The organism is Rhodobacter sp. SY28-1 (assembly GCF_005222785.1).
Classification (GTDB): domain Bacteria; phylum Pseudomonadota; class Alphaproteobacteria; order Rhodobacterales; family Rhodobacteraceae; genus Tabrizicola.
Genome location: NZ_STGH01000003.1, coordinates 557964 through 667839, shown reverse-complemented (window position 1 = coordinate 667839; position 109876 = coordinate 557964). Strand labels below are relative to the sequence as shown.

General features: G+C 65.6%; 118 protein-coding genes and 2 tRNA genes (2 of these 120 only partly in view). 64 read left to right on the top strand and 56 right to left on the bottom strand.

The window, feature by feature from the left end:
- Window positions 1–1178, top strand: the 3' portion of a protein-coding gene (gene preA / locus E8M84_RS17440; RefSeq protein WP_137112473.1) for an NAD-dependent dihydropyrimidine dehydrogenase subunit PreA. It extends 118 nt beyond the left edge of the window; 1178 of the gene's 1296 nt are visible here — the last part of the coding sequence; its start codon lies off the left edge, out of view; it ends in the stop codon at window positions 1176–1178.
- Between the two features lie 78 nt (window positions 1179–1256).
- On the opposite strand, the gene E8M84_RS17435 is transcribed toward preA, so the two are convergent.
- From E8M84_RS17435 to E8M84_RS17425, 3 genes are all read right to left on the bottom strand, one after another.
- Window positions 1257–1415, bottom strand: a complete 159-nt coding sequence (locus tag E8M84_RS17435) for a hypothetical protein (protein WP_346763697.1) — start codon at window positions 1413–1415, stop codon at window positions 1257–1259.
- Between the two features lie 135 nt (window positions 1416–1550).
- Entirely contained in the window at window positions 1551–1850 is a 300-nt protein-coding gene (locus E8M84_RS17430; protein ID WP_137112471.1) for a hypothetical protein, read from the bottom strand.
- 175 nt (window positions 1851–2025) lie between these two features.
- A complete protein-coding gene (locus tag E8M84_RS17425) occupies window positions 2026–2640 on the bottom strand; it encodes a TetR family transcriptional regulator C-terminal domain-containing protein (protein WP_137112470.1) in 615 nt (204 codons plus the stop codon).
- Window positions 2641–2900: 260 nt separating this feature from the next.
- Between E8M84_RS17425 and E8M84_RS17420 the strand changes: the two genes are divergently transcribed.
- Entirely contained in the window at window positions 2901–3224 is a 324-nt protein-coding gene (locus tag E8M84_RS17420) for a cupin domain-containing protein (protein ID WP_240790435.1), read from the top strand.
- A gap of 3 nt (window positions 3225–3227) precedes the next feature.
- Here E8M84_RS17420 and E8M84_RS17415 read toward each other — a convergent pair whose 3' ends face one another.
- Together E8M84_RS17415 and E8M84_RS17410 are read right to left on the bottom strand one after the other, a co-directional pair.
- Window positions 3228–3680, bottom strand: coding sequence for a heme-degrading domain-containing protein (locus tag E8M84_RS17415; protein ID WP_137112469.1), 453 nt, complete (start codon window positions 3678–3680; stop codon window positions 3228–3230).
- Between the two features lie 10 nt (window positions 3681–3690).
- Window positions 3691–4338: a TetR/AcrR family transcriptional regulator gene (locus E8M84_RS17410; RefSeq protein WP_137112468.1), complete on the bottom strand. Its 648-nt coding sequence runs from the start codon at window positions 4336–4338 to the stop codon at window positions 3691–3693.
- 123 nt (window positions 4339–4461) lie between these two features.
- Between E8M84_RS17410 and E8M84_RS17405 the strand changes: the two genes are divergently transcribed.
- Both E8M84_RS17405 and hydA read left to right on the top strand, forming a co-directional pair.
- On the top strand, window positions 4462–5712 hold the full coding sequence (locus tag E8M84_RS17405; protein WP_137112467.1) for a Zn-dependent hydrolase: 1251 nt from the start codon (window positions 4462–4464) through the stop codon (window positions 5710–5712).
- Window positions 5713–5887: 175 nt separating this feature from the next.
- Window positions 5888–7339: a dihydropyrimidinase gene (hydA, locus tag E8M84_RS17400; RefSeq protein WP_137112466.1), complete on the top strand. Its 1452-nt coding sequence runs from the start codon at window positions 5888–5890 to the stop codon at window positions 7337–7339.
- A 456-nt stretch (window positions 7340–7795) separates the two neighbouring features.
- Here hydA and E8M84_RS17395 read toward each other — a convergent pair whose 3' ends face one another.
- Both E8M84_RS17395 and E8M84_RS21560 read right to left on the bottom strand, forming a co-directional pair.
- On the bottom strand, window positions 7796–8194 hold the full coding sequence (locus E8M84_RS17395) for a cupin domain-containing protein (RefSeq protein WP_137112465.1): 399 nt from the start codon (window positions 8192–8194) through the stop codon (window positions 7796–7798).
- 36 nt (window positions 8195–8230) lie between these two features.
- On the bottom strand, window positions 8231–8371 hold the full coding sequence (locus E8M84_RS21560; protein ID WP_170971977.1) for a hypothetical protein: 141 nt from the start codon (window positions 8369–8371) through the stop codon (window positions 8231–8233).
- Between the two features lie 92 nt (window positions 8372–8463).
- Between E8M84_RS21560 and E8M84_RS17390 the strand changes: the two genes are divergently transcribed.
- From E8M84_RS17390 to E8M84_RS17340, 11 genes are all read left to right on the top strand, one after another.
- Window positions 8464–9255, top strand: coding sequence for an ABC transporter ATP-binding protein (locus tag E8M84_RS17390; RefSeq protein ID WP_137112464.1), 792 nt, complete (start codon window positions 8464–8466; stop codon window positions 9253–9255).
- Window positions 9256–9285: 30 nt separating this feature from the next.
- Window positions 9286–9621, top strand: a complete 336-nt coding sequence (locus tag E8M84_RS17385) for a hypothetical protein (RefSeq protein WP_137112463.1) — start codon at window positions 9286–9288, stop codon at window positions 9619–9621.
- The gene (locus tag E8M84_RS17380; RefSeq protein WP_137112462.1) at window positions 9618–10484 is read left to right on the top strand and encodes an ABC transporter permease; all 867 of its coding nucleotides are present in this window, start codon (window positions 9618–9620) and stop codon (window positions 10482–10484) included. Before E8M84_RS17385 ends, E8M84_RS17380 begins: the two co-directional genes overlap by 4 nt.
- Window positions 10481–11326 carry an ABC transporter permease gene (locus tag E8M84_RS17375; protein ID WP_137112461.1) on the top strand — a complete coding sequence of 282 codons (846 nt, stop codon included), beginning with the start codon at window positions 10481–10483 and terminating at the stop codon, window positions 11324–11326. The genes E8M84_RS17380 and E8M84_RS17375 overlap by 4 nt, the downstream gene beginning before the upstream one ends.
- 38 nt (window positions 11327–11364) lie before the next feature.
- Window positions 11365–12345 (top strand): ABC transporter substrate-binding protein, encoded by a 981-nt coding sequence (locus E8M84_RS17370; RefSeq protein ID WP_137112460.1) that lies wholly within the window; start codon window positions 11365–11367, stop codon window positions 12343–12345.
- A gap of 160 nt (window positions 12346–12505) precedes the next feature.
- Window positions 12506–13060 (top strand): porin family protein, encoded by a 555-nt coding sequence (locus E8M84_RS17365; protein ID WP_137112459.1) that lies wholly within the window; start codon window positions 12506–12508, stop codon window positions 13058–13060.
- A gap of 100 nt (window positions 13061–13160) precedes the next feature.
- The gene (locus E8M84_RS17360; protein ID WP_137112458.1) at window positions 13161–14465 is read left to right on the top strand and encodes a helix-turn-helix transcriptional regulator; all 1305 of its coding nucleotides are present in this window, start codon (window positions 13161–13163) and stop codon (window positions 14463–14465) included.
- An 85-nt stretch (window positions 14466–14550) separates the two neighbouring features.
- On the top strand, window positions 14551–14928 hold the full coding sequence (locus tag E8M84_RS17355; RefSeq protein ID WP_137112457.1) for a response regulator transcription factor: 378 nt from the start codon (window positions 14551–14553) through the stop codon (window positions 14926–14928).
- Window positions 14928–15188 (top strand): hypothetical protein, encoded by a 261-nt coding sequence (locus E8M84_RS17350; protein ID WP_137112456.1) that lies wholly within the window; start codon window positions 14928–14930, stop codon window positions 15186–15188. The genes E8M84_RS17355 and E8M84_RS17350 overlap by 1 nt, the downstream gene beginning before the upstream one ends.
- A gap of 1 nt (window position 15189) precedes the next feature.
- Entirely contained in the window at window positions 15190–17874 is a 2685-nt protein-coding gene (locus E8M84_RS17345) for a sensor histidine kinase (RefSeq protein WP_137112455.1), read from the top strand.
- 52 nt (window positions 17875–17926) lie between these two features.
- On the top strand, window positions 17927–18895 hold the full coding sequence (locus E8M84_RS17340) for a FliM/FliN family flagellar motor switch protein (RefSeq protein ID WP_137112454.1): 969 nt from the start codon (window positions 17927–17929) through the stop codon (window positions 18893–18895).
- A gap of 3 nt (window positions 18896–18898) precedes the next feature.
- On the opposite strand, the gene E8M84_RS17335 is transcribed toward E8M84_RS17340, so the two are convergent.
- Window positions 18899–19324 (bottom strand): TIGR01244 family sulfur transferase, encoded by a 426-nt coding sequence (locus E8M84_RS17335; RefSeq protein ID WP_137112453.1) that lies wholly within the window; start codon window positions 19322–19324, stop codon window positions 18899–18901.
- A 120-nt stretch (window positions 19325–19444) separates the two neighbouring features.
- Here E8M84_RS17335 and E8M84_RS17330 point away from each other — a divergent pair, with 120 nt between their 5' ends.
- The 3 genes from E8M84_RS17330 to E8M84_RS21825 all read left to right on the top strand — a co-directional run bounded on the left by E8M84_RS17330 (window position 19445) and on the right by E8M84_RS21825 (window position 21840).
- On the top strand, window positions 19445–19801 hold the full coding sequence (locus E8M84_RS17330; RefSeq protein WP_240790434.1) for a TraR/DksA family transcriptional regulator: 357 nt from the start codon (window positions 19445–19447) through the stop codon (window positions 19799–19801).
- The gene (locus E8M84_RS17325) at window positions 19798–19992 is read left to right on the top strand and encodes a hypothetical protein (protein ID WP_137112452.1); all 195 of its coding nucleotides are present in this window, start codon (window positions 19798–19800) and stop codon (window positions 19990–19992) included. Before E8M84_RS17330 ends, E8M84_RS17325 begins: the two co-directional genes overlap by 4 nt.
- Before the next feature lie 78 nt (window positions 19993–20070).
- Window positions 20071–21840 carry an enoyl-CoA hydratase-related protein gene (locus E8M84_RS21825; RefSeq protein WP_137112451.1) on the top strand — a complete coding sequence of 590 codons (1770 nt, stop codon included), beginning with the start codon at window positions 20071–20073 and terminating at the stop codon, window positions 21838–21840.
- A 3-nt stretch (window positions 21841–21843) separates the two neighbouring features.
- Here E8M84_RS21825 and E8M84_RS17315 read toward each other — a convergent pair whose 3' ends face one another.
- Window positions 21844–22059: a hypothetical protein gene (locus tag E8M84_RS17315; protein ID WP_137112450.1), complete on the bottom strand. Its 216-nt coding sequence runs from the start codon at window positions 22057–22059 to the stop codon at window positions 21844–21846.
- A 163-nt stretch (window positions 22060–22222) separates the two neighbouring features.
- Between E8M84_RS17315 and E8M84_RS17310 the strand changes: the two genes are divergently transcribed.
- The gene (locus E8M84_RS17310) at window positions 22223–22477 is read left to right on the top strand and encodes a DUF2312 domain-containing protein (protein WP_137112449.1); all 255 of its coding nucleotides are present in this window, start codon (window positions 22223–22225) and stop codon (window positions 22475–22477) included.
- Here E8M84_RS17310 and E8M84_RS17305 read toward each other — a convergent pair whose 3' ends face one another.
- Complete coding sequence (locus E8M84_RS17305; protein ID WP_137112448.1) at window positions 22478–23350, bottom strand: hypothetical protein; 873 nt, start codon at window positions 23348–23350, stop codon at window positions 22478–22480.
- A 99-nt stretch (window positions 23351–23449) separates the two neighbouring features.
- Between E8M84_RS17305 and E8M84_RS17300 the strand changes: the two genes are divergently transcribed.
- Window positions 23450–25108: an iron ABC transporter permease gene (locus E8M84_RS17300; RefSeq protein WP_137112447.1), complete on the top strand. Its 1659-nt coding sequence runs from the start codon at window positions 23450–23452 to the stop codon at window positions 25106–25108.
- 42 nt (window positions 25109–25150) lie between these two features.
- Window positions 25151–25226, top strand: a tRNA-Thr gene (locus tag E8M84_RS17295).
- Between the two features lie 50 nt (window positions 25227–25276).
- Here E8M84_RS17295 and E8M84_RS17290 read toward each other — a convergent pair.
- Genes E8M84_RS17290 through E8M84_RS17275 form a run of 4 tightly spaced genes read right to left on the bottom strand, consistent with a single transcriptional unit; the run spans window position 25277 to window position 29483 of the window.
- Window positions 25277–26047, bottom strand: a complete 771-nt coding sequence (locus E8M84_RS17290) for an energy transducer TonB (protein ID WP_137112446.1) — start codon at window positions 26045–26047, stop codon at window positions 25277–25279.
- Between the two features lie 38 nt (window positions 26048–26085).
- Window positions 26086–26496 carry a TonB system transport protein ExbD gene (exbD, locus tag E8M84_RS17285; RefSeq protein WP_137112445.1) on the bottom strand — a complete coding sequence of 137 codons (411 nt, stop codon included), beginning with the start codon at window positions 26494–26496 and terminating at the stop codon, window positions 26086–26088.
- Window positions 26497–26499: 3 nt separating this feature from the next.
- Complete coding sequence (locus E8M84_RS17280; protein WP_137112444.1) at window positions 26500–27357, bottom strand: MotA/TolQ/ExbB proton channel family protein; 858 nt, start codon at window positions 27355–27357, stop codon at window positions 26500–26502.
- Entirely contained in the window at window positions 27351–29483 is a 2133-nt protein-coding gene (locus E8M84_RS17275; RefSeq protein ID WP_137112443.1) for a TonB-dependent receptor domain-containing protein, read from the bottom strand. Before E8M84_RS17275 ends, E8M84_RS17280 begins: the two co-directional genes overlap by 7 nt.
- Before the next feature lie 212 nt (window positions 29484–29695).
- Here E8M84_RS17275 and E8M84_RS17270 point away from each other — a divergent pair, with 212 nt between their 5' ends.
- The 4 genes from E8M84_RS17270 to E8M84_RS17255 are packed head-to-tail and all read left to right on the top strand — an operon-like array spanning window position 29696 to window position 33502.
- The gene (locus E8M84_RS17270) at window positions 29696–30733 is read left to right on the top strand and encodes a hemin-degrading factor (RefSeq protein WP_240790433.1); all 1038 of its coding nucleotides are present in this window, start codon (window positions 29696–29698) and stop codon (window positions 30731–30733) included.
- Window positions 30730–31557: a hemin ABC transporter substrate-binding protein gene (locus tag E8M84_RS17265; protein WP_137112441.1), complete on the top strand. Its 828-nt coding sequence runs from the start codon at window positions 30730–30732 to the stop codon at window positions 31555–31557. The genes E8M84_RS17270 and E8M84_RS17265 overlap by 4 nt, the downstream gene beginning before the upstream one ends.
- A 3-nt stretch (window positions 31558–31560) precedes the next feature.
- Window positions 31561–32715 carry an iron ABC transporter permease gene (locus E8M84_RS17260; RefSeq protein WP_137112440.1) on the top strand — a complete coding sequence of 385 codons (1155 nt, stop codon included), beginning with the start codon at window positions 31561–31563 and terminating at the stop codon, window positions 32713–32715.
- A gap of 1 nt (window position 32716) precedes the next feature.
- Window positions 32717–33502 carry a heme ABC transporter ATP-binding protein gene (locus E8M84_RS17255; protein WP_137112439.1) on the top strand — a complete coding sequence of 262 codons (786 nt, stop codon included), beginning with the start codon at window positions 32717–32719 and terminating at the stop codon, window positions 33500–33502.
- 4 nt (window positions 33503–33506) lie between these two features.
- Here E8M84_RS17255 and E8M84_RS17250 read toward each other — a convergent pair whose 3' ends face one another.
- Entirely contained in the window at window positions 33507–33845 is a 339-nt protein-coding gene (locus E8M84_RS17250) for a TfoX/Sxy family protein (protein ID WP_137112438.1), read from the bottom strand.
- An 86-nt stretch (window positions 33846–33931) separates the two neighbouring features.
- A complete protein-coding gene (locus E8M84_RS21820; RefSeq protein ID WP_276607132.1) occupies window positions 33932–34063 on the bottom strand; it encodes a hypothetical protein in 132 nt (43 codons plus the stop codon).
- A gap of 250 nt (window positions 34064–34313) precedes the next feature.
- On the opposite strand from E8M84_RS21820, the gene E8M84_RS17245 reads away from it, so the two are divergent.
- The 4 genes from E8M84_RS17245 (at window position 34314) to E8M84_RS17230 (ending at window position 41601) form a co-directional block, all read left to right on the top strand.
- Window positions 34314–35480, top strand: coding sequence for a M20 aminoacylase family protein (locus E8M84_RS17245; protein ID WP_137112437.1), 1167 nt, complete (start codon window positions 34314–34316; stop codon window positions 35478–35480).
- On the top strand, window positions 35477–35836 hold the full coding sequence (locus tag E8M84_RS17240) for a DUF1304 domain-containing protein (RefSeq protein WP_137112436.1): 360 nt from the start codon (window positions 35477–35479) through the stop codon (window positions 35834–35836). Before E8M84_RS17245 ends, E8M84_RS17240 begins: the two co-directional genes overlap by 4 nt.
- Window positions 35837–36550: 714 nt before the next feature.
- On the top strand, window positions 36551–40567 hold the full coding sequence (locus E8M84_RS17235; protein ID WP_137112435.1) for a PAS domain-containing protein: 4017 nt from the start codon (window positions 36551–36553) through the stop codon (window positions 40565–40567).
- Window positions 40568–40710: 143 nt separating this feature from the next.
- Window positions 40711–41601: a choline/ethanolamine kinase family protein gene (locus E8M84_RS17230; protein ID WP_137112434.1), complete on the top strand. Its 891-nt coding sequence runs from the start codon at window positions 40711–40713 to the stop codon at window positions 41599–41601.
- Here E8M84_RS17230 and rsmA read toward each other — a convergent pair.
- The 7 genes from rsmA to E8M84_RS17200 form a co-directional block, all read right to left on the bottom strand.
- Window positions 41598–42434 (bottom strand): 16S rRNA (adenine(1518)-N(6)/adenine(1519)-N(6))-dimethyltransferase RsmA, encoded by an 837-nt coding sequence (gene rsmA, locus E8M84_RS17225; protein ID WP_137112433.1) that lies wholly within the window; start codon window positions 42432–42434, stop codon window positions 41598–41600. The genes E8M84_RS17230 and rsmA overlap by 4 nt on opposite strands.
- A gap of 66 nt (window positions 42435–42500) precedes the next feature.
- Window positions 42501–43187, bottom strand: a complete 687-nt coding sequence (locus E8M84_RS17220) for a M48 family metallopeptidase (RefSeq protein ID WP_137112432.1) — start codon at window positions 43185–43187, stop codon at window positions 42501–42503.
- A gap of 13 nt (window positions 43188–43200) precedes the next feature.
- Window positions 43201–43815: a DedA family protein gene (locus E8M84_RS17215; protein ID WP_137112431.1), complete on the bottom strand. Its 615-nt coding sequence runs from the start codon at window positions 43813–43815 to the stop codon at window positions 43201–43203.
- Entirely contained in the window at window positions 43812–44153 is a 342-nt protein-coding gene (locus tag E8M84_RS17210; protein WP_137112430.1) for a hypothetical protein, read from the bottom strand. Before E8M84_RS17210 ends, E8M84_RS17215 begins: the two co-directional genes overlap by 4 nt.
- A gap of 8 nt (window positions 44154–44161) precedes the next feature.
- Window positions 44162–45343 carry a VWA domain-containing protein gene (locus tag E8M84_RS17205; protein ID WP_137112429.1) on the bottom strand — a complete coding sequence of 394 codons (1182 nt, stop codon included), beginning with the start codon at window positions 45341–45343 and terminating at the stop codon, window positions 44162–44164.
- Window positions 45344–45348: 5 nt separating this feature from the next.
- Window positions 45349–45519, bottom strand: coding sequence for a hypothetical protein (locus E8M84_RS21555; RefSeq protein ID WP_170971976.1), 171 nt, complete (start codon window positions 45517–45519; stop codon window positions 45349–45351).
- Window positions 45520–45568: 49 nt separating this feature from the next.
- On the bottom strand, window positions 45569–46885 hold the full coding sequence (locus tag E8M84_RS17200) for a DUF2927 domain-containing protein (RefSeq protein ID WP_137112428.1): 1317 nt from the start codon (window positions 46883–46885) through the stop codon (window positions 45569–45571).
- 283 nt (window positions 46886–47168) lie between these two features.
- Between E8M84_RS17200 and E8M84_RS17195 the strand changes: the two genes are divergently transcribed.
- From E8M84_RS17195 to E8M84_RS17180, 4 genes are read left to right on the top strand one after another with little or no spacing between them, the layout of a single operon-like run.
- Window positions 47169–47513 carry a helix-turn-helix transcriptional regulator gene (locus E8M84_RS17195; RefSeq protein ID WP_137112427.1) on the top strand — a complete coding sequence of 115 codons (345 nt, stop codon included), beginning with the start codon at window positions 47169–47171 and terminating at the stop codon, window positions 47511–47513.
- Complete coding sequence (locus E8M84_RS17190; RefSeq protein WP_137112426.1) at window positions 47500–48045, top strand: SRPBCC domain-containing protein; 546 nt, start codon at window positions 47500–47502, stop codon at window positions 48043–48045. The genes E8M84_RS17195 and E8M84_RS17190 overlap by 14 nt, the downstream gene beginning before the upstream one ends.
- Entirely contained in the window at window positions 48042–48587 is a 546-nt protein-coding gene (locus tag E8M84_RS17185) for an SRPBCC domain-containing protein (protein ID WP_137112425.1), read from the top strand. The genes E8M84_RS17190 and E8M84_RS17185 overlap by 4 nt, the downstream gene beginning before the upstream one ends.
- Window positions 48584–49102 carry a GyrI-like domain-containing protein gene (locus E8M84_RS17180; RefSeq protein WP_137112424.1) on the top strand — a complete coding sequence of 173 codons (519 nt, stop codon included), beginning with the start codon at window positions 48584–48586 and terminating at the stop codon, window positions 49100–49102. Before E8M84_RS17185 ends, E8M84_RS17180 begins: the two co-directional genes overlap by 4 nt.
- Here E8M84_RS17180 and E8M84_RS17175 read toward each other — a convergent pair.
- Entirely contained in the window at window positions 49099–49938 is an 840-nt protein-coding gene (locus E8M84_RS17175; RefSeq protein WP_137112423.1) for a MoxR family ATPase, read from the bottom strand. The genes E8M84_RS17180 and E8M84_RS17175 overlap by 4 nt on opposite strands.
- 172 nt (window positions 49939–50110) lie before the next feature.
- Here E8M84_RS17175 and dksA point away from each other — a divergent pair, with 172 nt between their 5' ends.
- A complete protein-coding gene (gene dksA, locus E8M84_RS17170) occupies window positions 50111–50533 on the top strand; it encodes an RNA polymerase-binding protein DksA (RefSeq protein WP_137112801.1) in 423 nt (140 codons plus the stop codon).
- A gap of 76 nt (window positions 50534–50609) precedes the next feature.
- Window positions 50610–51800 (top strand): FAD-dependent monooxygenase, encoded by a 1191-nt coding sequence (locus tag E8M84_RS17165; RefSeq protein ID WP_137112422.1) that lies wholly within the window; start codon window positions 50610–50612, stop codon window positions 51798–51800.
- Window positions 51801–52091: 291 nt separating this feature from the next.
- Here the strand turns inward: E8M84_RS17165 and xth are convergent, their stop codons facing one another.
- From xth to E8M84_RS17150, 3 genes are all read right to left on the bottom strand, one after another.
- Window positions 52092–52874 (bottom strand): exodeoxyribonuclease III, encoded by a 783-nt coding sequence (xth, locus tag E8M84_RS17160; RefSeq protein ID WP_137112421.1) that lies wholly within the window; start codon window positions 52872–52874, stop codon window positions 52092–52094.
- A gap of 46 nt (window positions 52875–52920) precedes the next feature.
- Entirely contained in the window at window positions 52921–53640 is a 720-nt protein-coding gene (locus E8M84_RS17155; protein WP_137112420.1) for a hypothetical protein, read from the bottom strand.
- A gap of 68 nt (window positions 53641–53708) precedes the next feature.
- Window positions 53709–54035: an iron-sulfur cluster assembly accessory protein gene (locus E8M84_RS17150; RefSeq protein WP_137112800.1), complete on the bottom strand. Its 327-nt coding sequence runs from the start codon at window positions 54033–54035 to the stop codon at window positions 53709–53711.
- A 79-nt stretch (window positions 54036–54114) separates the two neighbouring features.
- On the opposite strand from E8M84_RS17150, the gene E8M84_RS17145 reads away from it, so the two are divergent.
- Entirely contained in the window at window positions 54115–55299 is a 1185-nt protein-coding gene (locus tag E8M84_RS17145) for a deoxyguanosinetriphosphate triphosphohydrolase (protein WP_137112419.1), read from the top strand.
- A 168-nt stretch (window positions 55300–55467) separates the two neighbouring features.
- On the opposite strand, the gene E8M84_RS17140 is transcribed toward E8M84_RS17145, so the two are convergent.
- A complete protein-coding gene (locus E8M84_RS17140) occupies window positions 55468–55935 on the bottom strand; it encodes a disulfide bond formation protein B (RefSeq protein ID WP_137112418.1) in 468 nt (155 codons plus the stop codon).
- Between the two features lie 254 nt (window positions 55936–56189).
- On the opposite strand from E8M84_RS17140, the gene E8M84_RS17135 reads away from it, so the two are divergent.
- The 4 genes from E8M84_RS17135 (at window position 56190) to E8M84_RS17120 (ending at window position 61157) form a co-directional block, all read left to right on the top strand.
- Window positions 56190–57053: a neutral zinc metallopeptidase gene (locus E8M84_RS17135; protein ID WP_137112417.1), complete on the top strand. Its 864-nt coding sequence runs from the start codon at window positions 56190–56192 to the stop codon at window positions 57051–57053.
- 69 nt (window positions 57054–57122) lie between these two features.
- Window positions 57123–57206: transfer RNA gene (locus E8M84_RS17130), tRNA-Leu, on the top strand.
- Between the two features lie 490 nt (window positions 57207–57696).
- Window positions 57697–58344, top strand: coding sequence for a Hint domain-containing protein (locus tag E8M84_RS17125; RefSeq protein WP_240790432.1), 648 nt, complete (start codon window positions 57697–57699; stop codon window positions 58342–58344).
- 167 nt (window positions 58345–58511) lie between these two features.
- On the top strand, window positions 58512–61157 hold the full coding sequence (locus E8M84_RS17120; RefSeq protein ID WP_137112415.1) for a Hint domain-containing protein: 2646 nt from the start codon (window positions 58512–58514) through the stop codon (window positions 61155–61157).
- Here the strand turns inward: E8M84_RS17120 and E8M84_RS17115 are convergent, their stop codons facing one another.
- The 8 genes from E8M84_RS17115 to E8M84_RS17080 all read right to left on the bottom strand — a co-directional run bounded on the left by E8M84_RS17115 (window position 61158) and on the right by E8M84_RS17080 (window position 69875).
- Window positions 61158–61769 carry an NTP transferase domain-containing protein gene (locus E8M84_RS17115; protein WP_137112414.1) on the bottom strand — a complete coding sequence of 204 codons (612 nt, stop codon included), beginning with the start codon at window positions 61767–61769 and terminating at the stop codon, window positions 61158–61160.
- A gap of 44 nt (window positions 61770–61813) precedes the next feature.
- Window positions 61814–64234, bottom strand: coding sequence for an FAD-dependent oxidoreductase (locus tag E8M84_RS17110; RefSeq protein ID WP_137112413.1), 2421 nt, complete (start codon window positions 64232–64234; stop codon window positions 61814–61816).
- 113 nt (window positions 64235–64347) lie between these two features.
- Complete coding sequence (locus tag E8M84_RS17105; RefSeq protein WP_137112412.1) at window positions 64348–65652, bottom strand: branched-chain amino acid ABC transporter permease; 1305 nt, start codon at window positions 65650–65652, stop codon at window positions 64348–64350.
- Window position 65653: 1 nt separating this feature from the next.
- Window positions 65654–66658: a branched-chain amino acid ABC transporter permease gene (locus E8M84_RS17100; RefSeq protein ID WP_137112411.1), complete on the bottom strand. Its 1005-nt coding sequence runs from the start codon at window positions 66656–66658 to the stop codon at window positions 65654–65656.
- Window positions 66659–66696: 38 nt separating this feature from the next.
- Complete coding sequence (locus tag E8M84_RS17095; protein ID WP_137112410.1) at window positions 66697–67059, bottom strand: hypothetical protein; 363 nt, start codon at window positions 67057–67059, stop codon at window positions 66697–66699.
- Window positions 67060–67061: 2 nt separating this feature from the next.
- Window positions 67062–67775 carry an ABC transporter ATP-binding protein gene (locus E8M84_RS17090; protein WP_137112409.1) on the bottom strand — a complete coding sequence of 238 codons (714 nt, stop codon included), beginning with the start codon at window positions 67773–67775 and terminating at the stop codon, window positions 67062–67064.
- Complete coding sequence (locus E8M84_RS17085; protein ID WP_137112799.1) at window positions 67768–68559, bottom strand: ABC transporter ATP-binding protein; 792 nt, start codon at window positions 68557–68559, stop codon at window positions 67768–67770. Before E8M84_RS17085 ends, E8M84_RS17090 begins: the two co-directional genes overlap by 8 nt.
- Window positions 68560–68678: 119 nt before the next feature.
- Window positions 68679–69875: an ABC transporter substrate-binding protein gene (locus tag E8M84_RS17080; protein ID WP_137112408.1), complete on the bottom strand. Its 1197-nt coding sequence runs from the start codon at window positions 69873–69875 to the stop codon at window positions 68679–68681.
- Between the two features lie 198 nt (window positions 69876–70073).
- Between E8M84_RS17080 and E8M84_RS17075 the strand changes: the two genes are divergently transcribed.
- The gene (locus E8M84_RS17075; RefSeq protein WP_240790431.1) at window positions 70074–71180 is read left to right on the top strand and encodes a PQQ-dependent sugar dehydrogenase; all 1107 of its coding nucleotides are present in this window, start codon (window positions 70074–70076) and stop codon (window positions 71178–71180) included.
- An 88-nt stretch (window positions 71181–71268) separates the two neighbouring features.
- On the opposite strand, the gene E8M84_RS17070 is transcribed toward E8M84_RS17075, so the two are convergent.
- Window positions 71269–72288 carry a GlxA family transcriptional regulator gene (locus tag E8M84_RS17070; RefSeq protein WP_137112797.1) on the bottom strand — a complete coding sequence of 340 codons (1020 nt, stop codon included), beginning with the start codon at window positions 72286–72288 and terminating at the stop codon, window positions 71269–71271.
- A 155-nt stretch (window positions 72289–72443) separates the two neighbouring features.
- Here E8M84_RS17070 and E8M84_RS17065 point away from each other — a divergent pair, with 155 nt between their 5' ends.
- The gene (locus tag E8M84_RS17065; protein ID WP_137112407.1) at window positions 72444–73814 is read left to right on the top strand and encodes a class II 3-deoxy-7-phosphoheptulonate synthase; all 1371 of its coding nucleotides are present in this window, start codon (window positions 72444–72446) and stop codon (window positions 73812–73814) included.
- A 47-nt stretch (window positions 73815–73861) separates the two neighbouring features.
- Here the strand turns inward: E8M84_RS17065 and E8M84_RS17060 are convergent, their stop codons facing one another.
- Window positions 73862–74473: a PAS domain-containing protein gene (locus tag E8M84_RS17060; protein WP_170971975.1), complete on the bottom strand. Its 612-nt coding sequence runs from the start codon at window positions 74471–74473 to the stop codon at window positions 73862–73864.
- Between the two features lie 154 nt (window positions 74474–74627).
- Between E8M84_RS17060 and E8M84_RS17055 the strand changes: the two genes are divergently transcribed.
- The 3 genes from E8M84_RS17055 to E8M84_RS17045 are packed head-to-tail and all read left to right on the top strand — an operon-like array spanning window position 74628 to window position 76675.
- Entirely contained in the window at window positions 74628–75521 is an 894-nt protein-coding gene (locus E8M84_RS17055) for a YicC/YloC family endoribonuclease (protein ID WP_137112405.1), read from the top strand.
- Window positions 75522–75524: 3 nt separating this feature from the next.
- The gene (gene gmk / locus E8M84_RS17050; RefSeq protein WP_137112404.1) at window positions 75525–76160 is read left to right on the top strand and encodes a guanylate kinase; all 636 of its coding nucleotides are present in this window, start codon (window positions 75525–75527) and stop codon (window positions 76158–76160) included.
- A complete protein-coding gene (locus tag E8M84_RS17045) occupies window positions 76157–76675 on the top strand; it encodes a gamma carbonic anhydrase family protein (RefSeq protein WP_137112403.1) in 519 nt (172 codons plus the stop codon). Before gmk ends, E8M84_RS17045 begins: the two co-directional genes overlap by 4 nt.
- 6 nt (window positions 76676–76681) lie before the next feature.
- Here the strand turns inward: E8M84_RS17045 and E8M84_RS17040 are convergent, their stop codons facing one another.
- Window positions 76682–77011: a hypothetical protein gene (locus E8M84_RS17040; RefSeq protein ID WP_137112402.1), complete on the bottom strand. Its 330-nt coding sequence runs from the start codon at window positions 77009–77011 to the stop codon at window positions 76682–76684.
- Window positions 77012–77191: 180 nt separating this feature from the next.
- Between E8M84_RS17040 and E8M84_RS17035 the strand changes: the two genes are divergently transcribed.
- From E8M84_RS17035 to E8M84_RS17010, 5 genes are all read left to right on the top strand, one after another.
- A complete protein-coding gene (locus E8M84_RS17035) occupies window positions 77192–78208 on the top strand; it encodes a cell wall metabolism sensor histidine kinase WalK (RefSeq protein WP_137112401.1) in 1017 nt (338 codons plus the stop codon).
- A 324-nt stretch (window positions 78209–78532) separates the two neighbouring features.
- On the top strand, window positions 78533–79450 hold the full coding sequence (locus tag E8M84_RS17030; RefSeq protein ID WP_137112400.1) for a bifunctional 2-polyprenyl-6-hydroxyphenol methylase/3-demethylubiquinol 3-O-methyltransferase UbiG: 918 nt from the start codon (window positions 78533–78535) through the stop codon (window positions 79448–79450).
- Window positions 79451–79756: 306 nt separating this feature from the next.
- Window positions 79757–80077, top strand: a complete 321-nt coding sequence (locus E8M84_RS17020; protein WP_137112399.1) for a DUF1778 domain-containing protein — start codon at window positions 79757–79759, stop codon at window positions 80075–80077.
- A 76-nt stretch (window positions 80078–80153) separates the two neighbouring features.
- Window positions 80154–80651: a GNAT family N-acetyltransferase gene (locus E8M84_RS17015; protein ID WP_137112398.1), complete on the top strand. Its 498-nt coding sequence runs from the start codon at window positions 80154–80156 to the stop codon at window positions 80649–80651.
- Between the two features lie 106 nt (window positions 80652–80757).
- Window positions 80758–81768 carry a hypothetical protein gene (locus E8M84_RS17010; protein WP_137112397.1) on the top strand — a complete coding sequence of 337 codons (1011 nt, stop codon included), beginning with the start codon at window positions 80758–80760 and terminating at the stop codon, window positions 81766–81768.
- Window positions 81769–81837: 69 nt separating this feature from the next.
- Here E8M84_RS17010 and E8M84_RS17005 read toward each other — a convergent pair whose 3' ends face one another.
- Window positions 81838–82770 carry a nucleoside hydrolase gene (locus tag E8M84_RS17005; protein WP_137112396.1) on the bottom strand — a complete coding sequence of 311 codons (933 nt, stop codon included), beginning with the start codon at window positions 82768–82770 and terminating at the stop codon, window positions 81838–81840.
- Window positions 82771–82892: 122 nt separating this feature from the next.
- Here E8M84_RS17005 and E8M84_RS17000 point away from each other — a divergent pair, with 122 nt between their 5' ends.
- Together E8M84_RS17000 and E8M84_RS16995 are read left to right on the top strand one after the other, a co-directional pair.
- A complete protein-coding gene (locus tag E8M84_RS17000) occupies window positions 82893–83921 on the top strand; it encodes a sialidase family protein (protein WP_137112395.1) in 1029 nt (342 codons plus the stop codon).
- A 163-nt stretch (window positions 83922–84084) separates the two neighbouring features.
- Entirely contained in the window at window positions 84085–84489 is a 405-nt protein-coding gene (locus E8M84_RS16995; protein ID WP_137112394.1) for a hypothetical protein, read from the top strand.
- Between the two features lie 178 nt (window positions 84490–84667).
- Here E8M84_RS16995 and E8M84_RS16990 read toward each other — a convergent pair whose 3' ends face one another.
- Window positions 84668–85720 (bottom strand): LacI family DNA-binding transcriptional regulator, encoded by a 1053-nt coding sequence (locus tag E8M84_RS16990; protein ID WP_137112393.1) that lies wholly within the window; start codon window positions 85718–85720, stop codon window positions 84668–84670.
- A gap of 140 nt (window positions 85721–85860) precedes the next feature.
- Between E8M84_RS16990 and E8M84_RS16985 the strand changes: the two genes are divergently transcribed.
- On the top strand, window positions 85861–86235 hold the full coding sequence (locus E8M84_RS16985; protein WP_137112392.1) for a hypothetical protein: 375 nt from the start codon (window positions 85861–85863) through the stop codon (window positions 86233–86235).
- A gap of 88 nt (window positions 86236–86323) precedes the next feature.
- On the opposite strand, the gene E8M84_RS16980 is transcribed toward E8M84_RS16985, so the two are convergent.
- The 3 genes from E8M84_RS16980 to E8M84_RS16970 form a co-directional block, all read right to left on the bottom strand.
- The gene (locus E8M84_RS16980) at window positions 86324–87322 is read right to left on the bottom strand and encodes a Fe(3+) ABC transporter substrate-binding protein (protein ID WP_137112391.1); all 999 of its coding nucleotides are present in this window, start codon (window positions 87320–87322) and stop codon (window positions 86324–86326) included.
- Between the two features lie 101 nt (window positions 87323–87423).
- Window positions 87424–88227, bottom strand: a complete 804-nt coding sequence (mazG, locus tag E8M84_RS16975) for a nucleoside triphosphate pyrophosphohydrolase (RefSeq protein WP_276607131.1) — start codon at window positions 88225–88227, stop codon at window positions 87424–87426.
- Between the two features lie 79 nt (window positions 88228–88306).
- Window positions 88307–88945, bottom strand: coding sequence for an outer membrane protein (locus tag E8M84_RS16970; protein ID WP_137112390.1), 639 nt, complete (start codon window positions 88943–88945; stop codon window positions 88307–88309).
- Between the two features lie 101 nt (window positions 88946–89046).
- Here E8M84_RS16970 and E8M84_RS21550 point away from each other — a divergent pair, with 101 nt between their 5' ends.
- Complete coding sequence (locus E8M84_RS21550) at window positions 89047–89226, top strand: hypothetical protein (RefSeq protein ID WP_170971974.1); 180 nt, start codon at window positions 89047–89049, stop codon at window positions 89224–89226.
- Window positions 89214–90377, top strand: a complete 1164-nt coding sequence (locus E8M84_RS16965; RefSeq protein ID WP_137112389.1) for a M20 aminoacylase family protein — start codon at window positions 89214–89216, stop codon at window positions 90375–90377. The genes E8M84_RS21550 and E8M84_RS16965 overlap by 13 nt, the downstream gene beginning before the upstream one ends.
- Here E8M84_RS16965 and E8M84_RS16960 read toward each other — a convergent pair.
- The gene (locus E8M84_RS16960) at window positions 90374–90751 is read right to left on the bottom strand and encodes a hypothetical protein (RefSeq protein WP_137112388.1); all 378 of its coding nucleotides are present in this window, start codon (window positions 90749–90751) and stop codon (window positions 90374–90376) included. The genes E8M84_RS16965 and E8M84_RS16960 overlap by 4 nt on opposite strands.
- 77 nt (window positions 90752–90828) lie before the next feature.
- Here E8M84_RS16960 and E8M84_RS16955 point away from each other — a divergent pair, with 77 nt between their 5' ends.
- The 7 genes from E8M84_RS16955 to E8M84_RS16925 all read left to right on the top strand — a co-directional run bounded on the left by E8M84_RS16955 (window position 90829) and on the right by E8M84_RS16925 (window position 97374).
- The gene (locus E8M84_RS16955) at window positions 90829–91239 is read left to right on the top strand and encodes a DUF6636 domain-containing protein (protein ID WP_170971973.1); all 411 of its coding nucleotides are present in this window, start codon (window positions 90829–90831) and stop codon (window positions 91237–91239) included.
- 191 nt (window positions 91240–91430) lie between these two features.
- Entirely contained in the window at window positions 91431–92837 is a 1407-nt protein-coding gene (locus tag E8M84_RS16950) for an aminotransferase (protein ID WP_137112386.1), read from the top strand.
- Window positions 92838–92939: 102 nt separating this feature from the next.
- The gene (gene speB / locus E8M84_RS16945; protein ID WP_137112385.1) at window positions 92940–93905 is read left to right on the top strand and encodes an agmatinase; all 966 of its coding nucleotides are present in this window, start codon (window positions 92940–92942) and stop codon (window positions 93903–93905) included.
- Between the two features lie 10 nt (window positions 93906–93915).
- Window positions 93916–94380 carry a DUF1499 domain-containing protein gene (locus E8M84_RS16940; RefSeq protein WP_346763696.1) on the top strand — a complete coding sequence of 155 codons (465 nt, stop codon included), beginning with the start codon at window positions 93916–93918 and terminating at the stop codon, window positions 94378–94380.
- 175 nt (window positions 94381–94555) lie between these two features.
- Window positions 94556–95614: a peptide chain release factor 1 gene (gene prfA, locus E8M84_RS16935; RefSeq protein WP_137112383.1), complete on the top strand. Its 1059-nt coding sequence runs from the start codon at window positions 94556–94558 to the stop codon at window positions 95612–95614.
- Window positions 95611–96465, top strand: a complete 855-nt coding sequence (gene prmC, locus E8M84_RS16930; RefSeq protein ID WP_137112382.1) for a peptide chain release factor N(5)-glutamine methyltransferase — start codon at window positions 95611–95613, stop codon at window positions 96463–96465. The genes prfA and prmC overlap by 4 nt, the downstream gene beginning before the upstream one ends.
- A gap of 180 nt (window positions 96466–96645) precedes the next feature.
- Window positions 96646–97374 (top strand): DUF4167 domain-containing protein, encoded by a 729-nt coding sequence (locus E8M84_RS16925; protein WP_137112381.1) that lies wholly within the window; start codon window positions 96646–96648, stop codon window positions 97372–97374.
- A 64-nt stretch (window positions 97375–97438) separates the two neighbouring features.
- Here the strand turns inward: E8M84_RS16925 and E8M84_RS16920 are convergent, their stop codons facing one another.
- The 8 genes from E8M84_RS16920 to E8M84_RS16885 form a co-directional block, all read right to left on the bottom strand.
- Entirely contained in the window at window positions 97439–99109 is a 1671-nt protein-coding gene (locus tag E8M84_RS16920; RefSeq protein WP_137112380.1) for a VWA domain-containing protein, read from the bottom strand.
- 222 nt (window positions 99110–99331) lie between these two features.
- Window positions 99332–99877, bottom strand: coding sequence for a fasciclin domain-containing protein (locus E8M84_RS16915; RefSeq protein WP_137112379.1), 546 nt, complete (start codon window positions 99875–99877; stop codon window positions 99332–99334).
- A 111-nt stretch (window positions 99878–99988) separates the two neighbouring features.
- Complete coding sequence (locus E8M84_RS16910) at window positions 99989–100660, bottom strand: anti-sigma factor domain-containing protein (RefSeq protein ID WP_137112378.1); 672 nt, start codon at window positions 100658–100660, stop codon at window positions 99989–99991.
- A complete protein-coding gene (locus E8M84_RS16905) occupies window positions 100657–101190 on the bottom strand; it encodes a sigma-70 family RNA polymerase sigma factor (protein ID WP_137112377.1) in 534 nt (177 codons plus the stop codon). The genes E8M84_RS16910 and E8M84_RS16905 overlap by 4 nt, the downstream gene beginning before the upstream one ends.
- 52 nt (window positions 101191–101242) lie before the next feature.
- Complete coding sequence (locus tag E8M84_RS16900) at window positions 101243–103279, bottom strand: ASKHA domain-containing protein (protein WP_137112376.1); 2037 nt, start codon at window positions 103277–103279, stop codon at window positions 101243–101245.
- The gene (locus E8M84_RS16895; RefSeq protein ID WP_137112375.1) at window positions 103276–103704 is read right to left on the bottom strand and encodes a cupin domain-containing protein; all 429 of its coding nucleotides are present in this window, start codon (window positions 103702–103704) and stop codon (window positions 103276–103278) included. Before E8M84_RS16895 ends, E8M84_RS16900 begins: the two co-directional genes overlap by 4 nt.
- A 70-nt stretch (window positions 103705–103774) precedes the next feature.
- Window positions 103775–104494 (bottom strand): hypothetical protein, encoded by a 720-nt coding sequence (locus tag E8M84_RS16890; protein WP_137112374.1) that lies wholly within the window; start codon window positions 104492–104494, stop codon window positions 103775–103777.
- 65 nt (window positions 104495–104559) lie between these two features.
- A complete protein-coding gene (locus tag E8M84_RS16885) occupies window positions 104560–105705 on the bottom strand; it encodes a CaiB/BaiF CoA-transferase family protein (protein WP_137112373.1) in 1146 nt (381 codons plus the stop codon).
- Window positions 105706–105787: 82 nt separating this feature from the next.
- Here E8M84_RS16885 and E8M84_RS16880 point away from each other — a divergent pair, with 82 nt between their 5' ends.
- Both E8M84_RS16880 and E8M84_RS16875 read left to right on the top strand, forming a co-directional pair.
- A complete protein-coding gene (locus tag E8M84_RS16880; protein WP_137112372.1) occupies window positions 105788–107593 on the top strand; it encodes an ABC-F family ATP-binding cassette domain-containing protein in 1806 nt (601 codons plus the stop codon).
- A gap of 206 nt (window positions 107594–107799) precedes the next feature.
- Window positions 107800–108399: an outer membrane protein gene (locus tag E8M84_RS16875; protein ID WP_137112371.1), complete on the top strand. Its 600-nt coding sequence runs from the start codon at window positions 107800–107802 to the stop codon at window positions 108397–108399.
- 61 nt (window positions 108400–108460) lie between these two features.
- On the opposite strand, the gene E8M84_RS16870 is transcribed toward E8M84_RS16875, so the two are convergent.
- The 3 genes in view from E8M84_RS16870 to E8M84_RS16860 are tightly spaced (at most 35 nt apart) and all read right to left on the bottom strand, a layout consistent with a single transcriptional unit that may run on beyond the window.
- Window positions 108461–108892 (bottom strand): hypothetical protein, encoded by a 432-nt coding sequence (locus E8M84_RS16870; RefSeq protein WP_137112370.1) that lies wholly within the window; start codon window positions 108890–108892, stop codon window positions 108461–108463.
- Window positions 108893–108927: 35 nt separating this feature from the next.
- Entirely contained in the window at window positions 108928–109818 is an 891-nt protein-coding gene (locus E8M84_RS16865; RefSeq protein ID WP_137112369.1) for a TPM domain-containing protein, read from the bottom strand.
- Window positions 109788–109876, bottom strand: partial view of a pyridoxal-dependent decarboxylase gene (locus E8M84_RS16860; RefSeq protein WP_137112368.1) — the 3' portion only. Its footprint extends 1324 nt past the window's final position; only the last 89 of its 1413 coding nucleotides appear in the window; the start codon falls outside the window, past its right edge — the gene reads right to left on this strand; its stop codon occupies window positions 109788–109790. Before E8M84_RS16860 ends, E8M84_RS16865 begins: the two co-directional genes overlap by 31 nt.

Genomic DNA, 109876 nt, shown 5'->3' with positions numbered 1-109876 from the left:
GCGGTGTCGTCTGGAAAACGCTGGGGTCCGAAGGCCCGCCCGTGGTCAACGTGAACGGCCCCCGCTACGGCGCGATCTGGGGGGCGGACCGCCGCCTGCTGGGGCTGAACAACATCGAACTGATCACCGACCGCCCGCTGGAGGTGAACCTGCAGGAGATCAAGGAGGTCAAGCGCAAGTGGCGCGACCGCGCGCTTGTCATTAGCCTGATGGTCCCTTGCGATGAGGACTCGTGGAAGGACATCCTGCACCGGATCGAGGATACCGAGGCGGACGGGGTCGAACTGAACTTCGGCTGCCCGCACGGCATGGCCGAACGCGGCATGGGATCGGCCGTGGGGCAGGTGCCGGAATACATCGAGATGGTCACGCGCTGGGTCAAGAAGCACTCCCGCATGCCCTGCATCGTGAAGCTGACGCCGAACATCACCAACATCCTGCGCCCGGCTGAGGCCGCGAAGGCCGGGGGGGCGGATGCGGTCAGCCTCATCAACACGATCAACTCGATCACCTCCGTCAACCTCGACGACTTCAGCCCTGAGCCGATGATCGACGGCAAGGGCACGCATGGCGGCTATTGCGGCCCGGCGGTGAAGCCCATCGCGATGAACATGGTGGCCGAGATCGCGCGTAGCGCCGAAACCCGCGGCCTGCCGATTTCAGGCATCGGCGGCATCACCACCTGGCGCGACGCGGCGGAATTCATGGCCCTTGGGGCGGGGAACGTGCAGGTCTGCACGGCGGCGATGACCTATGGCTTCAAGATCGTGCAGGAAATGATCTCGGGCCTCTCGCAATACCTTGACGACAAGCAGATCGGCCTGTCGGACCTTGTCGGTCGCGCGGTGCCGAACGTCACCGACTGGCAGTATCTGAACCTCAACTACGTCGCAAAGGCGCAAATCAACCAGGACGACTGCATCAAGTGCGGCCGCTGCTATGCGGCTTGTGAGGACACGAGCCACCAGGCCATCGCCATGTCGGCGGACCGCACCTTCACCGTGAAGGACGAAGAATGCGTGGCCTGCAACCTCTGCGTCAACGTTTGCCCGGTCGACAACTGCATCACCATGGTGCCGATGGCCAAGGGCTCGGTCGATCCGCGCACCGGGCGCAAGGTTGGCGACTATGCCAACTGGACGACGCATCCCAACAACCCGAGCGTTGCGGCAGAGTGATCGCGACGAAGCCAGCCCAAGAATTTTCGTCGAAAATTCTTGGGCAAGGCCGGGTCAGCACAGGATCTGGATCCGGCCCTAATTGCAGATCACGATGAACTGGCCACCACATTCCACCAGGTGAAAGCCGCGTCTGCGCACTTCGGCGACAAAGAAGTCGCGGCCGACTTCCCGTTCGACATCGCGGACCGAACGGCGGACGCCGCTGCCACGTTCAACTGCCTTTGCTGCGAACAAGTCTTCAAGCCAGGGGATTGTGGGCCGTGGAGCGAAAGCGTGAAGCATGCGCCAGGCCTTGCGTCACACGGTTAATTTCAGGTGAATGGCTGCCCCCTGCCAAGAATTTTCGCCGAAAATTCTTGGGCGCGACGGTCAGGGCATCGGCAGCGGGCTTATCCCGGCAGCGATGCTGGCCTTGATATAGGCCTCGCGCGCGGCGAGGGCTGCAGCGCGCGCTTCCGCCGCTGGGTGCTGATCCTCGTCTCGCTCTGCAAGCTGAACCGTGACCTGGGCTGCCACGGCAGATGGCAATTGAACCGCGTCTTGGCGCATCGTTTCGGCGACGGGAGGCATGCTCGCCGCCACAGCCGCACTGACAACGCGGTCTGTCGGCGCTTGCTGTGCCAGTGTCTGGACCGGCTGTTGTGACCGGATGGCAGAAATCAGGTCCATAGTGTGACCCCCAAAGTTGACCCCCTGGAGGACAAATTACCTCAGAAACCCCTAACCGGCATGGGCGAAATGTCTAAAATATGGTTGGCTTGGTGGGCGAGCCTTTCCGGAAGGTTAACGAAATCATGCAAACACCGGAAAATAAAACATTATCCGGAAATGTCCACCGTGGACATCAGGGCCGCAGCAGCCGGGTGAAGAGCGTATCCAGAAACCCGCCCGCCTCGGTGAACGGGTCATGCCCGGGCCCCAGAACCGCGCGGACCTGCACGTCGAAGTCGGCATAGTGCTGGGTCAGCGCCCAGATCGAGAAGATCAGATGCACCGGATCGACCCGCGCGATCCGCCCCTCATCCATCCATCGGGTCAGCACCTGCGCCTTCTCTGCCACCAGCGCCCGCAGATCCCCCTCGATCGCCTCACGCATCCGGGGCGCGCCCTGCAGGATCTCGTTGGCAAACAGCCGGCTTTCCCGAGGATAGTCCCGCGCCAGGTCCAGCTTGCGCCCGACATAGGCCTTGATCTCTTGCAGGGGCTCTCCCGCAGGGTCCATCGCGCGCAGCGGGTCCAGCCAGGTATCCAGAAGCCCGGTCAGCAACGCCTTGTGGACGGCCTCCTTCGACGGGAAGTAGTACAGCAGGTTCGGCTTCGAGAGCCCCGCGCCCTCGGCGATCTGGTCCAGCGTCGCGCCCCGGAACCCATGCAGCGAGAACACCTCCAGCGCGGCGTCCAGGATCAGCTCGCGATTGCGCTGCTGGATGCGGGAACGGGGGCGGGCGGTGGGCGACATGGAACCTGGGCGCTGTCTGCGGACCCCATGGATACCCCGGCCCGCGCGGCAAGGTCAAATCATTCGCCGCCACTGGTCCGGCCCATCGACGCGGCGACCCCGTGGTGGCCAAGATCTTCGGTTGACGCCTACTGCACCGCCTGCATGATGCCCCATGGCACGACGGTCAGCATGGCGGTGATGATGAAAAGCGCGCGCTTGAGGCCTGAAAACATTTGGGTCTCCCTCTGTCGTGATGCCGGGAAGCTAGGATGCGTGCCATGACCGACAAGACGCCTGCGATGAACCGCCGCGGCTGCGAGGCGACGGTCCTGGTCGACGACGACCGCGTCCGCGTGACCCGCTTCGACTTCGCGCCCTGGGCCGAAACGGGCTGGCACCGCCACGCGCACGACTACGTCATCACCGCAATCACCGATTGCCCGATGCTGCTGGAGGAACCGGGCGGCGCGACTCGGACGGTGCTGGTTCCGGCGGGCACGGCCTATCGCCGCAGCGAGGGGGTGGAGCACAACGTGGTCAACCACGGCGCCGTCCCGATGAGCTTTGTCGAGATCGAACTGAAAGAGCCCGCGCGCGCCTGAGCGCTACTCCGCCATCAGCGCCCGAAGACCACGCACCACCAGCCTGTGATCCTCCACCTGCGGCAGGCCAGACACCGTCGCCACCGCAACCACCCCGACACCCGTGACGCGGATCGGCACCGCCCCCCCGGCCTCGGCATAGTCCTCGGACGGCAGTCCATGCCGCGCCAGCGCCTCGTCCTTGGCCGCCAGCCTGCGGCCGACCAGCAGCGAGGGCAGTTGGAACAGCAGCGCCGTGTTCGACTTGCGCCGCGCCCAGCGGTCGTTCAGCGGGGCCGAGCCGGGCAGGGCCGCATGAAAGAGCGTGCGGTCGGCGGTGCGGATGTCGATCACCACCGGCAGCGCTTCGGCCAGGGCCAGGTCGACCAGGATCTGCCCCAGCCGCAGGCCGGCCCGCTCATCGAACCGGGGCAGCATCAGCCCGGCATATTCCGCCTCAAGGTCGGCCAGTTCCATCCGTCTCTCCTCAGATCGCGCCGATCCCGCGCAGGACCATGTCCTTGACGCTGGCCTTCGCCTCTTTCCATTGCTTTTCCGTCAGTGCCGCACCGCCATTCAGCGTCTGGATCTGGTGCCCAAAGTCCGCATAGTGCTGCGTCGTTGCCCAAAGCATGTACAGCAGATGCCGCGGGTTGACCGGCTGCATCTTCCCCTCGTCGATCCAGCGCTGGATCACCGCGATCCGGCCGTTGGTCCAGTCGCGCAGCGTGGTTTCCAGATAGTCCTGGATCACCGGCGCGCCGTGCATGACTTCGCTTGCCCAGACTTTGGAGCCATGCGGATGTGTGCGGCTGATGTCCATCTTGGCGTCGATATAGGCGCCGATCCCTTCGACTGGGCCGGGCGCGTTGTCGAAGCTTGATGCCGCATCCAGCCAGATCTCGAAAATCTGCTGCACCACGCGGCGATACAGGTCTTCCTTGGTGGCAAAGTAGTAGTGCAGGTTCGCCTTCGGCAGCCCCGCCATGTCGGCGATCAGCTGCATCGTGGCCCCCCCGAACCCGGCCTCGGCAAAGACCTTCTCGGCGGCCTCGAGGATCGCCCGCTCATTCTCGCGCCGAATATCTGTGCGGCGTCCGGGTTTCAGGCGCGAAATCTGGGCATCGCCGCTCATGCCGTGTCCATATTTTCGTTGACCGATTGGTCAGGTTGTGGTGCGCTTCACCTTGACCATACGGTCAGGAAATGAGTCGCGGCAAGGGGCAGGATGGCCCCGCGCGAACAGGGAGCTACGCTGATGCCAGCCACCGGGGACAACCTGCGGATCAATCCTGCGCGCTTGTGGGAATCGCTTGAGGAAATGGCGAAGATCGGCCCCGGCATTGCGGGCGGCTGCAACCGTCAGACCCTGACCGATGCCGACAGCGAAGGCCGCCACCTGTTCCAGCGCTGGTGCGAGGCCGCGGGTATGTCGATGGGCGTCGACACCATGGGCAACATGTTCGCGACGCGGGCCGGGACTGACCCTGCTGCGCTGCCGGTCTACATGGGCAGCCACCTCGACACCCAGCCCACGGGGGGGAAGTATGACGGCGTCCTTGGCGTCCTTGGCGCGCTGGAGGTGGTCCGCACGCTGAACGACATGGGCGTGAAGACGAAGCACCCGATCGTGGTGACCAACTGGACCAACGAGGAAGGCGCGCGGTTTGCGCCTGCCATGCTGGCCTCCGGCGTCTTTGCGGGCATCCATACCGAGGACTACGCCAAGTCCCGCAAGGACCTCGACGGCAAGGTCTTCGGCGAGGAACTCGCGCGCATCGGCTGGGTCGGCGACGAAAAGGTCGGCGCGCGGAAGATGCACGCGATGCTGGAACTGCATATCGAGCAGGGCCCGATCCTGGAGGCCGAGGGGAAGGACATCGGCGTCGTGACCCACGGCCAGGGCCTCTGGTGGCTGGAGATCACTCTGACCGGCAAGGACGCCCACACCGGCTCCACCCCCATGAACATGCGGGTGAACGCGGGCCTCGGCATGGCGCGGATCACCGAACGCGTCCACCAGATCGCGATGAGCCACCAGCCGAACGCCGTGGGAGCGGTGGGGCAGGTGAAGGTCTTCCCGAACTCGCGCAACGTGATCCCCGGCAAGGTGGTGTTCACGGTCGACATCCGCTCGCCCGAACAGGCGAAGCTCGACGCGATGAAGGCCGAAGTCATCCGCGCTGCCCATGCTGTGGCGAAAGAGCTGGGGCTGGGCTGCGAGATCGAGGATGTGGGCCACTTCGACCCCGTCACCTTCGACCCCGGCCTTGTGAAGATCGTCCGTCAGTCCGCTGAAAAGCTGGGCTATTCCCACATGGACATCGTCTCCGGCGCCGGCCACGACGCCTGCTGGATCAACCGCGTCGCGCCCACGGTGATGGTGATGTGCCCCTGCGTGGATGGGCTTTCCCACAACGAGGCTGAGAAGATCAGCCCGGAATGGGCCGCGGCGGGGACGGATGTGCTCCTCCACGCCTGCCTTGAGGTGGCGGAGGTGGTGGGGTGAAACCAATCGTCAAAAGGACAGCAAGTTTCGCCAGTGTGATTGCAATGATGCACGTCGTGATGGCCTTGTACTTGGACGGCCTTGTCCCTTGGTCCGACGTGCTGCTGTCCACCCTGTCCGCAACTGGGGTCTTCATTCTACTCACATATCTCATTGATCGCATGAGGGCGCGCACATGACCACCATCATCAAGAACGGCACCGTCGTCACCGCCGACCTCACCTACAAGGCCGATGTGCGGGTGGAGAACGGGGTGATCACCGAGATCGGGCAGGGCCTCAAGGGCGGGACGGAGCTTGATGCGACCGGCTGCTATGTCATGCCCGGCGGGATCGACCCGCATACGCACCTGGAGATGCCCTTCATGGGCACCTACTCGGCGGATGACTTTGAAAGCGGCACTCGGGCGGCGCTTTCGGGCGGGACCACAATGGTCGTCGACTTCATCCTGCCGGGCCAGGGCCAGGACCTTATGGATGCGGCCAAGGTCTGGTCGAACAAGTCCACCCGCGCGACCTGCGATTACTCCTACCACATGGCCGTCACCTGGTGGGGCGAGAAGGTCTGGCGGGGCATCGAGGACTCGGCCAAGGCGGGGATCACCAGCTTCAAGCACTTCATGGCCTACAAGGGCGCCTTGATGGTGAACGACGACGAGTTGTTCAACAGCTTCCGCCGGGTGGGGGACGTGGGCGGCCTGGCGATGGTCCATGCCGAGAACGGCGATGTGGTGGCGGAGCTGACGGCGAAGCTGCTGAAGGAAGGCAACACCGGCCCCGAGGGCCACGCCTATTCCCGCCCGCCGCAGGTGGAGGGCGAGGCCACGAACCGCGCGATCATGATCGCCGACATGGCGGGGGTGCCGCTGTATGTCGTCCACGTTTCTTGCGAGGACGCGCATGAGGCGATCCGCCGGGCGCGGCAGCAGGGCAAGCGGGTCTGGGGTGAGCCGCTGATCCAGCACCTGACGCTTGATGAGTCCGAATACTTCCACCCCGACTGGGACCACGCCGCCCGCCGGGTGATGAGCCCGCCGTTCCGCAACAAGCAGCATCAGGACAGTCTCTGGGCGGGTCTGATGTCCGGCAGCCTCTCGGTGGTGGCGACCGACCATTGCAGCTTCACCACGGAGCAGAAGCGCTATGGCCTTGGCGACTTCTCCAAGATCCCGAACGGGACGGGGGGGCTGGAAGACCGGATGCCGATGCTCTGGACCCACGGGGTCGCCACGGGCCGCCTCACGCCGAATGAATTCGTCGCCGTAACCTCAACCAATATCGCGAAAATCCTGAACTGCTACCCGAAGAAAGGCGCGGTTCTGGTGGGGGCGGATGCCGACCTTGTGGTCTGGGACCCGGAGAAGACAAAGACCATCACCTCGGGCAAACAGCAGTCGAAGATCGACTACAACGTCTTCGAGGGCCACACGGTGAAAGGCCTGCCGCGCTTTACCCTGACCCGCGGCCATGTGGCGATCCACGACGGCGAGGTGCGCACCCAGGAAGGCCACGGCAAGTTCGTCGCCCGCGAGCCGCGTCCCGCCGTCAACCGCGCGCTCACACAGTGGAAGGACCTGACCGCCCCCCGGCCCGTGGCGCGGACGGGTGTTCCGGCGACGGGGGTGTGAGGACAGGATGGCGCTATCGGGCGCGGTCATGGCACGGGGGTCAGCAGGTCAAGTTGTCTTTGGCTACTTGGCAGCTTGTCTTGCGACGTCAGTACTGGTCCTAGTTTATCTGATTGTGACTAATGGGCCGCCTTCCGGCACGCTTGGAGAGACGATGCTTGGGTTCGTCTTCCTCTCGGGTATGCTCTTTGTCGCCACCTGTATCGCAGCGCTTCCCGGATTCGCAGTTCTGCGTTTTGGTCTCTCGTGGCTAGGCAGAAGCGACTGGCAGAGCTTTTGTCTTGCAGGCTTCCTGAATGGAGCGGCGCTGACCATGTTTGTGTGGGGGCCGCATAGGACGTCGTTGAACCTGTTTGTAGAGTATCCACCCAGTCCGATTTTTCTGGTTGTTGGGACGGCAGCGGGACTTGTGACTTGGGCAGCCGAACGATCCATGGTGCGCGCATGACATCAGAGTTAATGCGGCACCAGATGCTCCAGCTCCGGCAACAGCACGACGCTCTCCTGCTCGTTCGGGTCGGTCCGGGCGATGACGGCCGTGCAGGGTTCGGGGCCTGGGTTGGTGGGCAGATGCGGCACGTCGGCGGGAATGTAGATCAGGTCGCCGGCCTCGGTCTCCATCCGATGCTGCAGGCGGTCGCCCCAGTACATCACCGCCCGGCCCGTCAGCTGGTAGATCGCGGTCTCATGCGTCGCGTGCTTGTGCGCCTTTGCTCTTCCACCCGGCGGGACGGTCAGCAAGTGCATGCAGATCGCCGTGGAACCCACTGTTTCCGCAGCGAGTCCGGCGTCGTAGGTAAATCCCTGCAGCCCAGCATAGCGGTCGGCGGGGCGGATCTTGCGGCAGTCGGGCATGGCGTACCTCCTTCGGATGCCGAAGGATACCACGTCTCAGGGTTCGCCCGGTTCGGATTCCTCGGCGTCGCAGTCGGGGTGTGCAAAGGCCACGATGGGGGCGTCGAAGTAGATCTCCTCAAGGTCCTCGGGCGCGGGCGCGAAGGCGAGGGTCGTCTGCGGGGCGGTGAAAAGCATGGCGGTCCTCCTGTGACCGGCGAGATGGGAAGGGCTGGGCGCGCAACCAAGGGTGGCACGGCCGGGCAACGGGAATTTGAAGGGAAGTGGGCGTGAAGGACAGGATTAGCCAACCGGTGATCGAGGCTAAGGGCCTGAACCTGGTCTTCCAGACGGCGGACGGGCCGGTGCAAGCGTTGAAGGACGTCAACCTGACGATCAACCAGGGCGATTTCGTCAGCTTCATCGGACCGTCGGGCTGCGGCAAGACCACCTTCCTGCGCGCCATCGCGGCGCTGGAGCAACCGACGAGCGGGACCCTCACGGTGAACGGGATGTCGCCTGACGAGGCCCGTCGCAAGCGCGCCTATGGCTATGTCTTCCAGGCTGCGGGGCTTTATCCCTGGCGCACCATTGCCGGAAACATCAAGCTGCCCCTTGAAATCATGGGCTTCTCCAAAACCGAGCAGGAGGAGCGAACCGAACGGGTCCTGGAGCTGGTCGAGCTGAAAGGCTTCGGCAAGAAGTTCCCCTGGCAGCTGTCGGGGGGCATGCAGCAACGCGCCTCGATCGCCCGGGCGCTGGCCTTCGATGCCGACATCCTCTTGATGGACGAACCTTTCGGCGCACTCGATGAAATCGTGCGCGACCGGCTGAACGAGGAAACGCTGAAGCTCTGGGCGCGGACCGGCAAGACCATCGGTTTCGTCACCCACTCGATCCCCGAAGCCGTCTACCTGTCCACCAAGATCGTCGTGATGTCCCCGCGTCCGGGGCGGATCACCGATTTGATCGATTCGCCTTTGCCCAAGGAACGTCCGCTCGACATCCGCGACAGCCGCGACTTCATCGAGATTGCGCATCGGGTCCGCGAAGGCCTGAGGGCTGGGCACCATGACGAATAGGGCGGGCATTGACATGACCGGGGGCGCGGTATGGGTGCGCTGACGTTCCTGTGGCTTGCGGCCGCGACGACGGTCTTCGTGGCGGCCAACGCGGTGCTCAAGGTCTACGCGACCAAGGGGCAGGTCCCGGTCCTGATCGGGGCCCTCGCCCTGTTCTGCCTGGGCAACTTCCTGATGGTCCAGGTGATGAAGGCGAACGGCCTGGGTCTGGCCATTGCGCTGTCGGCGATCTTCCAGCTTGTCGCGATTTCCGTGATGGCGATCTTCGTGTTTGGCGAACGGCCAACCGGACTGCAGCTTGCCGGGATGGCCTTGGGCTGTGTGGCTGTGGCGATGATCGCCTGGCCGACGGGGGGCAAGGCATGACGCGTGCGCTGCCCGTCCTGACCGTTCTGATCGGTCTCATCGTGATCTGGTATGCGGCCGCGGTCTGGATGAACTCCACCTGGGTCTATGACCAGGCTGAACGCGCCGGGACCACGGTTACTTTCGCCGAGATGGTGCCGCAGACGATGAGCCAGGACCGCCCGCTGCTGCCACCGCCGCACCAGGTGGGGGCGGAGTTGTGGAAAGGGTTGTTCGGGCAGGCCATCACATCGAAGCGGAGCCTCGTCTATCATGGTTATGTGACCTTCAAGGGGACGATGATGGGGTTCGGCCTTGGCATCATCACCGGGGTCCTGCTGGCAATGGCCATCGTCCGCTTCCGGGTCATGGACATGTCCGTGATGCCCTGGGCGATCATCAGCCAGACCATCCCCATCGTGGCCCTTGCGCCGATGATAATCACGCTGTCCAGCCAGTTGGGCCTGTCGGGGCGCGAGGTGCCGAAGGCGATCATCGCCGCCTACCTGTCGTTCTTCCCGGTTCTCGTCAGCATGGTGAAAGGCCTGCGCAGCCCCGACCAGATGCAGCTTGATCTCCTCAAGACCTACGGCGCAAGCGACGCCGCGACCTTCCTGAAGCTGCGCCTTCCCGCCTCGATGCCCTATTTCTTCGCCTCGCTGAAGGTGGCGGTTGCGGCCAGCCTTGTCGGCACCATCGTGGGCGAGCTTCCGACTGGCGCCATCGAAGGCCTTGGCGCGCGGATGCTGATCGGGTCGCAGTTCGGTGAGCCGCTGATCATGTGGGCAAGCCTGTTTGCCTCGGCGATCCTGGCGGGACTTCTTATCCTGGTGGTGGGGATCGTTGAGCGGCTGGCACAAAAGCGGATGGGGGCCCCGGCATGAGCGTCCTGATCCTCGCCCTTGTCGTCTGGCTGGTGCTTTGGGCGTTGAACGTCTGGCTGGCCGGGAGTGCGCTTGCGCGCAAGGGTGTCGGCAAGGCTCTCGTGCCGCTGATCTTCGGCGTTGCGATCCTGGTCCTGTGGGAAGGCCTTGTGCGTGGGTTGGAGGTGTCGTTCGTCATCCTGCCGCCACCCAGCCTGATCGCCGCAAAGATCGCTTCCTCGCTGCCGGTCCTGTGGCAGGATGCGGCGCAGACCATCCTGAAAGGCGCGATCCCAGGGTTCCTGATCGGCTGCGGTGCGGGCGTGCTGGTGGCGATCCTGATCGACCGCTCGCCTTTCCTGCAGCGCGGCCTTCTTCCCATCGGCAATTTCGTCGCGGCCCTGCCGATCGTCGGTCTCGCGCCGATCCTGGTGATGTGGTTCGGCTTTGACTGGCAGTCCAAGGCCGCTGTCGTGGTCGCCATGGTGTTCTTCCCGATGCTGGTGAACACTGTCGCGGGCCTGCAAGCGTCCGAACGGATGCAGCGCGACCTGATGGCGACCTGGGGGGCCAGCTACCTGCAGACGCTGGTCAAGCTGCGCCTGCCCGCAGCGATGCCCTTCATCTTCAACGGGCTGAAAATTGCATCGACTCTGGCCCTGATCGGGGCCATCGTTGCCGAATTCTTCGGCAGTCCGACCTACGGCATGGGGTTCCGCATTTCGACCGAGGTGGGGCGGCTTGGCCTCGACATGGTCTGGGCCGAGATTGCGGTGGCGGCATTGGCGGGGTCGGTCCTTTACGGGATCGTCTCGCTGATCGAACGGTGGGTGACCTTCTGGCACCCGTCACAACGGCATTAACAAAGGCCCCAGGAGCGGGCCCAACACGGGAGAAAACGATGAAGAAACTGATGACGGCAGCCTTCCTTGCGGCGATGGGCACCAGCGCCAGCGCCGAGGATGTGAAGCTGCAACTGAAATGGGTCACCCAGGCGCAGTTCGCGGGCTATTACGTCGCCCAGGCAAAGGGGTTCTACGAAGAAGAGGGCCTGAACGTCACCATCCTGCCCGGCGGCCCGGACATCGCGCCCGTCACGCTCCTCCAGAACGGCGAGGTCGACGTGATGGTCGACTGGATGCCGTCCGCCCTTGCCGCGCGCGAAAAGGGCGTGCCGGTGGTGAACATCGCCCAACCCTTCGCGGCCTCGGGGATGATGCTGACCTGCCTGGCCGAGACCGGGATCAAGGAGCCGAAGGATTTCGCCGACAAGACGCTTGGCGTCTGGTTCTTCGGCAACGAATACCCGTTCCTGTCCTGGATGTCGCAGTTGGGTCTGGCCACGGACGGCTCGCCCGGGGGCGTCACCGTCCTGAAGCAGGGCTTCAACGTCGATCCGCTTCTGCAGAAGCAGGCGGCCTGCATCTCGACCATGACCTACAACGAATACTGGCAGGTGATCGACGCGGGCATCAAACCCGAGGAGCTGGTGACCTTCAAGTATCAGGACATGGGCGTGGCGACGTTGGAAGACGGCCTCTATGTGCTTGAAGACAAGCTGGCCGACCCGGCCTTCCAGGAGACGATGGTCAAGTTCGTCCGCGCTTCGATGAAGGGCTGGAAAGAGGCCGAGGCGAACCCGGATGAAGCGGCGATGATCGTGCTGGAAAACGACCAGACCGGCGCGCAGACCGAGGTGCACCAGAAGCGGATGATGGGCGAAGTGGCCAAGCTGACCGCCGGATCGAACGGCGCGCTGGACGTGGCGGCGGCCGAGAAGACTGTCGCAACCCTGCTGGCAGGCGGGTCCGACCCGGTCATCACCAAGGCGCCGGAAGGGGCCTGGACCAGCGCCATCACCGACAAGGCGTTGGCGAACTAAGCCAGACCTTTACTGCAATTGGGGTGCCGCCGGGCTCTGGCGGCACCTTTTGCATTTCTGCAACATGCCCAGGTTGTGCAATTCCTGCGGCGTGTTTCGTTTTTAAATGAATTTCTAAAGAGTTACCTAGTGTGCGAGGTAGGTTCAGTAGGAGTGAAAAATGAAAAACACTATCGTTGCAGTTGCTCTGGCGCTTAGCGGATCGGCGGCGTCGGCGCAGGATTGGTCAGGACCCTACATCGGCGCAAGCCTGGGGCAGGGGTCCGGTGAAGTCGGCGTGGTGACAACGTCCGGACTCGACACCCTGGACAGCGGTACCGTGTACGGGCTGTTCGCGGGCTATAATCTGCAGCGCAACAACATGGTCTATGGCGCCGAACTCGCCTTCCAGTCAGGCGACATCAAGAGCGCGGCATTCCCCACTCAAGGGATCGACCGGCTGATGGATTTGAAGGGGCGATTTGGCTATGCGGCCGGGCCAAGCCTCGTCTACGGGGTGCTTGGGTACAGCACCAACCGGGCCTTCGTTCCCGGCGCCACGTCGGACGGGAGCGGGTATTCCTTTGGCATCGGCTATGACTACAAGATCAATGACGCCTTCACGATCGGCGGCGAGCTGCTGAGCCGCAAGATGCAGAACGACGAAACCGCCGATATCTTCGAACTCGAGCCGGACATCTCGACCTTTTCCCTGCGCGCCGGGATGAAGTTCTGATCCCTGGACGACATTCTCAGGATGCCGGGCCGCGCGATGAGCTCGGCCCGTTGCATTTGTAAAGCTTCACACGCCTTGTAAATCTGTGGCATCTAGGGCCATGCCGCTCTCCGCCCTGACTGGAACGAAACTGCGCGACCTGCGATTGGCCCAGGGCCTGAAGCAGGCCGATGCGGCTCAGCGAGCGGGGATCTCGGCCTCCTACCTCAACCTCATCGAACACAACCGCCGCAAGGTCACGCCCGAGGTGCTGGAACGCCTCGCCGATGCCCTGGCCATCGACCGGGCCGCGCTGGCGGACGGGGGGAATGCCGCCCTGATCGAGGACCTGCGGGCGGTGGCGGCGCGCGGGGCGGCGCAGGCCGAACTGTCGCGCGCCGATCTGGCACGGGCCGAGGTGGCACGGGTCGAGGATTTCGTCGACCGTTTTCCCGGCTGGGCCAGGCTTCTGGTGGCGCTGGAGACGCGGACGCTGTCGCTGGAACGCGCTGTCGAGGCGCTGAACGACCGGATGACGCATGACCCTCACCTCTCGGCCTCGCTGCACGAGTTGTTGTCGTCCCTGTCGGCGGTACGGGCGACGGCGGCCATCCTGGCCGAAACCCCGGACCTCGAACCCGAATGGGCTGCCCGCTTTCACCACAACCTGCATCAGGACAGCGAACGCCTCGCCGCCGGGGCCGAGGCGCTGGTAGGGTTCCTTGATGCTGGCCGGGGGATCGAGGAGCAGGGCATCGCCACACCACAGGAAGAGGTCGAGGACTGGTTGCGCAGCCGGGGCTGGGCGATTTCGGACACCGAGCTGGCCACCGGGCTCGGGGCAGAGATCGCGCAGCTTGCCTCGGCCGTGGCCCGCAGTCTGGCCGCGGATCTGGTCGCCCGGGGGCGCGCCGATGCCCAGGCCATGCCCGAGGATGCTTTTTCCACAGCTCTGGCTTCCCTCGGCCCAGACCCGATGGCGCTGGCCGAGTTCTTCGGCATCTCGCCCCTTGCGGTCATGCGGCGGCTGGCCGGGGTGGCCGACCTGCAGGCCGGGTTGGTGACCTGCGATGCCTCGGGAACGATGACCTTCCGCAAACCTGCGGCGGGCTTTCCGCTGCCACGTTTCGGCTCTGCCTGCCCGCTCTGGCCACTTTATGCGGCCCTCGGTCGGCCGATGCAGGCTGTCGAGGCGCGGGTCCAGATGGCGGGGCAGGGTGACCGGCGCCACCGGGTCATCGCCTGGGCCGAGACGCGGCATCCCCATGGCCTGCGCGGGCCGGAACTGCGCGAGGCGTCGATGCTGATCCTGCCCGACGATGGCAGCGGTCCGATCCGTCCGGTCGGCTCCAGCTGCCGGGTCTGCGTGCAGGTAGACTGCCCGGCAAGGCGAGAGCCGTCGATCCTGTTCGAGGGGGTTCGGTGAGGAACGGGTCCGCAAGTCTTTGACAGGCGGGCCGCTTGCTGCCCATACTGCGGCAGGGCGGCAGAAGACTGTCCGGGGGGAACCATTGGCCGCGCATGTCCTTCTGATCGAGGACGAACCGAACATCGCCGAGGCGATCCGCTTTCTGCTGTCCCGCGACGGGCTGCGCGTCAGCTACGCCGCCGAGGGTGCCGCCGCGCTGGTGCTTCTGCGGCAGGACCCGCCCGACCTGGTGATCCTTGACCACATGCTGCCGGGAATGTCCGGGCTGGAAGTGCTGACCGCGCTGCGCGCGGACCCGGGCAGCCGCGACCTGCCGGTGATGATGCTGACCGCGCGTGGCCGCGACCGCGAGATGGCCGAACAGGCCGGCGCTGACCGCTTCATGACCAAGCCCTTCTCGAACGCCGAGATTCTGGCCGAGGTCCGGGCGATGCTGGCCCAGGCCGGGCGGGCCCGGTGATGCGGCGGCCGAGGCGCCCGCTGTTCCTGGCCCGGGCGCCGTACCGTCGCCGGCGCCTGCGCGATGCCGCGCGCATCCTGCCCGTGCTCGGCCTCTTCCTTCTGCTCCTGCCAATGCTCTGGGCGCCCGATGCGCGAATGGCGCTGACCGCAGGCGACGTGATCTACTTCTTTGCCGTCTGGCTTGGCCTGATCGTTGTGGCCGCAGCCTTTGCCCCGGGCCTCAGCCGGGGGGAAGGCGCGGACGAGGACGAGGACTGACATGCCGTTCAACCTGCTTGTCCTGGCCTGCCTGCTGTATGTGGCCTTTCTCTTCGCCGTGGCCTTCGTGGTCGAGGGTCGCGCCGCGCGCGGGCGGCTTGGCTGGCTGCGCTCGCCCCTTGTCTACACGCTGTCCCTGTCGATCTACTGCACCGCCTGGACCTTCTACGGCGCGGTCGGTTACGCCGCCCGCTCGGGGCTTGAGTTCTTGACGATCTACTTCGGCCCGACGCTGGTCTTCATCGGCTGGTGGTGGCTGTTGCGCAAACTGGTGCGGATCGGGCGGCAACACCGGGTGACCTCGATCGCCGACCTGATCTCGTCGCGCTATGGCAAGTCGAACGCCTTGGGCGTGATCGTCACCGTGATCATGGTCGTGGCCGCCACACCCTACATCGCGCTGCAACTGCAATCGGTCGTCCTGGCCTTCGGGGTCTTTGCCTCGGCCGCACCGGACGGCTCGCGCCCGCTGGACCCGGCTCAGATCGCGGTCTGGGTCGCGGTGGGCCTTGCCGCCTTCACCATCCTGTTCGGCACCCGAAACCTCGATGCACGCGAACAGCACCACGGCATCGTCACAGCCATCGCGGTCGAGGCGGTGGTCAAATTGGTGGCGCTGCTGGCCGTTGGCAGCTTCGTCGTCTGGGGTATCGCCGGCGGGGTGGGCGAGGTGATCCAGCGGATCAACGCCGCCGATCTGTCCGCCTGGCAGGTGCAACCCGGGCGCTGGACCGGGCTGATCTTCCTCTCCGCCGCCGCGGTGATCTGCCTGCCGCGCATGTTTCAGGTCATGGTGGTCGAGAACGAGGACGAGGGCCACCTGGCCCGGGCCAGCTGGGCCTTTCCGCTGTATCTCCTGGCAATGAGCCTCTTCATCGTGCCCATCGCCGTCGTCGGTCTGGATCGCTGGCCAGACGGCGCGAACCCCGACATGTTCGTGCTGACGCTTCCCCTGGCCGAGGGGCAGGGGGCGTTGGCGATGCTGGCCTTCCTGGGCGGCTTCTCCTCGGCGACCTCGATGGTGATCGTCGAATCGATTGCGCTGGCCACGATGATCTCGAACCACGTCATGATCCCCCTCTGGCTGCGCCTGCGCCCCGGAGCAGCGGCCGGGGATGACCTGCGCCAGGTCGTGCTGATGGCCCGGCGCCTGGCCATCGCTGCGGTCCTGGCCCTGGGGTACGGCTACTATCAGGTCTCCGGCGGCTCGGCCGCGCTGGCGGCCATCGGTCTGATCGCGTTCCTGGGCGTGGCGCAGGTCCTGCCGGCCATGATCGGCGGCATCTTCTGGCGCGGGGCGACACGGGTGGGCGCCATGCTGGGTCTGGTGACGGGCCTTGTGGTCTGGGCCTACACCTCCTTCCTTCCGTCCTTCGGCCCCGGTGCCGCACTGCCCGCCGAGGTCTTCACCGAAGGCGCCTTCGGTCTGGCCTGGCTGCGTCCGCATGCGCTCTTTGGCACGGAGGCCATGGACCCGATGACCCATGCGCTGTTCTGGTCCATGGCGCTGAACTGCCTTGCCTTCTGCCTGGGCTCGCTCCTCACCTTCCCCGGCCCGGTGGAACGTCTTCAGGGTGCCGCCTTCGTCAACGTGTTCGAGGGCGCGGTCGGACCGCAACGCTGGGCGCGCGGCCAGGCCAATCCGGAAGACCTTCTCATCATGGCGCAGCGCATCCTTGGCGAAGAGGCTGCCCAGTCCCTCTTCCAGTCCGCCGCCCGCGCGCAGGGCAAGGAGGGCTTCCTGCCCGACCCGACCCCTGCCTTCCTTGACAGTCTGGAGGCCAGGCTCTCCGGCTCGGTCGGGGCGGCCACCGCCCATGCCATGATCAGCCAGCTGGTCGGCCGGGCCACTGTCACGGTCGAGGACCTGATGGCCGTGGCCTCGGAATCCGCGCAGATCCTGGAATACTCAGCCCGGCTTGAGGCGCGCGAGGCCGAACTGTCCCGCACGGCAGGGGCCCTGCGCGAGGCCAATGAAAAGCTGACCCAGCTGTCCTTGCAAAAGGACGCCTTCCTCAGCCAGATCAGCCACGAACTGCGCACGCCGATGACCTCGATCCGCGCGTTCTCGGAGATCCTGACCGAAGGTGACCTGCCGCCCGAAACTGTGGTCCGCTATGGCCAGATCATCCATGACGAGGCCAAACGCCTCACCCGCCTTCTGGACGATCTCCTGGACCTGTCGGTCCTGGAAAACGGTGCCGTGCAGCTGACCTTGGGGCTGGCCAGCCTGCAGGGCATGATCGACACCGCGCTGACCGCGGCCCGTGCGACCCGGCCCGAACGCGAATTCCTGGTGATCCGCGACCTGCCGTCGGAAACCATCTATCTCAAGACAGACGCCGACCGGCTGACCCAGGTCTTCATCAACCTGATCTCGAACGCCCGGAAATACTGCGATGCCCCACGCCCCGAGCTTCGCATCGCCGTGCGCCAGCGCGCCGGACGGGTCACGGTGGATTTCATCGACAACGGCAAGGGCATCCCCAAGGACGCACAGTCCTTGATCTTCGAGAAGTTCGCCCGTCTGACCGACGCAAACCGCGCCGGTGGGGCGGGACTTGGCCTGGCCATCTGCCGCGAGATCATGGCCAATCTCGGCGGTTCGGTCGCATATCTGCCGGGGCAGGGGGGCGCGGCCTTCCGGGTGACGGTGCCTTTGCGGCTGGAAACGCTCGCCGCTTAACCTTTCGGCAAGGACGTGCCGCGTAAGTTGGCCAGACGAGGGACTGGCCACCATGACCGACGTGATCCGCCGCAAGATCGACCGTGCCCGCCCGGCCCAGGCGGAAGGCGCCCCCGGTGCCGACCGGGGCTGGCGGCTGGCGCTTGCCCGCGCGACGCGCGATGCCATGGGGCTGGACCTCGACTTCCGCAAGCTGACCATCGCGCGCCTCAGCCTCGCCGAAATCCTCGACATCGCGCCGGACCGGGCGCTGCTGGCGCTGCTCGACGGCCCGCAGGCGGGCCTTGGGGTCATCATGCTCGCGCCCCCGGTCACTTCCGCCCTGATCGAGATGCAGACTGTCGGTCGCCTGTCGGCACAAATCTCGGCACCAAGACGCCCCAGCCGGATCGACGCCGCCATGGTGGCCGGGGTGATCGACCGTGCCTTGTCGGGCCTTGATGAGGCTTTGGCGGATGAGGCTGACTTCGCCTGGGCAGGCGGCTTCCGCTATGCCTCATATCTCGAAGATGCCCGCCCCCTTGCCCTGATGCTTGAAGAAGACGTCTACCGCGTCCTTACCGCCGAGGTTGCGCTTGGCGGCGGCGGGCCGGGCGGACGCGAAGGAACCGTGATCCTGGTCCTGCCGGCCGAAGGGCGGGGCGAACGACCGGCGGTCGCAGTTGACGACGCCGCCACCATCGCCCCGCAATTCACCGCCGCCCTTCAGGCCCAGGTGCTGCAATCGGACTGCCGGTTGGACGCCGTCGTGGGCCGCCTGACCCTGCCGTTGCGGCAGATCATGGCGCTGCAGGTGGGGGAAACCTTGATCCTGCCCTCGGCCGCGCTGGATGCGATTGCCCTGGAAACCCTGGACGGCCGACGCGTGGCGCAGGCCCGGCTGGGCCAGCATCGCGGCATGCGCGCTCTCAAGCTGTCCGAGGCTGTGCTGGCCACCGCGCAGCCACAGCCGCCAGCCGCCGTCCGCCCGTCCCCTGCAGAGGATGCGGCGCCGTCCCCCGAACTCCGCGCCGCAGGCTGACCGTCAGCGGCTCGCCAATGCCTCGATCTGCGGACGCAGGTGCTCCAGCTGATAACCGAACCGCGCGGGCAGGCCCACCAGATCGTCCACCGGACGCTTCCCGGCATGGGCCAGCGCCCAGACGATCGACGACCGGTTGCCGCTGGCGCAATAGGCAAAGACCGGCCCGGTCGACGCCGCGATGGCCGCCCCTTGCGCAGTCACGTTGTCCATCGTGATCTGTCCGCCGATCACCGGGTTCGCCACGAAGACCAGCCCCAGCGCCTCGGCCGCACGCCGCATCTCCTCGGTGTGCAGATGTGGCGGGATTTCGACGTCGGGCCGGTTGTCGATCACCGTCACATAGCCCGCTGCCTTGATGGCGGGCAGGTCGCCCGGTTCGATCTGGGGCGAAACGGCATAGTCTGGGGTGATTGCGCGGATATCCATGGGCCTCTCCACTGGCGCGCACGGGGGCGCGGGATAAAGTCGGGCAGACCATAGACAGCTTGGCGTGAAAGCGGAAGCCGTTGACTTGGGTCAAGGCGCGGCCCGCCAATCCGGCCCAGAATGGGCGCTACAGAGGAGGACCCGATGCAGGCCAACATGACCACACCGCTTTCCACCCGCAAGGCCGCGCTTGAGAAGCGGCTGACCGAGCTCGGCGCGCGTCTGGATGCCATCGAGGACGAGCTTGATTCGCACCAGAACCGCGACTGGGAGGAGCTTGCCACCGAGCGCGAGGGCGACGAGGTGCTTGAGGCCACCGGACAGGCCGGTCTGGTCGAGATCACTCGGATCCGCGCCGCGCTGAAGCGGATCGCCGAAGGCACCTATGGCACTTGCGCCCGCTGCGGTGATCCGATCGGCGAGGCCCGCCTCGATGTGCTGCCCTGGACGCCCCTTTGCAGGAAATGTGCCCAATGACCGCCCGCACCCCCTCCGAACTGATCCGCGAAGAGGCCGACCTTCTGGCCGCCGGGATCGAACTGCAGCAGCAAGGCCTTGACCTTCTTCTGGCCGAGATGCGCGCCCTGGCCGCCCTGATACCGGGCGAAGACTCGCGTCTGCCCACCGATGCCGAAGTCGAGGCCGGCTTTGACAACATGCCGGTCTGACCGGGTTTTCCAGCGACGGGCTTGTCTTTCTGCGCGCGTTGTTTCTAACCTGACCGGAAACCGGCCAGGGAACCCTGAATGTCCGCGAACGGGCTGAAGTCAGAGCTGCGCGACGGCATCCGGGTCTTGACCCTTGCCAACCCACCCGGCAACGCTTTGACGCCCGGCCTGCGTCGGGCGCTTCTGGCCGAGCTTCTGGCCGCGCCGGGAAGTTGCACCGCCATCGTCCTGCAGGCCGAAGGCCCCACCTTCTCCAGCCATCAGCCACTGGACCCGGACCCGGCCACGCCAACGCTGGCCGATCTGTGCCGGGCAGTGGCCGATAGTCCGGTCCCGGTGGTTGCGGTGCTGCAGGGCCTTGTCACCGGGCCCGGGGCCGAACTTGTCCTGGCCGCCCGCGCCAGGCTCGCGGGTCCCACCTGCCGCATCGCCTTTGCCGAGGTTGCCCTGGGCCTTTGCCCCTCGGGCGGGGCCAGCCAGCGTCTTCCCCGGCTGATCGGCGCCCGGGCGGCGCTTCGGCTCTTGCTCACCGGGCGTCCAACCCCCGCCTCCGAGGCGCTGTCCCTTGGCCTGATCGACGGGATCACCGAAGGCGCGCCTTTGGCCCCGGCCCGGCGGCTTGCGGCGGCGCTGACGGTCGGCGACATGCTGAAACGCCCCGTTCCCGATGCTACCGCCTGGACGGCTGCGGTAGCGGCGGCGCGGCGCGAACAGGGGCGGCGCCTGCCCGCGGGCCAGCGGATCGTCGACTGCGTCGAGGCTGCGCTGCTGCTGCCAGCCGAGAACGCCTTGGCCTTCGAGGCGACGGTGCGTGCCGACCTCGAAACCACGCCCGAGGCGGCCGGTCTCCGCGCCGCCGCCAAGGCTGAGCGCCGTGCCCTTGCCCTGCCACCGATCATCGCGCGCCTGCAACCCCTGTCGGTCAGCCGGATCGGCCTTCTGGGCTCATCGCCCGACCTTGCCCGCATCGCCGTCGCCGCGCTGTCCCGCGATGTTGAAGTAACCTGGGTCTTCGCCTCCGATGCCGCGCGCCGCGCAGGCCTTGCCGCCATTGATGCCGGGATCGGCGAAGGCCAGAGGGCGGGCAGCCTGTCCCCGGCCCGGGCGCGCGACTTGACGGCGCGGCTTCTGGCATCGGGCGGGCCCGAGGATCTCGCGGCCCTGCCTCTGGTGGTTCGCGAGCAGGCAAGCCACCTGGACGGACCGGCGCCTGCAGCCCCCGGTGCGGCGCATCTGGTTCTGGGCGGGGCGGATGAGGCCATCGGCCTTTCTCTGCCCCCGGCGGGACGATCCTGCGAAGTGACGCTGCCGGGTGAGGTTCATCCCCTGGCGCGGGCGACCGCGCTGGCAGGCCTCCGCCGGATCGGGCTCTCCCCGGTGCTTGTCGGTCACCGCCCGGTCGTGGGGGCGCGGATGGCGGATGCCGGTCGCACGGCGCTGGCCTGGATGATCTCGCGCGGGGTGCCGCGTCGGCTGATCGTCTCGGCGCTGGACGGCTTCGGGGTCCAGATGTCCGACGCCATCTCGGCCGAATCCCCGGCCATCCTGCGCGCCATGTCCGCGACCGAGGTCCTGAACCGCTGGCTCTCGGCACTCGCCAACGAAGGTGCCCGGCTTCTGGACGAAGGCTTCGTCCGGCGACCTTCCGACATCGACTACCTGATGGTCGCGGCGATGGAGTTTCCCCGCTGGCGCGGCGGGCCGATGCACCAGGCCGACCGGCGCGGCCTGATGGCCCTGCGCGCCGATCTGCGCGCCTGGGGCGCCGAGACCGCGTTGTGGAGCCCGGCCCCCCTGATCGATCGGCTGATCCGCGACGGGCAGGGCTTTGCGTCGCTCAACCAATAGGGCTCAGCCCAGCAGGATCCCCGCTACCACGGCCGCCAGTCCCAGCGCCGAAAGCCCGACGGCGGCCAGGTTGATCGTGACCACCCGCTGCAACTCGGCCCGCATGGCGGCATCGTCCAGCCCCGCGCGCTTGGCACGGGCAGCGCGCAGGATGCAATAGCCCAGCCCCGCCACACCCGCCAGCGTCAGCGCCGCCCCCGCCCAGATCAAAGCCTGCATCGCACACCCCTTCTGCTTGCGCGGCCTGCTAGCCCGTTCCGCCCGGTCGCGCAAGCAAGGCGTTGCCGTCCGATATTCCCATCCCCTGACAATCCTGCCTTGAACCCCCGGTCCTCGGCAGGGTAGGAACGCCCGACCATCCCGACACCGAAGAGGACCTGCCATGGCCGACGCGACCGACCCTTATGCCGTCACCGCCGACGAACTGCGCCAGTTCATCGAACGCTATGAGCAGCTGGAGTCCGAAAAGAAGGATGTGACCGAACAGCAGAAAGAGCTGATGGCCGAGGCCAAGGGCCGGGGCTATGACACCAAGGTCATGCGAAAGGTCATCGCGCTGCGCAAGCGCAAGCCGGACGAGATCGCCGAAGAAGAGGCCGTGCTCGAACTTTACAAGTCTGCCCTCGGAATGGCCTGATCAGGGCTCGACAAGCCTGACCCCCGGCATCTGGGCGATCCGTTCGACATCGGCCAGATAGGCGTGGGTCAGCTCCTCGATCACCTCGTCGGTCCAGCCGGGCAGGGTGATTTCGGTCGCAAGCTGCTCGGGGCGGCCGAACTTTTCCAGGAAAGCGGTGACGATGCGCCGCCGGTGCGACACCGACTGCGGCGGATGTTCCCGGCAATAGGCGTGATAGCGGGCCAGCCCCGCTTCGGTCAGAAGCATCCCCAGAAGCTCGTCCGTGTCTTCCAGCACCGTGCCCGAGGCGTGACCGGACACGATGGCCAGGACTTCCGGCCAGACCAGCGGCGTATCCTCGTCGCACCAGACGGTCAGTGGCACGTTGGGATTGTGGTCAAGGATCTTCGCCACCGCATCCGACCAGCGTAAGCCGTACGGATCGACCCCGTCCAGGATGTCCTCGCGCCCCTTCTGCAGTGCCCTGTCGCGCAAGTCTGGCAGGAAGGTCGCCGGATTTCGAATACCCAGGCAGAACTCGGCCTCGACGTCCGGGAAGATCTGGGTGAAGGCCCGCAGCCGTTCGCCGCCTTGGGCGTACAATCCACCCGAGATCGCATAGGCCGGAAAGCTCAGGAAACTCGTCCACGACAGGATCAGCCGGTCAGCGGCCGTCTCGTCCATGATCTGGTCCAGGATCATCGCCTCGGTGTCTTCCGAGGCCGCCGCCCCGCGCAACTGGGTGGCGGTGTCGCGCAGAAGCTTGCGATAGCGGGTGGGGGCGGGGACCACGATGCCCTGTTCGGCTAACCGGGCCCGGTTCTTCAGAAGGCAGCGGACCAGCCGGTCGTCGTCGGTGCAATGGGCACCCAGGTGATAGACAATGCGCATCGGGCCTGACTTTGCGGCGCGGGCACTCCTCGCCCGACGGCGCGACTATACGGGCTTTTCTGGACAGTTAAACCGCTTTCCTGTAACCGCTGCGCCAGGATGTCCGACCGTTTCTCTCAACTTGGCTTTCGCCGCCTCCGGCTGGTGCCCGAACTCTGGACCGTCGGGGCCGTGCTCATTGCCACTGTGGTTCTTGCACCCATCCTGTCGATCGCCTGGCTGGCGCTGACGCCCACGGAAAACATCTGGCCGCACCTGATGGCGACGGTCCTGCCGCGCTATCTGGTCACCACGCTTTTGCTGATGGGCGGGGTGGCGATCCTGACCGCCGCGATGGGCACCGGTGCGGCATGGCTCGTCAGCCAATACCGCTTTCCCGGCCGCGACTGGCTGGCGCATGCCCTGCTGTTCCCGCTTGCGATCCCGGCCTTTGTCGGGGCCTATGCGCTCGTCGATCTACTGGACTACGCGGGTCCCGTGCAGACCGGGTTGCGCGCGACCTTCGGCTGGACCTCGGCGCGCGATTACTGGTTCCCCGAAATCCGCTCCTTGCCCGCCGCGATCCTGGTCCTGTCCTTCGCGCTCTACCCCTATGTCTACCTCCTGGCCCGCGCCGCCTATCGCGAACAGTCCGGCCGCGCCTATGAGGTCGCCCGCGCGCTCGGTTGCGGCCCCTGGGGCCTGTTCCTGCGCATTGGCTGGCCGCTCGCCCGCCCCGCCATCGCCGCCGGCGTTGCGCTCGCATTGATGGAAACCGTCGCCGACTACGGCACCGTCCTGCATTTCGGCGTCCAGACCCTGACGACCGGGGTCTTCTCCACCTGGCTCAACGGCGGCAATGCCGGGGGGGCGGCGCAGATCGCGGGGGTGATCCTGTTCCTGATCCTGCTCCTCGTCGGGCTGGAGCGTGCCGGGCGGGGCGGGGCCCGGTTCCACCGCCTGGGCCGGGCAGCACAATCCGTCCAGCCGCAAGCCATCGCGGGCCGCAAACGCTGGTATGCCACGCTCCTCTGCCTGATCCCCTTTGCCGGAGGTTTCCTCCTTCCGGTCGGCGTCATGCTGGTCCATTCCGCCCAGGCGCCGGGCGGCTGGCTTGCGCCGGGCCTTTTGGATGCGCTGAAGAACACGCTGATCGTCGGGGGCCTTGCCGCCCTTGTCACCGTGGGCGCTGCGATCTTCCTGGTCTACGCGCTTCGGATGAAGGGCTCGACCGTCGCGCGGACGCTGCTGCCGCTGACCCTGATCGGCTATGCCGCACCCGGGGCGGTCCTTGCCCTTGGCCTCCTTCTGCCACTGGCCGCTCTCGACCACCGGCTGGCCGATGGCATCCTGGCGCTGACCGGCTGGGACCCCGGCCTGATGATCACCGGCACCGCCTTTGCGCTGGGTCTTGCCTACGTGGTCCGCTTCTTCGGCATCGCCCAGGGCGCCGTCGATGCCGCCTTCGGCCGCGTCTCGCCCAGCCTCGCAATGGCCGCGCGCTCGCTTGGCCGGTCCGCCTCGGGGACGCTGGTCGCTGTCTATCTGCCTCTGATCCGCGGCTCGGTCCTGACCGCGCTTCTTGTCGTCTTCGTCGATTGCGTCAAGGAACTGCCCGCGACGCTCCTCCTGCGGCCCTTCGACTACAACACGCTCTCGACCCGCGTTTTCGAACTCGCCAGCCTCGAACGCCTCTCCGAGGCCGCCCCGGCCGCCCTTCTGGTGATGGCCGTAGGCCTTGTCGCCGTCGCCATTCTCGCCCGCGACCAGCGGGACTGAACCCTTGCGCGCGCGCCGTAGCACCTGTATCTGACAGGCGTGGCCCCTATAGCTCAGCTGGTAGAGCATCTGATTTGTAATCAGAGGGTCGGGGGTTCAAGTCCCTCTGGGGGCACCACAAATTCCCGCCGCTGCTGATCCTTCCCCGAAAGGCCCGCTCCCACGCGGCTATTTTCCGACGAATTCGAAGGAATAGCTGCGCCCCGCCCCTGACGGTGGTGCCGGGAAGGGCGCCGCGCGGCGGATGTGGTCCAGCGCCACCCGGTCCAGCGCCGCATCGCCCGAGCTTTGCAACAGTTTCACTGCCGCAAGTCCGCCGTCTGCGCCGATGCTGAACCCGACAACGGCCGTCCCCTTGCCGCCGCCCGCCGCCTTTCGGGTCGAGCGGACCTTCTTCATCACCGCTGTCGCATAGGCTGCAGGTGACACACCGCCAGATGCCTTGGCCTTGCTGCCCGACTTTGGGGCCGCGGCCGCAACGGCGGTGTCGCCGGGCGCTTCGACAACCTCCTCCGGCTTGGGCTTGGCCGTTTCCGCCGTGCGTTTCCTTGTGTCCTTCGGCTTTGCCTCCGCCTCGAGCTTTTCGGGCGTCGCTGCCCGTTCCGGCCTCGGCCTTGGCTTCACGGGCCTGTCCGGCAGCTGCATCTCGGCCACAACCGGAACATCGGGGTCCGGAAGGGTCACCTCGGCAATCTCCCCGCCCTCGGGTGCCGTGACCGCGTCGGGAACTTCGGGCGCGACCTCGGGTAGGGCAGGGGCCTCCGGCACGGGCGGGGCGGTGTCCACCACCTGTGGGGCCGGGGATGGCACGGCCGATACCGCAGGTGCGGTCGGGGGCAACAGACCCAGATCCAGCGTCACGACCGATGGCGGGCGATCCGCCGCAAGGGCCAACGCGGCGGCGCCGGATACCAGCGCCAGTGCCGCGACTCCGGACATCAGCCACCCCGTAACGCGGGGATTGTGCAAAGGCGCGGTCACGGCGCCCCCTCAAGCCCGACCAGCGCCACCTTCAGGTATCCGGCCTGCCGCAACCGATCCAGAACCTGCATCAGGGCGGCATAGTCGACTGTCCGGTCCGCGCGCAGAAAGACCGGCGTGTCGCGCTTGCCCCCGGTCCTTGCATCCAGCGCCGCCGCCAGATCATCGGGCGCAACCGCGGCCTCGCCCAGCATCAGCGCACGCTCTGCCGTCACCGTCAGCCAGAGCGGCTCCTCCGGCCGCGTGCCAGCCGGGGCCGAGGAGCCCGGCAGGTTCACCGGCACATCCACTGTGGACAGGGGGGCCGCGACCATGAACACGATCAGAAGCACCAGGATCACGTCGATGAACGGCGTGACGTTGATCTCGCTCAGTTCGCCCTCGTCCTCCTCCAGCCGCAACGCCATGGGTCAGGCCTCCATCCGTTGATCCAGCGCGCGACTGAACCTCGCCAGAATCTCGGCTCGGCCATCGGCAAAACCGTGCCGGAACACCACGATCCGGCGCTGGATCGCGTTGTACAAAAGCACCGCCGGAATTGCCGCAACCAGCCCGATCCCCGTGGCCAACAGCGCCTCGGCAATGCCGGGGGCGACGACGACCAGGCTGGTGGTCTTGGCTCCCGCGATCGCCAGAAAGCTGTTCATGATGCCGAAGACGGTGCCGAACAGCCCGACAAACGGCCCGACCGCCCCGATCGAGGCCAGAAGCCCGGTCCCCGACCGCAGACGCAGCACCGCGCCCGCTTCGATCCGGTCCAAGGCAAGGTCCAACCGTTCCCGCGCCGAACGGCGCAGATCGGCGGTCATCGCGGGACCCAGCGCCTGCACCTCATCGACCGCCGCCTCGGATGCCAGCGCGAGCGGGCAGTGCCCTGTCACCGCAGCCAGACCTGGTGCCGCCGCAAGCGCCTCCTTCGTCCGGCGCAACCGGGCAAAGGCCAGCGGAAACTCGACCAGCTTGAAAAGAAGGACCGTCAGCACCGCCATCACGGCCAGCGCCAGCAGCGCCATCACCGCCTGCACGACGGGATGCGCCTTCAGGACAAGGCTTGCCAGATCGGTGTGGTACGGAGCCTCCGTCCCAACCTCCGCCGCACCCAGCGTCGGCCCGTCCGCCTTTGGCAGCACCGGCATCGCCTCGTCCGCTCCGGCGCCGTTCCCCAGCACCGGGGCCTCGCTTGCGACAAGGGGCGGGGCGCTGCCCTCCTGTCCCAGGGCCACTGACGCCCACAGGATCAGCGCCATCGCTGCAGCAAGCCTTACCATGTCAGGTTCTTGCCGATGGAAAGCTTTGCGTTCATCCCCTGCGCCCGGTCCAGCGACAGGTTGTTCTTGTAGTCCGCGTCAAAGACGTTCTCGACCGTCAGGCTCACGTCCATTCCGGCCAGCGCGCCCGTTTCCGGCTTCCAGGTCACGAAGAGGTCGTGCGAATCGTAGGCCGGGGTCTGCGTCGGCGTGATGGTCCCTGCCGCCGTGGTCGCGACCGCATAAGTCGTGATCGAGTCGTGATAATAGGCCGTCCAACCCAGCGTAAGCCCCTGCTCGGGGAACTTCGCCCCCACCGTCAGCGCCACGTTCTCTGATGGCGTGTCGGCAATCGTCAAACCATTCGCCGCCGGGTTCGGCATGTCGCGGTAGGCGGATCTTACATTGCTGTAGCCCAGGTTTGCGAACCACCGTTCGGCATCATAGCTGGCTTCCACCTCTGCACCCCAGATTTCGGCCGAACGAATGTTCAGGTATCGCGGAACTGCCCCAGTCGCGCCGTTGGTCACGATCAGGTTCGAAAGGTCGCTGTGGAAGGCCGTGGCCTTGATCTGCAGCGAGTCATCTTCGGCGAACAGCGCCTCACGCTGATAGGTGACCCCGAGTTCGACCGAACGCGCAGTCTCCTTCTCCAGGTTCAGGCTCGGCAGCCGGCCCCCGTCGGTCGAGTACAGCTCGTCCAGCGTCGGCATCCGCTCGGTCCGGGCCAGCGTGCCGAAGACGCCCCAACTGTCATCCAGCTTGTAAAGCGCCGACAGCTTCGGCGAAACTGCCTGATCTTCTACCGCTGCCGCTCCCAGCGCCATGGTCGCGGCCGAGGGCGAGCGGTCGGCGAAATCGACCCGCAGCCCGGGGATCAGCGTCAGCCGCTCGTTCCAGACGAATTCACCCTGCGCATAAAGCCCCAGCTTGCGGTCGGTGCCTTCCGGGTGGAACCCCAGCGGCCCGAGGGTGGATGTCGCCGTCCGCTCCTGCTCGGACAGCTGCAAGCCCAGCGTCACGCTGTTCTGCCAGTCACCCGCCGACAGATCGGCCGTGTTTTCGACCTTCAGCGCCAGCGTTTCATAACCGAAATCGCCCGGACACAGCACCTGGAACGTCCCGGTTCCGCAAGTAAGGGCGCTGCCGGTGAAGTTGCGCTTTGCGACGGCAGTGTCGGTGTAGGAAAGCTGTACCGTCAGGTCCAGCAGGTCATTCGCCGCAAAACCGTGGCGCCAGGTCAGCGTCGCCGTGTCGTCGACCGCATGGATGTCGGCAAAGCCGAAGGTCGGGATCGTCACAGCCCCCCCGGTCTGTGCCACCGCCGCATCGTCCAGATCACTGTCGGTCCGCGACAGGGCCAGCGTCAGCGTCTGGTCGCCGTCATTGCCGAAGGTCAGCGTGCCCTTGGCCAACCCCGACACCGACCGATGCGCCGTGCCCGCCAGCAACGTGCCGGCGCCATCCCGCTTGTCGCCGCCCTTGCTGCCGTTCAGCGCCAGCAGGAACTCGGCATTCCCGGCGCGTTGCGCGTAGATCACCCCCAGCTTGGCCACGCCGCCGTTCGACTCGACCCCGCCCTTGAACCGCAGCGCTTGCGCCTCGCCCTCGGCCAGATAGTCGCTGGCGTCCTTGGTGGTGAAGGCCACCACTCCCCCGATCGTCCCTGATCCGTACAGGGTCGAGGACGCCGGTCCCCGCAGGATCTCCACCCGCTTGAACAGGTCCAGGTCGCCGAAGAAGCTGCCCATCCGGTACTGCTCAAAGAACTTTGGCGCGCCGTCGATGACCACCTTGATCCTTTCCTCGGACGCCGTCTGCTCGCTGTTCCCGATCCCCCGGATGTTGAACGCCTGACCCATCGGCCGGGCCGAGGCACCCGCAGCTTGCACTCCGGGCACCCCGTTCAGCAACTCGCCGACGCTTCCCGCCTGTTTGCGGTCCAGCTCCTCCTGCTCCAGCGCCGTCACCGCTTGTGGCGTATCAATGGCGACCTTGGCGGTGCCGGTGCCAAAGATGATCCGCCCCAGCATCTGGAAGACGGTCTCATCAGTCTCCTGCGCCACGGCGGGCGCGGCACAGAGGGCAAAGGCGGTGGCGGTGGACAACAGGCAGGCACGGAGCCTGGGCTCGCAGCGGGTCGACATGGACTATCCCTTCGGGTCTTGGTCTGCGGAAGGGCTGGCCGTATCGGGCTGGCGGCAGAAGATTCTGACTTGAACTGTCAAGAAATGGCTTCTAAGGAAGACATAGTAAATTTGTCAAGTATCTGCCGGAGCACATCCGGCGCCCCCGGACACCCTGCGCCCCAGCTTTTCGCCAGAGACGCGCATCCCCAGACAAGACAGGATGGATGCCTATGGCCAAGCTCGGCCCTGACCAGATTCGCGCGCTCCGCGCCGCCAACCCCAAAGCCCGCGCCCGCGACTTCGCCACCGCAAACGGGATCACCGAAGCCGACCTCGTCGCGGCCTTCGTGGGCCAGACCGCCACCACTCTCACCCCCGACCCCGACCGCCTGATGCCCTGGGTCACCCGACTGGGCGATGTCATGGCGCTGACCCGCAACGACTCCTGCGTCCACGAAAGGGTAGGGGCATACCTCGACTACCGCAGCGGCGCCTTTGCCTCGATGGTCCTGGGGCCAGAGATCGACCTGCGCATCTTTGCCAAGCACTGGGTCCATGCCTTCGCCGTTGAGGACCTAACCGAGGACGGCCCAAAGCGCAGCCTGCAGGTCTTCGACGCCGCCGGGGATGCCGTCCACAAGGTCCACCTCAAGCCGCAGTCGAACCATGCGCTCTGGCCCGACCTTCTGGGCAACATGCGCCTGGCCACCCAGTCGCAGACCCTTGACCTGCAGGGCCGCCGCCCGGTCGAACCCGCAAAGACCGACAGCCTCGGCGCCCCCGCCCTCCGGGCCGCCTGGGACCGGATGACCGACACCCACCAGTTCCTTGGCCTGGTGAAGGACCACGGCATGAACCGCCTTGGCGCCTACCGCGTCGCGGGCGCGCCCTACGTCGAACGTCTGCGCCCCGCGGCTGTCAGCCAGACTCTGACCGATGCCGCCGGGGCAGGGGTCCCGGTGATGATCTTCGTCGGCAACGCGGGCTGCATCCAAATTCACGGCGGTCCGATCGAGAAGATCGTCCCCATGGGTCCCTGGATCAACGTGATGGACCCGCGCTTCAACCTGCATCTGCGCGCCGACCACATCGCCGAGGTCTACGCCGTCTGGAAACCCACCCGCACCGGAGACGTGTTCAGCGTCGAGGCCTTCACTGCCGAAGGCGATCTGATCTTGCAGATCTTCGGGTACCGCAAGGACACCCCGGCCGAGCCGTGGAACGCCCTCGTCCGCGCGCTGCCCCGGCTGGAACAGGTGCCCGCATGATCCGGCTCTTCTGTCTGTCGCTGGCCCTTGCCACCCCGGCACTGGCCGACCGGGTCATCACGCTGGGCGGATCGGTCACCGAGATCGCCGTGGCCTTGGGCGCCGAAGGCCGCCTTGTCGCCCGCGACACCACCTCGAACTTCCCGGCCAGCGTTCAGGCCTTGCCCGACGTCGGCTACATCCGTGCCCTGTCGCCGGAAAACATCCTGGCTCTCGACCCCTCGCTGATCCTGGCCGAAGGCGATGCCGGCCCGCCCGAAGCGGTCGAGGTCCTGAAAGCCGCGGGCATCCCCTTTGTCCTGGTGCCCGAAGCGACCGATCCCGCCGGGGTCGCCGCCAAGATCATCGCCGTCGCCGACGTGCTGGACCTGACTGCGCAAGGCGCCGCCCTCGCCACGTCTGTGACGGCTGACCTTGCCGCCGCCCAATCCCGCGCCGCAGACGTCACCGCGCCGAAACGCGTCCTCTTCGTCCTGTCGCTGAAGGGCGGGGGCGTGATGGCGGGCGGGGAAGGGACCGAGGCCGACGGCATCATCCGCCTTGCCGGGGGTATCAACGCCGCCAGCGGCTTCCAGGGCTACAAGCCGATGACGGATGAGGCGGTGCTGACGGCCCAGCCCGACGCGATCCTGATGATGGACCGTGAGGGCGAACTGTCCATTTCAGACGCCGACGTTCTGGCACAACCGGCCCTGTCGCAGACCCCGGCGGCCCGAACCCGGACGATCCTGCGCATGGACGGCATGCTGCTTCTGGGCTTCGGTCCCCGCACTCCCGCCGCCGCAACCGCGCTGCATGACGCGCTTTACGGCAGCGAAGGCTAGGCCATGACCGCGCTCTCCTCCAGCCGCGCGACCGCTCCGGGGCAGGCCAGCTCTGCCCCGGAACGCGGTACAGACACACACCCATCGCTTGGGGAAAGGGCGAAGGGCATCAGTCGCTTGCCGCTCTCTCTCGCCCGCCCGGCCCGTCATCTGTCCCTGAACCTTGCCCTAACAGCCCTCGTTGTCGCCGCCTCGGTCCTGTCGCTGACCATGGGCGCTGCCGGGCTTGGCCTTGGCGACCTTCTGCACGCCGCCACCGGCGCGGGCCTCTCGCCCCGGGATGAGGTCGTCCTCTACGACATCCGCCTGCCGCGCCTCGCCATGGGCCTGATCGTCGGCGCAGCGCTTGCCGTGTCAGGGGTCCTGCTCCAGGGCCTCTTTCGCAACCCGCTCGCCGATCCCGGCATTGTCGGCGTCAGCGCCGGGGCCGGTTTCGGTGCCGTTGTCGCGCTGGTCCTGGGCGGTCTTCTCCCCCTCGGCCTCGCGCAGGCCCTCGGTTCCTGGCTCGTCCCTCTCGCCGCAGGCCTTGGCGGCTGGGCCACCACGCTCCTTCTCTACCGTGTCGCCACCACCGGCCAGCGCACCGACATCGCCATCATGCTCCTGGCCGGGATCGCGCTTTCCGCCCTGACCGGGGCCGCGACGGGCGTCCTCACCTACCTCGCCGACGACCGCCAACTGCGCGACCTGACGTTCTGGAGCATGGGGTCCCTTGCAGGGGCCACCTGGACCAAACTCGCCGCCGCCCTGCCGCTGATGGGCGCGGCCCTGATCCTCGCCCCGCGCCTGGCCCGCGGGCTGAACGCGCTCGCCCTGGGCGAGGCGCAGGCAAACCATCTTGGCATCGACGTCCAGCACCTGAAGCGGTTGGCCATCCTGTCCGCCGCCGCCGCCACCGGGGCAGCGGTCGCCGCCTCGGGCGGCATTGGGTTCATCGGTCTGGTCGTCCCCCACCTGCTGCGACAGGCGCAGGGCCCCGACCATCGCCGCCTGATCCCGCACGCCGCCCTTCTTGGGGCCGGGCTTCTGGTCCTCGCCGACCTCGTCTCGCGCACCATTGTCGCCCCGGCGGAACTGCCCATCGGCATCCTGACCGCGCTTTTCGGCGCCCCGGTCTTCCTCTGGATGCTCATGAACGGCAAGTTGCGCGGACGCTGACATGCTGCAGATCGAAAACCTTTCCGTCCGCCTCGGCCGCCGCCCGATCCTGCAGGACGTCAGCCTCACCACCCGGGCGGGAGAAGTCCTTGCCGTCTGCGGCGCGAACGGCGCGGGCAAAAGCACACTTCTGAAAGCCGTCCTGCAGGAACATCCCGCGCAGGGAACGATCCGCCTGAACGGTCGCGACCTTGCCTCCTGCCGCCCGCACACCCTTGCCGCCCTTCGCGCTGTCGTCCCACAGGACACCGAGATCGCCTTCGGCTTCACCTTGGGCGAGATCGTCGCGATGGGCCGTCAGGCGGGCAGCGCGGCCCATGAGACCGAGATCGACGCGCTCGCCCTTGCGGCTGTCGGCCTGCAGGGACGCGAGGGCGAGGACGTCCGCACCCTTTCCGGTGGCGAACGCCAGCGCGGCCATCTGGCCCGCGCTCTGGCGCAGGTCTGGCACCCCGTCGGCCCCGAAGGCCCGTGCTGGCTGATGCTGGACGAACCCGTCTCCAGCCTCGACCTTGGCCAGCAACTGAAGGTGATGCAACTTGCCCGCGGCTTTGCCGACGCTGGGGGCGGGGTCATCGCCGTGATGCACGACCTGAACCTCTCGGCCATGTTTGCCGACCGCCTGGCCTTTCTGGTGGACGGCCATCTCGCCGCCCTCGGCCCGCCCGACTCCGTACTGCAGGAACCGCTGCTCAGCCGCGCCTATGACTGCCACGTTGCCCTGAACCGCCTGCCCGCCACCGGCCCCTGGCTTCTGCCCCAGACCTGCACCCTGCGGGGCGACTGAACCCTTAGGGCCGCTCGATCACGCCCAGATAGCTCAGCATCTGTTCCAGATCCGCGCGCTGCTTGGCATCCGACCGGTTGAACCCTGCGCACAAGGCATCGAACCGCTTGCGCAGGGCCTTTTTCTCCTCGCCCTTGCAATCGTTCCAGGGGCGGCCCTGCAGCCCCATGACCAGCACATAATAGCCGATGAAATGCGGCCGCGAGCCGCTGTCCAGAAGCTTCCGGTAGGCCTCGTCCGCCCCAAGCTCGCGGACTTCCTCGGCCGAATGGATGCCCGCCTTGGCAAAGGCCGCTTCTGACGCGGGCCCAAGGTTCGGGATCGAGGAGATCGGGCTGGGCATTGGAAGACGCGGAGATGAGAACAAAACAGGGCCAACCTCGCGGTTGACCCCGACAATGTCAAGCGTCCCGAAAAGGGCGGATCAGGTCAGATCGACGCCCAGTCCTTGAAGATCGGCTGCCCCGCCTGCTGGGTCGCGCCGCCCGATTGCTGGCCCTGCTGCTGCTGGCTGGGTGTGCTGCTGCCGCCTTGCTGGGGCTGGCTGGGTTTCGATGCCATTCGACTGCTCCGTTCCTGGCTATTCGCTGCCTTTTCCCCATATTGCGCAGGTCCTTGGCTGCAACAAGCCGGGTTCATGACGATTTTGCGACGCTTTTTATGATTTGTGCGTCCTTGGCAACAGGTCCCGGATCACATTCCGGTTTTCCTGACCCTCTTTCCCTTGCGTCACCCCGCCGCCCGCCCGCCTTCGCCGGGGCTTGCCGTTTCCAGCCAATCGGATCACGCTGGCAGGCAAAGGAGTCTTCCCATGCCCGTCAAGAACCGCTTTGCCGAGCTTCTGCCCGAAATCACCGGCTGGCGCCGCGATTTCCACGCCCACCCCGAGCTTCTGTTCGATGTCCACCGCACCGCCGGACGCGTGGCCGAGCTGTGCCGCTCCTTCGGCTGCGACGAGGTCGTCGAAGGCATCGGCCGCACCGGCGTCGTCGCCGTCATCAAGGGGCGCAGCGACAGCAAGGGCCGCGTCATCGGGCTCCGCGCCGACATGGATGCGCTGCCGATCAAGGAGCAGACCGGGGTGCCCTATGCCTCGACCGTGCCCGGCAAGATGCACGCCTGCGGCCATGATGGCCATACCGCGATGCTTCTGGGCGCCGCGAAATACCTGGCCGAGACGCGCAATTTCGACGGCACCGTGGTCTGCATCTTCCAGCCCGCCGAAGAGGGCGGCGGTGGCGGGCGCGAGATGGTGAAGGACGGCATGCTTTCGCGCTGGAACGTGCAGGAAGTCTACGGCATGCACAACATGCCGGGCATCCCCGTCGGCCATTTCGCGATCCGCCCTGGTCCGATGATGGCCGCCGCCGACCAGTTCGAGATCGTGGTGACCGGCAAGGGCGGTCACGCCGCCAAGCCGCACGACTGCGTCGATACCACCGTGGTCAGCGCGCATATTATCGTGGCGCTGCAGACCATCGCCAGCCGTAACGTCGACCCGCTGAAACAGGTCGTCGTCTCGGTCTGCACCGTGGAAACCGACTCGACCGCGCACAACGTCATCCCGCAGGTGGTCAAGCTGAAGGGCACCGTCCGCACGATGGAGCCGAAGGTGCAGGACCAGGTCCAGGAACGCGTCTGCCAGATTGCCGAAGGCACGGCGCTGGCGCTTGGCGCACACGCCGAGGTGCACTACCAGCGCGGCTATCCGGTCACCGTAAACGCGCCCGAAAACACCGCCTTTGCCGCCGAGGTTGCTCGCAACGTCTCGGGCCATGTCGACACCGATACCGCGCCCCTGATGGGGGCCGAGGATTTCAGCTTCATGCTGAACGAACGCCCCGGCGCCTATATTTTCCTGGGCAACGGCGACACCGCGATGGTCCATCACCCGGCCTACAATTTCGACGACAGCGCCATTCCCTTCGGCTCCAGCTGGTACGCCGAAATGGCCGAAACCCGGATGCCCGCAGCATGATCGGCACGGCCCTTGTCGCGCTCGTCGCCCTGATCCATGTGGCGATCCTGGTGATGGAGATGTTTCTCTGGGAAACACCGCGTGTCAGGGCGATCTTCGGAATCTCGCCCGAGTTTGCGATGAATACCCGCGTGCTGGCCGCGAACCAGGGCCTCTACAACGGCTTTCTCGCCGCCGGGCTGATCCTCGCGCTGATCCGCGGCATCCCGGGGCAGGGCGCCGACCTGGCCCATTTCATCCTCGCCTGCGTCATCGTGGCCGGCCTCTATGGGGCTGTGACCTCCTCGCGGCGGATCCTCTACGTCCAGGCTGCGCCCGCGCTCCTCGCCCTCTTCGCGGTGCTTTTCGGCGTGTAGACAGCGGGTTCCGCTGGCACGCCAAGGCTCGGCTTTGCGGGGTTTTTCACTTGTGGCGCCCATTCAGGACGTTGGGGCGGACGCATGTCTGCGCTGCGGGGGTTCCGGGCCCGACCTTGCCGTCCCATTGACCAACTGACGCCGCGTGGTCTTGGCAATCGCCGCCCTCAACCGCGCGACTGGGGCTAACATCAGTGCAATTGAAAACGGTTTTCAGCAAAACTCGCCCGCGCCGGGTGGTTGCAGCATAACTACGGTCCTCCGACCGACTACACCGCCAAGATTGCCGCCTGAAAAGGCTCCGCTGCGGTCAACCGCTTCACCAACTTCGCCCGTTCATCTCTTGAATCGGCTTCGGTGGCGCCTCGACCAAGGTGTCTGTCCTCTCCGACCCATTGCCTCGGTCACGACCTTCGCTGCGCAGCATGAGCAGGGGCCGGCACCGGGGCAGGGGTCCAACAACGCGGACACTTTGCCGCCGAGAGCAAGCCCGACTAGCCCTGCCTCGGAACTCGCTGCAAGGGACCGCCCGTCGCGCCTCCGCAATGTCGTGACCGGACTTCTGACCGGCCACATGGGTCTGCCCGATCCGACCCGCGCCTTTCCCGGCCATGACGTCACGCCACTTGGGCCTTGGAATAGGGCATTTACCGGACAGCAAGCTTGCGAGCACACAACTTCTGGCAGATACTCGGGCCTCGGGGATGAGGGCGCATGAGACACGTTGGTCAACCGGACATCGTGACTGCCGAACCGGCGCGTCTCGAATTTCCTGTGGTCGAGGTGATGAACCGTCTCCTCGAAATCACCCCGGCGACGCTTGACACCGAACTTGATGCTGTCCTTGCCACCATTGGGGCGACCTATGGGTTCGACCGCACCTTCATCGGTCGTTTTGACGACCAGCTGACCTACTTCAACACACATGAATGGGTGGCTGCTGGCGTCACGCCGCACAAGGCGTCCATGCAAGGCTTCCCCCCGGACAAGCTGCCTGATTGGACGGAAAAGCTTTCGGCTGGTCACAACGCGGCGGTTCCGGACCGTGACGCATTGCCTGTCGATTCTCCCGAACGGAAGTTCCTGACCGACCTTGGCGTGCAGTCTTCGCTGAAGGTGCCGCTGATGGAGGGCGACAGGCTCTTCGGCGTGATCGGGTTCGATTCTCTGCGCCGGGACTACACCTGGCCGAAAGATGTCGTGTTCCTTCTGACCTCCATCGGACGTGCGATGGCTTCTGTTTTGCTGCGCGTCGAGGCGGCCCGGGCCGAGACCGCCCTGCGCAGCCACCTCACCGCGACGTTGAACGCGCTGCCGGACCTTGTCATCGAGCTTTCGCCAACAGGGGAAATCGTCGCCTGCCACAGCGAAAAGCTGCCCTGGCTTTCCGGCCTCGTGCGCACCGGGATCGGTCGCCCCGTAACGGATACGCTGCCCGAACCGCTGGCCGCCGTGCTGTCGTCCTTCGTCTCGACCCCGCCACCCGAGAACGCCTCGCTCACCCGTCGCGTTGGGTTGTCGACACTTGTCACACCGCACCGGTACGAGGTGTCTGTCGCCCGCCTTCTGCCAAGCCCGCCGGGGCAGGAGTCAAACCTTCTTGCGGTGATCCGCGACATTTCTGCGGCTGATCGCACCAGCGAGATGCTGTCCTTCCGCGAAAGCCAGTTCACCGCCTTCTTCGAGATGTGCCCGCACGCCATCCTTCTGAACGACTTCGACACCGGGATCATTCTCGACGGCAACCGCGCCTTCCGCGAAACCTTCGCGCTCGACCCACAGGCGAGTCGCGACCTCAGCGTCTGGCAGATCCTTCCCGAAAGTGATCGGTCGCTGATCGAGGGTGTGATTGTCGGGCTCAAGGCTTCGAACACCTTCGGTCCGGTCGAAGCGCAGTTTCGCAATGCCAGCGGCGCCGCATTCCCGGCCGTCGTGCGCTGCTTCCTCAGCGTCGATCCGAATGGCCGCCGGCTGGTCTGGTCCCTGATCGAGAACATGACCGAGATCCGCGCGAAAGAGGCGGCGCTGACGACGGAAAGCCAGGCCCTGGCTGCGACCAAGGCGCGGCTTCTGGCCGCGATCGAGGCGCTGGATGACGGTTTTGCCGTGTTCGACGCCGATGACCGTCTGGTCCTGTGGAACACGCCCTACCTGCGGGTCTTCGACCGGATCGCCGACCTGATCCGCGAAGGCGCGCTTTATGACGACCTCCTGCGCGCTGCCATCGACCGGGGTGTATTCGGGGCCGAAGGCGAACGCGATGACGCGAACCTGCAACGCCGCCTGGACCGCCCCCTGACCGAGGTCTGGGACAATGAGGATGTCCTCGCCGACGGTCGGCTGATCTGGACCCGCGAACGCGCAACGCCCGCCCGGGAAACCGTCGGTCTCTACGAAGACGTGACCGCGCGCCGTTTGGCCGACCGCCGACTGCAGCAGGTGGTGGACGGCGGGATGATCGCGGTCTGGGACTGGGACGCCGATCACGGCTTCAGCGCGATCAACGACCGCTGGGGCGCAATGCTCGGCCTCGGCGATCAGGTAAGCCTCGACGCGCTGGTGGATCTGATCCATCCCGAAGACCGCACCGCTGTCGCCGCCGCCCAGCGCGAGATCTTCCTCGAAGCCGGGGCCGACTTCTCGCTGCGCTGCCGGATGCGCCATGTCAACGGCGGCTGGGTCTGGCTTCTGACCCGCGGGCACGTCACGCTCCGCTGGGCCGACGGCAGCCCGCGCCGGATCTCGGGCTTCACCCTCGACGTCTCGACCCAGGCCGCCGCCGAACAGCGCCTCAGCCAGGTGATCGACGGCACCCAGGTCGGCACCTGGGAATTCGACATGCGCACCGGTGTGTCCCTGGTCAGCGACCGCTGGGCGGAAATCCTCGGCTATCGCGCCGTCGAACTGAACCCGATGTCGCTGGAAGACTGGCTGGGCCTTCTGCATCCCGACGACGTCCAGCCCCTGATCCAGCACGAGCAGGAGGCATTCGAGGCCGGGCAGTGGCAGGTCGAACACGAAGTCCGGCTCCGCCACCGCGAAGGCTATTGGGTCTGGGTCCTGACCCGCACCCAGGTCGCCGAGTGGGACGAGGCCGGGCGTCCGGTCAAGACCAGCGGCATCAATCTCGACATCACGCCCGCCAAGGCGCTGGAATTCGCCCTGGCCCGGGAACGTGACACCCTGGCCCGGGTGATGGAGGCGTCGGTTTCCGGCATCGTCGTGGTCGACGAACGCGGCGGTGTCGTCTTCACCAACGCTGCCGCCACGCGGGTCCTCGGGCGCGAGGTCAGCGCCGGGGACAATCTGATGTCCATCCTGCAAGGCGCTGCCATCCTCGGTCTTGGCGGGGAGCGGATCGCCCCCCCCGACCTGCCCGTCGCCCGCGCCCTGAAGGGTGAGCCGGGGATGCACCAGATGCGCCATCTCCTCCACTGGCCCTCGGGCGAACGACGCGCCGTGGCGGTCACCTCGGCCAGGCTGTCGGCGGCCGGAACCGACCTTGCGGTCGTCTGCACCTTCACCGACATCACCGACGAATTGCAGAACGAAATCCGTCTGCGGGCCGCGATGACCGCCGCCGAAACCGCCAACCGCGCCAAGTCCGATTTCCTCGCCGCGATGAGCCACGAGATCCGCACCCCCCTGAACGGCGTTCTCGGCATGGCCACCGTCCTCGCCGGGCGCCTCGCTGACCCGTCCGAACAGGCGATGGTCCGGGTCATCAGCGATTCGGGCGAGCATCTGCTGGGCGTCATCAACGACATCCTCGACCTCGCCAAGATCGAGGCCGGTCGCCTTGTCCTCGAACAACGGCCGATCCGGCTGCCCGAAATCCTGTTCCGGGTCGCGGCGCTCCACCAGATCGCCGCCAACCGGAAAGGCATCGCCCTCAAGGCTCGCTGCACCGGCAGCCTTGCCGATGTTCCCCGCTCGGGCGACGAGATGCGCCTGATCCAGATCCTGCACAACCTGATCGGCAATGCGCTGAAGTTCACGGACCAGGGCGAAGTTACGGTCGAAATCAACTGCTCCGAACCCGACTCCATCGTGATCCGGGTGCGCGACACCGGCATCGGCATGTCACCGTCCGAAATCGCCCGGGCCTTCGACGAATTCTCCCAAGGCATGGGCGGCTCGCAGCGCAGCCATGTCGGCACCGGCCTTGGCCTGCCCATCGTGCGCCGCCTGGCCCGGCTGATGGACGGCGACGTCGCGCTGACCTCGGTCGAAGGGCAGGGCGTCACCGCCCGGGTCTGGCTGCGGATTCCCGTCCTCGACAGCGCCTCGGACCGGGGCGGCGACCGCGCAGTGCCGCACCTCCCGAAGATGCGCGTCCTTGCCGCCGAGGACAACGCCACCAACCGCATCATCCTGCAAAGCATGCTGAACGCGCTCGGGGTCGAGGCGGTGATCGTCGCCGACGGGGCCGAGGCGCTCTTGCGCTACCAGTCCGAAAGCTTTGACGCGGTCCTCTTCGACATCGCCATGCCGAACATGGACGGGATCGAGACACTTGCGGCCTTGCAGGACCTGGCGGAAAAGTCCGGCCAGCCGCCTCCGCCCGCAATCGCCGTCACCGCCAACGTGATGACGCACCAGGTCGAAGACTACCTCGGCTACGGCTTCACCGCGGTCGTCGCCAAGCCGATCCGGATGGAGATGCTTGGCCAGGCGCTCGCCCGCTGCCTGCCATCACCTGTCGGCGAACCCGCTCCCGACCAAGGCTGAACGGACACAACTGTCGGAAATTGCTTTGACAGCCCCGAAGCCTGTCCCCATCCTGCCCAAACCGTCCGGACCGGCCGGGATCAGGCCTCAGGCCCGGTCCCTTCATCGGCGCCGGACAGCGGGGGAGTGGGGGCGCAAGGTAGATGACGACAGCAACCGATCCGCTGGCCCGGTCGATCAATCGTGCCCTTGCCCTGCCGATCTGGGAAGGTGAGGTCACCGCAACCCCGCTGGGCGGCGGCATCACCAATCTGAACGTGCTGGTCACCGACGCTCGCCGTCAGGCCGTCGTGCGCATCGGCGATGACATCCCGGTGCACCAGATCATGCGGTTCAACGAACTGGCCGCGAGCCATGCCGCCCAGGCGGCGGGCGTCTCACCGGCGGTCCTTTACCACGAACCCGGCGCGCTGGTGATCGACTTCGTCAGGGGGCGCACGATGACCGCCGCCGATCTGCGCCAGCCTGACCTTCTTGAACAGGCGCTTGCCCTCGTGATCCGCACCCACCGCGATCTGCCCCGCCATCTGCGCGGACCGGCGCTGACCTTCTGGGTGTTCCAGGTCCTGCGCGACTATGCCGCCACGCTGACCGAAGGCGCTTCGCGTCACATCCCCTTGCTTCCGGACCTGCTCGCGGAAGCCGACATGCTGGAACGCGCCGTCGGTCGGATCGACATGGTCTTCGGCCACAACGACCTCTTGCCCGGCAACTTCCTGCACGACGGCGCCCGCATGTGGCTGATCGACTGGGACTATGCCGGCTGGGGCTCGCCCTTGTTCGATCTGGGCGGTCTCGCGGCCAATTGCGGCCTGGACGCCGCGCAAGAGGAATGGATCCTGCACCGCTATTTCGGTAAGGCCCCCGACGCTGACCTGTGGCGCCGCTACCGCGCGATGAAGGCAGCCGCCGCCCTGCGTGAGGCGATGTGGTCCATGGTGCAGGAACTCCATTCCGAACTGGACTTCGACTACCAGGCCTATACCGCCGAATATCTCGACACCTACCGCCGGGCGCTTGCGGCCACCCGCTAGGCCACCGCGCGGGCGAGCGCGCAGAAGCCTTCCAGCCCGATCTCCTCCGCCCTTGCCGTGGGCGGGATGCCGACACGCTCCAGCACCGCCTCGACATCGGGGCGCAGGCCCTTCAGGCTCGCGCGCAGCATCTTGCGGCGCTGATTGAAGGCCATCGCGGTGATCCGCTGCAACACCTTGAAGTCGCAGGGAAAGCGAGGCTGGGGCAGGGCAGTCAGTTGCACCACCGCCGAATGGACCTTCGGGGCAGGGGTGAACGCCTCGGGCGGCAGGGTCATCACGATCCGCGCCTCGCAGCGATACTGTGCCAGCAGGGCCAGCCGTCCGTAATGCTCTGTCCTTGGTTTCGCAACAATCCTTTCCGCGACTTCCTTCTGGAACATCAGCGTCAACGATGACCAGAGCGGCGGCCAGACCTCGGGCGTCAGCCAGCGGATCAGCAGTTCGGTGCCGACGTTGTAGGGCAGGTTGGCCACGATCTTGAAAGGCGGGGTCAGATGCGCCGCCAGGTCCAGCTCTAGTGCATCGCCGTGCAACACCTCCAGCCGACCGGGATAATGCGCCGCGATCTCGGCCAGGGCGGGCAGGGCACGGGCATCCTTCTCGACCGCCACCACCCGCCGCGCACCTTCGGCCAGAAGCCCGCGCGTCAGACCGCCCGGCCCCGGCCCGACCTCAAGCACATCGCAGCCCGACAGGTCCCCCGCCGCCCGCGCAATCTTGGCCGTCAGGTTCAGGTCCAGCAGAAAGTTCTGTCCCAGCTGCTTCTTCGCAACCAGCTCATGGGCCCGGATCACCTCACGCAGCGGTGGCAGCCCGTCGATCGTTCCCAAGTCGTGCCCCCGCGCCTGCGCCTTTGGTCCCGTCCTAGCCGCTCGTCAAGAGTTTGCCAAACCCCTTCACGACAGCCAACGCGCCTCATTCGCCTCGATGGCGGCAATGCGTTCATCGACCTTCGGATGGCTGAGTAGCCATGCCGGAATCCCTTCGGCACGGTTCTGGGTCAGCGCGTCCAGCTTGCGGAACAAGGACTTCTGCGGTTCGGTCCCGATCCCCGCCTTGATGAGAAGCGCACTGGCATAGGCATCCGCCTCGAACTCGTCCCGCCGCGACAGTCGGGCCATCAGCGCGGTGGAAATCAGATTGGCGATCCAGATGCCGATGAAGGGCAGGAACCGGTTCAGCACCGCCGACAGCATCACGAAGACCGCGTTCTGCCCGGTGAAGTCGATCATCCGCCGCCGCATGTGGCCTTGCGCCACATGCCCCATCTCATGCGCGATGACCGATGCCAGCTCCTCTGCCGACACCTCGCCGCGCGCCTTGCGGTTCAGGAACCCGCGCGTCAGGAAGATCCGCCCATCCGGCGCTGCCAGCCCGTTCACGGCATCGACCTCGAACACGTTCACCTTGATCTCGGGGATGTCCATCGCCGCGGCCATCCTTTCGGCCAGCCGCGTGATCGACGGGTCTGTCAGGGGCTTAGACTGCTCATCCAGCATCTTCTTCGTGCGCCAGACCGAAAAGCGCATCATCAAGAGGGCATAGCCAACGGCCAGTAGCAGGGGGAGGAGAAGCTTGCTCATCCCCCGAATATAGTCAGCCGTCGCGCCCCCGCAACGCCGCCTGACCCGCCGTGGAACTGAACAGCCAGTACCCCAGCGCCAGCACTGCCCCCGCGCCGCCGATCATCCCCAGGGCCGAGCCGATCGCATTGCTCGCCGCCGCGATGTTCCCGCCAAAGACATAACCAGCGCCGACATAAAGCCCCGCCCAGACCGCCTCACCCGCCACCCCCGACACGGTAAAGCTGCCCCAGCGATACCGCGTGCTGCCTGCGATCAGATTGACGTAAGGTCCCAGCGGACTGACCAGCCAGCGAGACAGGAACACCGCGATCACCCCGCGCCGGTCCATCATCGCATCTGCCTTGGCCAATAGCTTGTCGCGCCCCGCATCCTTCCGCAGCCGCGACAGGACGGTGGCCCCGAACCCCCGGCCCGCCCAATAGCCCAGCTGATCCCCCGCGATCCCCCCCGCCGCCGCCGCCCCGAAGGCCTGCCAAAGCACCAGATCCCCCGCCGCCGCAAAGCCCCCCGCCGTCAGCATCAGGATCGAGGCCGGAAAGGGCAGGGCGAGGCACGAGAAAAACGTCGTCGCCGCCAGAAGCCACAGCCCGTATTGCGGCACCAGCCCCAGAAGCCAGTCGGTCATTCCTGCGGCTCCGGCCCGCGCATCCGGCTGACAGCCGCCTCGACCTCGGCAATCACCTCCGCCACCGGCACCCCCCGGTCGCGCGCGATTTCCTCCAGCGTCTGCGGATGGCCCTTCACCTGCGGGACCGGCGTGCCTGCCTCGGCATCCAGCGCCCGTGGCTCCAGCCCCCAGGACCGCGCGACATAGCCCACGGTCATCCAGGGCTCGACCGGCACTTCCTGGTGCGTCGCCCAGTAGACCGAATAGGCCACGAACCGTCCGGCAAAGAACAACGTCAGCGCGCAGGCCAGAAGAAAGGCCGAGGTCAGCCAGGGCCGCGCCTTCCACAAAGTCACCAACCGCCTCATCGCAACTCCCGAACGCCCTTCGCCAACCCGTCCAGCGTCATCGGCACCATCCGCCCCTCGAAGATCTCCCGGATCATCGCGGTTGATCTCGAATACCCCCAGGCCCGCTCCTCGACCGGGTTGATCCAGAGGTGATACGGCCACTGCGCCCTGATCCGTCGCAGCCAGACCTCGCCCGCTTCGCGGTTCCAATGCTCGTTCGCCCCGCCCGGATGCGTCACCTCGTAAGGGGACATCGCCGCATCCCCCACCACGATCAGCCGCCAGTCCGCGCCATAGGTCCGGATCACGTCCCAGGTCGGCGTCTGATGCTCCCAGCGGCGGCGGTTGTCACGCCAAAGGCCCTCATAGACGCAGTTGTGAAAGTAGAAGACCTCCAGATGCCGGAACTCGGCCTTGGCCGCCGTGAACAGCTCCTCCATCACCCGGACATGCGGGTCCATCGACCCCCCGATGTCGAGGAGGAGGAGCACCTTCACCGCATTCCGCCGCTCGGGCCTTGTCTGCACATCCAGCCAGCCCTGCGCCGCCGTCGCGCGGATGGTGCCGTCAAGGTCCAGCTCCTCCGCCGCCCCCTCGCGCGCCCAGCGCCGCAACCGGCGCAAGGCCAGCTTCATCGTCCGGGTGCCGATCTCGGCATCGCCGTCGAGATTGCGGAACTCGCGCCGGTCCCAAACCTTGACCGCACTTTGGTGACGGCTTTCCTCCTGCCCGATCCGCACGCCTTCCGGGTTGTAGCCATAGGCGCCGAAGGGCGAGGTCCCCGCCGTCCCGATCCATTTCGACCCGCCCTGATGCCGCCCCTTCTGCTCCACCAGCCGCTGGCGCAGCGTCTCCATCAGCTTGTCGAACCCGCCAAGCGCCTGGATCGCCGCGCGCTCCTCCTCGGACAGGTGGCGTTCCGCCAGCTTTTCCAGCCAGTCGCGCGGCAGGTTCAGAGCCTCCAGCACCTGATCCGCCGTCACCCGTTCCAGCCCGGCAAACGTCCGGGCGAAGGCGCGGTCAAAGCGGTCGATGTGACGCTCGTCCTTGACCAGTGTCAGCCGGGCCAGATGGTAGAAACCATCCGCGTCATAGATCACCAGCCCCGCGGCCATCGCTTCCAGAAAACTCAGGAACTCGCGCAAGCTGACCGGCACCGCCTCTTCCCGCAAGGTCTGGAAGAACGGCAGGAACATTGGCGTCAGACGCTCAGCATGCGGTCAAGATAGATGGTCAGGAACAGGCCCATCAGCGCGAAGATCAGCCCGTGGACAACGGCATATTGCAGAATGTCCGCCAGCTTTCCGCCACGCGCCCTTGCCCGCAGGCCGCCGCCGATGGCACCCAGAAGAAACCCGCCGATCACGAACATTCCGCCCCATTTCCGGGGCCTCAACGCCGCTTGCCGGCGCGCTGCCCCTTCAGCCCTTTTCCGCCCGGTCCGCGACGGCCGCGATGTCGCGCATCCGGCTGCGGACCATGCTTTCCGAGCCGAAGCCATAGCGCGCGTAGGGCGCACTGTCCATGCGCAGCGCCCTTGCCCCGTCCGGGTTGCCCAGCGCATCCAGCGCCTCGGCCTTGATCAGCATCAGCGTCGCCAGAAGCGCCATGTTGTCGTGGCGCCGCACCACCGGCATCGCCCGGTCTGCCAGCCGGGCAGCCTCTTCCGGCACACCTCCCGCCAGCGCCATCACCGCTATCTGCATGTCGACATGGGCCAAGTGCAATTCACCCCCGGGCAGTCGCGCATAGATCGCCGCCGCACGGGCAAAGGCGTCCTGCGCGCGGACCGGGTCGCTGGCGGTCAACAGACGACCGACCGCGAAATGGCTGAAGGCCAGCCGGTTGTCTTGCCAGCCCGCACTGCGCGCGATGGCAAGCGCGCGGTCCGCCGCCGCCTGTCGGCTGGTCAGCGACCCGTTGCGCCCCAGCGCCGTCTCGATCGCGCGGGTCCAGTCTGACGGGGTTCCGGAACTGGCAACCGGTGCCGTCCCCAGTTGCGCGGCAACCTGTTCCAGGCTCATCCCGCTTTGCAGATTGGGCGAATAGGTCAGCCGAAGGATGCCCATGTCACGGCTGGTCAGGACCGAATGGAAATTGTCGTCGTTGAAGATGCTGTCCGACAGCCGGTAGAGGTCATTCAGCGGGCCAAGCGCCTGCGCCAGCTCCTCATGCAGGCAGTCGCGGACTTCTTGCGGGCTGGTGTCCGACGGAATGAAGACCGCCGCCCGGTCGCGCCGCGTCACCTGCGCCCAATCCACCAGATCCGACCCGCGCTTGCGCCGGTATTCGGCCAGGGATCCGACGTTCGGCACCACGAAACAGGCAGCCATCGGGGCCAACCGGCGCAGTTCGGCGCGGCTGGTGAACTCCACCGTGATTGTCGCCGCACCCGTTGTCGGTGATATGTCGATCCCCGCCTCGGACCGCAGCCGCCCGATCAGCGCGCCCAGGTCGCGCGCTGCCGTTCCCGGGACGTCCCCGGTCAGCGCCACGGTGACCGGCCCCTCGAACCGGCTGAAGGTCTGCAGGCCCCGCCCGCTTTCCATTGCAAAGGTCAGGTCCATGAAGTCGCGGGTCAGCGAAGTCCCCGCACTGGTCGCCGCCGCAAGCTGGTAGCCGCCAGGTGTACCAAAGCCGACGCCGACCTCGTCGGTCGCACCGCTCTTGGTGACCTGGGCGGGTTGGCCGCAAGCCGAAACCACGCAGAGCGCGGCAAGGAAAAGGGGCAGGCGCATCGGCAAAACCAGTCTGGCAGCGCCCCGGCAGCTCGGGGCCGGTAAAGTGTCCCGTCCATGGCCTGCCTGAGTCAATTCGCGAAAAAGCACGAATTTTCCGACCACTACCCATCGCGGTTGAAGTAGGCGCCGCCGCAGGATTTATCCACAGGCTTCACGAATTATTACAAATCCGACATTCCCCGCAGCCCTGGCAGTGGCCGGTTTCCGGCTCGCGCTGATTCGGCTTGCGTCCTGACGGCAAAAGAATTACTGACAAGAAATATAACCGAGAGGAAATAGGATGTCCGATCCCCTGTCACGCACCTTCCTCGCGCTTTCCGATCCCACGCGGCGTGCGATCCTGGCCCAGATCGCCGACGGCGCGCAGTCGGTCACTGCTTTGGTCGCGGCCAGCCACCTGTCGCAGCCCGGCATTTCCAAGCACCTGAAAGTGCTTGAGGAAGCAGGCCTGATCCGCCGCGAACGGGTGGCAAAGACCCGCCCCGTGCATCTGGAACCCGAGGGGCTGAAGCGGGCAGGGGCCTGGATCGACCACTACCGCCAGTATTGGGAAGGCGCCTTCGACCGGATGGACGCCCTCATCACCCGCCTGAACGAGGAGGCCAAGAAAAATGGAAGACAATGACGCCAACGCCCTGCGCCTGACCCACCGCTTTGCCGGTCCCCCGGGCCTTGTCTGGGCGGTCTGGACCCGGCCCGAACTCATCCGATCCTGGTTCGGCTCCTCGCACGGCTTCCGCGCGCACGACATCGCCGTCGACCTCCGCCCCGGCGGCAATTGGTCGCTTCGGAACGTCAACGGTCCCATCACTGAATATGTCAGCGGCACCTACCACGAGGTCGAACCCACACGCCGCCTCGTCTATTCCTATCACTTCGAAGGCACCGACTTCTTCTCGATCATCTCCATCGACCTGTCCCCCGACGGCGGCGGCACCCGCCTCCACTTCTTGCAAACCGGCTTCCCCGACGCCCAGGCCCGCATCGAACACGCCCGCGGCTGGCCCTATGCGCTCGAGGTCATGTCCGACGCGCTTCTCGCCATGCACGGGGTCGGCACCGTCTGGCCCAAACTCCCCAAGAAAACCCACCTAGACGGCGTCGCCCGCGACCTCGAAGCCGCCCGCGCCCGCCTGGCGAAGGAACCCGCCGAATGACTCACCCGAACCTCCTCGCCCTCGACCGCCACCTCGACGCCACCCCCGGCTTCGCCTTCGCGCTCTGGTCCAACCCGTCGCTCCTCGCCGCCTGGTGGGGCCCCGAAGGCCACCATCTCACCACCTGCGAGGCCGACCTCCGCCCCGGCGGCACCTGGCGGTTCAACATGGAAAAGGACGGCCAGCCGCACTGGATCCACGGCACCTACCACGAGGTCCTCCCCGACCAGCGCCTGATGTTTTCCTACCGCTTCCCCGAGTTCGGCGTGCAGTCCGTCATCTCGCTGACCTTCACGCCCGAAGGGCAGGGCACTTGCATGCACTTCCTGCAGACCGGCTTCCCGGACGAGGAGAACTGGCGCGGACACCAGGGCGGCTGGCTCTCCAGTTTCGCGATCCTCGACGATCTGCTTCTCAAGCTGCACGGCATCGGCTCGGTCTACCCGACGCTCCCGCCCGCCAAGCCATCCACTGTGGCGCAAGACCTGATGGAGGCACGCCGTCGCCATGACGCCGAACAGACAGCGCAGGTGGCGCCATGATGCCCGCCCGCGACCTCAAGGGGCGGATCACCTTGCCCCGCCGCGCGGACTTCCCCGCGCAAGCCGTCCTTCTGCGCCGGGCCGACCTGACCATGGCCACCATCGACAGCCAGGGCGGCCTGATCCTGAGCGAGGTTCTGGCGACCCTCGCCCAACACGGGATCACTGAGACCGGACCTGCCTTCTTCCGCTATGACGTGATCGACATGGAGGGCACCATGCAGATGTCCTTCGGTGCGCAGGTCGCCCCGGGCACCCCAACCCCGCCGGGGCTGATCGCCGACATCGTGCCCGCGGGACGCTATTTCACGCTGACCCATCACGGTCATCCGGATGAGCTTTACGACGTGATGGTCATGCTCAACAGCTGGGCAGACACGCGCGGTCACGTCTGGGACCGGGAGATGACACAGCAGGGTGACCGCTTCGCCGCGCGGCTGGAGTTCTACCACAACGGGCCAGAGACCCCGCCCGACGACTGGACCACCGAAGTACGTATCCGCCTGGCGGACTAGCGCTGCCCTCGCGCAATGAAGGCAAGCCGCTCGAACAGCTGCACATCCTGCTCGTTCTTCAGCAGCGCGCCATGCAACTTCGGCAAGGCCGACTTCGCATCCTTCCGCAAATCCTCGGGCGCCAGATCCTCGGCCAGCAGAAGCCGCAGCCAGTCCAGCACTTCGCTGGTCGATGGCTTCTTCTTCAACCCCGGCACATCCCGGATCTCGTAGAACTGCGTCAGCGCCGCCGTCAGCAACTGGTCCTTGATGTCCGGAAAATGCACCCGCACGATGGCCGCCAGCACCTCGGCATCCGGAAACCGGATGTAGTGGAAGAAGCACCGCCGCAGGAACGCATCCGGCAGCTCTTTCTCGTTGTTCGAGGTGATGATGACCACCGGCCGGTGCTTCGCGCGCACCATCTCGCCCGTCTCGTAGACGTGGAACTCCATCCGGTCCAGTTCCTGCAACAGGTCGTTCGGAAACTCGATGTCCGCCTTGTCGATCTCGTCGATCAACAACACCACCCGACCCTCGGCCTCGAAGGCCTGCCACAACTTGCCCTTCCGGATGTAATTGCGCACCTCGTGCACCCGCGCCTCACCCAACTGGCTGTCGCGCAGCCGGCTCACCGCGTCGTACTCGTAAAGCCCCTGCTGCGCCTTGGTGGTGGACTTCACATGCCACTCGATCAACGGCAGCCCCAGCGCCTGCGCCACCTGCCGCGCCAGCTCCGTCTTGCCCGTCCCTGGCTCACCCTTGACCAGAAGGGGCCGCTGCAACGTCACCGCTGCATTGACCGCCAGCGCCAGATCCTCTGACGCAACGTACCTCTCCGTCGAGCCGAATTTCATTGCGCTTTCAACATCCTGTTTCCCAGCCTTTCACAAACCCTACCCATGCCCAGAAAATGTCGCAACCGCTAGTGACAATGCTCCGGCCTTGGGATAAATGCGCCGCAACAGGAGCGCGTCCATGACAGAAGCCCACCTGTCGGAGCGATCCGGCGCGAAGGAGAGAGTTTCCATGAAGGCCGAGGTTTTCCTCCCCGACGACTACCGTCCCGCCGAGGACGAGCCGTTCATGAACGACCGCCAGCTTGAGTATTTCCGGCGCAAGCTTCTGGTCTGGAAGCAGGAGCTGCTGGACCAGTCCGCGGAAACCATCGACAGCCTGCAGGACAGCGCCCGCAACGTCCCGGACATCGCCGATCGTGCCTCGGAAGAGACCGACCGCGCGCTGGAACTGCGCACCCGGGATCGTCAGCGCAAGCTTGTCGCCAAGATCGACGCGGCCCTGCGCCGGATCGAGAACGGCGAATTCGGCTACTGTGAGGTCTCGGGCGAGCCGATCAGCCTCAAGCGCCTCGACGCCCGTCCCATCGCCACGATGACGCTGGAGGCGCAGGAAAAGCACGAACGCCGCGAAAAGGTTCACCGCGACGACTGACTTCGCCCCGGCGACATCATGCGCAATTGACGCCGGGCCATTGGTCCGGCGTTGTCGTTCCTGAAGGGATGCAAAGATGAGCCTGATCGGCCAAAGCGTGACAATCACAGGGGCAGGGGTCGCGGGGCTGGCGGCGGCCCGGGCCCTCGCCCTGCGGGGGGCAAAGGTCACCGTCCTGGAACAGGCCGATGCGATCCGCGAGGTGGGCGCCGGCCTGCAGATATCCCCGAATGGCGCCTGTGTGCTGCGCGCCCTCGGCTTGCAAGCGGCACTCGATGCCGCCTCCACCCGGGCCGAGGCGGTGCAGTTGATCGACGGGCCCACCGGCGATCCGGTGACCCGTCTCGACCTTGCCCGCCTGCGTCCGGGGCAGGGCTACCATTTCCTCCACCGCTCAGACCTGATCGACCTCCTGCTTGTGGGCGCGCAAGAGGCGGGCGTCAGTCTGCGCCTTCTGTCTCGCGTCGCAACGGTCGACCTCTCCGGCCCGCATCCGGTGCTGGGTTTGGACGGGGGCGAGCGGATCGAAACGCCGCTTCTCATCGGCGCCGACGGCCTCCACTCCCGCACGCGGCCGGCGCTGAACGGGCCGGAAACGCCCTTCTTCACCCATCAGGTCGCCTGGCGCGCGGTGATCCCGGCCGAGCCCGACGCCGCCCCGGTGGCCGAGGTTCACATGGGCCCGGGCCGCCATCTCGTGAGCTACCCCCTGCGCGGCGGCACCCTGCGCAACATCGTCGCTGTGGAGGAACGACAGCGATGGGCCGAGGAAAGCTGGACCCTGCGCGACGACCCGATGGACCTGCGGCTTGCTTTCGTGGCCTTCTCGCCCCGGGTCCGGGCCTGGCTCGACCGGGTGGAAGACCCCTGGCTCTGGGGCCTCTTCCGCCATCAGGTTGCCGAAACCTGGGTAAGGCCGATGGGACAGGGCGGGGCAGTGATCCTGGGCGATGCCGCCCACCCGACGCTGCCCTTCCTCGCGCAAGGCGGAAGCATGGGGCTTGAAGACGCCTGGGTCCTGGCGGAGGCGCTTTCCACCCACGACAGCATTGCCGCGGGGCTTGCGGCCTATCAGGCCGCCCGTAAACCCCGCACCAGCCGCATTGTCGCCGCCGCCACGGCCAATGCGCGGGCCTACCATCTCTCCGGCCTGCCGCGGATGATCGGCCACAGCGGCCTGCGCCTCCTCGGCCGGTTCTCCCCTGGCGCGATGCTCAGCCGCTTCGACTGGCTCTACGACCACGACGTGACGCAAGGCAAAGCGTAGGTCGGAGTTCACCCCGACTGCTTTCACACACTGCCGCCCGCCCTGAACCTGCTCTCGTCTTGCCCATGCCCAAATACTCTCAGGGGGTTCGGGGGGCGAAGCGCCCCCGACGCCCGAGCCGGTTGGCCGCAGGCCAGAGGCGAGACAAAAGGCTTGCGCCAAAGGCGCTCAATTCAATCGACGTCCGCCACCGGGACCGCCGCTGCAAGACCTTTCCAAATCCCTAACGCCCGCGGCCAAGTCATTGAAAAATGGAACGCATCAGCGTTTGTCCACCGTGGACACTTTTCCTCAGGCCGCGATCCGTACCCAGACCGGGACGTGATCCGAAGGCTTGTCCCTCCCCCGCACCGCCTTGTCGATCCCCGCCTCCTCCAGCCGGTCCGCGACCTGGGGGCTGCACATCACATGGTCGATCCGGATCCCGTTGTTCCGCTCCCAGGCCCCCGCCTGATAGTCCCAGAACGTGTAGACCCCCGGCCCCGGCTCCCGCACCCTGACCGCATCCGTCAGCCCCAGGTTCGCCATCCGCCGGAACGCCGCACGGGCTTCCGGCAGGAACAGCGCGTCCCCCACCCAAGCCTCCGGCTTCGCCGCATCCACCGCCAGCGGGATCACGTTGTAGTCCCCCAGGCAGACGAAATGCTCCTCCGCTGCCAGCATCTCCCTTATCCGGACCTCCATCCGCGCCATCCAGCCCAGCTTGTAATCATACTTCGGTCCCGGAGCCGGGTTCCCGTTCGGCAGGTACAACCCACACACCCGCACCGGCCGCGCCCCCGCGTCGACTACCGCCTCGATCCACCGCGCCTGCTCGTCGCTGTCATCCCCCGGCAACCCCCGCCGCACATCGTTCAACGGCAGCTTCGACAGGATCGCCACCCCGTTGAACCCCTTCTGCCCGTGCGTCTCGACCCGGTAGCCCAGCCCCTCGAACACCTCGCGCGGAAACGCCTCATCGACCGACTTGATCTCCTGCAGGACCACGACGTCCGGCGCCGCCTCGGCCAGCCAGGCCGGCAGCGCCTCGATCCGCGCCTTGATCCCGTTGATGTTGAACGTCGCCAGCTTCATGCCCGGGCCCTCCACACCAGAACCCTAGGCCGCCCGGCGCAAACCCTCAAGCCGTCTGCCGCAAGGGCAGCGTCGCCGCCTGCAGCCACAGCCGGTCGATCCGGTCCAGCTGCACCGGATCGAACCGCCCCGCCTCTTCCCAGTAACGGCCCGAGGGCACCACATAGCCAAGCTCCGCCTCCAGCGCCAAGGCCTCGGCCGCAAGGTCCGGGCACCAGGTCGCAGGCCGCGCACCGGCCACCACCGCCCGCGCCACCCGCGGGAAGATCAGACGCGACGGCCCCGCCGACAGGTTCACCACCGCGCAGCCCTGCATCGCCGCCAGTACCATCAGCCGAGCCGATTTCGCCTCCAGAGACCGCAGCGTGATGTCCGCCCGCAACGGGTCCGGTGTCCCCCGCCCATAGAAATGCGTCACCCCCGAGGCCGGGTAATGCATGTCGCAGCCGAAAACCGCCAGCACCGACGGCTTCAGCGCGTCCAGCGCCCAATACCCCGTCGTGAAGGCCATTGTTGCGCCTGCGTAAACAAACCCACCAAAGGTGTTCTGCGACGGGACAAACTCTGCCTCGGTTACCAGCGATTGGCCCGGCCCAGCCACCGGGTGCCGCTCCTCGGGGAAATCCCAAGGGTAGACCGCATGATCCCAATCCCCCCGCACCCGCCAGGCATTGTTGATCGCCACAACATGGTCGAACGGCGCGCGCGGCCAGGTCGCGGCCTCCGTCACCATGGGCGCCGAGCCCAGCATCAATACGACGGTCATGGCCTGTCTCCGTGCGCAATCCCAGGGAGGCAGCAGGTAGTCTGGCCGGGTCGAAAGGCCAGAGGCCCTCAGATCGAAAAACTGGTGCCGCAGCCGCAGCTTGTCTTGGCGTTGGGGTTCTGCACCACGAAACGCGCCCCGATCAGTTCATCGGTGAAATCGATCACCGCATTCGACAGGAAGGGCAGGCTGACCTGATCGACCAGCACCCGTTGCCCGTCCTTCTCCAGCACCAGATCGTCGGACCCAGGCTCATCCAGCGTGATCGAATACTGAAACCCCGAACAGCCGCCGCCGTCCACCGCCACGCGCAAGGGCTTGACCTCGCCCATGGCCTTGGCGATCTCGGCCAGACGGGCAAAGGCCCGATCGGTCACTTTCGGCGGCAGCGTCAGTTCCATGACTGTTCCCGTATCCTTTGGCCTGTCCGGCAAATATATGAAACCTGACCGCGCCTCACAAGGACAGCCCAGCATGCTCGCCCCCTTTGCCTGCCAACCTGACGCCAGTCGCGGGCGCCTGTGGCCTGAGAGGCTGTCCTCCTTCCGCTCGCCCTATCAACGCGACCGGGACCGGATCATCCATTCCAGCGCCTTCCGCCGCCTCAAGCACAAGACCCAGGTCTTCGTGGAACACGAGGGCGACTATTACCGCACCCGACTGACCCATACGATCGAGGTGGCTCAGGTGGCACGCACCATCGCCGGGGTCCTGGGCCTGAACACCGACCTCGCCGAGGCCGTCGCCTTGGCGCATGACCTTGGCCACACGCCGTTCGGCCATACCGGCGAGGACGCGATGGAACGCCTGATGGCCCCCTATGGCGGGTTTGACCACAATGCCCAGGCCCTGCGGATCGTGACGAAACTGGAACGCCACTATGCCGACTTTGACGGGTTGAACTTGTCCTGGGAAACCCTTGAAGGCATTGCGAAACACAATGGGCCGGTCACCGGCGAAAATGCCGACAAGAAGCACGACGGACCCTTGCCCTATGCGCTGGCCGAAGTGAACGCCCAGTGGGACCTCGAACTCGACACCCATGCCTCTGCCGAGGCACAGGTCGCCGCCATTGCCGACGACGTGGCCTATAGCCACCACGACCTGCACGACGGTCTCCGCTCGGGCCTCTTCACGGAAGCAGACCTGATGGAATTGCCGGTGACTGGCCCCGCTTTCGAGGAAGTGGACCGCACTTACCCCGGCCTCGACAAGATGCGCCGTCGGCACGAGGCCCTGCGCCGGGTCTTCGGCCGGATGGTCGAGGATGTGATTGCCGTGGCCCAGAACCGATTGACCAGTGCCCAGCCCAGGTCGGTGGACGACATCCGCCACATGGGCACCACGATCATCCGCTTCTCCAAACCGCTCTATCAGGACCTCAAGGCGGTGCGCAGCTTCCTGTTTCACCGCATGTATCGCGCGCCCAGCGTGATGGCGGTGCGGGCCGAAGTGACCCGGATGGTCGACGACCTGTTCCCGCTGTTCCTGAAACAGCCCGACCTCCTGCCGCAGGAATGGCAGGCGGATGTGGCGGCGGCAAAGGATGAAATCCAGCTTGCCCGCACCGTGGCCGACTACGTCGCGGGCATGACCGACCGCTTCGCGATCCAGGAACATGCGCGGTTGTTTGGCGGACCTGCGGAACCTGCGCGATAAGTTTCTCTTCTGAAAACATCCTCCGGGTGTCCGTGGGTGGAAACCCCCGGTCCGCCGAGGCCCGGCAGCCCGACGCTGAAGTCACTGCACGGCCCCGGTAACCCGCGCCCCTATCTGTGGAACGAAGGAGGGCCATGGAGGGGGGGCGGTTAGCCAGAAGCGCGGCGCTCAGGCCGTCCGCGCCGCCTTGACCCAGATCCCGGCCAGCACCAGCGACAGGATCACGTTCCAGCCTGCCATCGAAATCCCCAGCAGCGACCAGGCGATCTCGTCGCAGCGCACGACGGCCGCGACATCCTTCGTTGGGTCCAGCAGGTCGGCCGTCGAGATGCCCTCGATCGATCCGGCGGTGCAGGTGGCAAGGCCTTCCCACCACAGCTGCTCGACGCCGAAATGGAAGATGCCGATGGCCGCCGTGGCCAGAGCAGCCAGTGCGCCCAGCCAGGCCAGTCCGCGCCAGCCCGTCGTCAGCGCCACGACCCCGATCAGGATGGCCGCGGCATGCGGCCAGCGCTGGTAAAGGCACAATTGGCACGGCGCGAGTCCTCCGATGTACTGGAAGGCGAAGGCGCCGCCCAGAAGCCCGACCGAGCCAAGGGTTGCAAGCAGGATCAGGGTTCGGTGGCTCGGTGTCATGGGGTGTCTCGGCAGGTGAGAATGCGCCGCGACCATAGGTCGGTCGGCGCGCAAGGGAAAGGGGAACCGCAAGCCGCTCGCCTTGTTGTGCTTTCACGCTTCCGATGATGTGGGGCAGCGGGTAGCATCTGGGCAAGGCTGTCGGGCAAACGGGTTACGGATTCGTGACTGTCCTCGGCCAAGACCTTGATTTTGCAGGTGGTGGCCCATGTGTCCTGCGTGGACAAAAGGGGCCGACAGGGAAGGGTGAAGACATGCAGTGGCGCGGTCGCAGGGAAAGTTCGAACGTCGAGGATCGCCGCCGCATGGGTGGCGGCGGTGCCGCGCGGGTCGGCGGGGTCGGCGGGGCAGGGGCGATCATCGTCGTCCTGATCGCCCTCTTCCTCGGGGTGGACCCCAGCCAGCTGCTTGGGCCAGACAGTGGAGGCATTACCCAGACCAGCGGCACCCCGGTCGAGCTGACGGCCGAGGACGAGGCCGAGGGCAAGTTCGTGTCGGTCGTGCTGGCCGACACCGAGGAAATCTGGACCCGCGTCTTCCAGGAGCAGCTGGGCCGGGCCTACAAGCCCGCGACCCTGGTGCTGTTCAAGGAGGCGACGCGATCCGCCTGCGGCGGCGCCTCCGAGGCGACGGGGCCGTTCTACTGCCCGGCCGACAAGAAGGTCTACCTCGACACCGCCTTTTTCACGACCCTGCACCAGCGGCTTGGGGCAGGCGGGGACTTTGCGGCCGCCTATGTGGTCGCCCACGAGATCGGCCACCACGTCCAGAACGAGCTTGGCATCCTCGCCCAGGCGAACCAGGTCCGCCAGCAGGTCAGCCAAGCGGAATCGAACGCGATCTCGGTCCGGGTCGAACTGCAGGCCGATTGCCTGTCCGGCATCTGGGCGCGCGAGGCGGCACAGTCGCTCGGGGTGGTTGAACGGGGTGATCTGGAAGAGGCGGTCAACGCGGCGAAGCAGATCGGCGATGACACCCTGCAGCGCAATGCAGGCCAGCGCCCGATGCCGCATACCTTCACCCACGGCACCTCGGAACAGCGGTCGCGTTGGTTCATGATCGGGTTGCAGTCGGGCCAGATGGCGGACTGTGACACGTTTCAGACCGACGATCTCTGACCCGTGCAGAACCCCGCGCGCGCCCCGGATTGACGCGGGGGGCGGCAGGTTCTACAGGTGTCGCCGGTGGCCCGAGTGGTGGAATGGTAGACGCAGGGGATTCAAAATCCTCCGCCGCAAGGCTTGCGAGTTCGAGTCTCGCCTCGGGCACCACTTATCCCAATTGATGGCTTCGGGTGACCACCATGAGAATTGGGATGACCTGATTCGCATTGATGATCCGAAACTCTGATCAGTCGCAGTTCTGTCGCTGATTTCGCGCAGGATGCGGAAACATTGACCGTGCGGTCAAATCACCGGATCAATCACTTGCGCGTCACTGCGCCTGTCAACACCCGGTTGCGCGGCGAATGATTGCCGATGAGTGGCACGACGGGCGGAAACACAGCTTTAGATTGAAAGAGTCGTCCAGTCATAATGTTACGGCTACCCGACTTCTGCCGATCCCGGCCAAACGGGAACGCACGGGACCGTGAGACGTTAACCTAGGTGACAAGGACACACGCCAGGGCTGAATCCAGCCGGTGTTGTCTTTGTTTACAAACAATTTTCCGCTTTTCTCGCGTCCGGCGGGGACGCTATGCAGGACGGACGAGGCGCGGCACCTGCGGGATGGTGCCTAGGGATGTTGAACAGGGTCACCATGACGCACGACCACGATTTGTCGGCACCACTGCATGAGGCAGGGACGCGCGCACCGCGGGCGACGCCGTGCTTCACTCCGGGGACGCTGATCACCACCCAGCGGGGCGAGGTGCCGGTCGAGATGATCGCCGCCGGTGACCGCGTCGTGACCCGCGACAACGGCATCCAGACGGTGCGCTGGGTCGGCAAGACCCAGATGTTCCTGCACGACTTCCAGATGGATCCACATCTTCTGCCGGTGTTCATCCAGCAGGGATCGCTGGGCAAGGGCCTGCCCGAACGCGACATGATGGTGTCGCCGAACCACCGCGTCCTGGTCACGAACTCTCGCGTGTCGGTCAAATACGCCGAACGTGAGGTGCTGGTCGCGGCCAAGCATCTGGCGGCGCAGGGCGTCCATACGGTGCAGTCCAGCGGGACGACCTACATCCACTTCATGTGCGACCGGCACGAGGTGGTGCTGACCAATGGCGTCTGGACCGAAACCTTCCATCCCGACGATACCTCGCTGAAGGGAATCGGCAATGCTCAGCGCCTGGAGATTCTGGAACTGTTCCCGGAACTCAAGACCGCGGCCGGACGGGCGACTTATGGCCAATCACGGCGTGTCCTGACCGAGGCAGAAGTTTCTGGACTCGCCTTGTGAGTGTGCACATTGTAGTCTGCCAGTAACAAACTATGAGTAAATCTGACCGACAGTAGCCACCAGTGATGGACGTTTGCGCGGCACTTGCCCTAGAACAGCGCAATCGAGCCTGAAAATGGACAAAAACCAGGGCTAGGTCGCGCCGCTGAGGCAGAGGGACGAAGAGCATGGCAACGCTTACTGGGTCGAATTCCGGCAGCGACAGTCTTGTCGGTGACACGACACTACCTGGCACAATTAATGATGTGATCTTCGGTGGCAGCACTACTGGTGACGGTGGTGGCAATGACACGCTGCGCGGCCTCACCGGGAATGACACGATCTATGGCGGAGACGACAACGACCTCGGGTTCGGCAACGACGGCCTTGACCTGCTGTATGGTGGCACTGAAAATGACACGTTGTACGGCGGTAACGACGCTGATCGGCTTTACGGCGGCGATGATACCGACTCACTGTTTGGAGACGCTGGCAACGACACGCTTTACGGCGACGCGGGCACGGATCGTCTGGAAGGCGGCGAGGGCGTAGACAGCCTGTTCGGCGGGTCGGGTATCGACACGCTGTACGGTGGTAACGACGGCGATCAGATATACGGTGGCACCGAAAACGACAGCCTATATGGCGATCTGGGCAATGACACCCTGTATGGCGATGCAGGGACTGACCGTCTGGAGGGTGGCGAAGGCGTCGACAGCCTGTTCGGCGGTGTAGGCGTCGATACGCTGTATGGCGGCAATGATGGCGACCAGATCTTCGGCGGCAACGACGGCGACCTCGCCTTTGGCGATGCCGGACTGGATACGCTGTACGGGGATATCGGCGCTGACACGCTGTATGGCGGCAACGACGGCGACCAGATCTATGGCGGCAACGACACCGACAGCCTTTACGGCGATCTGGGCAACGACACCCTGTATGGCGATGCAGGGACTGACCGGCTTTACGGTGGCGACGGCGGAGACAGCCTGTTCGGCGGGGTAGGGATCGACACCCTTTATGGCGGCAATGACGAGGACCAGGTCTTTGGCGGCAACGATGGCGACCTTCTGTACGGCAACGACGGCGCCGACACGATCTCTGGCGATGCGGGCACCGACACGCTCTATGGCGATGCGGGCAACGACGTCCTGGATGGCGGCAGCGAGAGTGATACGCTGTATGGCGGTACGGACAACGACACGCTGTATGGCGGGCTGGGTGTCGATGTGGTGCGCGGCGGCGACGGCAACGACCTCGCCTACGGCGGAAATGACGCTGACGATATGTTCGGCGAAGTTGGCAACGACACGCTTTACGGCGGGGACGGTGCGGACACGATCGACGGCGGGACCGGCAACGATTACCTCCTCGGCGATGCAGGCAACGATACGCTGTTCGGCGGCGCCGGAGACGATACGCTGCGCGGCGGGGCCGGGGCGGACGTCTTCAATGGCAGCCAGGGCCTTGACCTGATCGATTACAGCGACTCGAACGCTGCAGTGAACGTGAACCTTGCCACTGGTGTTTTCACCGGTGGCGACGCCACGGGTGACACCGGCACGGGTGTCGACGGCTTTATCGGGTCGATCTACAACGACACGCTGATTGGCTTTGACGGGTTCAGTTCTGACCCGAACGATGCCTACACGAACCTGATCTACGGCGGTCGCGGGGACGACACCATTGCGGGCCTGGACGGGGATGACCTGCTGTATGGCGGCAATGACAGCGACACGATCCAGGGCGACGACGGGAACGACTTCGTCTCGGGCGACCAGGGCACGGACCTGCTGTACGGCGGCGATGCGAACGACACGATTTATGGCGGCACCGACGCGGATACGATCTACGGTGGCGACGACAACGACCTGATCGGCGGGGACGAGGGCAACGACCAGCTGTACGGCGGTGACGGAAACGACACCGTCTACGGTGGCGCGGGCCGGGATACGCTGTATGGCGGTGCCGGTACGGACGGAATTTTCGGCGGCGACGACCAAGACGCCGCCTACATGAGCTTCACCGCCACGGTGAACGACATCCTCGGCAACGAGACCGTCGATGGCGGCGGTGGCGGTACCGACAACGATACGTTGACCGTGGATGTGACCGGCTTCGGCTGGGACCGGATCGAAGTGGTCTATGACCCGCTGAACCTGGAAAACGGCACGATCATCTTCTACGGCCCGGACGGGACGACGATTATCGGCACGCTGGTCTTTACCGACATCGAAAGCCTGGTGATCGTCTGCTTTACGGCGGGCACCCTGATTACCACGGCCCGCGGTCCCGTCGCGGTCGAGGATCTGCGTCCCGGCGAGATGGTGCTGACACGCGACAATGGCTTGCAGCCGCTGCGTTGGGTTGGCCAGTGCAAGTTGTCCTATCGCGACCTGCTGGCCAATCCGCAGCTCCAGCCGGTGCGCATCGCGTCGCGGGCATTCGGAGCCGCCGGGCCAGACCGGACCATGCTCGTTTCGCCGCAGCACCGCGTCCTTATCGAAGGTGCGCGGGCTGAAATGTACTTTGGCGAGTCCGAGGTTCTGGTGCCCGCCAAGCATCTGGTCGGGATGGCCGAGGTCACGCGCGCATTGCCGGAAGATGGGGTGACCTATGTCCATATCCTGTTTGACCGGCATGAGATCGTGCATTCCGACGGGATCTGGACCGAAAGCTTCCAGCCTGCCGAACGGACGCTGTCCGCGCTCGATCAGGCGGCCCGCGACGAAGTTCTCGAACTCTTCCCAGAACTTGCCGTGAATGCGGATGCCTTCCCCTCGGCGCGGCTGTCGCTGAAGGCGCACGAGGCAAGGGTTTTGGTTTCGCGCTGATCAGATCGGGCGGCCCAGATAGGCCGCCCAGTCCTCCGGGGTGTCGAGGTCGAGAATCGCCATCTGTCCCGGCAGCTCCAGGACAGAGATCCTGTCCGGATTGGCCCGGAGGACCGACCGTCCGCCCTCATCTCCCGTGACTTTCGCAAGTTCCGGCCAGAAAGATCGCGGGAAGATGGCCGGATGCCCGACTTGGCCGTCTTTGGTTCCGCCACGCCAGATCAGATCTGGGTCAGCCTGAAAGCGGGCGACAAGCCTGTCCAGCGCGGCGGTCGTGAACCCCGGCATGTCGGCGGGAAGCACCATCAGTCCGTCCTGGTCGCCCGCGGCTTCCGAACTGATGATCGCGATGCCGCGCACCAGTGAGCGTGACATTCCCTGGGCCGCGTCCGGAACCTCGACCACCCGAACCTCAAGCCCCGAAACCGCCGTCCGCCGTGCCATTGCGTCGGGCGGCAGGGCAACTAGGACCGGCAGGCCGGTGGCCAGGGCCGTCTCTGCCACCCGGCGCAGGATCGGCACACCCGCAATCGGTTGCACCAGCTTGTCGGCGCCCCGCATCCGCGACGAGGCACCGGCGGCGAGGATCAGGATGTGGACGACCGGGCGCATGGCCCGGATGCTTGGGCGATGCGACCGTTCTGTCAAGCCAGAGGTCAGCCGCGCATCCGCCCGCCGTCGTCCCACAATGGCGCAAGATGCACCCGGGCGGGGCGACGTTCGCCCAGAATCTCAACCTCCAGCTCCAGCCCGTCTTGCACCCGGTCCGCCGGGATGAAGCCCTGCGCGACCGACTTGCCGGTCCAGTGGCTGTAGCCGCCGCTGGTGCACCAACCGACGACCGCGCCGTCCAGCCAGATCGGCTCCCAGGCCACGACATCGGCATCCTTGGCGTCCACGACGATCGGCACCAGCTTGCGCTTGGGTCCTTCCGCCTTTTCCTTCATCGCGGCCGCCTTGCCGATCCAGTCGGCAGGCTTGTTCCAGCTGATGAAGCGGTCAAGGCCGGTCTCGGCCGGAGTGTAATCGGGTGAGAACTCGCGGCCCCACGAGCCGAACCATTTGTCCAATCGCAGGGACATCATCGCCCGCATTCCGAAGGGGCGCAGGCCCAGGTCCTTGCCCGCCGCCGACAGCACGTCCCAGAGGTGCCTGACCGACATGTGGTCGGTGAAGATTTCGTACCCAAGGTCCGCGGTATAGCTGACCCGCTGGACGATGCAGTTGGCCATGCCGACGGTCATGCGGCGGACGTCCATGAACTTGAACGCTTCCGAGCTGACATCAGACCGGGTGACGCGGGACAGAAGCTCGCGCGCCTTGGGGCCGGCGATCTGGAAGCCAGATCGGGAATCCGAGATATTCTCGACAGTTACACCCGGTTCTTGATGTTGTTCGAACCAGCGCTGGTGCCAGCCCTGCGCGCCGTAACTGGCGGTCAGCTGGAACTCGGTCTCGGACAGGCAGGACACGGTGAAGTCGCCGATGATCTTGCCGCTTTCGGCTAGCATCGGCGTCAGCGACAGCCGCCCCGGCTGCGGGATGCGTCCCGCCATGATCCGGTCGAGCCAGGCCCGGGCGCCCGCGCCCTTGACCAGGTACTTGCCGAAGTTCTGCACCTCGTTGATCCCGACGCCTTCGCGCACGGCCATCACTTCGGCCCTCGTCGCCTCCCAGGCGTTCGAGCGCTTGAAGGTCGGTGTCTCGTACCGCGGCTCGCCCGGCAGCGCGTGGTAGTTCACCACTTCCAGCCCGTATTGCGCGCCCCAGACGGCGTTCATGCCGTCAAAGACCTCGTACATCGGGGTGGTGCGGAAGGGTCTGGCGGCGGGGCGTTCCTCGTTTGGATAGGACACGCTGAAGCGCATCTGGTAGTTCTCGATGACCTTCGGCACGGTGTAGCCCGGAGAGGTCCAGTTGCCAAACCGCGCAACGTCAAAGCCGCGCGGGTCGCGTTCGACTTCGCCGTGGATCATCCACTGCGCCAAAGCCAGACCCATGCCGCCGCCCTGGCTGAAGCCCGCCATCACCGCGCAAGCCGACCAGTAGTTGCGCAGGCCCGGCACCGGGCCAATCAGCGGGTTGCCGTCGGGGGCAAAGGTGAAAGGCCCGTGGATCACCCGCTTGACGCCGGACCGTTCCAAGACCGGAATGCGGCGGTAGGCGAAGTTGACCGAGTCCTCGATCTTGTCGAATTGCTCGTTCAGAAGCTCATGGCCGAAGTTCCAGGGCGTGCCATCGACAGCCCAAGGCTCGCAAGGTTTTTCGTAAAAGCCGATGCACATGCCGCGGCCTTCCTGCCGCAGGTAGAACTCGCCGCCCGGGTCCATGACATGCGGGAACTCGCGGCCCTGGCCCAAGATGTCCATGATCTCGGGGATGTCGTCGGTGACGATGTATTGGTGTGCCATCGGCAACAAAGGTAGGTAAACCCCGGCCATTGCCCCGATTTCCCGGGCCCACAGGCCACCTGCGTTCACCAGATGCTCGCAGGTGACGGTGCCCTTTTCGGTGACGACTTCCCAGCCTTCCTTCGTGGGCCGCGTTTCCAGCACCCGGTTGTGCAGAACGATTTCGGCCCCGCCCATCCGTGCCGCCTTGGCATAGGCGTGGGTCGTGCCCGAAGGGTCGAGGTGGCCGTCCAAGGGATCGTAAAGTCCTCCCAGAACGCCCTTCACATCCACCAGCCCGTCGGTCAGCTTGGTAATCTCGGCCGGGGTCAGGATCTCGGTATCCAGACCCATGTAGCGATGCTTGGCGCGTTCGGCCTTCAGCATCTCGAACCGGGCCTCGTTGTCGGCAAGCGTCACGCCGCCGACATGGTGCAGCCCGCAGGACATGCCGGTGATCGCCTCCAACTCCTTGTAGAGCCGGATCGTATAGCCTTGCAGCGCCGCCATGTTGGTGTCGCCGTTGATCGTGTGGAACCCGCCCGCCGCGTGCCAGGTCGACCCCGACGTCAGTTCCGACCGTTCGATCAGCATGACATCGGACCAGCCAAGCTTGGTCAGGTGATACAGGACCGAGCAGCCGACAACGCCGCCGCCAATCACCACCACGCGCGCATGGGTTTTCATCGCAAGACTCTCCTAGACCCGTTTGCCGCACCATGGCGGGGCAGGGGACCCGGGTCATGAGGATTTGCGACAAGGAATGTCGCAGCCGGGCCATACACCCGGCTGCTGACCGGTCATTTCTCGGGGATTAGACCCTTGGGCGCAAAGCGCAGAACCAGAAGAAGGACAACCCCCAGAGTCAGAAGCCGCATATGCGCCGCCGTGTCCTGCAGGTGGTCCCGCAACCCTCCGGCGGGCAGGCCGGCCGTGATGGCACTCATCAGTTGGGGACCGAGGAATTCGACCGCCAGATAGAGCCAGCCGATCAGAAGACCGCCGAGGATGGAGCCCCAGTTGTTCCCCGACCCGCCAACGATGACCATCACCCAGATCAGGAAGGTGAACCGCAGGGGCAGGTAGGACGGCGGGGTCAACTGCCCTTCCATCGAGGTCATCATCGCCCCCGCAAGGCCCACGACTGCCGAACCGATGATGAAAATCTGCAGGTGACGGAACTTGACGTCCTTGCCCATCGCGGCCGAGGAAATCTCGTTGTCGCGGATCGCGCGGACCATGCGGCCCCAGGGGCTGTTCAAGGCGCGTTCGCAGCCCCAGACCAGAAGCACAAGGACCAGGCCGAACATCGTCGCGTACAGCAGCTTGACGAAGATCGTTGAGGCCGTCACCGGATCAAGGCCAAGGCTGGCGACCGGTTCAAGGAAGGCAGGATTGGACTGCAGGTCGACTTCCTTGGGGACCGGCCAGGGGCGGGGCAGGTCGATCAGGTTCTTCACCCCCCGCGCCAGCCAGTCCTCGTTCCGCATGACGGTGACGATGATCTCTGCAATGCCAAGGGTTGCGATGGCCAGATAGTCCTCACGCAGGCCAAGGGCGATCTTGCCGATGACCCAGGCCGCCGCCGCCGCCATCAGCGCGCCGACCGGCCAGGCAACCAGCGAGTTGAGGCCGAGCCCGCCGATGTTGCCCGCCTGTGCGGGATTGTTCGCCTCGACGGCGACAACGGCGGGGTCCAGGACAGCACGGTAGATGAAAAAGGCGACGATGAGGTACAGCGCCAGCGCCAGCGTCCGGCTGGCTCCGGGTTTGAGGCGCCGGTAAAGCCAGACGGCAAATCCGATGGCAATCGCCGCGAAGACGAGAGCGCCAAGAATGCGCGGCCCGCCAGCAGCCCAGCCTTCCGGCACGGGCCTGGCCGAGACCAGCACCACCGCCAGACCACCAAGCGCCACCGAACCGACGATCCCGGTCGAGAACAGGCCCGCATAGCCCCACTGGATGTTCACCCCGATGGCCATGATCGCCGACAGAAGCGCCAGGTTCAGGATGTTCAGCGACAGGTTCCAGCTCTGGAACACCCCGGTCAGGATGAACAGCAGCGCGACACCGGCGAAGAGAAGAAGGTTGCGTTGTGCGGCCATGTCACTTGCCTCCGAAGATGCCTTGCGGGCGGAACAGCAGCACCATGATCAGGATGGTGAAGCTGACGGCGACCTTGTAGTCGGTCGAAAGCGCCTGGTAGAGCCCGTCGCCCAACCAGTCCGCCGGGACGAGGTAGCCGAAGATCTTCTTCCAGGCGCTGGTGACGATCAGTTCCGAGAAGGCCACGATGAAGCTGCCGACCACAGCGCCCAAGGGCGAGCCGAGGCCCCCCACCACGGCCGCAGCGAACATCGGCATCAGCAGGCTGAAATAGACGATCCCGCGGTAGGATTTGTCGAGGCCATACAGCGACCCCGCGATGCAGGCCAACGCGCCGGCAATGACCCAGGTGATGGTTACCACCCGCTCGGGGTTGATGCCGGACAGCAGCGCCAGATCCTCGTTGTCGGAATAGGCCCGCATCGACTTGCCGGTACGGGTCTTCTGCAGGAACCAGAACAACGCGATGCAGCACAGGACCGCCGCCACGACCGAAATCGCTTGCGTCGTCTTGATCGCCAGCGGCTCGGCCAGTCCGGTCGCCGCCCTGAAGTCCTGTGGATTCAGCAGCATGCGTTCGCCGTCGGTGAAGTTCTGCTCTTGCGTGCCGATAATCATCCGCACCAGCCCGTTCATCACGAACATCACCCCGGTCGAGACGATGACCACGATGATCGGCTTGGCGCGCTGCTTGCGGTAAAAGCGGTACACCACCCGGTCGGTCGCCAGAACCATCGCAATGGTCACCAGGATCCCCAGGGGCAGGGCCAAGAGCGCCGTCGGAAGGGGACCGGCGGTGATGCCCATCGACTGGAACCACCAGGTGAACAGGATGACGAAGGCTGTCCCGAAGGCCATCGTGTCGCCGTGCGCGAAGTTGGAAAACCGCAGCACGCTGAAGATCAGCGTGATCCCAAGCGCACCCAGCGCAAGCTGGCTGCCATAGGCCAATCCCGGTACGACGACGAAGTTGAGGAAGGCCACAAGGGCGTTGAGGATGTCCATCAGATCACGCAAGGCTTGGGAAAAGTGTCAGGCATCGGTCAGCCGCCTTCCGTCATGCAGTTGCCCGAGCCGGTGATGGCCACCGGACCGTCACCGTAGGCATGGGCGGTGAACGAGATCTCACCTGACGGGTAGATGCTTATCAGCCCCGAGACGCCGTTCTGCGGCGGGATCACGATGGACGCCTCGCCACCGGTTTCCATCGTCGTGGTCGAATAACCTTCCCACTCCTGCCCCTGCCAGGAAATCCGCCAGACATCGCCGGTTTCCTGGATCAGGAACGGGCCGCCATCGAAGGGTTCGCAAGTGCCGCCGCCGCATTGCCGGTCGATGCTGCATTCGAACCCGGCCAGGGCCTGGGTCGGGATCAGGGCCAGAACAGCCAAAGCTGCGTATCTCATCTTCAACCTCCCAGGAACGACTTGCGCACATCGGGATCAGCCAGAAGCGCGGCCCCGGTGTCGGTGTATCGGTTGCGGCCCTGCACCAGGACATAGCCCTTGTCGGCAATCTCCAGCGCCTGGCGGGCGTTCTGTTCCACCATCAGGATGGAAATCCCCGTCCGCGCGATTTCGATGATGCGGTCGAACAACTCGTCCATCACGATGGGGCTGACGCCAGCAGTGGGTTCGTCCAGCATCAGGACCTTGGGCTTGGTCATCAACGCGCGGCCGACGGCTACCTGCTGGCGCTGGCCACCCGACAGTTCACCCGCCTTCTGGAACCGTTTCTGGCGCAGGATCGGGAACAGGTCGTAGATCTGCTCCATCGTGCCCCGGATGCCCTCGTCCTCGCGGATGAAGGCGCCCATTTCCAGGTTTTCCTCGACCGTCATGCCGGTGAAGATGTTGTGGGTCTGCGGCACAAAGCCCATGCCCTTGCGGACCCGCGCCTGCGGGGTGAGGCTTGTGATGTCCTCGCCGCCCAGCCGGACCGAGCCCTGGCGCAGCTTCAGCATCCCGAAGACCGCCTTCATCGCCGTCGATTTGCCCGCGCCGTTCGGGCCGACGATCACCGCGATCTCGCCCGGCTCCACTGCCAGCGTGCAGTCGTGCAGGATGTCGACCGCGCCATAGCCGCCGGTCATGTTTTCGCCGATCAGGAAAGGCTCAGCCATGGGCGGCTTCCTCTTTCAACTTGTTCTTCAACCCGCGGCCCAGATAGGCCTCGATCACGCGCTCATCGTTCTTGACCTCTTCGACGGTGCCTTCCGCCAGCACCTTGCCCTCGGCCATGCAGATCACCGGGTCACAGAGGCGGCCGATGAAGTCCATGTCGTGCTCGATCACGCAGAAGGTATAGCCGCGCTCCTTGTTCAGCCGCACGATTGCGTCGCCGATGGTATTCAGGAGAGTACGGTTCACGCCCGCGCCGACTTCGTCCAGGAAGACGATCTTCGCGTCCACCATCATCGTGCGGCCCAGTTCGACCAGTTTCTTCTGCCCGCCCGAAATCATTCCCGCCTTCTGGTCGGCGATGTGGCTGATCGTCAGAAACTCCAGCACCTCGTCGGCCTTGGCCCGGATGCGTTCCTCTTCCTCTGCAACCTGCGAACGGGAAAACAGCGCGTTCCACAGCTTTTCCCCCGACTGGCGCGGCGGCACCATCATCAGGTTCTCGCGCACGGTCATCGAGCCGAATTCATGCGCGATCTGGAAAGTGCGCAGCAGCCCTTTGGCAAACAGCTGATGCGGCTGAAGCCCGGTGATGTCCTCGCCGTCCATGAACACCTGGCCGCTGGTGGGCGTGTACCGCCCTGCGATCACGTTGAAAAGCGTGGTCTTTCCCGCGCCGTTCGGGCCGATCAGGCCGGTGATTGTCCCGGTCTTGATTTCCAGCGAGGCACCGTCAACGGCATGAAAGCCGCCGAAATGCTTGTGCAGCTTCTCGACCCTGATCATGGTCATCCCCTGTCTCGGCCCTGCCTCGTTCCCGGTCAAACCGGTCGGGGGGCCTTCTTCTTGTGCCACGGCCCGGGGTTATCGCCCGGGCCGTGAGGTTCGCATACTCCGCTAAAGGATCAGCGGAACTGGACGGTTTCGTACTTGCCGCCCTTCACTTCAAACTGCTTGTAACGGCCGGCCGATTCACCCGGTCCGATCAGCGTCACGCCCGAAGCGCCGTCATAGTCGATGGCCGTGCCAGCAGCGATCAGCTCCAGCGCCTTGCCCAACTCGCCCGGAAGGATCTTGGTGCCCGAACCGTCAGCCGGTCCGTTGGCGATTTCCATGATCTTTTCCTTGTAGACGTTCGGATCGGTCGAACCCGAAGCCTCCATCGCCAGCATGATCAGTGCGGCGGCGTCGTAGCTTTCCATCGTGTAGGGCGAGGTGGCGTCGTAGGCCGGGTCTGCGGCCTTGCCCATGTCAGCCAGGATCGCGGCACCGGCGCTGTCAGACTGCGCAACCTGACCATAGGACCCGTCCAGAGCCGGACCGATGGCTGCGGGAAGGCTGTCGCCCACCATGCCGCCCGGCAGGCCGAAGGTCGAGAAGGCACCGGTGTCGAGCGAGGCCTGGATGATGCCCTTGCCGCCCTGGTCGAGATAGCCAGCCACGACGAGGATGTCGCCGCCCGCCGCTGCCAGCGCCGCGACTTCAGCCGAGTAGTCGGCCTTGCCGTCGTCATGTGCGGCGTTGATCGTCACGGTGCCGCCCTTGGCGGTGAAGCCCGCGGCAATCGCTTCGGCCAGGCCCTTGCCATAGTCCGAGTTCGAGTAGGTCAGCGCGATCGACTTCACGCCCTTTTCGGCGAGGATTTCGCCCATGACTTCGCCTTCGCGCGCGTCCGACGGGGCGGTGCGGAAGAAAAGGCCATTGTCCGGGTCGGCGGTCAGTGCCGGCGAGGTCGCCGAGGGCGAGACCATCACGATGCCGTTCGGCATGGCGACGTTGGTCAGGACAGCGCGGGTCACGCCCGAGCAGTCGCCGCCGATGATGCCCTTCACGCCCTCGGCTGTGACCATACGCTCGGCTGCAGCGGTCGCGGCAGCGGCGTCGGTGCAGGTCGAGTCACCGCGGACCGAAGCATAGGTGTTCTTGGCTTTGCCCGAAGCGTTCACTTCGGCCATCGCGGCCTCGGCAGCATTGGCCATGTGTCCGGTCAGCGATTCGATGGGGCCGGTGAAGCCGATCAGGATGCCGATCTTCACATCCTCGGCAGCGGCGGCACCAGCCATCAGCGCGCAGGCCGAAGCGGCCAGCAGAAGTTTCTTCATTTGTTTGTGTCTCCCATGTTGGATCGAAATCCTGACCCGACCGTAGTGCGGTGCCTCTGAAAAGGGAAGTCCCATTTTGTCGACAGAATGTCGACGTAAAGCCGGCGTCAGAGTCGACACGTTGCTCTTGCGCTCTAGCTTAGACCCCTTGTGACATCGCCGAAGCTGTCTGACAATCACCTTGAATGGAGGCCCCGCGTGCGTTCCGATTTCTGGCTGGTCTTGGCCCTTGCTTCCCTTCCGCAAATCGGTCTGGCACAGGTCGTCGAGACGAGCGTCGGGCGGCTTGGCCTGACGGCGGAAGTGCAGGGGCTGGAGGAACCCTGGGCGCTGGACTTTCTGCCGGATGGCAGTGTCTTGATGACGGAACTCGGCGGTCGGCTTCTCGCCTTCTCCGGGGACCGTCTGCGTGAAATCGGCGGGCTTCCAGACGTCTATCTCGATGGACAGGGCGGTCTGCTGGATATCATGATCCCGCGTGATTTTGAGACAACGCGTGAGGTGTGGCTGACCTATGCAAAGGAACAGTCGACGGGGTCTGGCACGGCCGTGGGGAAGGGTCGACTGTCCGACGACGGAACCACCCTGGAAGATTTTGTGACGCTTTTCGAGATGCCGGAGGGGTCGTCAGGCGGGCGCCACTTCGGGTCGCGCCTGGTCGAGGCGGCAGACGGCAGCGTTTTCATCACCATCGGAGATCGCGGTACCGGTCCCAGGGGGATGCAGGCGCAGTTGCCGGACCGGGCCGAGGGGAAGATCATTCACCTGAACCGTGACGGCACGCCGGCCACGAGGTTGTTGGGGTACCTGCCAGGCATCTACTCGTCCGGGCACCGAAATCCGCAAGGCGCCACCTTGGACCTGAACGGTCGTCTCTTGACGGTAGAGCACGGCGCGCGGGGCGGGGACGAGCTGAATGCTCCGGTGCCGGGTGGGAACTATGGGTGGCCGGTGATTTCCTACGGGGTGAACTACGGCGGTCGGAAGATCGGACTTGGGCAATCCATGCCGGGCATGGAGCAGCCGCTGCATTACTGGGACCCCTCGATCGCGCCGTCGGGGTTGATGGTCTATTCCGGCACGCTGATCCCGGAATGGAGGGGGGATATCTTCTTCGGCTCCCTCAACAGCGACTTCCTTGGTCGGCTTGACCCCGATACCGCTGCCGCGACCGGCTTTGCCGAGGAACGGATCAGCGCGCCCGAGACCGGCCGGGTGCGGGACGTGGTCGAGGGGCCGGACGGGGCTATCTGGTTCCTGTCGGTCTATGATGGGGCGGTCTACCGGATGGCCCCGGCGGAGTAGTGTCCACGGTGGACAATCTGCGAAATCGAAATTATTACAGACACTTATCTTTTTCTGTTAACCTGGTTTTAACTTCTGGCCAGGATGCTCAGATCGACAACCTTACTGGCACAGCGCCAGGCATGCCTTGCGTGCCCCGCTCACGATATGGCGTCGTGCTGTAGTGGCTGCGGTAACATTTCGAGAAATGCGAGGGCGACGCAAAGCCGCAGGCCAGGGCCACGTTGATGACGCTCATGTCGGTCTGCATCAGCAGGTTCCGCGCCTTCTGCAGCCGCAACTCCATGTAATACCGCTTGGGCGAGCGGTTCAGATAGCGGCGGAACAGACGCTCCAGCTGGCGGGTCGACATGCCCACCTCCTCGGCCAGATCGGCGGGTGACATCGGGTCTTCGATGTTGCCCTCCATCATCTGGATGACCTGCGACAGCTTCGGATGCCGTACGCCGATCCGGGTCGGGATCGACAGGCGCTGGGTATCTTGGTCGGTGCGGATCGTCGAATAAATCATCTGGTCGGCCACGGTATTGGCCAGATCCTCGCCATGGTCGGCGGCGATGATCTTCAGCATCAGGTCAATGGAGGAGATGCCACCCGCCGTCGTCCAGCGGTTGCCGTCCATGACGTAAACCGACTTCGTCAACTTCACGTCCTCGAATTCCTCGGCAAAACCGTCCTGGTTTTCCCAGTGGATCGTCGCCTTCTTGCCGTCCAGCAATCCCGCCTTGGCCAGCGCATGGCCCCCGGTGCAGATGCCGCCGATGGTGACGCCGCGCCGCGCCTCACGCCGCAGCCAGTTGACGACGCCCTTCGTCGTGGTGCGCTGGATGTCCAGCCCGCCGCAGACCAGGACCGTATCCTCGCGGTCCATCTCCTCCAGCCCGATGTCCAGCCGGAAAGTCGCGCCGTTCGAGCAGGACTTCTCGGTCCCTTCACCCGCCAGCACCCAGGTGTAAAGCGCTTCGCCCGCCACGCGGTTGGCAAGGCGCAGCGGCTCGATCGCGCCTGCGAAAGAGATCATCGTGAACTTGTCCAGAAGCACGAAGATGAACCGGCGTGCCGTCGTGGTCTTTTGGGTCTGGGTGGCTTTACGCGGGCCAAGCGTCATGTCTGCGACCTGATAATGTCGTTTGCGGGCCATGGAAACCCATATTCAGGGCAGCCGCAAGGGCCGAAAGCGTCGGTTTTCGCCCAATCGCCCTTTGCAAAGGCGGAAACGGGGGCGTATATCGCTGACCGATTGCAAGGCTCCGGAGTGGAACGATGACCAAGGGATGGACGAAAACGGCATGGCGCGCGAAACCGCGGGTGCAGATGCCGGATTATCCCGATCAGGCGGCGCTGAATTCGGTCGAGGCGCAGCTGTCGAAGTACCCTCCGCTGGTCTTTGCCGGCGAGGCGCGGACGCTGAAGAAGCAGCTGGCGCTGGCGGGCGAGGGCAAGGCGTTCCTCTTGCAGGGCGGTGACTGCGCCGAAAGCTTTGCGGAGTTCAGCGCCGACAACATCCGCGACACCTTCCGGGTGATGCTGCAGATGGCGGTGGTCCTGACCTATGCCGCCAAGGTGCCGGTCATCAAGGTGGGCCGGATGGCCGGTCAGTTCGCCAAGCCGCGCTCGGCCCCGACCGAAATCATCAACGGTGTGGAACTGCCGTCCTACAAGGGCGACATCATCAACGGCTTTGACCCCACGCCCGAGGCACGGATCCCGGACCCGGCCCGGATGCTGCAGGCCTATACCCAGGCGGCGGCCTCGCTGAACCTGCTCCGCGCCTTCTCGACCGGGGGTTTTGCCGACATCCACCGGGTGCACAGCTGGACCCTGGGCTTTGCCGAACATGACAAGGCCGAACGCTACCGCGAGATGGCCAACCGGATTTCCGACGCGCTCGACTTCATGAACGCGGCCGGGGTGAACAGCGACACGGCGAACGAACTGGCGCGGGTGGATTTCTACACCAGCCACGAGGCGCTGCTGCTGGAGTATGAAGAGGCGCTGTGTCGGGTCGACAGCATCACCGGGCAGAACGTGGCCGGGTCGGGCCACATGATCTGGATCGGCGACCGCACCCGTCAGCCCGACGGCGCGCATGTCGAATTCTGCCGGGGCGTCCTGAACCCGATCGGCCTGAAATGCGGGCCGTCCACCACCGCCGAAGACCTCAAGGTCCTGATGGCCAAGCTGAACCCCGAAAACGAGCCCGGCCGCCTGACCCTGATCGCGCGCTTTGGGGCGGGCAAGGTCGGTGACAACCTGCCGCGCCTGATCAAGACGGTGCAGCAGGAAGGCGCCAATGTCGTCTGGTCCTGCGACCCGATGCACGGCAACACGATCAAGGCGGCCTCGGGCTACAAGACCCGGCCCTTCGACAGCGTCCTGCGCGAGGTGCGGGAGTTCTTCGCGATCCACAAGGCCGAGGGCACCGTTCCGGGCGGCGTGCATTTCGAGATGACGGGCCAGGACGTGACCGAATGCACCGGCGGGCTGCGCGCCGTGTCGGACGAGAACCTCGCCGACCGCTATCACACTGCCTGCGACCCGCGGCTCAACGCCTCGCAGTCGCTGGAACTGGCGTTCTTGGTGGCCGAGGAGCTGTCCTCGCAGCGCGAAGCCGCGCGGCGCGTCGCACTGTAAATCATTTGATCTGCTGGGAAAACGGCGGGGTTCAGCCCCGCCGTTTTTCATTCGGCACTGTGGACCAGGGCCAGGTGGCCCCGGCGCCGAAGCGGCTCGACGGCCAGGGGCATGTCGTCAACCGCTGCACGGGCAAGCTGCAGCACCTCTTCCCGCCGCGACAGGATTTGCAGCTTGCAGCGCGCATGCCTCTCTTCGGCAAAGCCCATCGCGCCAAGCACCAGCCGCCCGCCCGTCTCATCTTCCAGCGGCAACAGGAGCAGTCGCGCGAAGGGTCCCGGCGTCCGGTCCGACCCAAGGTCAAGCTCGGCCACGGCGGGGCCGGTGAAGACCTTTTCCAGCGTGTCGCCCAACAACCCACGCGACTCTGCCCCAAAGAGGCAGCTGAGCGGCAGGCCCCGCACGTCCATCCCGGCGAAATCGGTCAGCGCCGACCCCGCGATCCGGATCTGCGCGACGCCGCGGCCGATGCGGTCGGCAAGAAAGACCCGGTCCAGCACGCCAACCAGCCCACGCGGGTCGATCGCCTTGCGCTGCGGCAGGGCCGAGCCCTGGCGCAGGCCCTCCCAATAGGCGCGGGTCTGGGAAAGGCCGTGGATGACGGCGGGAAGGGTGGTGCGGGGCTGGGGCAGAAGCCGGTCAAGAAATCCGAGCGTCATCTTTGTCTCCGTTCCGTGCATCACGCCCCTTGCGGGGCCTCTGCCCGCCGCGCCATGAAAGCAAGGTAGCCCGGATCACTCGGATTCGGCCGAAAATCTAATCAAATGGTAAATACCGCGCCATTGGAGGACCCTTTGGCGCAGAAAGGACCGCATGATCTCGAGGACAGGGTTCGCCGCACGGCGCGGCACCGGGGCGGGCTATGCCTGGGTCTGGGACCTGCGGTCCGTGAACGGCAAGGGACTGGACCTGCGGCTGCGGGTGCCGGACTGGATTGACGGGTTGGAGGCCGCAATCCGGGCCGAACTGCAGAAGGCGATCCCGCGCGGCAACGTCAGCCTGACGCTCAAGGTCGCACAGGACGAGGCGCGGGACGAGGCGGCCTTCCGGCTGAACGAGCCGCTTCTGTCGGCGGCCCTGATGGCCCTGGCGCGGGTGGAGGCGTCGGCGATGGATGCGGGTGTCACCCTGCGGCAGCCGACCGCCGCCGATGTGTTGGCGCTGCGGGGCGTGATCGACCAGGGGGCGCAGGACACCGACACCGCGCCGCTGCGTGCGGCGCTGATGGCCGACCTTCCGGCGCTGTTGGACGACTTCTCCGCCATGCGCCGGGCAGAGGGGCAGGCCCTGGCCCAGGTCCTGACGGTCCAACTGGACCGCATCGCCCAGTTGACCGCCGATGCCTTGGCCGAGACCGCCACCCGCAGCGCGACGCAAGCCGACACTTTGCGCGAGGCGCTGGCCCGGGTGCTGGCCGCCACCGACGCGGTCGACGAGACCCGCCTTGCGCAGGAACTTGCCCTGCTGGCCGTGAAGACCGACGTGACCGAAGAGCTTGACCGTCTGTCCGCCCATGTCACCGCCGCCCGCGCGCTAGTCGCCGAACCTGCGCCGGTTGGTCGCAAGCTGGATTTCCTGATGCAGGAATTCATGCGCGAAGCGAACACGCTTTGCTCCAAGGCGCAGTCGCTGGCGCTGACCCGCATCGGTCTTGACCTGAAAACCGTCATCGATCAGATGCGCGAACAGGTCCAGAATGTGGAATAGACGATGATCCGACGCGGACTCCTCCTCATCCTCTCGTCCCCTTCGGGCGCCGGAAAATCGACGCTGTCGCGCATGCTGATGGCCTGGGACCCGACGATGCGCTTCTCCATCTCAGCCACCACCCGCAAGCCCCGCCCAGGGGAAGAGGAAGGCCGCGAATACTACTTCCTCGGCAAGGACGCCTTCCTGACCTATGTGCGCGATGGCGAAATGCTTGAGCATGCAGAGGTCTTCGGAAACTTTTACGGCTCGCCCAAGGCACCGGTCGTGAAGGCACTAGAGGCCGGGCAAGACATGCTGTTCGACGTGGACTGGCAGGGTGCGCAGCAGATCGGGAACTCTGCGTTGGGCCGCGACGTCGTCTCGATCTTCATTCTGCCGCCCTCGATTGACGAGCTGGACCGCCGCCTGCGGACCCGGGGCCAAGACAGCGACGAGGTCATCGCTGGTCGCATGGCGAAAAGCCGGGACGAGATCAGCCACTGGGCGGAATACGACTATGTGCTGGTGAACAAGGATCTGGACGCCACTTTCGAGCAACTGAAGGCGATCCTGACCGCCGAGCGGCTGAAGCGCGAACGCCAGCCGCAGCTTTCCGCCTTCGTACGCAGCCTGAACGAGGAGTTCGAAGCCCGATGATCTATGCGCTTGACGGCATCCAGCCCAGCATTGCCCCTTCGGCCTGGGTGGCGGACTCCGCCGACCTGATCGGCAAGGTCGTGGTCGAAGCCGACGCCTCGATCTGGTTCGGCGCGGTGGCCCGCGGCGACAACGAGGAAATCCGGGTGGGCGCCGGGACGAACGTGCAAGAGAACTGCGTTCTCCACACCGACATGGGCTATCCGCTGACCATCGGCGCGAACTGCACCATCGGCCACAAGGCGATGCTGCACGGCTGCACCATTGGCGATGGTACGTTGATCGGGATGGGGGCTACGATCCTGAACGGGGCGAAGATCGGCAAGGGCTGCCTCATCGGGGCCTGCGCGCTGATTACCGAAGGGAAGGAAATCCCTGATGGCAGCCTGGTGATGGGCGCGCCCGGCAAGGTGGTGCGGCAACTGGACGAGACGGCCCGCGCCCGCCTGCTGGCCTCGGCAGCCGGGTATCAGGAAAACGCCCGCCGCTTCCGCGCCGGACTGACCCGGGTCTGATCCGGGTCAGCCTTCTTCGACCAACTCGATGGTGATGCCCTGTCGTGCGGCATGGCTGCGCAGTTCCCGCAGGACCACCTGCCGGTTCGGCAGCTTGGGCGCCACGACCCGCAGGGTCTTGCGGTAATCCTGCGCCCCCAGCCGTTCGATGATCTCAAGCGCGTCGAATCCCATGCAGAACAGCGGCGTCACCACAAGTTCCAGCGTCGGTGGCAGGGGAAGCTGGTCGTCGAACGCCGCCAGATCGATCGAGGCAAACTCTTCCGGCCGCAGGCTTCCCTCGGCGGCCTTAGCCTCCGGAATCCCGATCACCAGGCATCTCAGCTTCTGCGACATCGCTCCAGCTCGTTCCAAGTGGGGTGTCGCCAAATCGTTCAAGGAAGATCTGAGCGGGCACCGACATTGTTCCGGAGAAGGGCCGGTTCCGTACCGCATTACGTTTACAGCGGGGAATTTACTGCTATTCCGACGCAAGACAAGACGCAGGAAGACAACCGGCGGGGGAGTGATGCCAGAATGACAGAGTCCCAGCTTTCCCGGCTGCTGACCGGACTTCCCCTGCCGGCCATGCTGGTGCGGAACGGGGACCGAGTGCAGGCCTGCAACGCCGCCGCGGTGGCGCTTCTTGGGGAAGGGATGGTGGGCCGCCACCCCGCCATCGCCGTCCGCGCGCCCGCCGTGCTGGAGGCACTGACCGCGGCCACCCCGGATGCCCCGCCACAGGACGCCCGGATGACCCTGCGCCGCGAGGGGCAGGAGCAGGTGTTCCAGGTCACCGTCTCGGCCCTGGGCGACGGGCTGGTGCTGCTGGTCTTCCGCGACGTGACCGAGGAGGAGCGGGCGGGGGAAATGCGGCGGGACTTCGTGGCGAATGTCTCCCATGAGCTGCGGACCCCGCTGACGGCGCTGATGGGGTTCATCGAGACCCTGAAGAACGCCGCCAAGGACGACCCGAAGGCGCGGGACGTGTTTCTGGGGATCATGGAGGCCGAGGCGGGGCGGATGAACCGGCTGGTGCGGGACCTGTTGCAGCTCTCCCGGGTCGAGGCGGAAGAACGGGTGCGGCCCAAGGAGCCGGTCGAACTGCGCGGGCTTTTGCAGGGTGTGATCTCGTCCTTGCAAGGAGTCGCCGAGAAGGAGGGGGATTCCGTCCTGCTGACGGGCGATACGGTGACGGTGCCGGGGGATCACGATCAGCTGGTGCAGGTCTTCACGAACCTGGTGGAGAACGCGCTGAAATATGGGAAGGCGGGGCAGGTGGTGCGGGTTACCCTTTCCCCGGAGGAGACGGTGCGGGGTCCGGCGGTGCGGGTCGAGGTCGCGGACGAGGGCGAGGGGATCGACCCGGTCCACCTGCCGCGGCTGACGGAGCGGTTCTACCGGGTTGACACCCACCGCTCGCGCGAAATGGGGGGGACGGGGCTGGGGCTGGCCATCGTGAAGCACATCGTGAGCCGCCACCGGGGCTGGCTGCGGGTGGAGAGCGTGGTGGGCGAGGGGAGCCGGTTCTCGGTGGTGCTGCCCTTGGGCTAAAGGCGCTTAGCGTTCGGTCTGTTGTTTCAGTGGGCTAGGCGTGGATCGTGAGGTCTTCTTCTAGCCTTCATCCTGACTTCCTTCCGCCCTTACGCGCGAGGATACGGTTTTCCGGTAACCATGCCGGGGCAAATCTGGCTGGTGGGAGGTGCATGGAGAGATGGTCTCCACGACAGCGGGTTTGGTCTGCACGCTTCTTGGGCAAGGCAGATTCACGGACCTGTGTGGAGGGTTGAGCCGGAACTTGCCCTTGCTTGCACAACGGCAGTCAGTCCATGTTGCCTCTGCTTGAAACGGTGTCTTTGACCTTGGGGAGAATAGTTGATGGTTGCCAGCGTTCTGACTTCCGGTCCTGTCGAAGTGGCCTTCGAAATCTCGCGTGAGCGACTGGCCAGCTTGTACATGTCTGAGTACGGTGTCGATGTTCGGCCCTATATTGGCGACGTGGATCCTATTGTCTGCTATCGCTGCATTCAGACGGGGTTTGAATTCTTTGCTCCTGCAGGCCTTGCGGGTCCCCCAAAGTTCTATGCGGATCTCTACTCGAAAGAGGATAACGAAAGCTGGGCGTATCAGAAATCGAAATGGGAGTACACGGTAGCTGCCCGTTTCGTCGGATCAGGGTCCCGGGTACTGGACGTCGGGTGTGGCGGCGGGGATTTTCTTGCAACACTGGGGGCGGATGTTTCGAAGACAGGACTTGAAACGAGCCGGTTCGGGCAGGAGCAGGCGCGTGCAAAAGGCATCACGGTCGTGGATTCGACAATCGAGGACTTTGCGCCTTCCAGTGCGAATGCGTTTGACGTTGTCAGTGCCCTGCAAGTGCTGGAGCACATTGCCGATCCGCTGAAGTTCCTTCAGGCGATCAGAACGGTACTGGTTCCCGGTGGACGTCTTGTCATTGCCGTGCCCAACAACGATGCCTTTCTTGGCGCTGAGCACGAGTTGACGCTTAACCTGCCACCCCACCACATGGGACGTTGGCAGAGGCAGTCATTGGAGGCCCTTGCGGAGATTCTTCAGCTGAAGGTAGAGGCGGTCGAGTATGAGCCGCTCGCTGAACACAATCTCGGGTGGTACAAAGCGGCGTTCGAGAAGCGGTTTCTTCCCGCAACCAGGATAGCGCGCTCGCTTTGGCATAGATTGGGTTACAGCAAGGCGTTTGAGGAGTATGTGGCCAACAGTCGGCAGTCCATCCATGGCCACACGATCCTGGCGGTCTATTCAAAACCCGAGGGCTGAGCGGCTGACGGAGCGGTTCTACCGGGCCGATTCCCACCGCTCGCGCGGGAGGGGGCAGTGGTGGCTGCGGGTGGAGAGCGTGGTGGGCGAGGGGAGCCGGTTCTCGGTCGTCCTGCCGCTGGGGTGAGGTGGAGGCCGCAAAGGACTCCGGGTGTCCACGGTGGACATTTTCGGATTATGGTTTGGAAGCAATGGGTTGTGCGTGGGCGTTAGGGGTTTGTTAAAGGAGTGGTTAATGGGACGTGTGCCGGGGCAGGCCCCGACCTGCGTGTTGACATTGTGGATACAAACGCGTAACGTCGCTGCATGACAAAACGCACTGGCCTTGCTGAATCCCCCGCGCCGTTCGACGCGCAACCCTCGGACAAGGGGACCATCAACTTGCGCATCGAGTCCAATACCCGCGCGTTGATCGATGAGGCAGCGGCGATGCTGGGCAAGACCCGGACCGAGTTCATGATCGACACGGCGCGGCGGCAGGCGATTGATGTGCTGCTGGATCAGCGGCTGTTCGTGCTGGAGACCGGGACCTATGACGCCTTCGTGCAGCAGGCACTGGACAATCCGCCTACGCCGGGGCCGAAGCTGAAACGCCTGCTGGCGCGGAAGCCGGTCTGGGAGGCGTGATCCTACTTTCCTGCGGTTGCCCCCCACCCCCATCCCCTCCCCACGGAGGGGGAGGGGAGGCGATTGGGGTTGGCCGATGAGGCTGACGGCGCCGGTTGCGATTTCCCCTGCGCATGACCTGTCGTGGTTCGACTGCGGGGTGCCGGTACTGAACGACTGGCTGCGGGAGCGGGCGTTGAAGAACGAAAGCCGGTTCTCGCGGACCTATGTGGTTTGCGACGGCGCGCGGGTAGCGGGGTATTTCTGCCTGTCGGCCGGGGCGGTGCAGCGGGAGGCCGCACCGGGCAAGCTGCGCCGGAATGCTCCGGATTCGGTGCCGGTGTCGATCATCGGGCGGCTGGCTGTGGACCGAGAGTATGGCGGGCAGGGCCTTGGGGCGAACCTGCTGGCCGACGCCCTGCGCCGTATCGTGGGGGCAGCCCAGAGCATCGGCATCGCGGCGGTGCTGGTGCAGGCGAAGGACGAGACCGCAAGGGCTTGGTATCTGGCGCAGGCGGAGTGGCTGGAATTCCCGGCGGGGAGCAGGACGTTGTGGTTGCCGGTGGGGATGGTGATGGTCATGCGTGCTACGTGAAACTTCGCATCATGCGATTGCTCTACAATTGACGTGCGCCAATGCTATGCTAGCGTCTGCTGACCTGTGAAGGAGCGCTTCAATGTGTTGCAGACCTGTTGCCGCGATGTTGTTGATTGTTGCTGCTATTTTTTCTGTGTTTCCTACAACCCTACTCGCGCAGGATTATCCACAATATGATGGAGTCTATCTTAGGCTGCAGTCTGGGGAGTTTGTCGAGCTTCCGTCTTCGCCGCGGGCGGGCGATCATCAGCTTGACTTTCAGGGGCGGGCGGATTCTGAAATCGAGTTGAACTTTAATGCCCTGGAAGGGGAGGGAACCTATTTCTCCGTAGAGGATTTCAAATCTTCCCCCACTGTCGATGTTGCGCAGATCGCTTCTATCGTTGTCGTTGGGCCTGCGCCGCAGCATCTTGCTCTCCATCCACTTGTGGACGCACGAAGCAAGCACGATGCATATGTGAACGACCCGGCAGCTTCTGTCGAGCATCGCTATAACGGCTCTTCAACGACGATGCGTGCTGACGCCGTTCCCTTTCTTCTGACCCGGCAACAATGCGCAAATCTCTCTGAAAATATGAGGATAAAGCGCGTCGGTCAGTTTGTAACGGAGTACGAGCCGAAACAGGGGCAGTCGTGGAACTTCAAAGTTAACGTACCTGAGGGTAAGCGAGCGTGCAAACCCTTCTCACATGACGCGCATGTCATGGAAGTTGTACTTGATGGTCAGGTGTTTGTAAATTTCATGACTACCGTGGGACGCTCAAGCATGTCTGATCCCGCAGGTGATAGTTCATCGGAGGCGCCATCGACTACTGGGGATCAGCTATCAGGTGTACTGGATGGAATTTACGATGAGCTAGGTTTCTGTGAAGACCATGATGACTCTGAGGGATACCTAAAAGTAACATCGGATAGCCTGAAGTTCTACTCTTCTGAGTGCAGTGTCAGAAACCGAAATGTGACTAGTGATGGACTCCATCAGCTTGTTCTTTTGTGCATTTGGAGTGAAGGAGGAGCAACCACACGGTACATAAATGCGAGGAAAGATGAAAGAGGAGGATTGCTTCTTTACGAAAGGGGTTCACAGCGATCGTTTGTTAGTTGTGGCAGCTAAGCTCGAATTTCTCAATGAGAGAAACCCGACTTAGATAATTTCGCTGTGAGACTTACTAGCCTAACCCCCTCACAACCTCCCCAACCGCTCCGTCAACAGCCGGTAGAACCCGTCCCGGTCCACGCCGCCCATGAACATCGCGTTCGGCTCCCGCCCCGTCACGCGCCACCAGTCGGCGACGGTCATGCCGAGGGTGAGCTCGGAGCCCGTCTCGATTTCCACGTTGATGTGGCGGCCGGTGAAGAGGGCGGGCTGGAGCAGGTAGGCGATCACGCAGGGGTCGTGCAGGGGGGCGCCTTCGCTGCCGTATTTGGCGGTGTCGAAGCGTTCGAAGAAATCGGTCCAGGAGGCGACGGCCTGGCCGACGGGGGTGCCGAGGGCGCGCATGCCTTCGACCCAGGCGCGGGAGGTCAGGGCCTTGTGGGTGACGTCGAGTGGCATGACCACCAGCGGCACACCGGATTTGAACACGATTTCAGCGGCTTCGGGGTCGACGTAGATGTTGAACTCGGCCGCGGGGGTGACATTACCGACCTCGAAATAAGCGCCTCCCATCAGGACGATCTCGGCCACTTTCGGGATGATGTCGGGGGCGCGGCTAAAGGCGGTGGCGATGTTCGTCAGCGGGCCGAGGGGGCAGAGGGTGACGGTGCCGGGCGGTTCGTGGCGGAGGGTGTCGATGAGGAAGTCGACGGCGTGCGTGTCCTCCAGCGGGTGGGTCGGATCGGGCAGGGTGATCCCGTCGATCCCGGTTTCGCCATGCACGTATTCGGCGGTGACCAGCTTGCGTTTCAGGGGTGTGTCGCATCCAGCGTAGACTGGCGTAGTCTTCCTCGCCAGCTCGACAATGATGCGGGCGTTCAGTTGGCTGCGGGCGAGGGGGACGTTGCCGGCAACGGCGGTGAGGGCGAGTACATCAAGCTCGGGCGAGGCGAGGGCGAGAAGAACGGCCACGGCGTCGTCCTGGCCGAGGTCGGTGTCGATGATGATCTTGCGGGACATGTTGGGCTCCTTTGCGCGGGAGTAAGCGGGTTCCGGCGGAATTTGTCCAGATGGTCAGGAAATTGGTCGTGCAATGTGGGACGGGGGGAGTAGGGTCTTGGGGTCGAACGGAGGAGGCGGCGATGGAGATACTGGTCGGGACGACGAAGGGCCTGTTCGTGCTGGAGGATGGTAGGGTCTCGGGGCCATTTTGCGAGGGCTGGCCGATCAACCATGCGGTGGGCCGGGGCGGCGACATCTGGGCGGCGGGCGGAAGCGGGTGGCACGGGGCCGGGATCTGGCGGCGTTCCGGTGGGGCGTGGTCGGTCTCGAAAGGGCCGTTCGAGGGGGCGGAGCAGCTGTGGTCGGTCTGTCTTGATCGCGACCGGGTGCTGGCGGGGTCGAAACCGGCCTATCTGTATGAGAGCCTCGACGGCGGCGAGACCTGGGCCAGGCTGGAGGCGCTGACCGATCAGCCGGGGGCGGACCAATGGCAACCCGGGGCGGCGGGGCTGACGCTGCACACGATCCTGGCGGATCAGAAGGGGGGGATCTGGGTCGGGATCTCGGCGGCGGGGGTATTCGAGTCTCGTGATGGCGGGAAGTCCTGGGCGATGCGGAACCGGCGGGGGAACCGGGCAGGGCCGGCGGGGGCGCTGCCGCGGGACTGGGGCGACGGAGTGGAGTTCCGGGCGGAGGACGAGATTTTCTCTTGCGTCCACAACCTCGCGTTCGGGGCGGCGGAGGGGCTGATCTACATGCAGAACCACCAGGGGGTGTATCGGTCCCGGGATGGGGGTGTGGTGTGGGAGGAGGTGACGGAGGGGTTGCCGTCGACCTTCGGGTTCCCGGTGGCGGCGCATCCTTCGAAGGCCGGGACGTTCTGGGTGTTCCCGCTGAATGGCGACTCGCTGGGGCGGTATCCGGTCGACGCCCGGGCGCTGGTCTGGAAGACGGAGGACGGGGGCGAGACCTGGGCGGGGAAGGGCGTGGGGCTACCGGAGCGGGACTGCTTTTTCACGGTGCTGCGGCAGGGGATGGCGTCGACGACGGGCGGGGTGGCGTTCGGGACGAACTCGGGGTCGGTGTTCCTGAGCCGGGATGAGGGGGAGAGCTGGGGGGAGGTCGCGCGGCATCTGCCGACGGTGCTGTCGGTGGAGTTCATGGGGTAGGTGTCCACGCAGGACGGTGCCGGGTGATCAAGTGATTGCAGTGGGTTGCCTGTGGACATTAACGCATTAGAAAGGATTGGGCCTGGCCTCTTGGGGCGGGAATTGCCGACCTGCGGGGCGGCGCGCGGTGCGTTAGCCTTCCGTCACCCATGGGCGGGAGGCGATGATTCACTGGTTTGTCTCGATTGCGGTGGTGGTGGCGGTGGCCTTTGGAACCGAGGCACTGGTCGACAGCTGGCTGGGCGAGGCTCGGCGGTTGTGGATCGGGCTGGGTGGGCTGGCTCTGCTGGTCCTGTCCGGTGCCTTGGTCAAGGCGAGCGGGGTCGAAGCCATGACGCGATACCTGCGCAGCGCGATGGTCGGGGCGGGAATTGGCGCAGCGCTGGACAAGGCGGGCCTGCGGCTGGGCTGGCTGCGGAGCCTTCTGCGGCTGTTCGGAATCGAGACCAAGCCGCAGGCGACAGGGGGCGCCCAAGGTCCGCGGGTCACCGGCTGGCTTCTGTGGTCGGGCTGGGCGGCCCTGCTGGTGGGTCTTGGCATGGTCTGGACAGGGATGTTCGGGGGATAGGTTCCCGACGCCCCAACAGTTCCTTTACCTACTCTGAGTGCGGGGCGAAATCGAAGTCGGTGATTCCGGGCCCGGATGGGGGCGAGACTTGGGAAGAGGTCGCGCGGCACCTGCCAACGGTGCTGCCGGTGGAGTTCATGGGGTAGAACTGCACCGCGCGAAGTGAAATTTGTGGTGGTCAGGTTCGGGGTGATGCCGTGCTCGCACGGACTACCAGCCGCGGAGTCAGCCTTTCGTGGCGGGCGGGTCCACGTTCAAAGATCAGTTTAGCGGCCAAGGCACCTCTTTCACGGGTCAGGCTGTCCACCGTAGAGAGGGGCGGGTCGCAGCGGGTGGCTGCCTCGATGTCGTTGTAGGCGACGACGGAGAGATCGCGAGGCACGGAAAGGCCGCGCCGTCGCGCTTCGCCGAGGAGGGCGATACCCTGCATCACGGACATGGAGAGGATCGCCGTTGCCTGGGGCGCGGCATCCAGCAGTAGTCCGGCGGCGCGGGCATCGTTGACCTCGGCCTGAACCATAGGAATCGCGGCGATGTCGAGGCCAACTTCAGCCAGCGCATCGGCATAGCCGAGGTACTTCTGTTGATCGACAACCGTTCCCGCGGCTGCTGGTGGGCGGGCGGTACCCGGTGGAAAGACCCGGGCCGCTCCGGGATCACGCAAGAAGGACATGATGCCAAAGCGGCGGTGTCCAAGGTCAAGAAGGTGACGGGCGGCTTCACGTGCGCCGATCCGGGTATCGACATGGACCGAGCTGATTTCGGAGCCTGCGTCGAAATCCATCACGACGACCGGCATGCGGCGCAGGCGGGCAGGTTCTACCTCTGCCATGTGTTCGACCCGCAGGAAGATCATGCCGTCGACGAGAGCCTTCGTGCCGCCGGAGGCGTCCAACCTGCCAGAGGAAACTACAAGATCGGCCCCATTCGCATCGCAGACCGAGCCGACGCCAAGCAGAAACTCGCTGAACACAGGATTGCGCAGGCTTTCGGCAATCGTCCACTGGCTGGGTGGGCGCACGGCAACGGCGTTGAACTTGCCGGTCCGTAGCAGGCTGCCGCGCAGGTCGGGGCCGCCGTAGCCAAGCGCGCGGGCGGCAGCCTCGACTTTCTCCCGCAGGGCAGGGCGCACTAGGGTTGGGTTGTTAAAGGTATTGGACGCCGTGCCTTGGGAGACCCCCGCCGCCCGCGCCACATCGATCAGCCTGACCATTGCGTTCTTATCCTGCACTTCCGTACTTGAATCGATTCAAGTTTCGCTTGACGGGTTCACCTCTCAGCGTAATCTGGCATTTGAATCGATTCAAGAACTGTTGGAGGTCTTGTCACCGACCGCCTTGCCTGGCGGCCAATTGCTCAGAGGAGATCAACATGTCCGTTTCGCCGATGTCCTGGGATCCTGCGCTTGACGCGGTCGTGGCTGCGCCCAAGCAGCACAAGGTCCTGTTCGAGAATGACCGGTTGCGAGTCCTGGAAGTCACGCTGGAGCCAAACGAGGAAGAGCCGACGCATCACCACCGCTGGCCCTCGGTCTTCGTTTTCGACCAGTTGAAGCCACCGGTGGTGGATCTTACGCCCGAAGGAGTGCGATTGCCGCCCACGCGCGATGTACTGGCCGCATTGGAGGGCTGGGACGGCAAGGGCTGCCTTGTCGTCAACATGGCGCCGCAACCGGCCGGACGGGTGCTGAATGAGTCCGATGTCGCCGTGCATGGCATCCGGATCGAGATGAAGACAAGCGCTTAGCCTGCAATACAGATGTGCGAAAGGACGCGCGGGTTCGCGCGTCCTTCCAGAAAGAGGTTAGGGTTGTTCCTGGGTGCCCTGCCAGCGTTCACCCGTCGAAGTTCACCGTCTCCATGATCTTCACGGCAGCACCGCGGGTGGCGGCGATGGCGGCGAGGGGGGTGGTGTCGGGGGTGAACTCGCCCCAGCTTTTCACCAGCTCGGACCGTTCGACGCCAGCCTTGACCGGGAATTCATAGTTCGTCTCGGCATAGATCTTCTGCGCGGTGTCGCCCGACAGCCATTCCATGAATTTCAGCGCATTTTCGCGGTTCGGGGCGGATTTGGTCATCGCCACACCCGAGATGTTCAGGTGGGTACCACCGGCCTCGAAGGTCGGGAAGACGATGTTGACCGACTCGGCGGCCGGGACCTGTTCGGGGTCGGCCAGCATCTGGCCCATGTAGTAGGTGTTCCCCAGCGCGATGTCGCATTCGCCTGCGGCGATGGCCTTGACCTGGTCGCGGTCGCCGCCGTCGGGCTTGCGGGCGAGGTTGGCTTTCAGGCCCTCGGCCCAGGTGGTCGCGTAAGCCTCGTCATGGTGGACGACCATCGCGCCGAGCAGGGCGACATTGTAGTCATGCAGGCCCGAACGGGTGCAGAGGCGGCCTTTCCACTTGTCGGACGCAAGGTCCTCATATGTGGTGACTTCGCCCGGGGCGACGCGGTCTTTCGAGGCATAGACGATCCGCGCGCGCGAGGTGAGGCCGAACCAGAGGTCGTTCGGGTCACGCAGTTCGGCGGGGATGTTGGCTTCCAGCACGTCGGACTGGACAGGCTGCAGGACATCGGCCTCGACGATCTGCAGCAGGCGGGCGATGTCGACGGTGAGGACGAGGTCAGCCGGCGAGCGGTCGCCCTCGGCCTGCAGGCGCTCGGCCATGCCCTTGTCGACAAAGGCCACGTTCACGGCGATGCCGGTTTCAGCGGTGAAGGCATCGACGAGCGGCTGGATCAGTTCCGGCTGGCGGTGCGAGTAGACGTTGATCTCTTGCGCAAGGGCAGGGACGGAACAGGCGAGGAGGGCGAGGGTCGAGAGGCGCAGCATTGGCTGACTCCTTTTGTCAGGTTATGCGGCGCTTAAACCCGAGTGTTTTGCTTGGGTCAAGTGGTTGAGTGATTTACTCGGCATTTTGTCGCGGGACCCGGTCAGGCCTTGGTCTTGTCCTCCGCCTTGGCGCGGTTCCAGAGCGCGTCCATCTCGGCCAGGTCGCTGTCGGCAGGGGTTTTTCCGGCTTCGGCAAGCCAGTCCTCGATCCGGGCGAAACGGCGGGTGAACTTCTGGTTGGCAGCGCGCAGGGCAGCTTCGGGATCGACCTTCAGGTGGCGGGCGAGGTTGGCCATGACGAAGAGGAGGTCGCCAATTTCTTCGGTGAGGGCGTCATGGGTGAGGGTATCGCGGGCCTCGGTCACTTCGCGGGCTTCCTCGACCAGCTTGTCGAGGACCTGATCGGTCGAGGGCCAGTCAAAGCCGACGCGGGCGGCGCGGTTCTGGAGTTTCAGCGCGCGGGTCAGGGCAGGGAGCGACTGGGCGATGCCGTCCAAGGTGCGCGCGGTCCCGCGTTCCTTTGCCTTCTGCGCCTCCCAGTCGCGGGTCTGCTGTTCGGCGGTCTTGTCCCGGTTGCCATCGCCGAAGACATGCGGGTGGCGGGCGATCATCTTGTCTGAGATGGCGGTGACCACGTCGGCAAAGCTGAAATGCCCGGCCTCGGATGCCATCTGGGCATGAAAGACGGTCTGGAACAGCAGGTCGCCCAGTTCGCCTTTCATTTCGCCCCAGGCCTGGCGCTCGATGGCGTCGGCGACCTCGTGCGCCTCTTCCAGCGTGTAGGGGGCGATGGTGGCGAAGGTCTGCTCGATGTCCCAGGGGCAACCGGTCTGCGGGTCACGCAAAGCTGCCATGATGGCGAGAAGACGGTCGATGCCGGAGGGGGGGAGAGTGTCAGTGGTCACGAAATGCCTGCGCCCGGAACTTTGTCCGGGCGCAGTGTAGGGGTTTCGCGGGCGGTGTCACGCCCGGACGACAGAAGGGTCAGAAGGAGAGGCCGACGCGGAGCGAGACCGAATTTGTCGTCGTCGATTCAACATCAAACGCACCACCGCCACTGAAGCTGTCGAGAGTGCCGTCCATACGTCGGCTCGTGTAGTCGAGACCGACGAACATCCTCTGGCTGACCGCAACGTCAACGCCAACACCGAGACTTGAGCCCGACAAAGTCCCGCCACCGGTCGAGTTGATCGTCCACTCACCGCGCGAATAGCCAACTGCTCCGTAGATCAGGGCCTTGCCGACAGAATACCCAATGCGACCCCTGAGGTCCAAGAGAGAGTCCAGCGTGTCGTCTCCTCCACCGGCTTCGAGGGCCACATCGGAGACGGAGGAATAACTCAACTCACCGCCGTAAACGATTTGTCCGCGCTGCACATTGTAGCCGACAAACGCACCGACCGCGCTGCCCGAACTGTAGTCTGAAGCGAAGCCGAAAACCTCTTCATAGTCTCCCGATATCCGCCCATAGCTCAATCCGGCATAGGGGCCGGACCAATCATGCACGGCGACTGGGTCGGGAGCGGCAGCCGGCATCGGGTCATCGGCGACCATCGTCGGTCCACCGGCAATGGCCGGGCTGGACAGGACTGCAAGCGCTGCAAGTGCAAGCGAGATTTTCATTGTACTGCTCTCCGTTCTGAAGGCTTATCATATGCATATAGCAGAGTTCGTCTGTGTTCCGCCTGTCCGCTCCTGTGGGTGATTCGCATTTATGACAAGTGATGCAATTCCGCATCTTTCTTGAGACAGGGTTACTCTGTCGTGCCGTCGACAAGGGTATGGCAATCCTGATCGTTGACGGCGCCGGGCGCGGCGCTTCGGTGATTGCGGTTGCCTGCGATTTCCGATTTGATCAAAGGCTGACACTGACCCGCAAGGACCCGTCATCATGCCCGTTCTGAACCGTATCGCCTCCTATGCCGAAGAGATGAAAGGCTGGCGGCGGCATCTGCATATGCATCCGGAACTGGCCTTCGAATGTCATGAGACGGCGGCCTGGATCACCGAGCGGCTGCGCGAGATCGGGGTGGACGAGATCCACGGGGGGATCGCGAAGACCGGGATCGTGGCGCTGATACAGGGCCGCGCCGAGGGTCCGGTCATTGGGCTCCGCGCCGACATGGATGCGCTGCCGATCGAGGAACTGACCGGTGCGCCCTATGCGAGCCTAGAGAAGGGCAAGATGCATGCCTGCGGCCATGACGGCCATGTGACGATGCTCTTGGGCGCGGCGAAATACCTGGCTGAGACGCGGAACTTTGCGGGCACGGTGGCGCTGATCTTCCAGCCTGCCGAGGAGGACGGCGGGGGCGGGCAGGTCATGGTGCAGGAAGGGATCATGGACCGCTTCGGCATCGGGCAGGTCTATGGCATCCACAACGCGCCGAACATTCCCTTCGGCCATTTCCAGACCACGCCGGGGCCGCTGATGGCCTCGGTCGACACGGCGGTGGTCAAGGTCACCGGCAAGGGGGGGCACGGGGCCACGCCGCACGAATGCGTCGACCCGGTGGTGGCCATCGTGGGCATGGTGCAGGCAGTGCAGACGATCATCCCGCGCAACGTCTATGCGCTGGACGAGGCAGTGATCTCGGTGACGATGATCCACACCGGATCGGCGTCGAACATCATCCCCGAGGAGGGGTATTTTGCGGCGACGATCCGCTGCTTCAAGCCTGACGTGCGGGCGCTGTTGAAGAAGCGGTTCATCGAGATTGTCGAGGGGCATGCCACGGCCTATGGGGTCAAGGCCGAGATCAGCTATGACTGGGGTTATCCGGCGACGATCAACCACGAGGACGAAGCGGATTTCGCCGCCGAAGTCGCGCGGGAAGTGTCGGGCGAGGATGCGGTCGACGCCCGCGCCGGGCGCGAGATGGGGTCGGAGGATTTCAGCTATATGCTGGAGGCGCGACCCGGGGCCTATCTGTTCCTGGGCACGGGGCCGGGGGCGGGGCTGCACCATCCGGCCTTCGATTTCAACGACGAGGCGGCCCCCATCGGGGCAAGCTTCTTCGCCCGGCTGGTCGAACGGGCGCAGCCCCTGGCCTAGCGGCGAAGAACGGGGATCAAGCCAAAGCCGATCTGACCGGCAAGGCCCAGGGCTCCGGCTGGCGTGTTCATGGCGGCAAGGAACGCGGTCGGGGTCTGGCCGAAGCCTAGCGCTGTGGCGAATTCGGCCAGCATGAGAAGCGCGAAGGCAAGAGCGCCCATCGCAAGGCGCGGGGTCCGGGGCAGGGGCCAGCGCGCCAGGACGCGGCCCGCCACGGCCCAGGAGAGCAGAAGGACCACTGGCACCTCCAATGCCACGGCGAAAAGCGGGCCGGTCACCGGTGCGACCAGCGTGACGCGCAGCGCGCCAAGCAGGAAGGCCACCGCGAAGACCGGGACGACATAGGCAACGGCAGCCTTGACGACGGAGGGCATCTTCGCACCTCATGCAGGGATTGAGGCTGGGGCCATGGTCACGACCCCGCCGGACCATGTCATGAAGGGAGATGATTTTGAAAGTCCGACTTGCCCTTGCCGCCTTTGCGCTTCTGTCCGGCCCCGCCGCCGCGCAGGACTATATCGGGTTCCAGTCGCCGACCGGGAACATCCATTGTTCGATCTACACCTGGAGCGGCTCTGCCGAAGCCCGCTGCGATCTGCGGGACTATACGCCGTCCTACACCCGGCGGCCTGCGGGTTGTGATCTGGATTGGGGCATGGCCTTTGTGGTGGGGGCTTATGGTCCGGGGGTCCTGGGCTGCGTCGGCGACACGATGATCGACCCCGGGAACTTCGTGCTGCCCTATGGCCAGGCCGTGAGCCTTGGCGGGATATCCTGCGTGTCGGCCAAGACCGGCGTGACCTGCACCAACGCCGAGGGGCATGGTTTCAGCGTCAGGAAGGCGCAGCAGAAGCTGTTCTAGGCCGGGCCCCGAATCAGCACGGCGCGCCCTGAGCCCGGCCATCCGGTCCTAATGGGGGTCGGATCAACCTTTGGACACCATATCTGGGTGACCCCCAACCTTTGGACATGCCAGGGGGCTGGCCGGATTTTGATCAAACTGCTAGTCTGCCGTTGTTATCCATTTGTGTCATTCAACAACGGAGACCTGACATGACCGCCCCCATGGCCCTGGCACGGCCCACCCCGAATTCGCTTTGGGAGATGGACCGGAGCCACGCTCTGCACCCCTGGACGAACTTTGGCCCCTTCGAGCGAGAGGGGAGTTTGGTGATGAGCCGGGGGGAGGGCTGTTATCTCTGGGACACCGAGGGGCGGCAGTATCTGGATGCCGTGGGCGGCATGTGGTGCACCAACGTCGGACTGGGCCGCAAGGACATGGCGCAGGCGATTGCAGCCCAGGTTGAGCGGCTGGCCTTTGCCAACAGCTTCGTCGATGTGACGAACGAGCCTGCGGCGCTTCTGGGCGCGAAGCTGGCCGCGCTGGCGCCGGGCGATCTGAACCGGGTGCATCTGACGACTGGTGGCTCGACCGCGGTGGATACTGCCGTGCGGATGGTCTGGTATTATCAGACCTGCATGGGTCGGCCCGAGAAGACCGACATCGTCGCGCGGGATCATTCCTACCATGGCTCGACCTATCTGTCGCAATCAGTGGGCAAGCGGCCGGGCGACCGGGTGGCCGAGTTTCGCTACAAGGAGGACGGCATCCACCACCTGACCCCGCCGAACCCCTATCGCCGGCCGGAGGGGATGAGTGAGGCACAGTTCTGTGACTGGCTGGTGGCGGAGTTCGAGGACCTGATCGCGCGGGTGGGCGCAGACCGGATCGGCGGGTTCATCGCGGAACCGATCCAGGCCAGTGGCGGGGTGATCGTGCCCCCGGAAGGCTATCTGCGCCGGATGTGGGAGGTCTGCCAGCGCCACGACATCCTGTTCATCGCCGACGAGGTGGTGACGGCATTCGGGCGGCTGGGGCACTGGTTCGCATCCGAGGATGAATTCGGCGTGGTCCCCGACATGATCACCTGTGCCAAGGGGCTGACCTCGGGCTACCTGCCGCTGGGGGCGCTGATCTTCTCGGATCGGATCTGGGACGTGATGGCGGCGAAAGGGGAGCGGTGGTTCACCTCCGGTTTCACCTATTCGGGGCATCCGGTCAGCTGCGCGGCGGCGCTGAAGTCGATCGAGATCATCGAGCGCGAGGGTCTTCTGGAGAACGCGGCCACGGTCGGGGACTATTTCCTGGACCGGCTGAAGGGGCTGGAGGCGCTGCCGCTGGTCGGACAGGTCCGCGGGCGGAGGCTGATGGTCTGCGTGGAGAATGTGGCCTCGAAGCTGACCAAGGAGCCGTTGCCGGACGGGGTGAATGAATCGAAACGGATCAGCGACGCGGCCGAGGCGATGGGGCTGATGGTGCGGCCCATCGGGCATCTGAACGTGATGTCGCCGCCGCTGACGATCAGCATGGATCAGGTCGATTTCGTGGTTGAGGTGCTGGAGAAGGCGATCCGCAAGGTCACCGACGAGCTGGTGCGGGAAGGCCACAGGATCGGGTGATTTGATCAAACCCTTGACAAGCGGTCCGGGCGCGGGTTTCCTGCCCGGACCGGATCCGCGCGTCTCCGCTGAACGACTGCGCCGACAGACCCGAGACATCTCATGGCACTTGAAGACGCAAAGACGCAGGTCGACACTGCGTTCACCCGGAATTCCAACCGGGGCTATTCCTTTGAAAACGCCTTCGGCGGCGCGACCAGCTTTCTGCGCCGGACCTATACCAAGGACCTGACCGGGGTCGATCTGGCGATCACCGGGGTGCCGTTCGACCAGGCGGTCAGCCACCGCGCCGGCACCCGCTTTGGTCCCCGCGCAATCCGCGAGGCATCGAGCCTGATGCCCTACGACCCGCCGCCGGGCTGGGGGACGGACCCGCTGGAGGACCTGTCGATCATTGACTACGGTGATGTGGCCTTTGACTATGCCAACGTGCCGGAGTTTCCCGAGACCCTGACGAACCACATCCGCACCATCCTGACGGCGGGGGCGGGGACGGTGACTTTGGGTGGGGATCACTTTATCACCTATCCCATCCTGAAGGCCTACGCCGAAAAGTTCGGTCCCCTCTCGATGATCCACTTCGATGCCCATTCCGACCTGTGGCCCGACGACAACCCGAACCGGATCGACCACGGGACGATGTTCTACAAGTCGGTCAAGGCTGGGCTGGTGGACCCGAAACGCTCGGTCCAGATTGGCATCCGCACGACGACCGAGGACTATCTGGGCGTCAACGTCATCACCGCGCGCGAGGCGCATGAATGGGGCGTTTCCCGCGTCGTGGAGACGGTGAAGGGCATCGTCGGCGACCGGCCCACCTACCTGACCTTCGACATCGATGCCCTCGACCCTGCCTTCGCGCCCGGTACCGGCACGCCGGTCTGGGGCGGGCTTTCCAGTTGGCAGGTGGCGGCGATCCTGCGCGATCTTGCCGGGATCAACCTGGTCGGCGGGGATGTGGTGGAAGTCTCGCCACCCTATGATACCACGGGAGCCACGGCGATCGCCGGGGCGCATGTCGCCTACGAGCTGATCTGCCTTTACCACTGGGCGCGGACGCAAAGGTAGGGACATGCGGATGTCGGGCTGGCTGCTGGGGTTGCTTCTGGTCGCCGGGGCAGGGGGGATCGCCTACATCCGCCTTGCGCCGTCGGACCCCAAGGCGTGGCATGTCGACCTTGCGGCGGGCGGTCTGCCCGCCCATGCGCATGTCTTCTGCATCCGGCCCGACAACCGTTATGGTCCGATCCAGGGCGACCCGAAGGCGCTGCTGGAGAAGCTCGACGCGATTGCCCTGGCGACGCCGCGGACAGTGCGGCTGGCGGGGTCCCCAGACGAAGGGCGGATCACCTGGGTCACGCGGTCGGGCCTGATGGGTTACCCTGACTATACGACCGCGCAGGTGATGGAGGGGCCGGGCCTTTGCATCGCCGGGCGGCAGCGGTTCGGGTCGAACGACTGGGGCGTGAACGCCCGGCGGATTGGCGGCTGGGTGCAGGAGCTGCTGGGTCTGAACGAACCGCCGGAGATGACCGGTTTCTAGCCGGGTTCGGACGGTTTTCAGATTGAGCGGCAAGGGCCGCAAGTCTTTTGTCTCGCGCTTTTGTGTGAAGGACACAAAGCGCTCGGGACTGCGCTCTGCGCGGGGATATTTGGCGAAGGGAAAGCAGGGCGGGTTGCCCCTTGACCCTTGGCAGGTTCCGGGCGAAACCCCGGCCATGGTACCCTTGGACAAGCTTGCGCAGATCACCGAACGCTTCGAGTTTCTTGAAGCACAGCTGAACGCCGGATCGGCGGCCCCGGCCGAGATTGCGAAGATTTCCAAGGAATATACCGACCTGAAGCCGGTCGTGGACGAAATCCGCGCCTATCGCCAGTCGCTGGACGACCTGGCCGAGGCCGAGGCCATGCTGGCCGATCCCGAAATGAAGGCGCTGGCCGAGGAGGAACTGCCCCGGCTGAAGGCCCGCATCCCCGAGATGGAGCAGGCCCTGCGGCTGGCGCTTCTGCCGAAGGATGCCGCCGACGCGCGGCCGGCGATCATCGAGATCCGGCCCGGGACCGGGGGCGACGAGGCGGCGCTTTTCGCGGGCGACCTGGCGCGGATGTACCAGCGCTATGCCGAGAAGATGGGCTGGACCTTCGAGATCATCAGCGAACAGGCGGGGGATGTCGGGGGGCTCAAGGAATTCTCGGCCCATGTGCAGGGCGAAGGCGTCTTTGCCCGGCTGAAATATGAAAGCGGCGTGCACCGGGTGCAGCGCGTGCCCGAGACCGAGGCGCAGGGGCGCATTCATACCAGCGCGGCGACGGTGGCGGTACTGCCCGAGGCGGATGAGGTCGAGATCAGCATACCGGCCAGCGACATCCGGATCGACACGATGCGGTCTTCCGGCGCGGGCGGGCAGCATGTCAACACGACGGATTCGGCGGTGCGGATCACCCACCTGCCGACCGGGATCGTGGTGACGAGTTCCGAGAAGTCGCAGCACCGCAACCGCGAGATCGCGATGCAGGTCTTGCGGTCGCGGCTCTATGAGGCGGAACGCGAGCGGCTGCATTCGGAACGCGCGGCGGACCGGAAAAGCCAGGTCGGCTCGGGCGATCGCAGCGAACGCATCCGCACCTACAACTTCCCGCAAGGGAGGATGACGGACCACCGGATCAACCTGACGCTTTACGCGCTGCCGCAGATCATGGGCGGCGATCTGACCGAGATCATCGACGCGCTGGTGGCGCATGACCAGGCCGAGCGGCTGGCGGAGATGGAGGGATGAAGGCATCGGACGCGCTGCGCCGGGCGATCCCCTTGCTGCAGGAGGCCGGGATCGCGGACGGGTCGCGAGATGCGCGGGTGCTGCTGGCCCATGCCTTGGGCATCGGTCACGACCGTCTTACGCTGAAGCTGCCCGACGAGATGACGGGGCCGCAGGAAGCCCTGTATGAAGCGGCGCTGCAGGCCCGTCTGGCGCGGCAGCCGGTGGCGCAGATCACCGGGCGGAGGCTGTTCTGGGGTCAGTCCTTTCGCGTGACGCGCGACACACTGGACCCGCGCCCCGAAACCGAGACGCTGGTGGCCGAGGCCCTGTCGCAGCCGTTCCTGAAGATGCTGGATCTTGGCACCGGCACGGGCTGCATCCTTCTGTCCTGTCTCAAGAACATGCCGATGGCGCGCGGGCTGGGGACTGACATCTCGGATGCGGCCTTGCAGGTGGCGGTTGGCAATACCCGCGACCTGGGGCTGGAGGCGCGGGCGCGGTTTCGCAAGTCCGACTGGTTTGCGAGCGTCACCGGGGCCTATGACCTGATCGTGTCGAACCCGCCCTATATCGCGGCGGAGGAAATGCCGGAGCTGGCACCCGAAGTGCGCGACTGGGAGCCGCATCTGGCGCTGACCCCCGGCGGCGACGGGCTGGAGCCCTACCGGATCATCGCGCGCGATGCCCCGGCGCGGCTGATGCCGGGGGGGCGGCTCTTGGTCGAGATCGGTCCCTCGCAAGGGGCGGCAGTGTCCGCGCTGTTCACCAGGGCCGGGCTGGAGCAGGTCCGCGTATTGCCCGACATGGACGGTCGCGACCGGGTGGTGGCGGCGGTGAAGCCCGGCGGGGACAGTTGCGGCTGCGCCTGAGCCCGCCCAAAAACGCCGGTCTTGCATAATTTGCGCTTGTCAGGCTGCGTTCCCTGTGATTACTGACCCTTGCATGGGACGGGATTGCACCTGCCCTTGCGCCATGCCAGACCGCGCGTGTTGATGAACAGCTGCCCGTTGGGGGCGGCGGCCGCGGGTCAAAGCCATCATAAGGTCAAGATGCGCTCTTCCAAGAAACGCTCGCGTTCGAACCAGAACCGCCCGCGCACCCTCGGCAATATCGTCAACCGCGTATTCGACAGTTCCGGTCCCGAGGGCAAGGTGCGCGGCACGCCGCAGCAGATCATCGAGAAATACCAGATGCTGGCGCGCGACGCGCAGTTGTCGAACGACCGCGTGGCGGCCGAGAACTTCCTGCAGCACGCCGAGCATTACACCCGGATGCTGGCCGAGGCGATGAAGGAAATGGCGGCCGAGCAGGAGGCGCGTCAGCAGCAGTATCAGCAGAATGGCGGCCAGAACGGCAACCAGAATGGCGGCCAGGGTGGTCAGGGCGGTCAGCACGGACAGCAGGGCGGCCAGCAGGGCCAGCCGCGCGGTGACCGGCAGGACCGGGGCGAGCGTGGCGACCGCAACGATCGTGGGGACCGGGGCGAACGGCGCGACTACAACCGCGACTTCCGGGCCGAGCGGGACCTGGGGTCGGAAGACCAGCCGGTCATTGCCGATGTGATCGACCTTGAGGCCGGGGATGATACCGGCCTGATCGAGACGCCGGAATCCGGCGCGCGGCCCCGGACGGAGCCGGAGCCGGAGCCCGTCGCCGAAGCCGCCCCGCGTGAGGCCGGACCGCGTGAGGACCGCCCGGCGCGGCGTCCGCGTGGGCCGCGCAAGCCCAAGGGCGAAGGCAAGTCCGATGGCGAGCCGCCGCAGGAAGCCGCCGAGTGATCTGACACAAAGGCCGCCCCTTCGGGCGGCCTTCTTCTTGGCACATCGGGCATTCGGCTGGGGATCAGGGCAGCGCAAGCGCCACTTCGCTGCGTTCGCCCGCCTTGACTGTCAGCGGGGTCTCCGAGGACTTGTCCTCTTTCGACAGCTTCACGACATAGTCGCCCGCCGGAAGCGTGGTCTCCCAGGCTGGCCCGTAGCCATAGCCGAACGAAGCGCGGTTGCCATTGATGTCAGGTTTGGCAGCGAGGACCTCGATGAACTCGTCGGTGGGCGAGGTGAAGGCGGCAACGCCTGCGTTCAGGGGCGCGACGATGTCGGTCCGTTCGCCGACCTTGATGGAAAACGGTACCTCCACCTGGGCCGCGCCCAGCGAGACGACGGCGACGTAATCGCCTGCTGGCAGGTCGAAGGTCGCGCCCGTGCCGTAGGAGTAGCCGACCGATTTGCGGTTGCCGTCGATGTCCTTCTTGGCTTCGAAGATCTCGACGAAATGATCGCCGCCCTCGACCTTGACGCTGTCCGAATAGGTGGCCTCGACCGCCGCCAGCCCCACCCCGATCACCAGATCAAGATCGGTGACCTGGCCTGCGTCGATCACCACGGACTGGTTCACCTCTGCCGAGCCGAGAACGACCTTCAGCGCATGCTCGCCCGACGGGAAGACGCGGTAGGTCTGGCCGTAGCCGGATTCATACAATTCCTCCGCGCCGCGCAGTTCCCAGAAGGCATCCGGGTCTGGATCGGCCCCGGGCGCGGCGCGCAGTGTCAGGTTCAGGACGCCCGCATCCAGCACGGCCACCGGAGCGGACAGGTCGGTTGCCGGGCCGATCTCGACATCCTGCTCGACCCGCGCCTTGTGCAGTTCGGTCACCATCCGGTACCTGCCGGGCGCAAGGCTGCCCTTGGTGGTGCCGTAGATCGTCGTCGTATCGCCCGCGGGCTGGCCGTCGGCGCCAAGCGGGGCAAAGCTGAACACCACGTCGCGGATGATGCGGTCGTCAAGCTCGGCGCCACCTTCGACCAGATAGGCTGCCGGGTCGACATTTTCCGCCAATGCGGCGGGCGCGGGTTCGGGTTCCGGCACAGGTGCCGGTTCTGGTTCCGGCTCGGCCACGACAACCGTGGTCTTCAGCGCATCGACCAGGCTGCCCGCATCCTTGGCCTCGATATACCTGCCCCCGGTATTCTCGGCCAGGCAGGCCACGGTGGCGCCTTCCTCGGCGGTCAGGCCGAAGCCCACGACATGCGCGGTGAAATCGACGCCCGAAGCTTCAAGTTCCGCCCCGAGCGCACAGGGGTCGGCCTCGCAGGTTTCGATCCCGTCGGTGATCAGGATCACTGTGGCCTTCGCCTCGGTCGATTTCAGTTCGGATGCGGCCTGGCGCACGGCTTCGGTGAGGGGCGTCTTGCCCAGGAATTTCATCGCATTCGCCGCATCGGTGATCGCCTGCGCCGTGCCCGTGGCCGGGGGAACGACCAGTTCGATGTCGCTGCACGAGCCCTTTTCGCGGTGACCATATGCCATCAGCCCCAGTTCCGCCTCGGGTGGCATTTCGGACAGGACCGCCCCCAGCGCCTCGCGCGCGATTTCCAGCTTGGCGCGGCCGTCGATCTGGCCCCACATCGACCCCGAAGCGTCCAGCACGATGATCGACCGGCCCTCGGCCAGAAGCGGTGTGGCGAAGATCGCCTGGGCGACAACAAGACCACGAAGGAAAACGGCAAGGCGCATGGAATGGCTCCGGCTGGAAATGACTTTGGCGAGAGCCTAGGCCAGCGTCTGCCCGCAGGTCAACCAGAGCGTGTAAGACTGCAATCGGGCCCCCGGGACGAACCCGGGGACCCGAGAAGGGTCGGGCCAAGGCAAGGGGACAATGTGCCTTGGGCCGCCCGTCCGCACCCTGCCGCCCGGGATGAGTGACCAGCCCGGACGACAGGGACCCGGCGAAGGGAGTTACATCGCCGGAAGAAGCACGGTGTCGATCACATGGATCACGCCGTTCGACTGCTTGACGTCGGCGATGGTGACGGTGGCGACGTTGCCCTGGCCGTCCTTGATCTTGACCATCCCGTCCTCGACCATCGCGGTGAACTCGCAGCCGCCCACGGTCGTCACGGTGTGCATGCCGCCATCGTCAGCGACCATCTTGTTGATGTCCGCCGCCATCGCGTTCGCCGCCACGACGTGGCAGGTCAGGATCTTGGTCAGCTGGTCCTTATTTTCAGGCTTGAGCAGGGTTTCCACCGTGCCCGCGGGTAGCTTGGCGAAGGCGTCGTTCGTCGGCGCGAAGACGGTGAAGGGGCCTTCGCCCTGCAGGGTTTCCACCAGGCCCGCGGCCTGAACGGCGGCGACGAGGGTGGTGTGGTCCTTCGAGTTCACCGCGTTCTCAACGATGTTCTTGTCTTCATACATCGGCGCGCCGCCCACCATCGGGTTTTCGGCCAGCGCCATGCCGGTGGTCAGGGCCAGGATCGCGGTGGCCAGTTTGAAGGATTTCATGTCTGTCTCCCTTTGGGGTTAGAGGAGCGGGGTCATTCCCGCCTCACACCCGAAGGAACGGGGGCGTTCCTGGGGAAGTTTCAGACGCTGTTCGGCCTCACGGCTTCGTGATCAGGCATCCTGCCCGACGATCGCCGTCAGGATCACCGGGCCGGTCGGCAGGCCGGTTGGAGAGCCGCCTTCCGGCTCGATCGAGACGGCGAAGACAAAGCCTTCGGGCGGCACCGGATAGTCGATGACCAGCGGGCGGTCTTCCAGCAGGCCCAGGGAAACCGGGCTGGCACCGGGGGCGATGATCCACAGTTGGTGCACCTGGCCGGAGACAGCAGGCGCGCCCGCAACGCGCGTCACCTGCAGGGTGTCGCCGAAATGGGTGACCTGGTAGGACAGGCGCTGGTCGGCGGTCGCCAGCGTGACCAGCGGGTCCTGCCGCGGCGGGGCCAGCGTGGCCACGGTGGCCAGCACCAGGACGGCGGCAACGGCCGCGCCGGAGAGCCAGCCGAAGTTCAGCCCGAACCCGCGGCGAGCCGGGGCAGGGGTGTCAGCCTTGGGGAAGAGCCGGGCCTCGATCTTCGGCAAGAGGTCCGGGGCCGGAATCTCGGCGAAATCATCGTTCATCCCGGCCATGCGATTTTCCCAGGCGGTCACCCGCGCGGCAAAGCCGGTGTCGCGCTTGGCTCGCGCCTCGGCCTCGGCACGTTCTGACAGGCTCAGGACGCCCAGCACATATTCGGCCGCCAGAGCGTCATCGGCCTCATCAGGGGTAAGCGGAGTGTCTGTCATTGGTCGAGACACTCCTTCAGCTTGAGGAGGCTCCGCCGCAGCCAGGTGCGCATGGTGTTCAGGGGCACGGCATGGCGTTCGGCCAGTTCGATGTAGGACTGCCCGTTCAGATAGGCGCCGCGCACCGCATCGGCGCGGTCGGGTTCCAGCGTGGCAAAGCAGTCGGCCATCCGCCGCGCCTCGCCCTGCGCGATCAGCCGGGTTTCGGCGCGCGGGGCACTGTCCTGGACGGTGTCGAGGCCATCGTCCGAGGTCGCTTCGGGCCGGGCGCGCAGGCGGTCGATGGCAAGGTTGCGGGCAATGGCGATCAGCCAGGTCATGCCCCGGCCTTTCGCCGGATCGTATCGACCCGCGCGCACCCAGACCCGTGTGTAGACTTCCTGCAAGGCATCCTCCGCCTCTGCGCGTTCCTTCAACATACGGAGCAGAACGCCCATGAGTTTCGCCGAGGTGTCGCGATAAAGCGCGCGAAAGGCCGCACGGTCTGCAGCGGCGCATTGTGCGATCAAGCTGGCGACAGGATCATCCATGCCGCGACGTTACGGATTTTGCGGCCCTGCGCAAGGGCTTCGCCGGAATGGCCTAGCCCCGCCGACGCCTGCGCCCGCCGTCATCACCCGCCGTCTTGGTGTTGAAATTCACATCCGGCAGAGTGACGATGCCAAGGAGGTTCGGGAAGGCTTCCACCGCATTCGGGATGGCAGAGGCGTTGACGAAATGCTCCTGGAAGCGCGGTTCGATGGCGGTCTCGATCTTGTGGATGTCGCGGACGGTCGCCTCGATCTCGGCCCGGGCGGCGCGGTTCAGAAGCGCGATCCGCGCCCCGGTCCCCGCGGCGTTCCCGGCGGAGGACACCTTGGCCAGCGGCGCGTCCGGGATCATCCCCAGCACCATCGCGTGCTTGGGGCTGATATGTGCGCCAAAGGCCCCGGCCAGGATGATCCGGTCCACGGTGTCGACGCCGAACTTGTCCATGAGCAGGCGCGCACCGGAATAGAGTGCGGCCTTCGCCATCTGGATCTCGCGGATGTCGCGGTTCGTCACGGTGATCTTCGGCCCACCTTCGGCGCTGCCGTCGTGGACGAGGTAGCTGTAGGTCCGCCCGTCGAGGAACAGCCGATCCGACCCGGTCTGTTCGGGGCTGCCGATCAGGCCTTGGGCATCGACGATCCCTGCAAGGCGCATCTCGGCGACCATCTCGATGATGCCCGACCCGCAGATGCCGGTGACGCCCGTTGTGGCGGTGGCGGTGGCAAAGCCCGGATCGTCGGACCACAGATCGCTGCCGATGACCTTGAACCGGGGTTCCTTGGTCAGGGGATCGATCTCCACCCGCTCGATCGCGCCGGGTGCGGCGCGCTGGCCCGATGAAATCTGTGCGCCTTCAAAGGCTGGGCCAGTGGGCGAGGAACAGGCAAGGACCTTGGTCGTGTTGCCCAGCAGGATTTCGGCATTGGTGCCGACGTCGACGACCAGCATCAGATCCTCGGACTTGTCGGGGGCTTCGGACAGCGCGACGGCAGCAGCGTCCGCGCCCACATGGCCCGCGATGCAGGGCAGAAGGTAGACCCGCGCGGCGGGGTGGAGTTGCAGATCAAGATCGCGCGCGGTCAGGCGGAGCGCGTTCGAGGTGGCAAGCGCAAAGGGGGCCTGGCCCAGTTCGTAGGGGTCTATCCCGAGGAACAGGTGGTGCATCACCGGATTGCAGACAAAGACCGAATCCATGATCAGGCCCCGGTCGACCTTCGCCTCGTCGCACAGCTGGCCGAAGAGGGTGTTCATCGCCGTGCGCACCGCTGCGGTCATTTCAGCCGCGCCCGACGGGTTCATCATCGAATAGCTGACCCGGCTCATCAGGTCTTCGCCAAAGCGGATCTGCGGGTTCATCAGGCCGGAAGAGGCGACAACCGCCCCGGACCGCAGATCGCACAGATGCCCGGCGATGGTGGTGGACCCCAGATCCACGGCCACGCCATAGATCGTGTCCTCGTAAAGCCCGGGCCAGACATGCATGATCCGGGGCGTGTCGGTCGCGGCCACCTGGTGCAAGGCCACGGTGACCTTCCACTCGCCCTTGCGCAGGATGGGTTGCAGCATGGTCAGGACGGGCAGGTCGATGGTTACGTCCTGAAAGCCCCACTGATCCCGCAGCGCGTCCGACAGGCGTTCCAGATCGCCCGAGGGGTCGTGCATGTCGGGTTCGGCCACCTCGACGAAATGCAGATGCACGGACGGGTCCATCCGGATTTCCCGCGCCTCGACGCGCTTGCGGACGACCTGCTTGTGGACCTGGGATTCGGGCGGCACGTCGATCACGACGTCGCCCATGACCTTGGCCTGACAGCCCAAACGGCGCCCGTCGATCAGGCCGCGGATGCGCTTGTAGCGGTCCTCGACCGCGTTCCACTCCGATAACGCGTCTTCGGCCACGGTCACGCCGTGCTTGGGAAACTCGCCATAGCCCGGGGTGATCTGGCACTTTGAACAGATACCGCGCCCGCCGCAGACTGAATCGAGGTCCACCCCGAGCTGCCGCGCGGCGGTCAGGACCGGCGTCCCCAGCGCAAACCGTCCCCGCTTGCCCGAGGGGGTGAAGATCACGAGTGCGTCGTCAGTCATGTCGGCTGTCTTTCCGGCCTTGGCGCCCCGGCGGGGTCTTCGTGGGTGAAGTGGTACTGGATCTGGTCAAAGCGGTCGCGGGCGAAGGTGTAGAACCAGCGCAAGGATTGGGTCGCCACCGGAACGCCATGCTCGGCCATCCCGGGGATGTAAAGGGCGATGCCCGGTGCGAGCCGGTGGGGAACACCGTCGATCAGCACGATCCCTTCTCCCTCAATCCCGAAATAGACCTCGGGTTCGGCATGACGGTGCAGCGCAAAGGTTTCGCCTGGCTGCATTTCGGCAATGCCGCAGACCAGCGCATCGGTGGGCGTCACCTCTCCCGAGACGAGCGTCCGCCACGACAGCGTGCCGCGCGCCGGGTCGTCCCAGCGGGCGGGGGCGCAGTCCTGCGCGTCGATGCTGATGGCGGCCGGCCTCGTCATGCTGTCCCGGTTCTAGTCTGGCGCGCGGCGGCTGCAATGCTGGAATGCGGCAAGTGACGGCGTCATTCCGTCATTCCCCCTTCCGGGCGCGTGGCCGGGGCACGGCATCGATCAGGCCGATCTTCTGCCAGATCTTGCGCGAGAGGCTCGACCCCAGCAGCTCGATGTCCGTCACTGCCTGTGCCACCCCCTCATCCGGCACCGCCTGGGAATAGAGCGCGGCCAGCTTGCCGGTCAGCGCCAGAAGCTCGGAGCAATAGTCGAGGTAGCGCGACATCTCGACCGCCGTCAGGTCGCGGGCGGGCGAGGTCTCGGTCGGCGTGAAGTCGGGAGACAGCGTCACCGGGTCCTTGGTCAACTGGTGCATGTCGATGACGTGGATGATCGACCGCAGCCCATGCAGTCCGCGCGCCACCCGCTGCCGCTTGACCCGCGCTTCCAGCCGGACCAGCGCGACCAGGCCCAGCCCGGCAAGAAGGGCTGTGTTGATCGCCGCCTCGATCCCCTCGACCGAGCCGATGGCATCCTGGCCCACATCCCGCAGCGGCAGGATCGACCCGACCCAGAGGAACACCGCCGCCCCTGCAAGAACCACCATCGCGACAAGGCCGCGCAGCCACCAGATCGGCGGGGTCAGAATCTCGACCTCGGTCCGAATTGCCCGGGCCTGCGCCGACACTTCGCTTGCGACCTGCGCCAGACCCCGGTCCGGAAACCGCTCGCGGATGCGCGTTTCCAGCCGCTCGGCGGTGGTCAGGATCTTTGCGGCGTCAAGGGTGCGGAACGGCATGGCGCAGTCCTATCACCTTGCCGCGATTGCGCAAATCGGCTTTCACTTCGGCAAGTATCCCCGGCCTAGCCTTGGTCCAGCCAGGCCAGGATCGCCTCCCGGTCTCCGTCGAGCCGTGGCGCCGGGGGCAGGGCGGTCTGGTCGGGCAGGGTGGAGATCTTGATCGGGTTGCCGGGTGCGGTGAAGGCGGGGCCTCCTGCATGCGGCGTCACGGGCAGGATCATGTTCCGGGCGCGCAGTTGCGGGTCGGCCAGAACCTCGACCATGTCCTGCACCCGGGCAGTGGGCAGGCCCGCCTTGTCCAGCACCTCCAGCCAATGCGCGACGGGCTGGCCCAGTGTCACCGTCTCAATCAGCCGTTTCAGCAGCGCGTGGTTCTCGCAGCGCGCGGCGTTGGTGGCGAAACGGGGATCGGTGGCGAGGGTCAGGCCCAAGACATCGCAAAGCCTGCCGAACATCGCGTCATTGCCCGCCGCTATCACCACGAAGCCGTCCGCCGCACGGAAGGTGGCGAAGGGGGTGATCGTGGGATGGCGCGCTCCGGTCGGGCCGGGGGCGACCCCGGTGGCTGCGGCGATGGCAAGCCCGTGTTCCTGGATCGCCAGTTGCGCATCCAGCATTGCGACATCAATGAGAGCACCCTCGCCGGTCCGTTCGCGCTGGTAAAGCGCGGCGAGGATGCCTTGCGCCAGATACATCCCCGCGACGATGTCGCCGATCGAGGCGCCGACCCGCACCGGTGGCCCCCCGGTCTCACCCGTGATAGACATCACCCCGCCGCGCGCCTGCACCACCATGTCATAGGCGGGCTTCTGTGCATCGGGCCCGGTCTGGCCAAAGCCCGAGACGGCGGCGTAGATCAGGCGCGGGTGCTTTGTGTGCAGCGCCTCCCAGCCATAGCCCAGCCTCGCCATCACGCCGGGGCGGTAGTTTTCCACCAGCACATCGGCCCGCGCCACCAGCCGGTCAAGGATCGCCCGGTCGGCATCCGCCTTCAGGTCCAGAGCGATGGACTGCTTGCCTGCGTTCAGGGTCGCGAAATAGGCGCTTTCGCCCTGAAGGAACGGCGGGAAGGCGCGGGTGTCGTCGCCCGTGCCCGGCCGTTCCACCTTGATGACCCGCGCGCCGAGGTCCTGAAGCGTCTGGGTGCAGAACGGGCCCGCCAGCACATGTGTCAGGTCGAGGATCAGGATGCCATCCAGGGGTGCCATGCGTCTCTCCTTTGCCGCGACGATGCCAGACCTGCGTGGGCCAGACGTTGACGCCGGTCAAATCCCCCTCTACCTCGCCCACATGGCACGCGCACCCCTTCTTCAGCTTTCCGGCATCTCGCTGACCTTCGGCGGCAACCCGGTGTTCGACGACCTTTCGCTGACTGTCCAGCCCGGCGACCGCATCGCGCTGGTCGGGCGGAACGGGTCGGGCAAGTCGACGCTGATGAAGGTGATGGCCGGGCTGGTCGAGGCCGACCGGGGCACCCGAACCGTGCCGCCCGGCGTGACCGTGGGCTACATGGAGCAGGAGCCCGACCTGTCCCGCTTTGCCACCCTGGGTGATTTCGCGGCCTCGAACCTGCCCGAGGGGCAGGATTACCGGCTTGCTGTCGTGGCCGAGGGGCTGAAGTTCAATCCGGCGACCCCGGTGGCCACCGCCTCTGGCGGCGAACGGCGGCGGGCGGCGCTGGCCAAGCTTCTGGCCGAGGCGCCGGAGTTGATGCTGCTGGACGAACCGACCAACCACCTGGACATCCAGGCCATCGAGTGGCTGGAGGCCGAGCTTTCGACTACGCGCACAGCCTTTGTCCTGATCTCCCACGACCGCGCCTTCCTGCGCGCCTTGTCCAAGGCGACGCTCTGGATCGACCGGGGCGAAGTGCGCCGCCGGGATGCAGGATTCGAGGGGTTCGAGGAGTGGCGGGAAACCGTCTGGGCCGAGGAGGACGAGGCACGCCACAAGCTGGACCGCAAGATCAAGCACGAGGCGAAATGGGCGGTGGAAGGCATCAGCGCGCGGCGGAAACGCAACCAAGGCCGGGTCCGCGCGCTGCAGGCCCTTCGGGCAGAGCGGAAGGCACAGATCCGGCGGCAGGGGACGGCGGCCTTCGCGCTCGACAGCGGTCCGACCTCGGGCAAGAAAGTCATCGAAGCGGTCGGGCTGACCAAGGCCTATGGCGACAAGACCATCGTCAAGGGCTTCGATCTGCGCGTGCTGCGCGGCGACCGGGTGGCATTCGTGGGACCGAACGGGGTTGGAAAGACCACACTTCTCAAGATGTTGACCGGCGAAGTTCAACCTAATTCCGGAACGGTGACACTTGGCACCAACCTGGAGATCGCGGTTTTCGACCAGACCCGCACGCGCCTCGACCTTGAGGCAAGCCTCTGGGACAACCTGACGGTCGATCCGCTGATGCGGGTCTCGGGCGCGTCGGATCAGGTGATGGTGCGGGGCACGCCCAAGCATGTCGTCGCCTACCTCAAGGACTTCCTCTTTGACGAAGCGCAGGCCCGCGCCCCGGTGCGCAGCCTTTCGGGCGGCGAACGCGCGCGGCTTCTCTTGGCGAAACTGATGGCACAGCCGTCGAACCTCTTGATCCTGGACGAACCGACCAACGATCTGGACGTGGAAACGCTGGACCTGTTGCAGGACATTCTGGGCGATTACGACGGGACGGTGCTTCTGGTCAGCCACGACCGCGATTTCATCGACCGCGTGGCCACGGCGACCGTTGCGATGGAGGGCGAGGGCAGGGTGCAGGCCTATCCCGGCGGCTGGTCCGACTATGCGGCGCAACGGCCCGAGCCGGTTGAAGCGACAGAACGCCCATCGGCCCGCTCTGCAACGGTGCCTGCGACCGCAAAGTCGGAAGCGCCCAAGGGCGGTCTGTCCTTCACCGAACGGAAGCGACTTGAGGACCTGCCCGACCTGATCGCGCGGCTGGAATCCGAGATCGGCAAGCTGTCGCAACTCCTCGCCGACCCCGAGCTTTTCACCCGCGAGCCGGTGAAGTTCCGCAAGGCGACCGAGGCCCTGACCGAACGCCAGACCGCCCTGGAGGCCGCGGAAACCGAGTGGCTGGAATTGGCCGAACGGGCCTGAAGGCGACCTGACGCAAGGGAACCGGCGGGGGTGTGCCCAAAGCGTCCCGGTTCCTCGGCGCTTCCCCGCCAAGCCGGAACACTGTCCATCAAGCAGTCGTGAGGCGGCATTGTCCTTGGCGGCAACTGTCCCCATTCCCTCCTTCGAGCCACCCGGAACCGACGCAAGCGCGCCGCGTTGAGGTTGGCCAGAACAAGGAGACAGAAATGAAAACTATCGCAGCACTGGTGGCGACCGCCGCCCTGACCGCCCCTGCCTTTGCCGGCGGGCCGACCGTCGTGGCCGAAGAGCCGGTCATCGCCCCCGTTGAAACCGCCTATGTCGCCCCCGGCCTCGACTGGACTGGTGCCTATGTCGGCGCGCAGATCGGCTATGGCGACGTGGATTCGAACGGCGCAGCCCTTGACGGCAACGACTGGTTCGGTGGCGTCCACGCCGGCTATCGCTGGGACCTCGGCAACTGGGTCGCCGGGTCGGAACTGTCCTACGACGCGAACAACATCGGCCTTGGCGCCGTGGACGGTGACGAGCTGGACAGCGTGCTCGCGCTGAAACTGACCGCGGGCCGCGAGATCGGCAACAGCCTGGTCTACGGGACGCTGGGTGCGGCGCGCGCCGAAGCCTCCGTCGGCGGCGTCGATCTGAGCGACAACGGCCTCGTCTACGGGCTGGGCTTCGACTACGCGGTCAACGAGCGCTGGACGGTCGGCGGGGAAGTGACCGAGCACAAGTTCGACAACTTCGATGCTTCCGGCGTGGACTTCGACGCCACCACGGTCAAGGCCAAGGTCGGCATGCGTTTCTGACGCGACGATCTTGACCTTCTGCGGCGCGGATGCCCCCCGCGCCGCAGCCTTTAAGCCCCGCCTAGTGACAGAGCGCTGGTCGCATCAGGAAGGACCGGTCGTCGCCCTCTGACCGCTCCAGCGTGGCAAAGCCGTTGTCGTTCTCGAACGACATCCCAAGGCTCGACACGGATAGAATGATCGCCCCGTCTTCTGCCGGATCGATCTGGAACCCGCCCGCATCCCCTTCCATCGTGCAATACAGGTGACCGGCCTCGTTCTCGCAAGCCGCATAGGCCTGAAAGCCGCCAGGCACACCACGCAGTTGCAGGGTCAGGTATAGGCCAAGATAGGGCTCGTCGACCTCGCGTGTGCGACTGACCGAGATCCCGACGACCTGCTGCCCGGAATGTTTGGCGAGATGAGCCTTGGTGTAGGCCCGGGCATAGCAGCTGTCGGCGTTTGGGAACATCTGGTCGCGCGGGCTTTGCGCTATGGCGGCTTGTGTGGACATCAGGACGAAGATCGCAGCACAACGCGTTGGCGAATTTACCATTTCCCTGTCGCTCCCCCTCCCGAGGACCGTCCGCCGCCAAAGCCACCTCCGCCGCCGCCACGGTCGTTCCGGCCTTTCGTCGGGTCACGGTCGCGGCGGGCTTCGCTGGAATTCCAGCTGATCGGATAGGACTTGCGGTCGATGAAGCCGCAGGCGGAACAGGTCAGGTGCTGCAAGCCCATCCCGGGTTCGGACCGGGTCGGGCGCTCGATGATTTCGCGGCTGCGTTCCAGGGTCGCGGCTCCGCAGTTCGGGCAGGTGACCCGGTTGCGGCGCGTGCGCCAGATGCCGAAGCCCGCGACGGCGGCGACCCCGCCAAAGGCGAGCAGCGGGGTGAGAAGGGAGTCCGCCGCCTCTTCGGGGAACCCGTCTGTCACGGTCACGGGCTGGCCTGCCAGGAAGGGCGCGATCAGCCGGTCCCGGGCCGAGGCGATTCCGGCCTCGATCCCGCCGGCAATCTGGCCATCGCGCAGCGCGGGCAGGACGGCGGTCGACAGGACCCGTGCGGCGCGGCCGTCGTAGACCGGGTCATAGCCTGCCCCCAGCGCGATCCGCGCCTCACGCCCCTGGATGTCCAGAAGCATGAGGATACCGTCGTTCCGGTCAGCCCCGCCGACGCCCCAGGCATTGAACAGGCCCTTGGCGTAGCTTTCGATGCCCATGGTCCCGGCGCCATAGGCGTCCAGCCCCGGCACGGTGACGACGACGACCTGCACCCCGGTCGCGGTGCGAGTATCGGCCAGAAGCCGGGTGATGCGACCCTCTTCGGTGGCGTCCAGCACATCGGCGAAGTCGGACAGAGTATCGGAGAGAGGGTCGGGAAAGGTCTGGGCCGCGGCCGACGTGGCAAGCGTCAGCGCGACGGCAAGGGAACGGAGGAACATGATGCAAGCATTTCTTGAACTGTCTTTGCAATGAACATGACATCTTCTTCGCGACAGT

Coding starts and splice junctions, on each gene's coding strand:
- E8M84_RS17430 (WP_137112471.1), bottom strand. CDS start 1,850: ATGGACCTGATTTCTGCCATCCGGTCACAACAGCCGGTCCAGACACTG.
- E8M84_RS17425 (WP_137112470.1), bottom strand. CDS start 2,640: ATGTCGCCCACCGCCCGCCCCCGTTCCCGCATCCAGCAGCGCAATCGC.
- E8M84_RS17420 (WP_240790435.1), top strand. CDS start 2,901: ATGACCGACAAGACGCCTGCGATGAACCGCCGCGGCTGCGAGGCGACG.
- E8M84_RS17415 (WP_137112469.1), bottom strand. CDS start 3,680: ATGGAACTGGCCGACCTTGAGGCGGAATATGCCGGGCTGATGCTGCCC.
- E8M84_RS17410 (WP_137112468.1), bottom strand. CDS start 4,338: ATGAGCGGCGATGCCCAGATTTCGCGCCTGAAACCCGGACGCCGCACA.
- E8M84_RS17405 (WP_137112467.1), top strand. CDS start 4,462: ATGCCAGCCACCGGGGACAACCTGCGGATCAATCCTGCGCGCTTGTGG.
- hydA (WP_137112466.1), top strand. CDS start 5,888: ATGACCACCATCATCAAGAACGGCACCGTCGTCACCGCCGACCTCACC.
- E8M84_RS17395 (WP_137112465.1), bottom strand. CDS start 8,194: ATGCCCGACTGCCGCAAGATCCGCCCCGCCGACCGCTATGCTGGGCTG.
- E8M84_RS21560 (WP_170971977.1), bottom strand. CDS start 8,371: ATGCTTTTCACCGCCCCGCAGACGACCCTCGCCTTCGCGCCCGCGCCC.
- E8M84_RS17385 (WP_137112463.1), top strand. CDS start 9,286: ATGGGTGCGCTGACGTTCCTGTGGCTTGCGGCCGCGACGACGGTCTTC.
- E8M84_RS17380 (WP_137112462.1), top strand. CDS start 9,618: ATGACGCGTGCGCTGCCCGTCCTGACCGTTCTGATCGGTCTCATCGTG.
- E8M84_RS17375 (WP_137112461.1), top strand. CDS start 10,481: ATGAGCGTCCTGATCCTCGCCCTTGTCGTCTGGCTGGTGCTTTGGGCG.
- E8M84_RS17370 (WP_137112460.1), top strand. CDS start 11,365: ATGAAGAAACTGATGACGGCAGCCTTCCTTGCGGCGATGGGCACCAGC.
- E8M84_RS17365 (WP_137112459.1), top strand. CDS start 12,506: ATGAAAAACACTATCGTTGCAGTTGCTCTGGCGCTTAGCGGATCGGCG.
- E8M84_RS17360 (WP_137112458.1), top strand. CDS start 13,161: ATGCCGCTCTCCGCCCTGACTGGAACGAAACTGCGCGACCTGCGATTG.
- E8M84_RS17350 (WP_137112456.1), top strand. CDS start 14,928: ATGCGGCGGCCGAGGCGCCCGCTGTTCCTGGCCCGGGCGCCGTACCGT.
- E8M84_RS17345 (WP_137112455.1), top strand. CDS start 15,190: ATGCCGTTCAACCTGCTTGTCCTGGCCTGCCTGCTGTATGTGGCCTTT.
- E8M84_RS17340 (WP_137112454.1), top strand. CDS start 17,927: ATGACCGACGTGATCCGCCGCAAGATCGACCGTGCCCGCCCGGCCCAG.
- E8M84_RS17335 (WP_137112453.1), bottom strand. CDS start 19,324: ATGGATATCCGCGCAATCACCCCAGACTATGCCGTTTCGCCCCAGATC.
- E8M84_RS17330 (WP_240790434.1), top strand. CDS start 19,445: ATGGGCGCTACAGAGGAGGACCCGATGCAGGCCAACATGACCACACCG.
- E8M84_RS17325 (WP_137112452.1), top strand. CDS start 19,798: ATGACCGCCCGCACCCCCTCCGAACTGATCCGCGAAGAGGCCGACCTT.
- E8M84_RS21825 (WP_137112451.1), top strand. CDS start 20,071: ATGTCCGCGAACGGGCTGAAGTCAGAGCTGCGCGACGGCATCCGGGTC.
- E8M84_RS17315 (WP_137112450.1), bottom strand. CDS start 22,059: ATGCAGGCTTTGATCTGGGCGGGGGCGGCGCTGACGCTGGCGGGTGTG.
- E8M84_RS17310 (WP_137112449.1), top strand. CDS start 22,223: ATGGCCGACGCGACCGACCCTTATGCCGTCACCGCCGACGAACTGCGC.
- E8M84_RS17305 (WP_137112448.1), bottom strand. CDS start 23,350: ATGCGCATTGTCTATCACCTGGGTGCCCATTGCACCGACGACGACCGG.
- E8M84_RS17300 (WP_137112447.1), top strand. CDS start 23,450: ATGTCCGACCGTTTCTCTCAACTTGGCTTTCGCCGCCTCCGGCTGGTG.
- E8M84_RS17290 (WP_137112446.1), bottom strand. CDS start 26,047: ATGTCCGGAGTCGCGGCACTGGCGCTGGTATCCGGCGCCGCCGCGTTG.
- exbD (WP_137112445.1), bottom strand. CDS start 26,496: ATGGCGTTGCGGCTGGAGGAGGACGAGGGCGAACTGAGCGAGATCAAC.
- E8M84_RS17280 (WP_137112444.1), bottom strand. CDS start 27,357: ATGGTAAGGCTTGCTGCAGCGATGGCGCTGATCCTGTGGGCGTCAGTG.
- E8M84_RS17275 (WP_137112443.1), bottom strand. CDS start 29,483: ATGTCGACCCGCTGCGAGCCCAGGCTCCGTGCCTGCCTGTTGTCCACC.
- E8M84_RS17270 (WP_240790433.1), top strand. CDS start 29,696: ATGGCCAAGCTCGGCCCTGACCAGATTCGCGCGCTCCGCGCCGCCAAC.
- E8M84_RS17265 (WP_137112441.1), top strand. CDS start 30,730: ATGATCCGGCTCTTCTGTCTGTCGCTGGCCCTTGCCACCCCGGCACTG.
- E8M84_RS17260 (WP_137112440.1), top strand. CDS start 31,561: ATGACCGCGCTCTCCTCCAGCCGCGCGACCGCTCCGGGGCAGGCCAGC.
- E8M84_RS17255 (WP_137112439.1), top strand. CDS start 32,717: ATGCTGCAGATCGAAAACCTTTCCGTCCGCCTCGGCCGCCGCCCGATC.
- E8M84_RS17250 (WP_137112438.1), bottom strand. CDS start 33,845: ATGCCCAGCCCGATCTCCTCGATCCCGAACCTTGGGCCCGCGTCAGAA.
- E8M84_RS21820 (WP_276607132.1), bottom strand. CDS start 34,063: ATGGCATCGAAACCCAGCCAGCCCCAGCAAGGCGGCAGCAGCACACCC.
- E8M84_RS17245 (WP_137112437.1), top strand. CDS start 34,314: ATGCCCGTCAAGAACCGCTTTGCCGAGCTTCTGCCCGAAATCACCGGC.
- E8M84_RS17240 (WP_137112436.1), top strand. CDS start 35,477: ATGATCGGCACGGCCCTTGTCGCGCTCGTCGCCCTGATCCATGTGGCG.
- E8M84_RS17235 (WP_137112435.1), top strand. CDS start 36,551: ATGAGACACGTTGGTCAACCGGACATCGTGACTGCCGAACCGGCGCGT.
- E8M84_RS17230 (WP_137112434.1), top strand. CDS start 40,711: ATGACGACAGCAACCGATCCGCTGGCCCGGTCGATCAATCGTGCCCTT.
- E8M84_RS17220 (WP_137112432.1), bottom strand. CDS start 43,187: ATGAGCAAGCTTCTCCTCCCCCTGCTACTGGCCGTTGGCTATGCCCTC.
- E8M84_RS17215 (WP_137112431.1), bottom strand. CDS start 43,815: ATGACCGACTGGCTTCTGGGGCTGGTGCCGCAATACGGGCTGTGGCTT.
- E8M84_RS17205 (WP_137112429.1), bottom strand. CDS start 45,343: ATGTTCCTGCCGTTCTTCCAGACCTTGCGGGAAGAGGCGGTGCCGGTC.
- E8M84_RS21555 (WP_170971976.1), bottom strand. CDS start 45,519: ATGTTCGTGATCGGCGGGTTTCTTCTGGGTGCCATCGGCGGCGGCCTG.
- E8M84_RS17200 (WP_137112428.1), bottom strand. CDS start 46,885: ATGCGCCTGCCCCTTTTCCTTGCCGCGCTCTGCGTGGTTTCGGCTTGC.
- E8M84_RS17195 (WP_137112427.1), top strand. CDS start 47,169: ATGTCCGATCCCCTGTCACGCACCTTCCTCGCGCTTTCCGATCCCACG.
- E8M84_RS17190 (WP_137112426.1), top strand. CDS start 47,500: ATGGAAGACAATGACGCCAACGCCCTGCGCCTGACCCACCGCTTTGCC.
- E8M84_RS17185 (WP_137112425.1), top strand. CDS start 48,042: ATGACTCACCCGAACCTCCTCGCCCTCGACCGCCACCTCGACGCCACC.
- E8M84_RS17180 (WP_137112424.1), top strand. CDS start 48,584: ATGATGCCCGCCCGCGACCTCAAGGGGCGGATCACCTTGCCCCGCCGC.
- E8M84_RS17175 (WP_137112423.1), bottom strand. CDS start 49,938: ATGAAATTCGGCTCGACGGAGAGGTACGTTGCGTCAGAGGATCTGGCG.
- dksA (WP_137112801.1), top strand. CDS start 50,111: ATGAAGGCCGAGGTTTTCCTCCCCGACGACTACCGTCCCGCCGAGGAC.
- E8M84_RS17165 (WP_137112422.1), top strand. CDS start 50,610: ATGAGCCTGATCGGCCAAAGCGTGACAATCACAGGGGCAGGGGTCGCG.
- xth (WP_137112421.1), bottom strand. CDS start 52,874: ATGAAGCTGGCGACGTTCAACATCAACGGGATCAAGGCGCGGATCGAG.
- E8M84_RS17155 (WP_137112420.1), bottom strand. CDS start 53,640: ATGACCGTCGTATTGATGCTGGGCTCGGCGCCCATGGTGACGGAGGCC.
- E8M84_RS17145 (WP_137112419.1), top strand. CDS start 54,115: ATGCTCGCCCCCTTTGCCTGCCAACCTGACGCCAGTCGCGGGCGCCTG.
- E8M84_RS17140 (WP_137112418.1), bottom strand. CDS start 55,935: ATGACACCGAGCCACCGAACCCTGATCCTGCTTGCAACCCTTGGCTCG.
- E8M84_RS17135 (WP_137112417.1), top strand. CDS start 56,190: ATGCAGTGGCGCGGTCGCAGGGAAAGTTCGAACGTCGAGGATCGCCGC.
- E8M84_RS17125 (WP_240790432.1), top strand. CDS start 57,697: ATGACGCACGACCACGATTTGTCGGCACCACTGCATGAGGCAGGGACG.
- E8M84_RS17120 (WP_137112415.1), top strand. CDS start 58,512: ATGGCAACGCTTACTGGGTCGAATTCCGGCAGCGACAGTCTTGTCGGT.
- E8M84_RS17115 (WP_137112414.1), bottom strand. CDS start 61,769: ATGCGCCCGGTCGTCCACATCCTGATCCTCGCCGCCGGTGCCTCGTCG.
- E8M84_RS17110 (WP_137112413.1), bottom strand. CDS start 64,234: ATGAAAACCCATGCGCGCGTGGTGGTGATTGGCGGCGGCGTTGTCGGC.
- E8M84_RS17105 (WP_137112412.1), bottom strand. CDS start 65,652: ATGGCCGCACAACGCAACCTTCTTCTCTTCGCCGGTGTCGCGCTGCTG.
- E8M84_RS17100 (WP_137112411.1), bottom strand. CDS start 66,658: ATGGACATCCTCAACGCCCTTGTGGCCTTCCTCAACTTCGTCGTCGTA.
- E8M84_RS17095 (WP_137112410.1), bottom strand. CDS start 67,059: ATGAGATACGCAGCTTTGGCTGTTCTGGCCCTGATCCCGACCCAGGCC.
- E8M84_RS17090 (WP_137112409.1), bottom strand. CDS start 67,775: ATGGCTGAGCCTTTCCTGATCGGCGAAAACATGACCGGCGGCTATGGC.
- E8M84_RS17085 (WP_137112799.1), bottom strand. CDS start 68,559: ATGATCAGGGTCGAGAAGCTGCACAAGCATTTCGGCGGCTTTCATGCC.
- E8M84_RS17080 (WP_137112408.1), bottom strand. CDS start 69,875: ATGAAGAAACTTCTGCTGGCCGCTTCGGCCTGCGCGCTGATGGCTGGT.
- E8M84_RS17070 (WP_137112797.1), bottom strand. CDS start 72,288: ATGACGCTTGGCCCGCGTAAAGCCACCCAGACCCAAAAGACCACGACG.
- E8M84_RS17065 (WP_137112407.1), top strand. CDS start 72,444: ATGACCAAGGGATGGACGAAAACGGCATGGCGCGCGAAACCGCGGGTG.
- E8M84_RS17060 (WP_170971975.1), bottom strand. CDS start 74,473: ATGACGCTCGGATTTCTTGACCGGCTTCTGCCCCAGCCCCGCACCACC.
- E8M84_RS17055 (WP_137112405.1), top strand. CDS start 74,628: ATGATCTCGAGGACAGGGTTCGCCGCACGGCGCGGCACCGGGGCGGGC.
- gmk (WP_137112404.1), top strand. CDS start 75,525: ATGATCCGACGCGGACTCCTCCTCATCCTCTCGTCCCCTTCGGGCGCC.
- E8M84_RS17045 (WP_137112403.1), top strand. CDS start 76,157: ATGATCTATGCGCTTGACGGCATCCAGCCCAGCATTGCCCCTTCGGCC.
- E8M84_RS17040 (WP_137112402.1), bottom strand. CDS start 77,011: ATGTCGCAGAAGCTGAGATGCCTGGTGATCGGGATTCCGGAGGCTAAG.
- E8M84_RS17035 (WP_137112401.1), top strand. CDS start 77,192: ATGACAGAGTCCCAGCTTTCCCGGCTGCTGACCGGACTTCCCCTGCCG.
- E8M84_RS17030 (WP_137112400.1), top strand. CDS start 78,533: ATGGTTGCCAGCGTTCTGACTTCCGGTCCTGTCGAAGTGGCCTTCGAA.
- E8M84_RS17020 (WP_137112399.1), top strand. CDS start 79,757: ATGACAAAACGCACTGGCCTTGCTGAATCCCCCGCGCCGTTCGACGCG.
- E8M84_RS17015 (WP_137112398.1), top strand. CDS start 80,154: ATGAGGCTGACGGCGCCGGTTGCGATTTCCCCTGCGCATGACCTGTCG.
- E8M84_RS17010 (WP_137112397.1), top strand. CDS start 80,758: ATGTTGTTGATTGTTGCTGCTATTTTTTCTGTGTTTCCTACAACCCTA.
- E8M84_RS17005 (WP_137112396.1), bottom strand. CDS start 82,770: ATGTCCCGCAAGATCATCATCGACACCGACCTCGGCCAGGACGACGCC.
- E8M84_RS17000 (WP_137112395.1), top strand. CDS start 82,893: ATGGAGATACTGGTCGGGACGACGAAGGGCCTGTTCGTGCTGGAGGAT.
- E8M84_RS16995 (WP_137112394.1), top strand. CDS start 84,085: ATGATTCACTGGTTTGTCTCGATTGCGGTGGTGGTGGCGGTGGCCTTT.
- E8M84_RS16985 (WP_137112392.1), top strand. CDS start 85,861: ATGTCCGTTTCGCCGATGTCCTGGGATCCTGCGCTTGACGCGGTCGTG.
- E8M84_RS16980 (WP_137112391.1), bottom strand. CDS start 87,322: ATGCTGCGCCTCTCGACCCTCGCCCTCCTCGCCTGTTCCGTCCCTGCC.
- E8M84_RS16970 (WP_137112390.1), bottom strand. CDS start 88,945: ATGAAAATCTCGCTTGCACTTGCAGCGCTTGCAGTCCTGTCCAGCCCG.
- E8M84_RS21550 (WP_170971974.1), top strand. CDS start 89,047: ATGCAATTCCGCATCTTTCTTGAGACAGGGTTACTCTGTCGTGCCGTC.
- E8M84_RS16965 (WP_137112389.1), top strand. CDS start 89,214: ATGCCCGTTCTGAACCGTATCGCCTCCTATGCCGAAGAGATGAAAGGC.
- E8M84_RS16960 (WP_137112388.1), bottom strand. CDS start 90,751: ATGCCCTCCGTCGTCAAGGCTGCCGTTGCCTATGTCGTCCCGGTCTTC.
- E8M84_RS16950 (WP_137112386.1), top strand. CDS start 91,431: ATGACCGCCCCCATGGCCCTGGCACGGCCCACCCCGAATTCGCTTTGG.
- speB (WP_137112385.1), top strand. CDS start 92,940: ATGGCACTTGAAGACGCAAAGACGCAGGTCGACACTGCGTTCACCCGG.
- E8M84_RS16940 (WP_346763696.1), top strand. CDS start 93,916: ATGTCGGGCTGGCTGCTGGGGTTGCTTCTGGTCGCCGGGGCAGGGGGG.
- prfA (WP_137112383.1), top strand. CDS start 94,556: ATGGTACCCTTGGACAAGCTTGCGCAGATCACCGAACGCTTCGAGTTT.
- prmC (WP_137112382.1), top strand. CDS start 95,611: ATGAAGGCATCGGACGCGCTGCGCCGGGCGATCCCCTTGCTGCAGGAG.
- E8M84_RS16925 (WP_137112381.1), top strand. CDS start 96,646: ATGCGCTCTTCCAAGAAACGCTCGCGTTCGAACCAGAACCGCCCGCGC.
- E8M84_RS16920 (WP_137112380.1), bottom strand. CDS start 99,109: ATGCGCCTTGCCGTTTTCCTTCGTGGTCTTGTTGTCGCCCAGGCGATC.
- E8M84_RS16915 (WP_137112379.1), bottom strand. CDS start 99,877: ATGAAATCCTTCAAACTGGCCACCGCGATCCTGGCCCTGACCACCGGC.
- E8M84_RS16910 (WP_137112378.1), bottom strand. CDS start 100,660: ATGACAGACACTCCGCTTACCCCTGATGAGGCCGATGACGCTCTGGCG.
- E8M84_RS16905 (WP_137112377.1), bottom strand. CDS start 101,190: ATGGATGATCCTGTCGCCAGCTTGATCGCACAATGCGCCGCTGCAGAC.
- E8M84_RS16900 (WP_137112376.1), bottom strand. CDS start 103,279: ATGACTGACGACGCACTCGTGATCTTCACCCCCTCGGGCAAGCGGGGA.
- E8M84_RS16895 (WP_137112375.1), bottom strand. CDS start 103,704: ATGACGAGGCCGGCCGCCATCAGCATCGACGCGCAGGACTGCGCCCCC.
- E8M84_RS16890 (WP_137112374.1), bottom strand. CDS start 104,494: ATGCCGTTCCGCACCCTTGACGCCGCAAAGATCCTGACCACCGCCGAG.
- E8M84_RS16885 (WP_137112373.1), bottom strand. CDS start 105,705: ATGGCACCCCTGGATGGCATCCTGATCCTCGACCTGACACATGTGCTG.
- E8M84_RS16880 (WP_137112372.1), top strand. CDS start 105,788: ATGGCACGCGCACCCCTTCTTCAGCTTTCCGGCATCTCGCTGACCTTC.
- E8M84_RS16875 (WP_137112371.1), top strand. CDS start 107,800: ATGAAAACTATCGCAGCACTGGTGGCGACCGCCGCCCTGACCGCCCCT.
- E8M84_RS16870 (WP_137112370.1), bottom strand. CDS start 108,892: ATGTCCACACAAGCCGCCATAGCGCAAAGCCCGCGCGACCAGATGTTC.
- E8M84_RS16865 (WP_137112369.1), bottom strand. CDS start 109,818: ATGTTCCTCCGTTCCCTTGCCGTCGCGCTGACGCTTGCCACGTCGGCC.